Annotated in this window: 97 protein-coding genes and 5 pseudogenes (1 of these 102 running past the window's edge); 36 read left to right on the forward strand and 66 right to left on the reverse strand. The window is 63.8% G+C overall.

Annotated elements, in window-relative coordinates; genetic code table 11:
* Positions 1-6 precede the first annotated feature (6 nt).
* Positions 7-330, forward strand: a pseudogene (locus FAZ95_RS23025) (response regulator transcription factor); the annotation flags it as partial.
* Between the two features lie 288 nt (positions 331-618).
* On the opposite strand, the gene FAZ95_RS23030 reads toward FAZ95_RS23025, so the two are convergent.
* The 30 genes from FAZ95_RS23030 to FAZ95_RS23175 all read right to left on the reverse strand — a co-directional run bounded on the left by FAZ95_RS23030 (position 619) and on the right by FAZ95_RS23175 (position 43,944).
* Positions 619-2,256, reverse strand: a complete 1,638-nt coding sequence (locus tag FAZ95_RS23030) for a protein kinase domain-containing protein (protein ID WP_137334844.1) — start codon at positions 2,254-2,256, stop codon at positions 619-621.
* A gap of 174 nt (positions 2,257-2,430) precedes the next feature.
* A complete protein-coding gene (locus FAZ95_RS23035; protein ID WP_137334845.1) occupies positions 2,431-4,200 on the reverse strand; it encodes a hypothetical protein in 1,770 nt (589 codons plus the stop codon).
* Between the two features lie 131 nt (positions 4,201-4,331).
* Entirely contained in the window at positions 4,332-5,492 is a 1,161-nt protein-coding gene (gene tssA / locus FAZ95_RS23040; RefSeq protein ID WP_175425730.1) for a type VI secretion system protein TssA, read from the reverse strand.
* Positions 5,489-9,697: a type VI secretion system protein gene (locus tag FAZ95_RS23045; RefSeq protein WP_137334847.1), complete on the reverse strand. Its 4,209-nt coding sequence runs from the start codon at positions 9,695-9,697 to the stop codon at positions 5,489-5,491. Before FAZ95_RS23045 ends, tssA begins: the two co-directional genes overlap by 4 nt.
* 37 nt (positions 9,698-9,734) lie before the next feature.
* Positions 9,735-10,487 (reverse strand): DotU family type IV/VI secretion system protein, encoded by a 753-nt coding sequence (locus FAZ95_RS23050; protein ID WP_137334848.1) that lies wholly within the window; start codon positions 10,485-10,487, stop codon positions 9,735-9,737.
* Between the two features lie 22 nt (positions 10,488-10,509).
* Positions 10,510-11,841 carry a type VI secretion system baseplate subunit TssK gene (gene tssK / locus FAZ95_RS23055; RefSeq protein WP_137334849.1) on the reverse strand — a complete coding sequence of 444 codons (1,332 nt, stop codon included), beginning with the start codon at positions 11,839-11,841 and terminating at the stop codon, positions 10,510-10,512.
* Positions 11,842-11,916: 75 nt separating this feature from the next.
* Positions 11,917-12,465 (reverse strand): hypothetical protein, encoded by a 549-nt coding sequence (locus FAZ95_RS23060; protein ID WP_254700265.1) that lies wholly within the window; start codon positions 12,463-12,465, stop codon positions 11,917-11,919.
* Positions 12,462-13,880 carry a dicarboxylate/amino acid:cation symporter gene (locus FAZ95_RS23065; RefSeq protein WP_137334850.1) on the reverse strand — a complete coding sequence of 473 codons (1,419 nt, stop codon included), beginning with the start codon at positions 13,878-13,880 and terminating at the stop codon, positions 12,462-12,464. Before FAZ95_RS23065 ends, FAZ95_RS23060 begins: the two co-directional genes overlap by 4 nt.
* Positions 13,877-14,587: a cysteate racemase gene (gene cuyB / locus FAZ95_RS23070; protein ID WP_137334851.1), complete on the reverse strand. Its 711-nt coding sequence runs from the start codon at positions 14,585-14,587 to the stop codon at positions 13,877-13,879. Before cuyB ends, FAZ95_RS23065 begins: the two co-directional genes overlap by 4 nt.
* 9 nt (positions 14,588-14,596) lie before the next feature.
* Positions 14,597-15,871, reverse strand: coding sequence for a dicarboxylate/amino acid:cation symporter (locus FAZ95_RS23075; RefSeq protein WP_137334852.1), 1,275 nt, complete (start codon positions 15,869-15,871; stop codon positions 14,597-14,599).
* 23 nt (positions 15,872-15,894) lie between these two features.
* Positions 15,895-16,848, reverse strand: coding sequence for an ABC transporter substrate-binding protein (locus FAZ95_RS23080; RefSeq protein WP_137337562.1), 954 nt, complete (start codon positions 16,846-16,848; stop codon positions 15,895-15,897).
* 20 nt (positions 16,849-16,868) lie between these two features.
* The gene (locus tag FAZ95_RS23085) at positions 16,869-17,048 is read right to left on the reverse strand and encodes a hypothetical protein (RefSeq protein WP_137334853.1); all 180 of its coding nucleotides are present in this window, start codon (positions 17,046-17,048) and stop codon (positions 16,869-16,871) included.
* A 12-nt stretch (positions 17,049-17,060) separates the two neighbouring features.
* Complete coding sequence (locus tag FAZ95_RS23090; RefSeq protein WP_137334854.1) at positions 17,061-17,447, reverse strand: DUF4280 domain-containing protein; 387 nt, start codon at positions 17,445-17,447, stop codon at positions 17,061-17,063.
* 1 nt (position 17,448) lies between these two features.
* Entirely contained in the window at positions 17,449-18,174 is a 726-nt protein-coding gene (locus FAZ95_RS23095; RefSeq protein ID WP_137334855.1) for a toxin-antitoxin system YwqK family antitoxin, read from the reverse strand.
* 8 nt (positions 18,175-18,182) lie between these two features.
* Positions 18,183-20,087 (reverse strand): type VI secretion system Vgr family protein, encoded by a 1,905-nt coding sequence (locus FAZ95_RS23100; protein WP_137334856.1) that lies wholly within the window; start codon positions 20,085-20,087, stop codon positions 18,183-18,185.
* Position 20,088: 1 nt separating this feature from the next.
* The gene (tssH, locus tag FAZ95_RS23105; protein ID WP_137334857.1) at positions 20,089-22,830 is read right to left on the reverse strand and encodes a type VI secretion system ATPase TssH; all 2,742 of its coding nucleotides are present in this window, start codon (positions 22,828-22,830) and stop codon (positions 20,089-20,091) included.
* Between the two features lie 13 nt (positions 22,831-22,843).
* A complete protein-coding gene (gene tssG / locus FAZ95_RS23110) occupies positions 22,844-23,959 on the reverse strand; it encodes a type VI secretion system baseplate subunit TssG (protein ID WP_137334858.1) in 1,116 nt (371 codons plus the stop codon).
* Positions 23,914-25,674: a type VI secretion system baseplate subunit TssF gene (gene tssF / locus FAZ95_RS23115; RefSeq protein ID WP_137334859.1), complete on the reverse strand. Its 1,761-nt coding sequence runs from the start codon at positions 25,672-25,674 to the stop codon at positions 23,914-23,916. Before tssF ends, tssG begins: the two co-directional genes overlap by 46 nt.
* Position 25,675: 1 nt before the next feature.
* Entirely contained in the window at positions 25,676-26,122 is a 447-nt protein-coding gene (gene tssE / locus FAZ95_RS23120) for a type VI secretion system baseplate subunit TssE (protein WP_137334860.1), read from the reverse strand.
* Between the two features lie 71 nt (positions 26,123-26,193).
* Positions 26,194-26,685 (reverse strand): Hcp family type VI secretion system effector, encoded by a 492-nt coding sequence (locus FAZ95_RS23125; protein WP_137334861.1) that lies wholly within the window; start codon positions 26,683-26,685, stop codon positions 26,194-26,196.
* Positions 26,686-26,752: 67 nt separating this feature from the next.
* A complete protein-coding gene (tssC, locus tag FAZ95_RS23130) occupies positions 26,753-28,249 on the reverse strand; it encodes a type VI secretion system contractile sheath large subunit (protein WP_137334862.1) in 1,497 nt (498 codons plus the stop codon).
* A gap of 52 nt (positions 28,250-28,301) precedes the next feature.
* Positions 28,302-28,838, reverse strand: coding sequence for a type VI secretion system contractile sheath small subunit (gene tssB, locus FAZ95_RS23135; RefSeq protein WP_137334863.1), 537 nt, complete (start codon positions 28,836-28,838; stop codon positions 28,302-28,304).
* Between the two features lie 424 nt (positions 28,839-29,262).
* Entirely contained in the window at positions 29,263-30,033 is a 771-nt protein-coding gene (locus tag FAZ95_RS23140; protein WP_137334864.1) for a 3',5'-cyclic-nucleotide phosphodiesterase, read from the reverse strand.
* A gap of 20 nt (positions 30,034-30,053) precedes the next feature.
* On the reverse strand, positions 30,054-32,276 hold the full coding sequence (locus FAZ95_RS23145) for a CHASE2 domain-containing protein (protein WP_137334865.1): 2,223 nt from the start codon (positions 32,274-32,276) through the stop codon (positions 30,054-30,056).
* 8 nt (positions 32,277-32,284) lie between these two features.
* Positions 32,285-34,543, reverse strand: coding sequence for a SulP family inorganic anion transporter (locus FAZ95_RS23150; RefSeq protein ID WP_137334866.1), 2,259 nt, complete (start codon positions 34,541-34,543; stop codon positions 32,285-32,287).
* Between the two features lie 5 nt (positions 34,544-34,548).
* On the reverse strand, positions 34,549-35,196 hold the full coding sequence (locus tag FAZ95_RS23155; RefSeq protein WP_137334867.1) for a FecR family protein: 648 nt from the start codon (positions 35,194-35,196) through the stop codon (positions 34,549-34,551).
* Positions 35,197-35,207: 11 nt separating this feature from the next.
* Positions 35,208-36,965: a ShlB/FhaC/HecB family hemolysin secretion/activation protein gene (locus tag FAZ95_RS23160; RefSeq protein ID WP_175425731.1), complete on the reverse strand. Its 1,758-nt coding sequence runs from the start codon at positions 36,963-36,965 to the stop codon at positions 35,208-35,210.
* Positions 36,953-41,110 carry a beta strand repeat-containing protein gene (locus tag FAZ95_RS23165; protein WP_137334869.1) on the reverse strand — a complete coding sequence of 1,386 codons (4,158 nt, stop codon included), beginning with the start codon at positions 41,108-41,110 and terminating at the stop codon, positions 36,953-36,955. The genes FAZ95_RS23160 and FAZ95_RS23165 overlap by 13 nt, the downstream gene beginning before the upstream one ends.
* Positions 41,111-41,305: 195 nt before the next feature.
* Positions 41,306-43,240 carry a sensor histidine kinase gene (locus FAZ95_RS23170; protein ID WP_137334870.1) on the reverse strand — a complete coding sequence of 645 codons (1,935 nt, stop codon included), beginning with the start codon at positions 43,238-43,240 and terminating at the stop codon, positions 41,306-41,308.
* Positions 43,241-43,377: 137 nt separating this feature from the next.
* Positions 43,378-43,944: a helix-turn-helix domain-containing protein gene (locus FAZ95_RS23175; RefSeq protein ID WP_137334871.1), complete on the reverse strand. Its 567-nt coding sequence runs from the start codon at positions 43,942-43,944 to the stop codon at positions 43,378-43,380.
* Positions 43,945-44,161: 217 nt separating this feature from the next.
* Between FAZ95_RS23175 and FAZ95_RS23180 the strand changes: the two genes are divergently transcribed.
* From FAZ95_RS23180 to FAZ95_RS23195, 4 genes are all read left to right on the forward strand, one after another.
* On the forward strand, positions 44,162-44,848 hold the full coding sequence (locus tag FAZ95_RS23180) for a response regulator transcription factor (protein ID WP_137334872.1): 687 nt from the start codon (positions 44,162-44,164) through the stop codon (positions 44,846-44,848).
* Positions 44,849-45,366: 518 nt separating this feature from the next.
* Positions 45,367-46,077 carry a response regulator gene (locus FAZ95_RS23185; RefSeq protein ID WP_137337563.1) on the forward strand — a complete coding sequence of 237 codons (711 nt, stop codon included), beginning with the start codon at positions 45,367-45,369 and terminating at the stop codon, positions 46,075-46,077.
* A 114-nt stretch (positions 46,078-46,191) separates the two neighbouring features.
* A complete protein-coding gene (locus FAZ95_RS23190; protein ID WP_137337564.1) occupies positions 46,192-48,102 on the forward strand; it encodes a sensor histidine kinase in 1,911 nt (636 codons plus the stop codon).
* Positions 48,103-48,163: 61 nt separating this feature from the next.
* Positions 48,164-49,147 (forward strand): helix-turn-helix domain-containing protein, encoded by a 984-nt coding sequence (locus FAZ95_RS23195; protein WP_137334873.1) that lies wholly within the window; start codon positions 48,164-48,166, stop codon positions 49,145-49,147.
* Positions 49,148-49,430: 283 nt separating this feature from the next.
* Here the strand turns inward: FAZ95_RS23195 and FAZ95_RS23200 are convergent, their stop codons facing one another.
* Entirely contained in the window at positions 49,431-50,897 is a 1,467-nt protein-coding gene (locus tag FAZ95_RS23200) for a TetR/AcrR family transcriptional regulator (protein WP_137334874.1), read from the reverse strand.
* A gap of 405 nt (positions 50,898-51,302) precedes the next feature.
* On the opposite strand from FAZ95_RS23200, the gene FAZ95_RS23205 reads away from it, so the two are divergent.
* Together FAZ95_RS23205 and FAZ95_RS23210 are read left to right on the forward strand one after the other, a co-directional pair.
* Complete coding sequence (locus FAZ95_RS23205) at positions 51,303-51,620, forward strand: hypothetical protein (RefSeq protein WP_254700266.1); 318 nt, start codon at positions 51,303-51,305, stop codon at positions 51,618-51,620.
* A gap of 35 nt (positions 51,621-51,655) precedes the next feature.
* On the forward strand, positions 51,656-51,841 hold the full coding sequence (locus FAZ95_RS23210) for a hypothetical protein (protein ID WP_137334875.1): 186 nt from the start codon (positions 51,656-51,658) through the stop codon (positions 51,839-51,841).
* A 71-nt stretch (positions 51,842-51,912) separates the two neighbouring features.
* On the opposite strand, the gene FAZ95_RS23215 is transcribed toward FAZ95_RS23210, so the two are convergent.
* The 14 genes and pseudogenes from FAZ95_RS23215 to FAZ95_RS23280 all read right to left on the reverse strand — a co-directional run bounded on the left by FAZ95_RS23215 (position 51,913) and on the right by FAZ95_RS23280 (position 69,542).
* Entirely contained in the window at positions 51,913-52,905 is a 993-nt protein-coding gene (locus FAZ95_RS23215; RefSeq protein WP_137334876.1) for a GlxA family transcriptional regulator, read from the reverse strand.
* A gap of 113 nt (positions 52,906-53,018) precedes the next feature.
* Positions 53,019-53,915, reverse strand: a complete 897-nt coding sequence (choW, locus tag FAZ95_RS23220; protein ID WP_137334877.1) for a choline ABC transporter permease subunit — start codon at positions 53,913-53,915, stop codon at positions 53,019-53,021.
* Positions 53,908-55,197 (reverse strand): annotated as a pseudogene (locus FAZ95_RS23225) (quaternary amine ABC transporter ATP-binding protein); the annotation flags it as partial. The pseudogene FAZ95_RS23225 and the gene choW, both read right to left, overlap by 8 nt.
* A gap of 194 nt (positions 55,198-55,391) precedes the next feature.
* The gene (locus FAZ95_RS23230) at positions 55,392-56,255 is read right to left on the reverse strand and encodes a glycine betaine ABC transporter substrate-binding protein (protein ID WP_137334879.1); all 864 of its coding nucleotides are present in this window, start codon (positions 56,253-56,255) and stop codon (positions 55,392-55,394) included.
* Positions 56,256-56,381: 126 nt separating this feature from the next.
* A complete protein-coding gene (locus FAZ95_RS23235; protein WP_137334880.1) occupies positions 56,382-57,527 on the reverse strand; it encodes an FAD-binding oxidoreductase in 1,146 nt (381 codons plus the stop codon).
* Between the two features lie 21 nt (positions 57,528-57,548).
* Entirely contained in the window at positions 57,549-58,793 is a 1,245-nt protein-coding gene (locus FAZ95_RS23240; protein WP_137334881.1) for an aromatic ring-hydroxylating oxygenase subunit alpha, read from the reverse strand.
* Between the two features lie 47 nt (positions 58,794-58,840).
* Entirely contained in the window at positions 58,841-59,626 is a 786-nt protein-coding gene (locus FAZ95_RS23245) for an electron transfer flavoprotein subunit beta/FixA family protein (protein WP_137334882.1), read from the reverse strand.
* Entirely contained in the window at positions 59,623-60,783 is a 1,161-nt protein-coding gene (locus FAZ95_RS23250) for an electron transfer flavoprotein subunit alpha/FixB family protein (RefSeq protein ID WP_137334883.1), read from the reverse strand. The genes FAZ95_RS23245 and FAZ95_RS23250 overlap by 4 nt, the downstream gene beginning before the upstream one ends.
* Positions 60,784-60,787: 4 nt before the next feature.
* Complete coding sequence (locus FAZ95_RS23255; protein ID WP_137334884.1) at positions 60,788-62,713, reverse strand: (Fe-S)-binding protein; 1,926 nt, start codon at positions 62,711-62,713, stop codon at positions 60,788-60,790.
* 2 nt (positions 62,714-62,715) lie between these two features.
* Positions 62,716-64,779 carry an NADH:flavin oxidoreductase gene (locus FAZ95_RS23260; RefSeq protein ID WP_137334885.1) on the reverse strand — a complete coding sequence of 688 codons (2,064 nt, stop codon included), beginning with the start codon at positions 64,777-64,779 and terminating at the stop codon, positions 62,716-62,718.
* 36 nt (positions 64,780-64,815) lie between these two features.
* Positions 64,816-65,349: a DUF5943 domain-containing protein gene (locus FAZ95_RS23265; RefSeq protein ID WP_137334886.1), complete on the reverse strand. Its 534-nt coding sequence runs from the start codon at positions 65,347-65,349 to the stop codon at positions 64,816-64,818.
* Between the two features lie 129 nt (positions 65,350-65,478).
* Positions 65,479-66,450, reverse strand: a complete 972-nt coding sequence (locus FAZ95_RS23270; protein ID WP_137334887.1) for a dipeptidase — start codon at positions 66,448-66,450, stop codon at positions 65,479-65,481.
* A 32-nt stretch (positions 66,451-66,482) separates the two neighbouring features.
* Positions 66,483-67,757, reverse strand: a complete 1,275-nt coding sequence (locus tag FAZ95_RS23275; protein WP_137334888.1) for a serine hydroxymethyltransferase — start codon at positions 67,755-67,757, stop codon at positions 66,483-66,485.
* A 219-nt stretch (positions 67,758-67,976) separates the two neighbouring features.
* Complete coding sequence (locus FAZ95_RS23280) at positions 67,977-69,542, reverse strand: methyl-accepting chemotaxis protein (RefSeq protein WP_137334889.1); 1,566 nt, start codon at positions 69,540-69,542, stop codon at positions 67,977-67,979.
* Between the two features lie 204 nt (positions 69,543-69,746).
* Here FAZ95_RS23280 and FAZ95_RS23285 point away from each other — a divergent pair, with 204 nt between their 5' ends.
* Positions 69,747-70,814 carry a GlxA family transcriptional regulator gene (locus FAZ95_RS23285; protein ID WP_137334890.1) on the forward strand — a complete coding sequence of 356 codons (1,068 nt, stop codon included), beginning with the start codon at positions 69,747-69,749 and terminating at the stop codon, positions 70,812-70,814.
* 96 nt (positions 70,815-70,910) lie between these two features.
* Here the strand turns inward: FAZ95_RS23285 and fdhA are convergent, their stop codons facing one another.
* The 10 genes from fdhA to FAZ95_RS23335 form a co-directional block, all read right to left on the reverse strand.
* On the reverse strand, positions 70,911-72,110 hold the full coding sequence (gene fdhA / locus FAZ95_RS23290; RefSeq protein ID WP_137334891.1) for a formaldehyde dehydrogenase, glutathione-independent: 1,200 nt from the start codon (positions 72,108-72,110) through the stop codon (positions 70,911-70,913).
* Positions 72,111-72,309: 199 nt separating this feature from the next.
* Positions 72,310-72,651, reverse strand: coding sequence for an L-rhamnose mutarotase (locus FAZ95_RS23295; RefSeq protein ID WP_137334892.1), 342 nt, complete (start codon positions 72,649-72,651; stop codon positions 72,310-72,312).
* A 118-nt stretch (positions 72,652-72,769) separates the two neighbouring features.
* A complete protein-coding gene (locus tag FAZ95_RS23300) occupies positions 72,770-74,296 on the reverse strand; it encodes a UxaA family hydrolase (protein ID WP_137334893.1) in 1,527 nt (508 codons plus the stop codon).
* A complete protein-coding gene (locus FAZ95_RS23305) occupies positions 74,293-75,453 on the reverse strand; it encodes a mannitol dehydrogenase family protein (RefSeq protein WP_137334894.1) in 1,161 nt (386 codons plus the stop codon). The genes FAZ95_RS23300 and FAZ95_RS23305 overlap by 4 nt, the downstream gene beginning before the upstream one ends.
* Positions 75,454-75,485: 32 nt before the next feature.
* Positions 75,486-76,496, reverse strand: coding sequence for a zinc-binding alcohol dehydrogenase family protein (locus FAZ95_RS23310; protein WP_137334895.1), 1,011 nt, complete (start codon positions 76,494-76,496; stop codon positions 75,486-75,488).
* A 24-nt stretch (positions 76,497-76,520) separates the two neighbouring features.
* Entirely contained in the window at positions 76,521-76,718 is a 198-nt protein-coding gene (locus FAZ95_RS40890) for a hypothetical protein (RefSeq protein WP_137334896.1), read from the reverse strand.
* On the reverse strand, positions 76,718-77,734 hold the full coding sequence (locus FAZ95_RS23320) for an aldo/keto reductase (protein ID WP_137334897.1): 1,017 nt from the start codon (positions 77,732-77,734) through the stop codon (positions 76,718-76,720). Before FAZ95_RS23320 ends, FAZ95_RS40890 begins: the two co-directional genes overlap by 1 nt.
* A gap of 99 nt (positions 77,735-77,833) precedes the next feature.
* Positions 77,834-78,781, reverse strand: a complete 948-nt coding sequence (locus FAZ95_RS23325; protein ID WP_137334898.1) for an ABC transporter substrate-binding protein — start codon at positions 78,779-78,781, stop codon at positions 77,834-77,836.
* A gap of 37 nt (positions 78,782-78,818) precedes the next feature.
* Positions 78,819-79,850, reverse strand: coding sequence for an ABC transporter permease (locus FAZ95_RS23330; protein WP_137334899.1), 1,032 nt, complete (start codon positions 79,848-79,850; stop codon positions 78,819-78,821).
* On the reverse strand, positions 79,843-81,393 hold the full coding sequence (locus FAZ95_RS23335) for a sugar ABC transporter ATP-binding protein (RefSeq protein ID WP_137334900.1): 1,551 nt from the start codon (positions 81,391-81,393) through the stop codon (positions 79,843-79,845). Before FAZ95_RS23335 ends, FAZ95_RS23330 begins: the two co-directional genes overlap by 8 nt.
* A 235-nt stretch (positions 81,394-81,628) precedes the next feature.
* Between FAZ95_RS23335 and FAZ95_RS23340 the strand changes: the two genes are divergently transcribed.
* Positions 81,629-82,330 (forward strand): FadR/GntR family transcriptional regulator, encoded by a 702-nt coding sequence (locus FAZ95_RS23340; RefSeq protein WP_137334901.1) that lies wholly within the window; start codon positions 81,629-81,631, stop codon positions 82,328-82,330.
* Positions 82,331-82,384: 54 nt separating this feature from the next.
* On the opposite strand, the gene FAZ95_RS39770 is transcribed toward FAZ95_RS23340, so the two are convergent.
* The 4 genes and pseudogenes from FAZ95_RS39770 to FAZ95_RS23355 form a co-directional block, all read right to left on the reverse strand.
* A complete protein-coding gene (locus tag FAZ95_RS39770; protein ID WP_217497467.1) occupies positions 82,385-82,561 on the reverse strand; it encodes a hypothetical protein in 177 nt (58 codons plus the stop codon).
* A pseudogene (locus tag FAZ95_RS40125) lies at positions 82,554-82,707 on the reverse strand (LysR family transcriptional regulator); the annotation flags it as partial. The pseudogene FAZ95_RS40125 and the gene FAZ95_RS39770, both read right to left, overlap by 8 nt.
* Positions 82,708-82,782: 75 nt before the next feature.
* Complete coding sequence (locus tag FAZ95_RS23350; protein WP_137334902.1) at positions 82,783-83,715, reverse strand: diacylglycerol kinase catalytic domain-containing protein; 933 nt, start codon at positions 83,713-83,715, stop codon at positions 82,783-82,785.
* On the reverse strand, positions 83,712-84,740 hold the full coding sequence (locus tag FAZ95_RS23355) for an SPFH domain-containing protein (RefSeq protein ID WP_137334903.1): 1,029 nt from the start codon (positions 84,738-84,740) through the stop codon (positions 83,712-83,714). The genes FAZ95_RS23350 and FAZ95_RS23355 overlap by 4 nt, the downstream gene beginning before the upstream one ends.
* 93 nt (positions 84,741-84,833) lie before the next feature.
* On the opposite strand from FAZ95_RS23355, the gene FAZ95_RS23360 reads away from it, so the two are divergent.
* From FAZ95_RS23360 to FAZ95_RS23370, 3 genes are all read left to right on the forward strand, one after another.
* Positions 84,834-85,583 carry an NUDIX hydrolase gene (locus FAZ95_RS23360; RefSeq protein ID WP_137334904.1) on the forward strand — a complete coding sequence of 250 codons (750 nt, stop codon included), beginning with the start codon at positions 84,834-84,836 and terminating at the stop codon, positions 85,581-85,583.
* 224 nt (positions 85,584-85,807) lie between these two features.
* The gene (locus FAZ95_RS23365; RefSeq protein WP_137334905.1) at positions 85,808-86,755 is read left to right on the forward strand and encodes an oxidoreductase; all 948 of its coding nucleotides are present in this window, start codon (positions 85,808-85,810) and stop codon (positions 86,753-86,755) included.
* Between the two features lie 141 nt (positions 86,756-86,896).
* Positions 86,897-88,198 carry an Nramp family divalent metal transporter gene (locus FAZ95_RS23370; protein WP_137334906.1) on the forward strand — a complete coding sequence of 434 codons (1,302 nt, stop codon included), beginning with the start codon at positions 86,897-86,899 and terminating at the stop codon, positions 88,196-88,198.
* Between the two features lie 145 nt (positions 88,199-88,343).
* On the opposite strand, the gene FAZ95_RS23375 is transcribed toward FAZ95_RS23370, so the two are convergent.
* Both FAZ95_RS23375 and FAZ95_RS23380 read right to left on the reverse strand, forming a co-directional pair.
* Positions 88,344-88,880 (reverse strand): DUF8737 domain-containing protein, encoded by a 537-nt coding sequence (locus tag FAZ95_RS23375; protein ID WP_137334907.1) that lies wholly within the window; start codon positions 88,878-88,880, stop codon positions 88,344-88,346.
* 44 nt (positions 88,881-88,924) lie between these two features.
* Positions 88,925-90,025 (reverse strand): NmrA family NAD(P)-binding protein, encoded by a 1,101-nt coding sequence (locus FAZ95_RS23380; RefSeq protein ID WP_137334908.1) that lies wholly within the window; start codon positions 90,023-90,025, stop codon positions 88,925-88,927.
* 144 nt (positions 90,026-90,169) lie between these two features.
* On the opposite strand from FAZ95_RS23380, the gene FAZ95_RS23385 reads away from it, so the two are divergent.
* Positions 90,170-90,781 (forward strand): TetR/AcrR family transcriptional regulator, encoded by a 612-nt coding sequence (locus tag FAZ95_RS23385; protein ID WP_254700267.1) that lies wholly within the window; start codon positions 90,170-90,172, stop codon positions 90,779-90,781.
* A gap of 71 nt (positions 90,782-90,852) precedes the next feature.
* Here FAZ95_RS23385 and FAZ95_RS23390 read toward each other — a convergent pair whose 3' ends face one another.
* The 3 genes from FAZ95_RS23390 to FAZ95_RS23400 all read right to left on the reverse strand — a co-directional run bounded on the left by FAZ95_RS23390 (position 90,853) and on the right by FAZ95_RS23400 (position 92,791).
* Positions 90,853-91,227 (reverse strand): VOC family protein, encoded by a 375-nt coding sequence (locus tag FAZ95_RS23390; protein WP_137334910.1) that lies wholly within the window; start codon positions 91,225-91,227, stop codon positions 90,853-90,855.
* 32 nt (positions 91,228-91,259) lie between these two features.
* Complete coding sequence (locus FAZ95_RS23395; RefSeq protein ID WP_137334911.1) at positions 91,260-91,982, reverse strand: helix-turn-helix transcriptional regulator; 723 nt, start codon at positions 91,980-91,982, stop codon at positions 91,260-91,262.
* Between the two features lie 215 nt (positions 91,983-92,197).
* Positions 92,198-92,791 carry a TetR/AcrR family transcriptional regulator gene (locus FAZ95_RS23400; protein WP_137334912.1) on the reverse strand — a complete coding sequence of 198 codons (594 nt, stop codon included), beginning with the start codon at positions 92,789-92,791 and terminating at the stop codon, positions 92,198-92,200.
* A gap of 175 nt (positions 92,792-92,966) precedes the next feature.
* Here FAZ95_RS23400 and FAZ95_RS23405 point away from each other — a divergent pair, with 175 nt between their 5' ends.
* From FAZ95_RS23405 to FAZ95_RS23430, 6 genes and pseudogenes are all read left to right on the forward strand, one after another.
* Positions 92,967-93,200 carry a thioredoxin domain-containing protein gene (locus FAZ95_RS23405; RefSeq protein ID WP_437437776.1) on the forward strand — a complete coding sequence of 78 codons (234 nt, stop codon included), beginning with the start codon at positions 92,967-92,969 and terminating at the stop codon, positions 93,198-93,200.
* Positions 93,201-93,216: 16 nt separating this feature from the next.
* Entirely contained in the window at positions 93,217-93,762 is a 546-nt protein-coding gene (locus tag FAZ95_RS23410) for a sigma-70 family RNA polymerase sigma factor (protein ID WP_302674754.1), read from the forward strand.
* Complete coding sequence (locus tag FAZ95_RS23415) at positions 93,759-94,400, forward strand: DUF1109 domain-containing protein (protein ID WP_137334914.1); 642 nt, start codon at positions 93,759-93,761, stop codon at positions 94,398-94,400. Before FAZ95_RS23410 ends, FAZ95_RS23415 begins: the two co-directional genes overlap by 4 nt.
* Positions 94,401-94,568: 168 nt before the next feature.
* Positions 94,569-94,880: a BufA1 family periplasmic bufferin-type metallophore gene (locus FAZ95_RS23420; protein ID WP_137334915.1), complete on the forward strand. Its 312-nt coding sequence runs from the start codon at positions 94,569-94,571 to the stop codon at positions 94,878-94,880.
* Positions 94,796-95,116, forward strand: a pseudogene (locus FAZ95_RS23425) (multinuclear nonheme iron-dependent oxidase); the annotation flags it as partial. The gene FAZ95_RS23420 and the pseudogene FAZ95_RS23425, both read left to right, overlap by 85 nt.
* Before the next feature lie 106 nt (positions 95,117-95,222).
* Positions 95,223-95,732 (forward strand): annotated as a pseudogene (locus tag FAZ95_RS23430) (HAMP domain-containing protein); the annotation flags it as partial.
* Between the two features lie 119 nt (positions 95,733-95,851).
* Here FAZ95_RS23430 and FAZ95_RS23435 read toward each other — a convergent pair.
* Entirely contained in the window at positions 95,852-96,139 is a 288-nt protein-coding gene (locus FAZ95_RS23435; RefSeq protein WP_137334917.1) for a hypothetical protein, read from the reverse strand.
* 316 nt (positions 96,140-96,455) lie between these two features.
* Between FAZ95_RS23435 and FAZ95_RS23440 the strand changes: the two genes are divergently transcribed.
* The 8 genes from FAZ95_RS23440 (at position 96,456) to FAZ95_RS23475 (ending at position 103,253) form a co-directional block, all read left to right on the forward strand.
* Positions 96,456-97,097 carry a DUF1109 domain-containing protein gene (locus FAZ95_RS23440; RefSeq protein WP_137334918.1) on the forward strand — a complete coding sequence of 214 codons (642 nt, stop codon included), beginning with the start codon at positions 96,456-96,458 and terminating at the stop codon, positions 97,095-97,097.
* Positions 97,091-97,657, forward strand: coding sequence for a sigma-70 family RNA polymerase sigma factor (locus tag FAZ95_RS23445; RefSeq protein WP_137334919.1), 567 nt, complete (start codon positions 97,091-97,093; stop codon positions 97,655-97,657). The genes FAZ95_RS23440 and FAZ95_RS23445 overlap by 7 nt, the downstream gene beginning before the upstream one ends.
* Positions 97,658-97,882: 225 nt before the next feature.
* Entirely contained in the window at positions 97,883-98,188 is a 306-nt protein-coding gene (locus tag FAZ95_RS23450) for a BufA1 family periplasmic bufferin-type metallophore (RefSeq protein ID WP_137334920.1), read from the forward strand.
* A gap of 31 nt (positions 98,189-98,219) precedes the next feature.
* Positions 98,220-99,167 carry an MNIO family bufferin maturase gene (gene bufB, locus FAZ95_RS23455; protein ID WP_137334921.1) on the forward strand — a complete coding sequence of 316 codons (948 nt, stop codon included), beginning with the start codon at positions 98,220-98,222 and terminating at the stop codon, positions 99,165-99,167.
* Complete coding sequence (locus FAZ95_RS23460; protein ID WP_137334922.1) at positions 99,157-99,936, forward strand: HvfC/BufC N-terminal domain-containing protein; 780 nt, start codon at positions 99,157-99,159, stop codon at positions 99,934-99,936. Before bufB ends, FAZ95_RS23460 begins: the two co-directional genes overlap by 11 nt.
* Positions 99,937-99,941: 5 nt before the next feature.
* Positions 99,942-100,445 (forward strand): DoxX family protein, encoded by a 504-nt coding sequence (locus FAZ95_RS23465; protein WP_137334923.1) that lies wholly within the window; start codon positions 99,942-99,944, stop codon positions 100,443-100,445.
* The gene (locus tag FAZ95_RS23470; protein ID WP_137334924.1) at positions 100,442-101,083 is read left to right on the forward strand and encodes a DUF1109 domain-containing protein; all 642 of its coding nucleotides are present in this window, start codon (positions 100,442-100,444) and stop codon (positions 101,081-101,083) included. The genes FAZ95_RS23465 and FAZ95_RS23470 overlap by 4 nt, the downstream gene beginning before the upstream one ends.
* A 91-nt stretch (positions 101,084-101,174) precedes the next feature.
* Entirely contained in the window at positions 101,175-103,253 is a 2,079-nt protein-coding gene (locus FAZ95_RS23475; RefSeq protein WP_137334925.1) for an NAD(P)/FAD-dependent oxidoreductase, read from the forward strand.
* Between the two features lie 248 nt (positions 103,254-103,501).
* Here FAZ95_RS23475 and FAZ95_RS23480 read toward each other — a convergent pair whose 3' ends face one another.
* Complete coding sequence (locus tag FAZ95_RS23480; protein WP_137334926.1) at positions 103,502-105,166, reverse strand: sigma-54 interaction domain-containing protein; 1,665 nt, start codon at positions 105,164-105,166, stop codon at positions 103,502-103,504.
* Between the two features lie 369 nt (positions 105,167-105,535).
* Between FAZ95_RS23480 and FAZ95_RS23485 the strand changes: the two genes are divergently transcribed.
* From FAZ95_RS23485 to FAZ95_RS23530, 9 genes are all read left to right on the forward strand, one after another.
* Positions 105,536-105,919 carry a DUF485 domain-containing protein gene (locus FAZ95_RS23485; RefSeq protein WP_175425732.1) on the forward strand — a complete coding sequence of 128 codons (384 nt, stop codon included), beginning with the start codon at positions 105,536-105,538 and terminating at the stop codon, positions 105,917-105,919.
* Positions 105,916-107,451, forward strand: coding sequence for a solute symporter family protein (locus FAZ95_RS23490; RefSeq protein WP_137334928.1), 1,536 nt, complete (start codon positions 105,916-105,918; stop codon positions 107,449-107,451). The genes FAZ95_RS23485 and FAZ95_RS23490 overlap by 4 nt, the downstream gene beginning before the upstream one ends.
* Positions 107,452-107,523: 72 nt before the next feature.
* The gene (locus FAZ95_RS23495; protein WP_137334929.1) at positions 107,524-108,210 is read left to right on the forward strand and encodes a haloacid dehalogenase type II; all 687 of its coding nucleotides are present in this window, start codon (positions 107,524-107,526) and stop codon (positions 108,208-108,210) included.
* A 180-nt stretch (positions 108,211-108,390) separates the two neighbouring features.
* Positions 108,391-109,218, forward strand: a complete 828-nt coding sequence (locus FAZ95_RS23500; protein WP_137334930.1) for a DUF1223 domain-containing protein — start codon at positions 108,391-108,393, stop codon at positions 109,216-109,218.
* A gap of 611 nt (positions 109,219-109,829) precedes the next feature.
* Positions 109,830-112,220 (forward strand): bifunctional salicylyl-CoA 5-hydroxylase/oxidoreductase, encoded by a 2,391-nt coding sequence (locus FAZ95_RS23510; protein ID WP_137334932.1) that lies wholly within the window; start codon positions 109,830-109,832, stop codon positions 112,218-112,220.
* Positions 112,217-112,996, forward strand: a complete 780-nt coding sequence (locus FAZ95_RS23515) for an SDR family NAD(P)-dependent oxidoreductase (RefSeq protein WP_137334933.1) — start codon at positions 112,217-112,219, stop codon at positions 112,994-112,996. The genes FAZ95_RS23510 and FAZ95_RS23515 overlap by 4 nt, the downstream gene beginning before the upstream one ends.
* The gene (locus FAZ95_RS23520; RefSeq protein ID WP_254700268.1) at positions 112,993-113,556 is read left to right on the forward strand and encodes a MarR family winged helix-turn-helix transcriptional regulator; all 564 of its coding nucleotides are present in this window, start codon (positions 112,993-112,995) and stop codon (positions 113,554-113,556) included. Before FAZ95_RS23515 ends, FAZ95_RS23520 begins: the two co-directional genes overlap by 4 nt.
* 57 nt (positions 113,557-113,613) lie before the next feature.
* Positions 113,614-114,465: an enoyl-CoA hydratase family protein gene (locus FAZ95_RS23525; RefSeq protein WP_137334934.1), complete on the forward strand. Its 852-nt coding sequence runs from the start codon at positions 113,614-113,616 to the stop codon at positions 114,463-114,465.
* A gap of 1 nt (position 114,466) precedes the next feature.
* Positions 114,467-115,343, forward strand: partial view of an acyl-CoA dehydrogenase family protein gene (locus FAZ95_RS23530; RefSeq protein ID WP_137334935.1) — the 5' portion only. Its footprint extends 329 nt past the window's final position; only the first 877 of its 1,206 coding nucleotides appear in the window; it begins with the start codon at positions 114,467-114,469; the stop codon falls past the right edge of the window.

Here is a 115,343-nt window from a genome sequence, read left to right on the forward strand (position 1 = left end):
TCTTGCGTCAGCGACGCGATCCGCCGAGTCGCGAGCGGCAGCAATCCGGTCAGCCCGGTCATCGTGCGGCAGATACTCACGCGTCTGCGGCAAAGCGGCGCCGAAAGCAGCAAACCAAAAGTGGCGTCTGCGCCCTTGCTGTCCGCCCGCGAGAAGGAAGTGCTCGACTTGATCACCAAGGGCTTCAAGGCACACGAAATCGCGGAGCTAACGCAGCTGTCGCCCTTTACCGTGAAGACCTACATGCGGCGCATCTACAGCAAGCTCAACGTCACGTCGAAGGCGGAAGCCATTTATGAGGCCAGGACGCTGGGGCTGTTGTCTGACTGACCACGGGTACTGAGCACGCGCGCCGAACTCCTGCGCATCATGCAGGAGAGCATCGCAAACATCCTGCATCACACGCGCGCCAGCGAGATCCGCACGGGTACCGCCGCGTAGGTGGACGGCGTTCGTCATCATAGAGGACAACGGACAAGGGTTCGACGTGCAAAGCGTCGTTGGAGCGCGCCAGGGGGTGTCTACGACGTCGGTAGGCAAGCCCGCCGGCGCGCATCCATCGAGTCAGTTCTCAATTCCCCCAAAACGAAGGCCTCGTTGAGAGGCAGATTGCCCGACTCAACGGCGAAACCATTGACGAGATCCCTGGGGCTGATGCCGGCCGAGTGCTGCTTTGATAGTTTGCTCTGCGCCATCACACTCCCTCAAAAGCTGCCCTACGATCCGTCTATCTCGAGATGTGTCGATGCCGAATGCGTTGGCTTGATTGATTAGCTTCGCGACCTCCTCTAATTCCTTCCTTTTGCGATTGAGATCGGCCTCCTCCCGTAGCGCCTCGGCCTTTGACAGATTGGAATTTACACTTATACCCAAGCTCCCCCGAAAATGGCGCATCTTGTCGTTCAATTTGCTTTCCAGGGAACTCCGATCCATCATCACGCCGGTTGGCGGCGATTTCCCTGCCCTAAGCCACTTTTCTTCCCAGCTCTTTTTGCGCGCCCCAGAAGCAATCCCTTTCAGCACTTCCCTCGCTTGCTCGTCATCCAAAATACTGTCGTTCAAGAATTTATTGGACGAATGCTCATCGAGCGTTTTTTCACGCTCCAAGGGATTCTCGTTCATCATTCGCATCAATTGCCGTGTGTAATCCGTTTCCACCCCGTACTCGAACGGATTTTTATAACGACCCGGGGCGATGCCCTCGACCGGCCTGCCTATTTGACGGAAAGCGGTTGCGTTCGCGGTTAGCCCCTGGTTGGGTTGCGCCACAGCATGAAAAGCATGAGCGGCTTCCGCTGCATGAGCAATAGACGCGCCAAGACTAAATATGTCAGACGCCACTGCTCCCCTCGCCGCCAAATCCGGTCTTCCGCCATTCATCATCTCAGGAGCCAGGTATTCCACTGTCACCGCATTCCATCTTTCTCCCGATAACCCCGCACCTCCGAGATCAATGACGATCACCTCTCCGCTCGCCGAATCAACCACATAGTTCTCGGGCTTGATGTCGTTGTGCACCCAGCCCGCACCCTTCAAATATTGAATGACTTTGACATGACAGCGTCCGATGTATTGAATCGAACTCCAGTATTCCGCTGAGGATACGATTCCGAGGTCCCAGGCCTCCTTCAACCTGGACTGCATAGCGCGACCATCTGGCCCATCGATATGGTCCATGATGAAACCGATCTCGTGTTGAACCCCAAATCTTATATCGGCCCACCCCCAAACCTTGACCAAATTGGGATGTTCCCCGGCGGTTTCATAGAGTCTTTTGTAGACACGGTACTCGCGCTGACACTCTGTTTCCACACTACCTTTGTCATGTCCGCGAGCGGTCTTCGCGAACAGTTTTTTTCCGTTCGGCAACGACATCTTATGCGTGTTCCCTTGTGCTCCTTGCTTGCCCGTGCCGTCAAACAGTACGCCATCAAGCGATGGAGCGTTGGCATTCAATATTTCAATCCATGCGGTGGGAGCGAGATTGACTACCGCGCTGGGGCCTAGAATTCCAACTCCGCTAACACCCTGAGCCGCGCCACGGAAAGCGCGGCGCTCCGCGTTTATTGCCATCTCGAGCCTCATGATTTCCATGGCTTTCGATGTCCAGTTCGCCCGATCACGGCTGTTGATAATCGCCTCGATCGTGTCTAGCTGAAGAGCATTGGGATTTGCGTTGTACTGGTCTATCGCCTTGTTCAAAGCCAGTACTTCCTTAGATGGGAAGACACCAGTCGACAACTTGTTGAGTGGCATAGCAGCTCTCCATGTTTACGAGCGTTTCACGGTTTGAGAGTGATGCTGGGTTGAGCACAGGTTGATCGCGTAACTTTGACGAAAGCCAGGGAAGTCAGTGAGGTACCGCTTTTGCCGAATCATCGGCACGCGGTTCCATGCAGATCCATCATCTGGCTCCCCGCGGCAGCGACGTCACGTCAACGGACTGTGCGGATCGTTCGTCAAATGCACCCACGTGCCGCCGCGCCCAAGAAAGTTCGCTCCAGCGAGGTGATGTTTCGGGCCATAGCACTTCGTGCCGCCAATCCGGCAGTGCTCATGCGCGGCAGGGGTGCGCAACCATTCGGCGACGTTCGATTCCATCTCCCACCACACGTCGCTTTCCGCTTCTGTCCAGGCATAGCATTGGTTGGTCAGCACATGGACCATGCCGACGCAAGGCCCCGCGTAGCGGCTCACTTTCTCCATCTGCAACACGATTTCCGCCACCTTGGTCGACCAGGCCATGGCGTCGTTGCACGACTCGATGGCGGGCGGCGAGTTCTGGATCGACTCAATTGCCTTCGCTGCCTTCCCGAAATGCAGCATCAGCTTGGACATCACTTTCTCCACGCCGGCCGCGGCCTCGCGGATCTCGGTCGTGGCGTGCGCCTCGACGAGCTCGTGAGCGAGCAGATTGGACCTGATGGCGATGCCGTCGGAGCCCTTCAGCAGGTTGAGCCCCACCTTGTCGCCAACCAGCACCGCGGTGGTAATGCTGCTCGAGATGGCGCTTTGTCCCAGCTTGGTCAACGCGTTGGCCTCGCCGACGAACGGCACGAAGATCGAGCCGACAGCCAGCAGTTCGCTGATCAACGCCCCGGCTTTCTCGCTCCTCGTCCTGCGCGTATACCAGTGCTCCGCGCGCCTTGCCGCCCGCACGAAATAGCCGGGGCGGTCCACCTGCCGCCACACGGCGTCCAACAATTTGTTGAGACGTACGACGTGCATTTCGTCGGTGACGGGCCCCCCCACGGATACCCCCGCCCTGTCGCGCGTCACCACGTGCGTCGTCATGGTGGTCAGCCGATCCGCGCTGTAGTTCCGGGTGGCGTTGTTGGACGCGTGCATGCCGGCAATGATCTTGGCGCGACGCGCCTCCAGGTCGGCAAGAATCTCGCTGATCAGCACGGCGTTTGCATCGGCCGGCGCCGGCGGAACAGGGGGGAAGCTTGCCGGCAAGGTCCGCGTTGCCTCGGCGTGCCGCTTGAAGGGCATGGCATTCGGGTCGGCGAACGACGTCGCATAGCAAACGTTCTTGCTATCGCCGTGAGGGCAGCAGCGACCGTCGCCATGGTTTTCGAACCAGGTCTGCAACGCTGCGCTGATCTTGGCTTCCTCCACGCCCCATATTTTGGTGAGCTCCTCATACTGACCCAGATAGAAGATCAGCAGATCGAGCGACGGCAGCGTGTAGTTGCGCACCTTGTCGCTGTGATGGATGAACCGGGATACCGCCTTGGCATAGTTGATCGCATCTTCGCAGCTCACAAAATGGTGAGTCGTCGCGTTCTTGATTTCGTCGCCGATCGTTTTCATCATGCGGAAGTGATCGACCGCGCGTCGCAGCGAATCGCTGGCTTCCACGGTCAGGAAAGCACCCATCTCGGCGTCCTGCTTCGGCTTCGCACTGGGGAAATTCTTCAGCCAGTTACGGCTCGGACGGTTCAATTCCGCACCGATCTTCTCGATGATGTTCTTGAGCAGGTAGCTGCCCGCACCGAGGCCGATCAGTACGCCAAGCGCGAGGCCGCCCGTTGCGATGCTGGCAATGGTCACGCCGACGGCAACCGCCACGCCGGTGCCGATGCTGACCTTGGTTTCCGTGCCCATCTTCGCGAGGGACGTCTTCACCGTGTTGGACAGAAAGTGCGTGGTGAGGCCGGTATGGGCTTTCGACACGGATTCGAGCGCGTCGAGCATCATCATCCTGGCGGACCTATACGCTGCAGAAGGTGAGTAAGGCATGGGATCGTCCGTTTGAAAGTTGTGTTGATCGAGAAAATGGAGAGCTCACTTGTGACGGCACCACGGCGCCATCGCGCGCATGGCCGTCAATCGGCCCTAAGCATCAGGAAGTAGCGCTCCAGACTGCCGTCCGGTTGCACGATGTCCCGCATCAGGTCCGTCGGACTCATGCTTTCCCATGAAATCGCGCGATCGAGCAGATACGAGGTCGGGCTGTGCGGCTCCTGGCGCCGCAGATAGCGCGCGATGTCGCCGAGCAGGCGGTAGGCGTGGGCACGATCGGCGATCAGGTTGACGATGCTTGGCGGGAGTGACGTGATCACGGCATCGGTGACCGCATACGGCTGCATCGGGTCGCGCATGACCGGAGCCTCTACAACAGGCTGCGCCTCTTCCCGATATGCCTGGTCAAGCGCATCATCCAGCGCTTCGATAGCTGCCGCAGCCGCCGCCGTCGAAGGCACCTGCACCGCCCTCTCGCCGATCAGGCTGGTTGCCGCCCGCGAAAGGCGCGTCAGCACTTCCGCAACCCCTTGGAAGCCCGGTGCATATTCGCCAAGCCCAAGATCGACGCGCTGGGCCAGCCGGTCCCACGCTTCCCGTGCGACGATCGCGCGCTGCTGGAGCCGTGCCAGCGCGACGAGGTTATCGCCGCGCGTCACGTAGGTATCGACGAGCTCGCGAGTGAAGGTGCTGCCGCCTTCGACAACCGGCGCCGCCGCAAGCCGCTGGAACGCTTCGAGATTGAACATGGGCATCTCGGGCAAGTCGATTTCCATCAGCGGCACGTGCAACGACAGCACCCGCGCGATGGTCCTGGCGAACCACGCGAAAGGCGCCGCCCGCACTTCGGCGTCGCCGTCCTCGAGTTGCGGCCAGGCTGTTTCCCAATAGCGCTCGACGAGTCCCGTCATCACCTCGACGCCGGCCACGAAACCGTCGACATGATGCAGATGCGTCCACGCCTCGCACAGCCACGCCGCAAGCTGAAAATCCTTGCTTCGCGTGCGCAGCGCGTCGCCGCTCAGCGCAGCGACGGTCTTCCAGTCCGCTTTTGCAAGCGGGCGTTCCCAGTCGCCCATCGGCAGCGAGGCATCGTCCTCGTGCCGCGCCTCGCGAATCCGCGCGTAAAGCGCATCGCCGCGCAGCGACGTACCCGCGCCGCCGCCATCCGGCAAGGCGTCGAGATAGCGCTCCACGTCGACGGTGAAGTCCGGCTGGGTGTGCAGCAAATTCGGTGTGCTCATAGTGCGTTCCATTCGGGCGCGGAGGTCGGGAAGCTGCCGGGCCAGGGCAGTGGCGTCTTGCTGCCGGGTGCGCTCAGCGTGAGCCTGACGAACACTTCGCCGCGCGCCTGTTTCGGCAGCAGCGCGAGATCCGCGGCGTTCACCGTGCCCAGCGGAAAATCGAACTTGAGCAACGGTCCCGGCGCGCGTTCGCGTGCGAGCGTGTCGGCCACGCGCTGCTGCGAGATGAACGAAAAGAGCGCCCACGGGTCGGCGAATTGCCACGTCAAGGTGTGGCCATCGCTCGAGAACACGCGCTGCGCCGGATCGTCGGGCACCGTGAGCGGCGAGTCCTTCGCAAAGCGCAGGACCAGCGTGACGGGCACGCCGTACTCCCAGTGCAGCGTGGTGCCCGATGCATCGTTCAGCGACACGCTCTGCGCGCCGATCCTGAGCGTCCAGTCGATCACCTGGTTGGCCGCGATCTCGCCCGTGCGGTTCGCGCGGAAATCGACCCGCACGTCATAGCCCGTCGGCGCGCCGTCGTTGGCCGGATACAGCGGTGCGAGAAGCGCCGCCACCGGGTCGAACCGGTCGGCGAATTGACGCACCGACGCGTTGCCGCCGACGCCCCGCTCCGCGGCAACGTTGCGTGCCTGCTGCAAGATCTTGGCCGCGCGCTCGTATTGCCGCAGCGTCTGTCCAAGCTCGGCGAAGTCCACCGATGCATTGCCCGCGCCGCCCGCATTGCCCGCACTGGTTCGAACCGCAAGCCGCGCGGGAACGCCGAACGGCTGGTGCCCCGCGACGTTCTGGTTGAACGCCGACGCAAACGCATCCCATTGCTGGCGCAGCTCGGCGTTATAGCTCTGGCCGCAGCGCGCGAGCAGGCTGTCGTAGAGACGCATGTGCACCGAGGTGAAATAGTCACCCCCGCCGACGGCGGACGGCCGCGGCGGGAATCGCCCGATGCAGTCGCCCCCACGGAGGTCGCCCGCCACCGTCTGCACGAACTGCTCCAGCATCAGCAGGCTGCTGTTCGGATTCTTGAGCTGGTAGCGGCCCAGGTCGAGTTCGATCGCCTGCCAGCGCTGCGCCAGCGGCGACACCGCATCGGACGTGCTGAGCGCGGAGAGATAAGCCGCCGCCTGCTTGCCGAGCGTCGCGGCTCGTGCCGACTGCTGGTCGAGATAGATGCCCAGCTGCGCCGGGTCGGCGATCCCGAACGCCGCGAGTACGGGCGCAGGCGCGCCGCCGTTCGACACTGCGCCTGCCGGACGCGTCGCATACAGCTCGGCACGCGTCAGCGCATCGTCGACGAGGCGCAGGTGCTCCATCGCGTCGCGCGACATCAGCGCGTCGAGATCGGCGCCCTGCGTGGTCGCGTCCATGTCGGCGAGCGCCGCGCGGATCTTCACGAGCCGGCTGCGCGCGGCATCGAACTCGGCGCCGTCCGGCTCGCTCAGCGCGGGCGACACGGCCGCCGCCGCGGCCACCTGATCGATGATCAGACGGGCGAACTGCGCATCGAGCGCCTGTTCGACGACGGGACGCAGCGTGTCGGGCATCGCGCTCAGACCATCCGCCAGGAAGTGCTTGCGCGCCTCGGCCAAGGCCAGGGCCTGATCGAGCTGGGCACGGTCCCACGTCACGATCGAGCCTTCCGGTATCGACGGCAGCGGGAGGTCGCGCGGCACGACCATGAACGGCTGGTTCAGCAGCTTCAACAGACCGTCGCGCAGCGCGAGCCGCGCCGGCGAGACCGCATAGCGCGCCTCCTTGTCGACCCACACGACGCCGGCATCGGCGCCGCCGAAACGCAACGCCAGCTCGCTCCTGAACGCCTGATAGGCGTTGCCCGAACGCGCCCGCACGCGCGCCACGAGATCGGGGCCAAGCAGGCGGCTCTCCGCCGCACGCGCGAACGTGCGGTCGTACACCGGGCCCGGAACGAACTGCGTCTGCCTCATCCACCCGCCCTTGCCCGACGCCAGCAGATCCTGCTGCTTGCCGATGCCCGCCGCGATGGCGCGGTAGTCGCCTGTGAGCTGAGTAAAGTCCGCCTCGTTGCTGTCCGTCACCGACAGATTGCCGAGATGGCTCACGACCGAGCGTTCAGCATTCAGCAGCGGACTGTCCGCGAAGAGCCCATCGTCGAGCTGCTGCGCGCCTTTGTCGAACGTGCAGCGCAACGCCTGCTGCACGACGGGCAGATCGATGCCGCCCGCGCCGTCGGCGGCGTAGGCGTCGCTGCGATCCGGGTCGCGATAGAAGTACGGCAGGCTCCCCGCGAGGTTGCCCTGCAAGTCCGCACCGAATGCGTAGCGCACGGCGAGACGCAGCGCATCGGCATTGCCCGCCGACGGCCGCTGCAACCGCTGCATGGCCTGCAGCGCCGCATCGAGCTGATCGACCTCGCCCACGTAGCGCTGCAAGGCACGCATCGCGGGCGCATCCTCGACCGCCAGGCTGTCGGCGCCGCGCGCATCGGCACTCGCCGCCGCAGGCGCGGCGCAATCGTCGCCGACGATCAGCTGACCCGTGGCCGGATCGCGCGCGATACCGCTCAGCGTGCCGACGCGTTGGAGCATCTCGCGCTCCAGCGCCGTCACGACGATCTCGCCGAATTCGCGTTCGAAGCGCTGCCGGACCCGTTCATTGAGATCGTCGACGGCATTCCACGAGCCGGGCATAAAGACCGACCAGTCGATGCCGGCATGCAGCCGGTCGTTCACGCCGATCAGCGCAAGGGCCTTGCTTCGATACCAGTCGGCGGGCAGCTGCTGGCCGCCGTGCTCGGCCGAAGCGCGCTCCTGCGCGCTCTTCTGCAGTTCGCCGAGGGCCGCCACGAGCGCGGCATGGCGATGGCTCAACTGCACCGTCGCGACGGCGAGCCCGATGCCCCAGCCGCCAAGCAGCGCGAGCGTGCCCCAGTGCAGCGTGCGATTGACGAGCGGCCGCGCAAGGTGCTGGGTGCGCGACGGCCGGGTCAGGCCGTATTCGAGGAAGATCTTCTTGTCGAACAGGTCACGCAGGAAGGCCGGCTGCAGCATCAGGTCGTTGACCGGCGACGATAGCGGGTGCGCAGCGGCTCCCGGACCGGCGGGGTCCGCGTCTTCCTCTGCCGCGCCGGCATCCCCGCCGGCCAGATAGGGCTCCTCGCCCCGGCCGTAGGGATCGGAACCGGCATCCATCGCCGCGGCACCGGCCAGTGCGCTCGTGTCGACGACGGCGTCGCTGAGTTCGCCGGTGTCGCCCGTCAGGTAGATGCCGCGGAAGAAAAACGGCTCGTGGTACGCGCTCGGCCGCAGCAGCTCATCGACGTAGAGCTGCAACTGCGAGCGGATGGCGTCGATGCGCGCGGGCAGCAAGAGCATTTCGCGTGCGTCGAGATGACCCGTATCGAGCGTGAACAGCTCGGCGCTCGCATCCGACACGGCGCGTTCGATGCTCGTCATCGCGGTTTCGACCCAGCTCGCCTGGTAGGTCTCCGACAAGTCGTACGGCGAAGACCAGCCGAGCATGCTGGCCCGCAGCGGCTCGGGCAAGGCCCGTGCAAACGACGTGAAGCCCGCCAGCGACTCGCACCCCGTGACGACGACGTACAGCGCGAAGCGCATCGCGAAGCGGTTCTGCGCAAGCCATAAGCGCCGGTGCGCGAGCTTCGCGTGCCGCACGAGCTCGAGTCTCGCATCGGTGTCTTCGGCCAGCAGCATCGCGGCGGGCACCGTCACCACGACCGAATCGAACGGCCGCTGCGGCCGGTAGTTGCGGCACAGGCTCAGGAATTCGTCCCAGGGCTTTTCGTCGGTGTCTTCATCGGGCGAGCCCAGGTAGGCCGCCTTGATGTCGATCACAATGCCGCGATCGAAGAACTGCCACGCAATGCCCTGCGTCGCGGCCGGCGAGGCGGCCTCCGAACTCAGCACGCTCGCCACGCCGGACTGCGCGATCGGCAGCGCGGGCGGATCGTCGCCTTCGTTCAGCACGAGAATCCACGGCACGTTGTAGCGCTCGGCCCGCGACGCGATGTTGCCTTCGACCAATTCCACGGCCTGGCGAAACGCGTTGCGCAGCGAATCGGCGCGCATCCGGACGATCTTGCGATCGCCCGCCGCTTTGTTCTGCGCACCGTGCGCGGCGAAATACACGACGACGCCCAGCACCGTGCAGACGACCACGATGAGAACGGCCAGCGAGAGCAGGAACAGGTCGCTCGTCAGCATGCGCGTCCTCCGGCGGGTTTCAATGTGCGCATCGGGCTCATGAACTCACCCTTTCCACGCTGTCGCCGTGCAGCGCCTGGCGCACCGGCCACGACTGCCAAAGCCACAGCAGCTCCGAAACAGCGAGCAGCGCAACGGCCGCGAGCAGGGCCGTCACGGTCCAGCGGCTCACCGCACGCAGCTTGCGCGGCGCGATGTGCGAGATCGTATTGGCGTAAGCCGCTTGCGCCAGCAGGCGGTCGCGCCCGCCCAGGTCGGCGCGCCGCTGATAGATGAATTCGTAGAGCTCCTCGCGGAAGCTGCGCAATTGCGCGCCGGCGTCCGCGCCGCGAAAACGCCCCTGAAACCCCATCGCGAGCGCGAACAGAAAAAGCCGTGCGATGTCGCGGCGCGACGGCTCGCGATCCGACAGCAGCTGCTCGATCTTGCGAAACACGAGATCGCCGGCGACGTTCGTCCGATACAGCGCCGATTCGAGCAGGTGCGCCGTCCAGCATTCGCGGCCGATCCACGGCGTGTTGAGCAGCAGCTCGTCGGCGAGCACCGCCTTCAGATAGCGCGCATCGGCGAGGTTCTCGATATCGAAGCGCGTGCTGTCGCGGCGGGACTGCAAGGTCTGGATTTCCAGCAGATTCAGCAGGTGGCGGCTGACCCGCTGCGCCGCGAGTTCGGGCGTCGCGTCGGGCTCCTCGGAAAAGCGCCGTTGCGCTCTCACCAGTTCATCGACAAAGAGGCGGAACTGCACCATGACGATGTCGTTCTCTTCAAGTTCAAATGCGTTGCGTGCCATGTCAGGTCGTTTTCGTTAGTGATCAGCCCTTCACGAACAGCAGCATTTCCTGCGGCCGCTGCACGCTCGCACTCTCGTTCAGATTGCCGATCACGAGCGTCTCGCTTGCGTGCACGAGCACGGAGTCGGCGTCGATCTCGAACAGCAGATAACCGGACCCGGAGCGCAAGCCCAGTTCCTCCGCGTGGTCGACGACGCGCCGCTGCGCCCCGAGCACCCGGCGGTTGCGCAGCGACGGGTAGACCGATTGCGAACCGACGGTCGCACCCTCCATCCACGCCCGCAGATCGCGGTCCGACTGCCCCCGCAGCCCGACCACCAGCCGCTCGCCCACCCACTCGGGCTGCAAGCCGATCTCGAATGCGCCGTGGCGGAATTCGAATTTGCGCTCGCGGTAGCCTTCGCTCACCTCGGAGATCGCATCGCGCAACGCCCGCATCAGCGGCGTGAAGACGGCGAGGGGATCGGCGTGGTCGTAGTCGGGCGGCACCGGCGCAAGGCCGGCGGGCATCAGCATGCTCAGCGAGCCGCTCAGCGAGGCAAGCGCCAGGTACAGCGCGAGCGGATGCAGATGCGGCGTGCGCAGCACGGCTTCGGCGAGCGGCAGCCCGGTGAGCAGGCTGCGCAGCCGGTCCTTCAGTTCGAGCTGCGTGAGCCGGTCTTCGGTTTTCGATGAGGGAATCGCGGTCTGCCTCGCAACGAACGCCGCCTTGCCGCGCAATTGCCCGAGCAGTGCGGAAACGGTCGTCCAGAGCGGATTGTCACGGGCGATCTCGAGCAGCGGCGGCAAGCGCTCGCCCAGCCGCACCACCTCGTTGTCCCGGTACACCGAGCCGAGCCGCAGCGAGACATGCATCGCCGACGGCAGCTCCCCCGCTGCGAGCGCAAGCTCGGGAATGAGGCGCGGGATATCGGCGGGCGGCGCCTGCGACACTTCGTCGGCGACCGGCGCGCCGGCCGTCGAACGGAAGCGGCGGATCTCGCTGTCGTGACGCATCGATGCGGCGACGGGAAGCGTCAGATAGAAATCGATCGGCCCGTTCGCCAACTGCTCCGCGAACGGCTCGAGCGACAACTCGAGCCGCCCGTGCTGGTTCGACTCCGCCGAATACGATACGGCCGTGCCGTCGGACATGATCGCGTCGAGCGCCAGTACGCGCAGCACGCCGGCAGGCAGCAGCCCCTGGTCGAAGACGAGGCGGCGCACGCCCCAGCTGAACGGCGCGGCAGCCAGCGTCTGCCAAGCGACGAGCGAATCGACGCGCGCATTCATCAACTGGAAATGCTGCGGGGCAAGCAGCATGCCCTCGAACCATTCGACGCGGTCGACGACCGGTTGGACGCCCTCACTCATGGCCGTTGCTCCGCGGAGAGAAGGACGCACGCGACAACGCGCAAGCGCAGGGATCGATAAAACGCTGATATAGGTTCATTTCACGGCCGAAACTGAAAACGTGTTGTCGTCGAGCTGCACGGCAAGCCGGCCGCTGAACTGTTCGATCCGCACGCGGTGCGCGCCGGGGCTCGCATAGTTGGCAAAGATGAACGCCGCTGCCACGCGCGGACGATCGAAGGTGTCGCCGGGGACATCGCGATGCGTGCCGGGCACGAATTCCCAGCTCCGGTATTGGATGCTCTTCGGATACGCGCTGACCAGATCGGCGCGGCCGGCAAACCATTTCGACGCCGGCAGCTCCGCGATGCGCGCAAGCATCGCCTCGTCGGTGACGAACACGACGTCGACGGCGACGGGGCTGTTGTTGTTCACGTCGTCGCTGGCGCTAAAGGTCAACGCGTCCCACGTCACCTTGTCGCCCTTGAAACTCAGGATGGACGGCATCGCGCATCCCGCCAGGACCGCTGCGATACAGGCGCTCAGGCACCACGCCGCGAGCTTGCGCGCGAGGTCCGCCATGACCGTGCGGCCCCTGACCGGCGCACCGGCCGCGTGTGTCAATGCGTGTCGGCAGTTCGTCATTTCGCGCCTACTCCAATACCCATCAGTACGATCAGCATCCCCACCGTCACGACGCAGCCCGTTGCCAGTGCAAGCTGCATGCGGTTGAACGCGAAGCGGAACACCGCGTCAGGGCCCGGCACGGCGTGCGCATCGGGCGTCGAAACGCGTTCGGAGGGCAGTCCCGCGGAAACGAGCGCCACGACCGTGCAGACCGAGAGCAAGCTGAGCAGGTTGCGCGGCCCTTCGCAGATCAGGTCGATGGCCACGAACAGCACGCCGGCTGCCTCGACGGGCAGTTGCAGCGTCGACAGCACGATGCCCGCGTAGCCAACCCCCGCCACGCCGCTCTGCCCTGCTGAAACAAAGGCCGCGAACGTCGATGCCGCCGCGACCATGGCGATGTCGCCGGCGTCCAGCGGCCGGCCATAGAGATTCGCCACGAACACCGTCGCCAGCGCGAAATAGAGCGCGGAACCGGCGCGCACGAACACGGCGCCGAACGGCACCACCAGCTCCGCCACGCCGCGGCTGAATCCGAGCCGTGTGCTCATGGCCTCGATCGTGTGCGGAATCGGCGCCGTCGCGCTGCCCGATGTCAGGCCGACGAGCATGGGGGCTTTCAACAGGGTCATCGCGCGTGCGAGCGGCACGCCCGCGCGCGCCGCGATGGCCGCGATCGCCACGCAGGACAGCAGCAATGCGCAGAGCACGAACCCCAGCAGAAACCCGCTCATCGCACCGAGCGTCGCCCCGCTCGTTTGTTCCGCCACATGCGCGGCGCTGCCGAACACGAGCACGGGCAGCAGCAGATTCGCATGCTCGATGATCGTCTCGAAGGTCCGGTAGATGCTCTCGAACACGCTGTTCAGCAGCCGGGTCTGAGCGCTCGAGAGCGCGGCGAACGCCATGCCGAACAGGATCGTGCAGGTCAGGATGCTGAGCCCGCGGCCGTCGGCGAGGACGCGGTAAAAGTTGTCGGGGGCCACGTCGCGCAAGGAGATCGCGGACAGCGTCCGGCCAGGCCCCGCTGCGCCGAGCAGCGGCATGCGCAGGTCTTCCGCGTCGCTCGAGCTCTTCAGCACCACCTGTCCCAACTGGGCGCGCGCGCCGTCCGCAAGATGGGCCCCCGGGGCCGCAGAGAAACCCACCAGCGCGCCGCACACCGCGCACAGCGCGACCAGCGCGAACGCCAGCGACAGCATCGAGCCGATCCGCAGCTCGGGGTGCGCCAGCGCCATCAGCTGCCGCAGCCCGAAGAACATCGCCACGACCAGCAGCGGCACGGCAGCCATGTTGACGAGGGCAAGGTAGATCTGCCCCACGACGTAGGCGGCCACGCCCGCCGGGCGCACCAGCGTGCCCGCCACGATGCCCAGCCCGAGGAACAGGAGCAGCCCGAGGGTGCTGTTCGAAAGACGCTTCAGTGCCTTCATCGGCGTGCGTTCCAGCCACGGGCAAGACCGTATGACACCGTCGCGCGCGCCAGTTCGAGCGTGCTGTCCACGAGCGTCATGGGCGGCGCCTTCAGGTGGCGCGCCGCCAGCGGAATTTCCGTGCAGCCCATGACGGCCGCGTCGGCGCCGCGCGCCTGGAGATCATCCAAGGCCGCCGAGAGATGTTCCGCGGAGCCGATGAGATCGCCCGCCTTCACCGCATGGATGCAGGCGTCGAGGCGCTGCTGGGTGTCTTCGTCCGGCGCCACGGGAACGATGTCGTGCGCGGCGAGGATGCGCTGGTAGAGCCCCGAGTAAAGCGTGCCGCCCGTCGCGAGCACAGCCGCGCAGCGCGTGCCCGGCGGCACGGCGGCAACACAGGTTTCAGCGATATGCAGAATCGGCGCACTGCTGTGCGCATGCATCGCGTCGTACCAGTAGTGCGCCGAATTGCACGGCACGGCGATCAATTCGACGCCGTTCCGGTTGAGCATGTCGATACCGTCGAGCAGCGCCGGCAGCGGGTCTTCGCCGGTCCCGAGCATCGCGTTCGAACGATCGGGGATATGCGGCAGATTGGCCACGAGCAGCGGCAGATGCTGCTGGTCGCGCAGTGCCCCCGCAGCGCTCGTCAACTGGATGACCCGCTCCATGAAGTCGACGGTCGCAAGCGGTCCCATGCCGCCCAAAATGCCGATCAGCGCCATGCCGTTCTCCTAGATCTTGAGCGGACGCGGACAGATCACCGACACCGCCGCTGTATTGCCGATGACGAGGATCAGCGTGCGCAACATGTCGCACAGCGGATCGACCGCGAGGAACAGGATGAAAGCCGCTTCGAAGGGCAGACTCAGATAGGCGCAGGTCATGCCGATCAGCGAAACCGTGACGAGCCCGGTCATGCCCGCCGACGCGAATCCGGCGAGCACCGACGCGAACAGCACTGTGCAAACCTCGACGACACCGAGCGAATGGCCGTACAGCTGGGCAATGAAAAACGTGGCGCACACGTAATAGACCATCGGACCGATGCGCAGCAGCGAGATGGTCAGCGGCACCATCAGCTCGACCCTGGCGCGCGGAAAGCCGAGCCGCTCGACCATGCTTTCGATCATGCTCGGCATGCACGCGGCGCTGTTGCGCGTCGCGAGCGCAAGCGCGAACGGCGCGCGCAGCGCGGTGAGCGTCGCGCCGAGCGGCCGGCCCGAACGTTTCCAGATGACGACGGCCGCCAGCGAGAGCAGCACGACGGAGGCCACGAAGAACGCAATGACGAATTGCAGCATCGCGTGCAGCGGCCCCATGCCCGATTTGCCGAGCTGCGCCGCGCTCATGCAGAACAGGATCAGCGGCAAGGGATAGCTGAGCCAGTGCATCAGCTTCTGGCAGGCGTGATAGATCGTCTCCAGCGCCTGGCTCAGGCCGGCGGAAATCCGCTCCGGCACCCGGCCGACGGCGAGCCCGAACAGCAGGGCGAATACGAGTGCCTTCAGCGCATCGCCGTTGGCGAGCGCGGCGAAGATGTTCGTCGGCACGAGACTGGTCAGCACGTCGACGAGACTCACACCTTTCTCGACTGCATCCGTGCCGTAGAGATTCATCACCACTTCGCTCGAAGTCGAATCGTGGCCGACCATCAGCCCGAACGTCTGCATGGTCGAGCTCGGCAGGTTGATGCCCGGGCGCAAGACGAGCAGCACCAGTGCGCCGACGAAGGCGACCGTCGCCGAGGCGCCGAGAAACACCATGACGACACGCAACATCAAGCGCGCCGTGCCGCCCTCGCGGAACAGGCGTTGCAGGCTGAAGATCACGGCCGAGACCATGAACGGCAGTGTGGTCATCTTCAGCAGATTGACGTAGATGTCGCCGATCACGGTCAATCGCTGCGCCATCTCCGGCAACAGCAGACCGAATCCCCCCCCGAGCGCGAGACTGCCGATCACCACCCACGGGTTCACGGCCCACGCATAGATCCTGCTGGAATTCATCGTTGCTTCCCCGACTGGTCCGATTAGTTGTTTGAAGCCTGTAGCAAGGTCGTTACGTCGATCTTTTTGCTGCGTTCGGCGAGAAACTGATTGACGAAGGCGAGTAAGGTCGGCGCGCCGACGTTCACGCCGATCGCGATCGGGTCGTCGAGGTCCTCCAGGGTCACGACGCGCAGCCGCAGCGAAGCGGTCGGGTCGCGCTTGAGCACGTGCTTGACTTCGAATTCGTCGCGATAGGCCGCCGTCACGTCCCCGGCATCGAGCGCCTTGAGCAAAGCCTCCCAGCTCGGATAGGGCACCACCTTCGCCCGCGGGAAGTTGCTCTCGACGTAGGTGGCATACGACGAATTCCGGACCACGCCGAGCGTGCCGTCGTAGGCGCGGATGACGTCGGGCACCTCGCGGCCGTGCGCGAGCATCGCGAACTTCACGCGGTTCAGCAGCAGCGCACGATGCAGCCGGATGTACGGCATGCTGAAGCTGATCACCTGAGCCCGCGACAACGTTCGCGAGAGCTTGCTGATCGCCAGATCGGCCTGACCGCTCGCGAGCAGATTCACGACGCCGTCGTAGGTCTTCGCATCGCGGTTGAAGCGCACCTTGACGCCGAGCTTTGCCGCGATTTCCTTGGCGATATCGATGTCGACGCCGCTCAATTGGCCGTCGTGCTCTTCGAAGAACGGCGGCTGGTCGACACCCATCACCGCGACGACGAGTTCGCCCCGGCTCGCGATGCGCGCGAACTCGGGCGCGAGGAGCCGGCCGTCGGGCATCTGCATGAGGCCCGTCGAAGTGGCCACCGGTGCGCTTGCGATGGGTGCGATCGCCGTGGCCGGGGCGGCCGCGGCCGCCTGGGTCACCGCGAACGCCGGCGCGCCTGCCAGCAGGATGATCGCGCCGCCGAGCAGCGCGGCCAGCCTGCGCCATGCGATGCGCACCGTGTGCGCGGAAACAAGAGTTGAAAACGCGAGGAGCATGTCAGTGGGCAGTTTCAATTTCAGTTGGTTGAGGAAGCCGGTGCCGGCTGTGACGCAGGCAGCACCGCGGGCGCCTTCGCCGGCGCCACGTAGCGCACGCCGATCTCGATCCCGAGCAGGAACAGCAGCACGCACAGCGCCATCGCGCAGGCAAGCACGAGGGTCACCATGCGCGCGGTCATCGAAAAAACGTATTGCATGACGGATAGTCCTCAGGAAACCATCGTGGTGAACTGCGCCGGCGCCAGGATCGAGATGACCCCGCCCCATGCGCACATCAGCTTCGAAGCGTTCTGCAAAGCCGGCATGGCGCCGATCAGGACCGTCGGCGAGCCCGGCAGCCACGGCGCCATCGTCATCGGCACGCAGGGCATCGGCGTCAGGACGCCGAGCGCCGCTGCCGTCGCCGCCGCCACCATCGGATTCGCGACGCACGAGCAGACGCCGAACGGCGGCACGTTGACCATCGGCATGTGATCCATGATCGTCGCGGCGGGCGTACCCGCGAGGACGCGGTTGGCGGGCAGCACGTTCAACACCGCGGGCGCGGCGCCGAACGTGCACTGCATCGTTGATCCGGTCGTTACCAGAAAGCTCATGTCAGCCCTTCACCCATTTTTCAAGCTGCTTGGCGAGGCGCTGTCCGCCCGTCGCCAGGCCTTCCTGCGGCGGGGGCGCGGCCACCTTGCGGGCTGCGCCAAGCGGCTTGCCGTTCTCGTAGGCGCGCTCGTCGCTCACGCGGCCGTCGGCGCCGTAGCGCCGCAGCGTGCCGTGCAGCAGGCCGCCCTTGTAGGGCGACGTCTGCACGAGCTTGCCGTCGCCCGTGTAGTCGCGCGTCTCTCCTTCGAGCACCCCTTTGCGGTACGGCGCGCGTCGAACGACGACCCCTTCGTGCAGATGCAATGCTTCGCCTGTCAGCTTGCCGGCCTCGTAGTTGAACCGCGAGGTCGCCAGTCCCGACGGCGCATACGACACGGACGTCCCGTGCAGCACCCCATGCGCGTAGTGCTGGCGCAAGGCGACGCGGCCGTCCTCCCACGTCGTCGTCGCGCCGTGAAGCTGCCCCGCCGCGTAGTTGGCCTCCAGAAGAAGCGCGCCGGTTGCGTCGAAGGTGCGCGCCACGCCCGACAACGCGCCGTGCTCGTAGTGCGCCTCCAGGACGGGTACAGCGCCCGCGCCGTACATGACCACCTGCCCGTGCGGTACGCCGTCGAGCATCGGCATGCGGCTCACCAGCTGCCCTGCCGCGTCGCGCGTCTCGACGGCCGTCGCGTGCGCGGCCGCGGAGGACGTGGAAGGTTCGGCAGCGGGCGGTAGTGTGTTCATCTCTTGCCTCAGTTGAGCTTGACGAGTACGCCCTTGAGCGCGAGCATCGGGCCGCCGTCGATCGTCTGCATCGCCGACGCCTTGCTTTGCACCTGCAACGCCTCGTTGCTGAGCGTCGTGCCGGCCTTGTTGGCGAGCGTGGTGCCCGCCTGGCTCTGGAGCGACGTGCCGGCCTTGATGCTGATCGAGCCGGTCACATCGATGACGAGATTGCCGCTCACCTTCAGCGTGTAGTTGCCGCCGACCTTTTGCACAAACGCCGCGTGATTCGTGTGGGCTTCGTCGCCGGTCACATCGACCGAGCGCGTGCCTTTCACCTTGTGCGTCTCGTTGCCCTTCTGCACGTCGACGGTGCGATCGCCCTTTTTGACGACATGCGTTTCGGCCCCCGCGAGCACCGTCGTGGACAGCGCGTTTTCGACGGCGATATTCAGGTCTTTCTGCGCGTGGAAATACAGCTCCTCGCTATTGAGCTTGTCGTCCATGCGGATTTCATTGCCGGCGGTGCCGCCTTTCGACGAACGCGAGCGCATCACGCTTTGCGTCTGCGACGCAGGCAGTCCGACGGGCAACGTGCCCTGGCGGTTGTAGACGCTGCCGGTCACGAGCGGCCGGTCGGGATCGCCGTCGACGTAGCTCACGACCACCTCCTGGCCCACGCGCGGCAGCACCAGATGTCCCCAGCCGTTACCCGCCGCGACCTGCGCCACGCGCACCCAGCACGAGCTGTTTTCGTTGGCGCCGGCCGAACGGTCCCAGTGGAACTTCAGCTTGATGCGGCCGTATGCATCGGTCCAGATTTCCTCGCCCGACGAACCGGTGACGATCGCCGTGTGCGTGCCGGCCACCGTCGGCTTCGGCGTCACGAGCGGCGGACGGAATGCGACCGAAGCCGGAATCACGTCGAAGGTGTTGTCATAGCGATCGTTGTTCGACGCGCTGTGCGACACCGCGCGGATCACATACGACGCGTTGAAGGCCGCATTCGCGTGGCCGCCCAGCGTGAAGCTCGCGCCTGCGGTGAGCGTGCAGATTCCGCTGCTGGCGCGGCCCGTGCGCTGCCCCACTTGCTGTGCCGCGAGCCGCAGCTTCGCCGTGCGCGTGCCGTCCGCGGCCGTCGCATAGCCGCCGGGAAAGGTGTAGCGCGTTCCGCTCGCCGGTCCGCTGCCGGCCGCGGAATTGGCCGTCAGCAGCGCAGCCTTCGTGTAGTCGTAGTCGGCGACGATCTGCTCGGCTTCCACGAGCCCCGTCGTCATCTCGAAGGCGTCGATCCGGTCGACGTGACGATGCGCGACCGAATCGCTGGAGTACCAGAGGTGCGAGTCGGTCTTGCCCGGCTTGTGCGCGGCGGTGCTGTCGCCGAGCACCATCGTGTGCACGCCGTCGGCGAACGTGAAGAAGTAGAAGATGCCTTCCTCTTCCATCAGCCGCGAGATGAACTGCAACGCGCTTTCATCGTATTGCACGCAGTATTCACGCACGGCGTAGGTGCCCTTCACGCGCAGTTCGATCGCGACGCCGAACTTCTGCAGCACCTGCTCGACGATGTCGAGCGCACTCAGGTTCTGATAGATCGCCCGGTCGCTCCCGAGCCCGAGCAGCCAGAGCCGAGGTGCGAGCTCGGCGGTATAGAAGCCATGCTGCGCATCGGTGCCGATCTGGGCGAAGCGGGTGACGATGCCGTGGAGATAGCGCTTCGGGCCCGACGGCACCTGCAGCGTCACGGTCGCATTCTTGCCGACGATCGCCTGCGCATCGAGCGCGCGGTTCGGCGAACGCATGCGCAGATCGAAGTGAAACGGCGCGGAAATCGCTTCGCGTCCGCCCAGGCCGTCGAGCAGCAGGACGTCCTTGCCGAACGGCGTGCTGATCGAAAGCAGACAGCCTGCCTGCGTCGCGTTGGCGGCTTGCACGTCAGGTCTCCTCGCGGGCCATGAAACGGAAGCAGACGGCGCCGTCCTGCGCGAAATCGAGCTGCACCCCGCCGAACGGCTTCGCCATCGACATGCGTTCGAGCACTTCACGCGCCAGCTCGGGCAGCACGTATTGCGTGAGGATGTGATCGACGTTGCGCGCGCCGCTGTCCACTTCCTTGCAGCGCTCGGCGATGATCTGCGCGAAGCGGTCGTCCCAGGTCAGTTGCGCGTGGTGGTTGCGCGCAAAGCGCTCGGCGAGCCGCTTGAGCTTCAGGTTCACGATCGCCGTGATCTGCGCATCGCCGAGGTGGTAGTAAGGCACCAGCACCATGCGGCCGAGAAACGCCGGGCTGAACTGCTTGAGCAGCGCGGGCCGCAGACGCGCGATCAGCTCCTCGGGAGGCGGACGGCGGCCGCCATGGCACGCTTCCGTGATGACGTCCTGCGCCGCGTTCGAGGTCAGCAGGATCAGCGTGTTCCTGAAGTCGATCGAGATGCCCTCGCCGTCCTCCATCACGCCCTTGTCGAACACCTGGAAGAACAGTTCGAGCACGTCGGGATGGGCCTTCTCCATTTCATCGAGCAGCACGACGCTGTACGGACGCCGCCGCACGGCTTCCGTCAGCACGCCGCCGCGGCCATAGCCGACGTAGCCCGGAGGCGCGCCCTTCAGTCCGGAGACGCTGTGCGCCTCCTGGAATTCGGACATGTTCACGGTAATCATGTTGCGCTCGCCGCCGTACAGCATGTCGGCCAGCGCGGCGGCCGTCTCCGTCTTGCCTACGCCGCTCGGGCCGACCAGCAGGAACACACCGACGGGCTTGCCGGGATCGTCGAGATCCGCGCGAAACGTGCGCACGCGCCGCGCGATCGCATCGAGCGCTTCATCCTGGCCGACCACGCGCGCCGCGAGCTTTTCGTGCAGGTAGAGCACCGTGTGGAGTTCGTCGGCGAGCATGTCGCCGACGGGAATCCCGGTCCAGCCCGAGATCACCTTGGCGACCACGGTCGAATCGACGCACACGGGCACCATCGGCTCATCGCTGCGCACCGCTTCCAGGCCCATTTCGAGGCGCCGGAGATTGGCGGCGAGCGACTCGCTGTCCTCTTCGTCGCCGATTGCCTGGGTCTCGCCAAGCGGGCTCTCGGTGGCCGGGCTCTCAGTCAGCGTGCGCGCGATCTTGCGCCGCCACGCCAGAATCTCGTCGACGACGCGCTTCTCGGTTATCAGCTTCTCGTTCAGACGCGTGCGCTGCGCACGCCGTTCGTCGAGCTGACGGACGAGCGCCGCGATGGCATCCGCACGATCGGCCCCCGTGGCCGCTTCGTGACGCAGGATGCGTAACTGGTTTTCGTCGGAATCGATCGCGCGGCCCAGCGCTTCGATCTCTTCCGGCACGCCGCTCTGGCCGAGCGCCACCCGCGCGCAGGCCGTATCGAGCACGCTGACGGCCTTGTCCGGCAACTGCCTGCCCGAGATGTAGCGATGCGACAGCTTCACGGCGTCGCGCACCGCCTCGTCGAGAATCTCGACACCGTGATGCGCTTCGAGCTTCGCCACCATGCCGCGCAGCATTTCAACGGCGGCCGCCTCGCTCGGCTCTTCGACCTTCACGACCTGGAAGCGTCGCGCGAGAGCGGGATCGCGCTCGACATACTTTTTGTATTCAGCCCAGGTCGTGGCGGCAATCGTGCGCAGCTCGCCGCGCGCCAGCGCGGGCTTGAGCAGATTCGCCGCATCGCCCTGGCCTTCGCTGCCGCCCGCCCCGATCAGCTGATGGGCCTCGTCGATGAACAGAATCACGGGGACAGGCGACGCTTTCACTTCCGCAATCACCGACTTCAGCCGGTTCTCGAACTCGCCCTTGACCCCGGCGCCCGCCTGAAGCAAGGCAAGATCGAGCGAGCGCACGGAGACATTGGCGAGCGCAGGCGGCACTTCGCCCGACACCACGCGCTGCGCGAAACCTTCGACGATCGCGGTTTTGCCGACGCCCGCCTCACCCGTCAGGATCGGGTTGTTCTGGCGGCGCCGCAGCAGCACGTCGATCAACTGACGGATCTCCGCATCGCGCCCGCAGATCGGATCGCTCGCGCCTTCGCGCGCGAGCGCGGTCATGTCGACCGTGTACTGCGCGAGTGCGGAAGAACGGCCGCCGCTGTTCGCAGTCATGGCCGGCATCGCCTGCATCGTCTGAGAGACGCCGCCCGCCGGCGCGGTTGCGGCACCCAGGACGGCGGTTGGCGGCGCCGCCCTGCCGCCGTCTTCGGACGAGTTCGCCGCCAGCGCCGGCAGCGCGTCGCGCAGCGCGGCACGCGGAATCTTCAGCAAGGCGGGCGCCGAGTCGAGCAGCAGCCCGCGCAGGCTATCCAGTTCGAGCAGCGCCAGCACGATCGTGCCCGAGCGGATCTGCTGCTCGCCGAGCAGCATCGAACTGAGCAGCCACGCCTCCTGGAACAGCGGCGAAAAATTCGGCGACAGTGCGGGCGTGCGGCCATTGCCGCGCTTGAACTGATCGACCGCGTTTTGCAGCGAGACGGTGACGTCGGCGGCCGACATGCTGAAGCGCTCGAGAATCGCGTGCAGATCGGGCGCGTCCGATTCGAGCAATTGCAGCAGCAGATGCTCGACGTCCACGTTGTAGTGCGTCTGCCGTACGCACAGCTGCGCGGCTTGTTCCATCGCGTGCTTGCATGCCGGGTTCAGGCGGCTCAACAGCGTGCGGATATCGATGTCCATGTCGTATTGATCTTTAGGAGGGTCGCAATGCGGTTCGTGTGACGCCCCGCGTGACGCGCGCCTCGCCCTCGCCCGCGCGCATGGCGAATCTCACGGGCGAGGGCTTCGACGCGCGCGCCCCGCCCTCGTCCGGCGACGCCGCCAGCCACGAGGTCCAGCCCAGCCGCAAGCCGGGCGCGCCCACTGCGCAGCGTTCGCGCCGCGCGGCGGGATAGAGGACGAACTCCACGTCGAAGTCCTGCTGCAGGTGGCACCGCACGAGCCACGCTGCCAGCCGGTGCATCTCGCCGCCCGGGAGCAGCGCGGCGAACTGCTCCGCGGGCACATCGAGAAACTCGATGCGCACGCCGGCGGCCTGGTCCCAGCTCCGCCGTCCGAGCACGGCAAGGCCGCCGGTCCCCAATGCGCGCTGGCCCGTCTGCGAGCGTCCAAGCCGCAGGCTGTCGCGCGCGTCGATGTCGCGCCAGCCGCCTACGAACTGCGTGCCTCGCACGCGCACGCCGAGGCGGTCCGACAACAGCGCGAGCAGCCCCGTCATCGAGCGCGAGCCGTTGCCGAAGAGTCCCGCATGCCGCAGCCAGAGGCGCGCATCGTCCGGTCCGCGCTTGCCGTCATGCAGGCCGAGGCTGCCGAGCGCATCGAGGCTCGCCGCGAGCGGCGCTTCGCCGGGCGCGCGCGCGCTCAGCCCCAGCGCGTGCTTCTGTCGGCTGCGATAGAAGAACGACAGAAAGCGGTGATTGAAGATGTCGAGCAGATCGGCCATTGCCGGCTCACGGGCCGCGCGCCGTTCCAGCAGCATCTCGGTGAAAGCGAGCGGCAGCGGCGCGCCGATACCCGCCAGCGTCATCACGGGCGTGCTCACCGTGTAGGTCTCGCGCGCCGCGTGTTCGTCGCTCGACGCGTGGCGGCCCACCGCGTGAATGTCGCTTGCCTGGAACGCCAGCGAGACGAAGCCCCGCAGACGTACCGCCTCATTCGCGCCGTCCCCGCGGCCGAGCCCCGTCGCCCACGGCTGCGCGCACTCGAGCAGATGGATGGCCTGGAACAGGTCGAAACCGTGAGGCCGCGCAAGAAGCCGGGCAATCAAAGCAGTGGCTGGCAACCGGTCATCGGCTCCCATCGCTTCCATGTCTCGTCTCCCCGGCGCACCACGAGCCGTACGAATGAATTGACCGACGTGTACATGGCGAAGAAGCGCGCCAGCACCGCGCCCATCAGCAACGGCGATCCCCCGACGAACGCGTCGGCATCGAACTCGACGCTGACCTCCGTGCCGCCGCAGAATCCGCGCCACGCCTCCCTGCCCACATGCGCCGTGACGTTGCGCGCATCGACGCTGACGAGTCCGCGAATCTGCTCCTGCTCCCGTGTGCCGTCCGAGGCGAACAGGCGCAACATCTCCTGCAGCTCGCGTTTGCCCGTCGCACCGTTCACGAGCGAGTGATAGTTGCGCGTCAGCAGCGACACGAGACGCCACAGCGTCTCGCTCCCGAGCGGCGGATTGCGCTGGGCGGTCGGCTCGTAGAGGCAGCGCACGCGCACGTTCTGCGAGACCCGCTCGACCAGCATGCGCGCGCCCACCGGCACATGCTCGGCGAGCCGCCGGTTGGTGCAGAGCGCGTTGACGTACACCACGGGCGTATCGGACCGGCTGGCCGCGTCGCCATCGATGAAACTGATCCACGTGTCCACGCCCGGCACGTTGCCGCGCAGGCTGTGCTCGCGGCGCGCCGACCAGAACATCCCGGCGTCGCCGGCACCCGCCGGATCGAAACGATCAGCGGCCGTGAAGCACGGCACGCTCGTCGCGCGATCCGTGACGGGATCGGATGCGGTCACCGATACGATCGAATGGATCTCGGTGATGGCCTGCCGCTTCTGATCGGCGACCAGCAGGTATTCGTAATGGCGCCGGTCGACCACGATCGGCTCGCTGGTCTGCGCGAACAGATTGACGATGGGCACGCATCCGAGCCGGAAATGCCGGGCGTTGAGCATGCCGAGCCCGCGCGGCATGCGGTCGAGCTGCAGCACGATTTCACAGGTCCGCCCGGTGCCGCACGATCCCGGCGGCAAGATCAGATCGAAGAAGTGAAACTTGCGCGGAAAGGCGAAGTACTCCTGCATCAGCCCGTAAGCGGGATGCGCGTGCGGCGGCTGCGGCAACACGCTGTCCTCGTCCGCGTAGCCGACCTCGCGCAACGCGGACGGTCCCAGCTTCACGACCGGCCTCTGCGCGGCGTGCACGGCAACCCCCGTGACCGATGAGACGAGCAGCTCGTAAAGCGGCATCGTCACCATCCAGTCGCCGCACAAATGGAGGCGCAACTGCGTGAGCTCGAGCTCGGAGAAATCGACGCCTGGCTCGCATTCGAGTTTCAGGCGCAGCGCCGCATCTTCGCTGAATCCCGCGTGCACGATCTTCAATGGCCACAGCGTCGTGTCCCATGCGGTGCGGAAGCGGCACGTGTCGCCGTCTTCCGTGCGCGCGGAGAGACTCGTGTGGCGCGGTACGCGAAACCCCGACGTCACCTTGCCCTGGGACGTGTCGAGCTCGAACTGCGCGACCGTAATCGACGGAATCGCCTGCACCAGCGATGGACAGACGTTGTCGAGCAGGGCGCCCGCGATCTGCGGGAAGGTCTGATCGAGATCGCGATGCACGCGCGCGGCGAGAAATGCCGTCGCCTCGATCAAGCGCTCGGTATGCGGATCGAGCGACTCGGTGCCGTGCAGCGCGAGCTTCGCCGCGATCTTCGGATAACGCTGCGCGAACAACGCGCCCTGGCTTCGCAGATAGCCGAGCTCGCGCTTGTAGTACTGAAGGATGTCGTCGGGCGCCATGTCAGGCAAGCTCCGTCCAGCGTGCATCGACGGCATCGCGGCTGACCGTCTCGAGCTCGAACGACACATGCTCGACCGAGATGCCCGCATTGAGGCTCCCGGCGATGGTCAGCACCGGATGCGGCTCGCGCCCTGGCGGGAGCGAAAACGACACTTTCACGTCGACGAGACGCGGCTCGAAGAGCGTGATCGCATGGCTGACGGCGGCGGCAATCGCATCGCGATCCTCGCCCGAGCGCAGCGAGCGCTCGGAAAAATCCGGCACGCCGTAATCGACGACCGTCCCATCGCTCTGCGCGAACGCTTCCATCGTCAGATGCGAGCGCGTGTTGAGCAGACGCATCAGCTCGCGCGCGATCGATTGACGAAGCGAATCCTCTCCGGGCAGCGAAGCATCAGCGTCGGTCACCAGACGCTCGAACAGCGGTACCGGATAGCGATGAGTCATGGTCGGCAGGTCGTAAAAGCAAATCGACGGGCGGCTCGTGCGCCGCCCGCCGCGTCACGGGCGACGTCGCGTCACGCCTTCGGCGTCGCCGCCTTGTTGGTCGACAGATCCCAGCCGAACGACGCGGTGCCCTTCTTCGTCGAGTCGGTTTTCTGCTGCGTGTATTGCGACGTGATCTGCGAGAAGTTGATCGACACCGCATCCATCATTTCCGAACCGCCGCCGCTCGTGCTCACATTGGCGATCATCGCGTTGGTGAGAACGTACTTCATCTGCAGCATGAACTTGCCGCCTTCGTTGCGGCCGATCGAAATCGTGGCATCGCCGAGCTTGGTGCCTGCCGCACAGGCGCTGTAGAGCGCCGGCGTCGACTGGTCCGTGATCTTGCTGACCTGCACTTCGGAAAACGAAGGACGACCCAGCGTACGTTCCGTGTTCGACGTGTCGCGGCCCATCGGCATCGACACGCCGTGAGAGAACGACATGAGTTGAATGCCATCGGCGAAGCCGTCGATCAACGAATTGCCCTTGATATCCTTGAATTTCAGAATGATCGTATCCATGACTGACCTTGATATTGAAATTTACGGCGTACATAACGATGTGCGGCGCGAGGCCGCACATCGCGCATCAGGCTGCGGCTTCCGGGAGATCCGCCACCAGACGGATCGAAGCTGTCAGCTCCTCCATCTGGAAGTGCGGCTTCAGGAAACAGGTCGCGCGATAGGCACCCGGCTTGCCCGGCACCTCGGTGACGTCCACCCGCGCTTCGCCCAGCGGATAGCGGGCCTTTTGCGCCTGCGATGCCGAGGGATTGATCAGCACGTAGTCGGCGATCCAGTTGTTCAGGTAGTTCTCGACATCGGTGCGAGTCTGGAAGCTCCCCACTTTGTCGCGCATGATGACCTTGATGTAATGCGCGAAGCGTGACGCCGCCAGCACGAACGGCAGGCGTGCCGACAATTGCGCATTGGCGTTGGCCGCATCCTTGTTGTAGAGCGTCGGCTTGTTCACCGTCTGGCCGCCGAAGAACGCGGCGTAGTTCGAGCCCTTGGAATTCACGAGCGCGATAAAGCCCAGATCGCTCAATTCCTTCTCGCGGCGATCCGTGATCGTCACTTCCGTCGGGCACTTGAGCGCGACATCGCCCTCGCTCGTCTTGTAGGCGTGCGCGGCGATGCCGTCCACCTTGCCGCCGCCTTCCACGCCGCGGATCGCGGTCGACCAGCTGTATTTCGCAAAGGCATCGGTGATGCGCAGGCCGAGCTGGTAGGCGGAGTTCGCCCACAGATACTTGCCGTGATCGGTGCCGTCCACATCTTCTTCGAAATTGAACGACTCGATGGGCTTCGTCTTGGCGCCATACGGCAGACGCGCGGCGTAGCTCGGCAGGACCAGCGAGACATAGCGGGAATCTTCGGATTCCCGGAAGCCGCGCCAGGTGGCCAGTTCGGCGCTCTCGAAGATTTTCGACAGATCGCGCGTGACGCCCAGGTCGGTGTACGACTTGATGTCGAACAGGCTCGGCGCGGCTGCCGCGACGAACGGCGCGTGCGCTGCCGCCGCCACGCGGGAGATGCGCTCCAGCAGCGCGACATCCTGCGGATGACGGCCGAACGTGTAGTCGCCGATCAGCAGCGAATACGGATGACCGCCGAACGTGCCGTACTCTTCCTCATAGACCTTCTTGAACAGCACGCTCATGTCGTGGTCGACCGCCGACTCGAGATCCTTGAGCAGGTCCTTCTTCGAGACGTTGAGCAAACGCAGCTTGAGGTTGGTGCCCGTCTCCGTGCCGTACACCATGTCGTGCAGACCGCTCCACGACGCTTCGAGCGCCTGGAATGCGGGGTCGTGCATGATCGCGTTCATCTGGTCGGTCAACAGGCGGTCGATTTCGGCGACACGCTCGTGAATCATGTTCACGACGCTCTTGTCCGGGCTCGTGCGCATGCCTTCGTCGAGAATCTGCGATGCGAGCTGGCCGATCAGCTTCTTTGCGTAGACGCCTTGCGAAGGCTCGACGGCCATGTTGCCTTCCTGAACGATGCGATCGAGCAGGCTCAGCTCGCCTTCCTGCGTGGTCGTCGCGGCTGCTGCGCCTTCGACGGCGGAATTCGTTTCCATCTGGATCACCCTTGGGGAGTTCATTGCGTCAGCGACGCGGAGATTGTTTGCGTCAGGCCGACGGCGTCTCTTCGGCCGCCGGCGCAGCCGGCGCGTCGCTTGCTTGTGCCTGCGTATGCACCTTCTTCAGCTCTTCGGCGTCGAGGACGATGCGCTCGAGGATCGAATCGAGTTCGTCATTGCCGTCCAGCTTCGCGAGCAGATCGCGCAACTGCTGGCGCGCTTCCACGAGCTTCGCGAGGCGCGGCACCTGGAGCACGAGGCTGTCCGGATGGAAGTCGGCGAACTGGTTGAAATTCAGCTCGACCTTCAGATTGCCTTCGCCCTTCATCGTGTCCGGCACGCTCAGGTCGAGGCGCGGCGCGACCTTGCCCATGATTTCGTCGAAGTTGTCCCGGTCGATTTCGACGAAACGGCGCTCCTTGAGCTTGGGCAGCGGCTCAGCCGGCTGCCCCGACAGATCGGCCATCAGGCCCACCACCATCGGCAATTCACGCTTTTCAATGGCGTCTCCCAGCTCGACGTCATAGGTGATCTGAACACGCGGCGGCCGATTGCGTCCGACCCAATTCTGCAAACTATCTGACATGAACCCCTCCGAGAAAAACTCGTGTGTGTGGACAATCCGTCACCCGCGGCGAGCTGCCGCGAGCACCAAGAAAGAGAATGGGGATGGCAACGACGCCCCGCTGATGACCGCAGGGTCACAGCCGATATCGGGGTCGATAGGTAGTAACCCTAACGGTCTTACCGTCAGGGTCCGGGTGGATTGTTGTTGAATGCCGGCTGCCGTACCTGAGCGGAACGGCAGCTGTTTCCCCGTGCAACGCATGTGGTGCATTTCCCCATGTACTGCTTGTCTTAGAATTGAGCGGAGTATATCGACGGGGGCCGATCTCATCTGTCGCACAAAAGGACTACAACGTCCCGAGGCTGCCCGGCCGCTCGCGTGTTGAGATGTCACACGGCAGTCAACTGAGCGCGTCTGCAGGCCAGCATCGCGCTCACCCTTGTCAGATCCAGTAGATGTCGCCTTTAGCCAAGATCGCCGGCGCATGACTTTCGGCCACGCGCTGCAGGTCTTGCAGCGTTTCGTCGACGTAGCCGGGCTTCACATGCGAGATCAGCAGACGAAACGCGCCAGGCGGCGACGGCAGCTGCGAAGCCAGCAAGGACGGACACAAATGCTCCGACTGGATCGCGAGCTTGCGTTGCGAATCGGGAAACGCCGTCTCGACGATCAGATAGCGTAGATCGGGGATCCGCGCGACGGCGTCCCAGAATGGCGGGCATACGGTCGTATCGCTGCCGAACACTAGGCTGCCGCGAGGCGTCGCGACGCGAAAGCCGACCGCCGGCACCCCGTGCTTCGCCGGCAATGGGGTGAAGATCCGCTCGCCGAGCGCGCACGACTCCCCTTCTTCGAGCGGCTCGAAGCGCAGGAACGGCTTGGCTTGCGCAGGGACCCGCGTGAAGTCCGGCCACAGCACATCGTTGAACAGGTGGGTGCGCAGGATCGCTTCCGTCGCGCGCGTGCAATGCACGACGAGCGGCATGGCGCGCCGCGCGCCCACGGCGTCGACCATCAGCGGCAGGCACGCGATATGGTCGATGTGCGCATGCGTGATGAACACGTGATCGATGCGGGCGAGCGCGTCGATGTCGAGATCGGCGACGCCGGTGCCCGCGTCGATCAGAACGTCATCGTCGACGAGCAGCGCCGTCGTGCGATGCGCGTCGCCCCCTATCCCTCCGCTGCAGCCGAGCACGGTCAGTTTCATCATCGAGGCGCCTTGCATTCCATTCACTTGGTATCGAACTCGTAGACGCCGTCCCACGTCTCGAGGCTCATCCGCTCGCGCATCGTCGCGAGACGCTCGAGATAGAGCGCGTAGAGATCGCTTGCGGGCGCGGCGCTCGCCAGCACGAGCAACAACGCCTCGGCGGCGTCCCAGTCCCCGCTGCGATAGCGCCGCAGCGCCTCGTGCCAGCGCTCGAGCTCGGCAGCTTCGACGGCGGACATCTTGTCCGCTTCGGCCACCGGCTCATAGATCGCCACTGCTTCGCGCTTGCCCTTCACGCGCACGCGATCGAGTTCCCGCCAGACGATGCCCTCAGTGTGCTCGCGCGTCGTCTCGCCCGCCACGATATCGACGCCGTAGTGCTTCGAGATGCCCTCGAGCCGCGCCCCGAGATTGACTGCGTCGCCCATCACCGTATAGGCGCGTCGCACGTCCGAGCCCATGTCGCCGACGGTCATCGGCCCCGTGTTGATGCCGATACCGATACGGATCGCCGGCTTGCCGCGTTGCGCGAGCGCGGCATTGAGCGGCGCCAGCGCCTCGCGCATCCGCAGCGCGGCGAGCACGGCATGCTGCGCGTGCTGCCCGTCGGCGACGGGCGCGCCCCAGAAGGCCATGATCGCGTCGCCGATGTATTTGTCGAGCGTGCCGCGCTGTGCGCGGATCACCGACGTCATCGCGCCGAGGTACTCGTTCATCCAGCGCGCGAGCTCCTCCGGCTCGAGCGATTCGGCGATTGTTGTGAAGCCGCGCACGTCGGAAAACAGCACCGTCAGCTCGGCGCGGCGCCCGTTCATGCTGTAGCGATTCGGCTCGCGGCTCATCTCCTCGACGAGCTCGGGCGGCACGTACTGGCCGAACAGGTTGGCGAACTGGCGCCGGTGGCGCGATTCGACGAAGAAGCCGAGCGACATGTTGAGCACGAACAGCGCCGCGATCAGCATGACCGTCGCGGCGACCGGCAAGACCGCGTTGCCGTAGCGCCACAGCGCGAAGTCGCCGGCCAGCGCGAGCGCGAGCAAGGCGATGCTGCCTGCCGTCGCCCGCAACGGCGCCTGCCACGGCAGCACGCAAATCATCACGAGACTGATGACGGCCATCGCCACCACCTGAATCGCGTCGGCATAGCCGAGCTCGTGCTTGAGCGTGCCGTCGAGCATGCCGCTCACGAGATTGGCGTGAATCTCGACGCCGGGGTAGACGCTGCCGACAGGCGTCGAGCGCATGTCGAGCAAGCCCGGTGCAGTGGTGCCGACCAGCACCACGCTGCCGTCGAGCTGGGCATGCGGCACGCGGCCCGCGAGCACGTCGGCGGCCGACACGTACGGGAAGCTGTGGTCGCGTCCGCGATAGGGAACGAGCGCCGCGCCATGCTCGTCCACCGGAATCCGCAGGGCGCCATTCCGCCCGTTCGGCCCCTTCAGTTCGAGCGTCTCCAGCGGGTCGTCGCCGTTCTCGCCTCGTTCGCCGAAGCCCGGTGCGACGGCAGGATTGCCGAGCATGCGCCGCACGACGGCAAGCGCCAGCGATTCGTATACGCCGGTGCCGTGCTGGATCAGCAGCGGCACGCGCCGCACGTTGCCGTCGAAGTCGACCACCGGATTGAAGAAGCCCGCGCCGGCCGCGGCCCGCTGAAAGACCGGCAGATTCCCGCCGTAGCCCTCCGCCTCCCTCAGGCCGCCGCGATGGCCGGCGAACTCGATCGCCGGCAGAACCGGAGCAGGCAGCGCGCCATGTGCCTCGCCGCGGCCGTTCATGTAGTAGCCGAGCACGACCGGGCGGCCCGCCAGCGCGGCGGCAAACCGCGCATCGAAATCGAGCTGGCCTCGCAGGCCGGACAGCACCGCGGCATACCTGGCGTCGTCGCGCAACGCGCCGGCGGCCAGCCGGTCGAGCGAAACCAGCCCCGAACTGCCGTCGGGCTCCGCCATCACGATATCGAAGCCGACCACCTTGGCGCCCGCCCCGAAGAGCCGGTCGACGAGCGTCGCCATCCGGTCCCGCCCCCACGGCCAGCGGCCGACTTCGGCGAGGCTCCGCTCGTCGATGTCGACGATCACGATCCGGTCGTCGGGCGTGCCCTGCATCGTTAGCCGCAAGCGCGCGTCGTAGATGAGGTTGTCGAGCACATCGACGGCGAGCAGCCGGTAGGAGCCCGCGACATGGCCGAGCAAGACGAGCAGCACGGCGGTGCCGGCGAGCCAACGCAACAGGTTGCGTTTCATCGCGGCGCTCATTGGGCGCCCCGCACCGCTTCGTTCGCGACGGCGAGCCGCGAAGCCAGCACCTTCACCACGAAGCGGTGGAACTGCCGCGCGGTGTCGGCGTCCGTCGATTCGAGCCGCTGCAGCGCGTCGAACGAGAGACGCCGCACCATGGTCGGCTCGTCGGCCCACACGTCGGCGCTGCGCGCCTGCTGCGTATAGAGCGCCATTTCGCCGACCACCGTGCCCGCGCCGAACGAGCGCAGCCGCATGGATTTGCCGTCCGCGAGCGGCAGCGAAACGGTCACGCGCCCCGCTTCGACGAAGTACACCGCATCGCCCGCATCGCCGCGCGCGAACAGCGGCTCGTCTTTCATGAGCCAGCGCACCTGCGTGCAACGCTCGAGCTGCGCCAGCGCCGCCTCGGTAAAGTGCGGCCGGATCGCCGCCAGGCCGGGCGAGGCGGCCTCCTCCGCGTGACTATCGGGCTGCGCGAGCAGCCTGTCCTCGACCCATTCGAGGCCGGCGTCGAGATCGACGAAGGTCCTGACGTCCGCGCTCAGCACGCCGGCCCGCTCGAGCAGCGCCTGCGCCCGCGGCGGCAGCGCGGTGAGGACGAGCGTGTCGCCGCCGGCCGCGCAGCGCTGCTTGAGCCGGAGGAAAGTCGCCGAAGTCGATACGTCGAGACCGCTCACCTGGCGGAAATCGAGCATCACATAGCGCGCATGCCTGCCGGCGGTATCGCCGAGCCGCTTGCCGAGCCGGCGCAACACGAGGTTCGCTGTGCCGAAGAACAGGAAGCCTTGCAGGCGCACGCCGACCACGGCGTCGCCGTGCTCGCGAAGCCGCTGCGTATCCTCGATCGAGCGCTCGACGTTCGAATGGCACGTGTGCGCATCGAACTCGCGCGCGATCGCGCTGATGCGGCTGTAATTGAAGACGAACATCGCGCAGGCTGCGGCGATACCGAGCGCGATCCCCGCCACGGCCCCCTTGACGGCGATGACGGCGACGATCAGCACGACCAGCAGATAGTCGGCGAGACCCAGCTTGCGATAGGAGGCGACGAGCCATTCGCGCAGGATGCCCCAGGATAGATAGAGCTGCAGCCCGACGAGCACGGGCTTCGGCAGCCACGCGATGGCGCCCGGCACGAGCCCGACGACGGCGAAGCAGCCGAGCCCCGCGACGATCCCGCTCAGGCGCGCCGTGGCGCCGGCGCGGCGGTTCAGGAGCGTGCGCGTCATCGATTGATAGCCGACGATGCCGCCCGTCACGCCCGCGAGCAGGTTGGCGAGACCGGCCGCGCGCATCTCCTGGTTGAAGTCGGCGTCGAACCCGGTCGCGACGCTGGCCCCGCTCGCATTGAGCAGGATCGTCAACGCGGAGACCGCCGCCACCGCCAGGCACTCGGGCAGATGAGCGGCGATCGTGGCCCAGTCGATCTCGCGGCGCGGCAGCAAGAGCGGCACTTGCATCGACGACAGCGATTCCCGGTCGAACAGCAGGCCCGCGGCATGCAGCTGATCGGCCGACTGCCCCATCGCGATCATCCCGGCAAAGAACACGGCGACGCCCGCGCCGAGGCCGAGCGGCGTCAGCAGATAGGGCTTGACGCGGCCTTGCGCGGCGATCAGCGTGCCGCACACCACCAGTGCCGGCAGCCACGCGAGCCAGGGCAGATCGGGCAGCGCGGCGAGCGCCGGCCAGCCGATGCTGTGCCCGGTCAGCGTGCGCATCGCGCCGGAGAGCAGCAGATAGCCCGAGCCGCCGAGAAATCCGCCGACGACCGGAAACGGCAGGAACTGGATCACCGCGCTGCGGCGCGACCAGCCCACCAGATAGAGCAGCGCCCCAGTCACGAGCGAGCTCATCGCGATCGCGGCGAGCACGGTGGCGAGCACGCCGCTCGGCGGGAGGCCCGCGGCGCTCGCACCGGCCGCGACGCTGCCCGCAAGGCCGACGAGGACCGCGACCGCATTGCTGTCGGGTCCGCCGATCGTGAACGGCAGCGAGCTCTTCACCGCGACGACGAGCGCGGTGATGCCGCCGCTCACGAGCGTGACCATGATGCCGACGTTCACGAAATGCGCGAGGCTGCCGCTGAAGATCAGCGACCCGTAGGCGATCGAATAGCAGAGCGAAACGAAGCCGGACAGCAAGCCGGCGACGACGTTGGCCGTCACCGGCGTGCCGGCGTGGGCTTGCGCGCCGGCGCCGGTTGCGGAGGTGCCGCTGGCGGAGGTGCCGCTGGCGGACGTTTTCAGCGCAAGGGTCTTGTTGCTCATGGGCATTACCTGCAGGCGGCGGGAGACGGGATGACAGGCTTGACGCTGGTCCCCGGCATGGGGGCGAAGGTCGAATGCGGCGAGCGGATGATCGTGCCGTAGCCCTCGGACAATTCGTGATGGTCGGTCTCGGTGCGGACGTCGATCGTGCCGTGATAGACGCGCAGGTGCTCGCCGGTCTCGCCGCTCGGGCATTCGATCCCGCATTCGAGCACCGACCACTCGGTGCCGCGAATGCCGATCGTCGCGGTCTGCGTCTTCAATTGGTACGCGTCGGGGTTGCCTTGCTTGCCGATCAGCCCCGAGATCACGCGCAACCCGCCCCGCACCAGCGACGAGACGCTGACGTTGCGCTGCGGATCGTCTGCGCCGAAGCGGTAGTCGTCGATCCGGTACACCGTGTCGCCCTTCAGGTAGATGCGCTGGTGATCGGCCATCAGCAGCACCGCTTCGGCGTTTTTCATGGTCTGAATCGTGTCGCCGCTCTCGATCGCGGAGCCGGCCACGGCGAAACGTTTCGCGCCCGCCGACGCCTGGATCGCCACGACGCCGGCCGTATAGGCCACCGTGCCGGCCGGATCGGCGGCCCACGCGGCAGGCGAGGCGACAGCCAGGGCTGCGAGCCACGCGAGGAGACGGATGAATGCATGCATTGGCCGCCCCATCAGAACGCCTTGGTCAACTGAAGCCACACGCGGCCCGCGTGGTCGGTATCGGCCACCGCTACCGCGTTGCCGAGCTTGTGCGCGTAGACGAGGCGCACCTCGTAGCTCGGCGCGTTCGCGAGCGCGACGCCGACGCCCGCGCCGGACAGCCGCCGGTGATTGGAGTCGGTCGTGAACGGATCGACGTTGTCGCGCACGAAACCCGTGTCGACGAACCCATAAACTCCGAGCTGCCCTGGCAACAGCGACTGCGTGACGGCCCAGCGCACTTCCGCCGTCGCGAGATAGCCTTCGTCGCCCGGCGCTTCGCCGGTCGGATACGCGCGCACGCCGTACGGGCCGCCCAGCGCGAACTTCTCCGATGAGATGAGATTCTTCGATGCCTGCTGCCCGGAGAGCGCGAGGTAAAGCTGAAGCTTCGCGGTGACGGCCTGATAGAGCGCCAACGAATAGACGGTCTTGCGGTAATGCCCTGCCGATTGCGCCGATGCCTGGTCCGTGGCGAGCGCATCGGCCGACTCGAAATGCACGTCGCCTGCCTCGACGCGCAGCGCGTAGCTGGCGAACGTCTTGCCGGCGAGCACATTGCCGTTGATGCCGGCGCGATAGACGTTGTCGAACTTCTGGTCCACGCTGCCGTCCGCGTGATCGGTCAGGCTCTTGCGGTCGAACCCGCCTTCCGCGTTGAGGTTGAGGGTACGCGAGCGGATCAGCGGGTAGCTCGTCGTCCACGAGAGCACGGTGGCGTGACCGTAGCCATCGAGCGACGAAAAATCGGCGCCGAGCCGGTACGTCGATTCGGTGAGCGTGAGGCCCGTGCGCAGGCCGTCGCTGCCGACCGGCACGCTGTAGCCGAGCTGGCCCAGCGTCTGCCCTGTGATCGACGTCAGCGCATACGCATCGAGCCGGTCGCCGAAGCCGAGCGGGCTCAGCCATTGCAGCGCGCCGCCGGTGCGCACGCGCCCCGTCGGCCGGATGCCGTAGTTGTCGCCCTGCAGGCTTGCCGTGAGCGCGCGCACCGGCGGCACGTCGAGCGCGAGATCGGAGGTGCCCGGCACTTCGCCCGCGCTCAGGTTGCCGGTGACGGCGCTCGCGCCCGTCACGTCTTGCATCAGCAAGGCGGCGCGATCGAGGCGCCGCTCGTCGATCACGTCGCCGAGATGCGCAGCGCTTGCATAGCGCTGCAGCACGGCGTCGCGCACGGGAGAGCTGTTGTGCAGCTCGACCTTGCCGTAGCGGCCCTCGACGACGGCGAGGCCGACGATGCCGTCGCGAATGTCCTGCGCGGGAACATAGGCGCGCGCCACGAGGTAGCCGTGCGCGCGATAGAAGCTCGTGACGCGCGCGGCGGCTTCGTCGAGATCGCCCAGCGTGCGCTGCTCGCCAAGCGCCGGCGCGAGCAGCGGCATCAGTCTCGCACTGCTGAACTTCGTGTTGCCGTCGATCTGGAAACCCTTGACGGCAAAACGCAGCGTCGAAGCCGACGGCCGAGCCGCGGTGGGCGCCTCGATGTGGATCTCGGCATTCGATGCGGGCAGCGCCGGCGGCGGCAAGCTCTGCAATTGATCGCGCAGCGTGCTGCCGGCATTGGGCACATTGGGCAGGTTCGGCACCGGCGTGGACAATTGCGCCGAGGCGTCGGGCATCGTCGCGCAAGCGAGCGCCGCGCCGAGACCGGCGAGGACGGTCAGCCGGGCCGGACGGCGAGGATTCATGAAGTCAGCGGCCATCATCTCGCTGACGCTCACGGTGCGCATGCCGCGGCCACCGGCCATGCCGGCAGCGCCGACGAACGGCGGTCATTGGCGACCACGATCGTTTGCTGGGCCGTGCCGAACGCCGCGGCGACGGCCGCGGCTTCTCTTCTGCGCTGGGTGCCGTTGCCCGAGGCGCCGCTGTCGGCGTCGCTGTTCGCGATCGCGTTGACCTGATCGACGACCGCCGGTGAAGTCGAGCCCGTGACGGTCAGGTCCGCCGTTTGGCCGTCGGCCACGGTATAGCCCACCGGCAGGCCCGACACCGAGTAGCGGATGCGATAGCGGCCCACGCCGTCGTCGCCATTCGCGCGCGTCGCGCTTGCCGCGTCGCCGTTGCTGTAGACGATGACCGACACGCCCGCCGGCACGCTGGCATCGGTAAAGGCGTTGCCGTAGTTAGAACCGGCATACTTCAACGACAGCGTCGCGCTTTCCTGCGCGGTGGTGCCCACCACCTTCTGATTGGCGATCGCGTTCACGAGAATCACTTGGTCGGTCGAGAAGAGGTAGCGATTGCCGCTCGCAGCGACCGTCGAGCCGACACTGAAGCTTTGCCCCCACAGCGCATCGTTGCCGCTTTGCAGGCCGCCGAACGTGTCGGCGTCGGGGCTGCTCGAGGACACGAGCCAGCGCCCGTTGCTCGCGGTGATCGCACTGGAGCCTGCGAGGTTCGTGAAGGCGGAGCTCGCGAGCACGACCGCGTCGCCGCTGGCCGACGACGTGATGCCTTGAGCGAGCGTCAACGCATTGCCGGCGGCGGACAGCGTCACCGCACCGCCCGCCGTAATGCCCGCCGTCGATCCGACCTGGCCGACGGTCAGACTCGCCGCATTGTCGAGGCTGAACGCGCCGCTCACGTCGGCCGCCACGGTGCCGATCTGATTGGCGCCGTCGAGCGTCACGTTGCCCGCGCTCGTGACGCCGAGCACGCCGAGCGTGAACGCGCCGCTTTGCGTGATGTCGCCGCCCGAGGTCTGCAAGGTCAACGTCGAGCCGCTGCCGCTCACGGAGCCGAATGTCATCTGCGACGCGGAGATCGTCGTGTCGCCGCTCAAGTCGAGCGTCGTGCCCGAGTTGAACACGAGCGAGACGCCGCTTGCTGTCGAGAGCGCGTTCGATTGCAGATTGGTCAGCACGGACGGCAACAACGAGGCCACTTCCGAAACGGTCCCGCCCGAGAACGGATTGCCGAGCGCCGCCGCGATGTCGCCGAGGCTCACGCTCGTGCCGCCCAGCGCGACGACGTTGTCCTGGAGGTTCATCGCCACGCTGGCGCCCGAGGTCTCGGCCGCGCCGAACGTGGTGCCGCTGCCGCTCGGCGAGAAGACGGCCACCGCCGTCGTGCCGTTGCTGAAAGTCGTCGAGGGCAGCATCAAGTAGTAGAAGCCGTTCGCGCCCGTCACGACGCGGCCGATCAACGAATCGTTCGCGGCGAAGTCGAGGGCCGAGCCGGTTTTGATCGTCCCCGACGTGTCGGTGTAGGAGCCGGAAAACACCGTCGGCGTGCTCGTGAAAATCGATGCGAGATACGGATACGAGGTGCCGGGAATGAAGCGCCAGACGCTGCTGAAATCGAAGCCGGTGAAGCTCGCCGCCGTGCTCGCCAGCATCTGCGCGTTCGTGAGGCCCGTGCCGCCGTTGCTCGTGCTCTGACCGGTCGTGTCGGTGTTCCAGTAGCTGTTGGTGGCGGTGCCGACGCCGACCGCGACGAGACCGCCCGCCACGCCGCTGCCGCCTTGCACCAGGCCGGCCGCGTAGCTGTTCGTGATCGTGCCCATGTTCTGGCCGACCAAGCCGGCGGTCGCGAAGGGGCCTGTCACCGAGCCGAGCGCGTAGCTGTCGGTGATCGTGCCCGTGTTCAGGCCGACCAGGCCGCCGACGTAGCCCCCGACCGAGTCCACCACCCCGCTCGCGAACGACTGCGAGACGGTGCCGTCGTTCCTGCCCGCGAGCCCGCCGACGAACCGGTCGCCCGTGACGGAGGCCGCCGACCACGAACTCGTGATCGTCCCGTTCGCGTTCAAGCCGACGAGCCCGCCGACCTGGCCCAGCGTGAGCGGGCCGCCACTGCCGTCGCTCGCCGTCACGGTCACGCCCAAGCCGGTGCTCGAGTTGGCGATCGTCGCGATCGTCGCCCCGTCGTCGAGGTTTTCTCCAACCAAGCCGCCGACGTTGGTCGTGGCGTCGTCGATCGCCCAGGTGTTGGAGGTGCCCGTCACCGCCCCCGTATCGACGGAGACGCCGGAGATCGTCCCGCCTTCGTTGATGCCGGCCAGCGCGCCGACGAAGCGCGAGCCGACGACTGTGAAGTTCGTCAGCGAGAGGTTCGATACCGAGCCGTCCTTGATGAAGCCGAACAGGCCGACGTCCTCGGTGCTGGGCAGGTTGATCGTCAGGCCGCTGATGGTCTTGCCGTTGCCGTCGAAGGCGCCCGTAAACGGCGCGTCGACACTGCCGATCGGCGCGAAGCCCGCGCTGCTGTTCCAGTTCGCTGTACCGCTTGCGTCGATCGAATTGGCGAGCCGGTAGGCGTCCGCGAGCAGCGCCGGGGACGTGCCGATACCCTGCAGGCCGTAGACGTCGCCGATTAGATAGGGAGCGGCCGTGGTTCCGCTGCCGCTCAAGGCGCGCAGGAACGAGCCACCCGTCACTTCGAAGTTCGACGCGCTGAAGCTCGCGACGGAGCCGCTGCCGACCTGGACCCACTGGCCGCTCGCGAGATCGAACGTGCCCGTCGTGATCGACGCGTTCTGATCGGGCGTGATCGTGCCGGCCGCCGACAGCGTGAGCGTGCCGCTCGTCGAATTGAGCGTGATCGGCGCGGAAAGCGCGATGTTGCCGGTCGAGCTCGTCGCCGTGAGTGCGAGCCCGGTGAACGCTCCTGCCAGCGTGACGTTGCCCGTCGCATTGGCCACGAGCGAGCCGGTCGTGCCGGCATTGAGCGTCCCGGTGATGTCGATGTTGCGGTCGGCGGTCAGCGTGAGCGTGTTGCCCGAACTCCACGCGACGTTGTCGCTGATCGTGATGTCGCCGTTGCCGCCGGTGCCGGTGCTCGTCTGCAACTGGACGTTCGTGCTCGCCAGTTGCGAAGCCAGGCTCGCGCCCGTCATGCTGCCGCCCGACGACGCCACCGTGATGTCCGACGGATCGATGAGCCAGGTGCCGGTCTTGCCGCTCGCGGCGCGGGTCGTGATCGTCGCGCCGGAGAGAAGCTGGAACGCCTGCCCCGAGGTTTCGATCGTGCCGCCGTTACCGCCGTCAGGCGCGGAGGCGTCGAGCGTGCCGCCGGCGAGCGCCGTGCCGCCGTCCGCCAGCAGCTTGATCGTGCCGCCCACGTTCGCCGCCGTGCGCGCCTGAATTTCGCCCGTGTTGTTGACGACGCCGGACAGCACGGCGTCGCGCCCTTTGCTCGTCAGGATCACGACACCGCCGTCGGCGCGGATCAGATCGCCGTTTTCGGCAAGCGCGTCGAGCGTGCCCTGGTCGATCGTCAGCGAAACGAGCTGATTGCCCGCGAGCGTCACGGTGGCCGCGGCGCCCGCCGCGAGCTCGACGGTGCCGTTGTCCGCAACGAGCGTGCCCTGGTTCGAGACGTGCGGCGCGATGAACGCGATATAGCCGCCATTCGCCGTGATCTGCCCTTCGTTGACGATGCTGCCGGTGCCGCCGCTATCGGTGAAACGATAGGTGCCGGCGAGAAAGTCGCTGTCGGAGAGGCTCAGCGTCGTCGCCAACAGCCCGCCGACGTTGACCTGCGCCGATTTGCCGAACAGCACACCGTTCGGGTTCAGGATGAACACCTGCCCATTCGCGTTCAGCGTGCCGAGGATCTGCGTCGCGCTCTGGCTCGTCACGCGATTCAAGGCAATGGCGCTGCTGCTCGGCTGCGCGAACGTGACGGTGTCCTTCGCGCCGATGTCGAAGCTCGTCCAGTTGATCGCGAGCCGGTTGCTGTTTTGCCGGATCACCGTGCTGGTGCCGCCGGCGGAATTCGCTGTGGCGTTGATCGCGCCCGCGCCGGCCGTGACTTGTCCGCCGGCCGGCGCGGCCCAGGCGGGCAGGCAGGTCGCGAGCGAACCCGCCGCAGCGCTCGCTGCCAGACCGACCGCCGTCAGTTTTCCCGCCATGCGGTGGGCGTGGCGCATCGTTTCCCCGTGGATTTCGATTTTTAAAACGGGCACGAGTATAGGGATACGGGCCGATCCCTTCTGTAGCACAAACGCGCTACATCGGCCGGCCTCCCGCTGCGCTTAAAATGCTGGCCGCAGGGCGAAGCGGAGCGGCGGCAGGCGATCGGCGACAAGCACCAGCTCCGCCGCAAGGCGATCACCCCAAGCGGCTCACGGCACGCGCCTCAACGGCAGCCAGAGCGTGAAGCGCGTTCCCTCCGGTCCCGATACCCAGGCGACGGCGCCGTCGATGGCCCGGGCCCGGCGCTGCTGGTTGGAGAGCCCGCGTCCTTTGCCGGCGGCCAGCGCGCGCGGCACGTCGAAGCCCTGCCCGTTGTCCTCCACGATGACCAGCACGCCGTCCGCCTGCGCCGCCGTGCCTACCCGGATCTGATTGGCGCGCGTGTGATGCAGGATGTTGGCGATGCTCTCCTGCACGATGCGCAGGATCTGCAGTGCGCTCGAAGGGTCGAGCCAGGTCAGCGTCGGCAGTTTTTGCACTTCCCAGCGCAAGACGATGCCCGTGCCTTCCAGGCGCGGTTCCAGCCGGAAGCGCAGCGTAGCCAGCAACAGCAGCAAGTCGGCCTCGACCGGCTCCATCGAATCGATGGTCAGCTTGAGGTCGTCCAGGCAGCTCTTGAGAACGTGCGAGACGTCGGCGTCGCTCAACGCCCCGCGCTCCGCCGAGCGAATCGCGCTGATCAGGGACGCGCCGAGACCGTCGTGCATGTCCTGCATCAGGCGCTGCCGTTCGTTGCTGATCGTTTGCTGCCGCTCCGCTTCACGAAGCCGCTGATGGCTGAGTTCGAGTTCGGCTTCGCGCGCCTTCAGGCGTTGCGCAAGGTTCATGTTGGCCCGCTCGACTTCGACGATAGCGTTGACGTAACGCCGGTACATCAGTGTGCTGAAAATGCCGAACGTGATGGCGTTGGTGCAGGCCCCGAAATAAAAGCCTTCCGGACTGACGAAGTTGTTCTGCAGCAGCCAGTCGGACACGCCCAGCAGGGTGCAGACACCGACTCCGACTGCCACCAGCACCCCCTCGTTGGAACGGCGCCAGGCGTTGATGCCCCCTGCCACCCCGACGCTCGCGCCCATCAGCGCGGCGATCGGATAGATCAGCGGGGTGACTTTGGGCGTATTCGGCACCACCGCCAGCACCGGCAGCGTCAGCACGCCAATCAGGCCGGTCACCCCGACCAGCGCGCGCGTGAACCACGTAAGCGGGCGGCCATGCAATTGACACAGGAAGTAGTGCACGACGAGAACCAGCCACAACAACGAGTTGACCGTCAGCCAGGCGAACCAGTCGTTGGCGACCGGCAAGTCCACGTAGAAGTGCAGGCTCCGCAGAAATGAGGTGACCGCAAGGTTGAAGAACAGCAGGTAGGCCGTCTCGTGGCGGCGCTGAAACCACACGAATAGCGCAAACACGCCGACTGCCAAAAACGCCGCGCTGAGGACGGCGGGCAGTTGCTGCTGCAGCCATTGGCGCGTGTGGTAGCGCCCCTTCAGCGCCTCGACGGAGCCGAGCCACAGCGAGGACACGGCCACCTGGGTTGCCTGGGAGTGCTCGAGACGGATGAGGATCTCGCTCACCGGCGGGTCGCCGGCATGCCGGTGCAGCACGACCCACAGCGGCGTACGGGTGCTGCTCCACAGCGGACCTTGTTCTTGCGCCTGGTGCACGAGTTGGCCGTCCACATAGACCGCGATGGTGCCGTCCGTCTTGATGCGTACGCCATATAGCGCCAGGCGAGCGGAACGTGCGGCCAACCCGTGCACGGACAGCCTGAGCCAGGTGATGCGGCTGGCCTTGGACGTCGATTTTGCGCTACCGGCCTGGCGGGCCAGGGCGATGGACCGCGCCAGGGGCAGCGCGACACGCTGCCAGGTATCCGGCAAGGACGCGCTGTCCAGCGTGGGCGGCGGCTCGCTGAAGCCAGGGGCATCGTCGACCTGCCAGTCGGCTTGTGTCAGGTGCAGGCTGGCGTCCGGCGTCTGCTCGCTGCCGGATTGCGAATAGAAGATGCCCACAACGAACAGCAGCGCCACGGAAAGGACGAACACCGCATGGGCGGCGAGCGGCGTGGAGCGATATCTCAAGCCGCCCCCTTGCCGGGGCCGGCCCGAACGATCCGGCTCGACGCATCGGCGAGGCCGGGATCGTCCTCGACATGGATGGAGATCGGCTCCGGACCGATGTTCATGGGGTGCATATGGCCGATATTCTGCAGGAACCCCTAAAACAGCCTGGGCGTACCGACCCAGAGGAGTACCGTCTCCTCGTCGCCCGTATTGGCCCATGCGTGAGGGACCGTGGACTCGTAATGTGCGGTATCCCCCGACTGCAGATCAAATGTCGCTCCCTGCAGCGTGAGCGCAATCTGCCCGCTGATCACGTACAGAAACTCTTCACCTGCGTGCGTCGTGACTTCGGAGCGGCGCTGCCCGGCCGGCATCCGGACCAGAATGGATTCCAGCTTCCTGTCCATCGACACGTTGGTTAGCCGTCCAAACTGGTTGGCCGAATCGGCGAACCCGAAGAACTTCAGCGCTTCGCCCCGGCACACCGGGCTGGCTTCATCGGGTGTATCGATAAAATACTGCATCGTGACACCCAACGCCTGCGCAATGCTGGCAAGCGAAGTGATCGAAGGGGATGCGCGAGCGCGTTCCACCTGCGACAGAAAGGGTTTCGAAATACCCGCCGCTGTCGCCGTTTCATCGAGCGTGAGCTTCAGCCTCTGGCGCAGCGAGCGGATTCGGTTTCCCAAGGCCAGTGCGGTGTGTGCCTTCTCAGCGTTCATGGCAGTCAGGCCGACCATAAGGATGGGTATCACCGGGAAGCCGTCGGATACGGATAACGCACTGATGCACACTTGTCCGTGCCAAGCGCGCGGCGCATCTTTTCCCCGTAGCGTTGTTATCGAAATGGGGCCGAGTGTATTGACGCGGAACGCATCCGTCTGTCGCACAAACGGGCTACATCGGCGATGTGCCGATCGCTCGTAGAATCGCGTTCCTATGGAAGCCGATAACGCCAACCAGGAACCGTCTGCCATTCACGTCGCGATCGTCGAAGACGACCCTGGCTTTCTCGATGCTTTAGGAGACGTGCTGCGGACGACGGCCGATATGCGTCTGACCGGCACCGCTGCGACGCGCGCCGAAGGGCTCGCGCTGCTGGATGGCCCGCCGTCGGATGTGCTGCTGGTCGACCTGGGATTGCCCGACGGCTCGGGTATCGATGTGATCCACGCGGCGGCCCGGCAATGGACCGCCTGCAACATCATGGTCACCACCAATTTCGGGGACGAACAGCACGTCATGCGCTCGATCGAAGCCGGCGCGGCCGGCTATCTGTTGAAGGACAGCTCGCCCGCGCGGATCGTCGACGAGATCCGCAGCGTCGCAAACGGCGGCAGTCCGATCAGCCCGATCATCGCGCGGCAAATTCTCGCCCGTCTCCAGCAAGACGGCGTCGAGCGCGGCAAACCGCAAGCGCCCCCCACGCCCCTGCTGTCGGCCCGCGAGAAGGAAGTGCTGGACTTGATCACCAAGGGCTTCAAGGCCCAGGAAATCGCAACGCTGATGAATCTATCCCCCTACACCGTGCGGACCTTCGTGCGGCGCATCTACAGCAAGCTCAAAGTCACATCGAAGGCGGAAGCCATTTACGAAGCCAGGACACTGGGACTGTTGCCTCGCTAGCCGTGCATGGCTGGCTCGAATCCTCCCGTTCCGGCCGCTTATCGCAACGGCACCCCCGCCGTTAGCGCCCGGAAATCCAGCGGCGACCTGTTTCAGGCTCGGACAGTTAAGAGACTCCTTAAAAAGAATTGATAAAAAACTGAGACGCTCGATCAATTTTCAAAAAAGGGCTTGCCCTATACTCGCCCCGTCGACGCGTCGGGGGATGGCGTCGACACTCACCCGTATCGATAGCGAAGACGCGCATCATCGCGCCCACTCCGTTTTCCCTCGATAACTCGACAATGCATTCGCAGCAGCATGTAGCTCTGCAGAGCCGGACAAAATAAATCATTCGAGAAGCGGCACACCGGATTCGCGGTGCGCTCGACCCAGGGAAACCGCAACAGGGGGCCACGCGCCGGTGGCGAGCAACAATGGAAATAGTTTCGGAACGGGGTTTGAACGACGATGGGCAAGCCAATCGGGATGACGACGCGTCATCGCGTCCCGCTTCATTTGCCCTCGAGAATTTGATCATGTATTCCCAGCAGGCAGCCGCCACGGAATCCGCACTCGCTGATCCTGAGCCGCGGCCCATCCACGTCGCCATCGTCGAGGACGACGCCGGCTTCGCCGATGGATTGAGTCGGGCAGTGCAGGGCGCACCGGACATGCAGCTGACCGGTGTGGCCGGCACCCGCGCCGAAGGGCTCGCGCTGCTGGATGGCCCGCCGTCGGATGTGCTGCTGGTCGACCTGGGGTTGCCCGACGGCTCGGGTATCGATGTGATCTACGCCGCGGCCCGGCAATGGACCGCTTGCAACATTATGGTCAGCACCAGTTTCACCGATGAAACGCACGTGATGCGTTCGATCGAGGCCGGCGCGGCCGGCTATCTGTTGAAGGACAGCTCGCCCGCGCGGATCGTCGACGAAATCCGCAGTGTCGCAAACGGCGGCAGCCCGATCAGCCCGATCATCGCGCGGCAGATACTCGCCCGTCTCCGGCAAGGCAGCGTCGAAAGCGGTAAACCGGAAGCGGCTTCCGCGCCCCTGCTGTCCGCCCGCGAAAAGGAAGTGCTGAGCTTGATCACCAAGGGCTTCAAGGCCCAGGAAGTCGCAACGCTGATGCACCTGTCTCCCTACACCGTGCGGACCTTCGTACGGCGCATCTACAGCAAGCTCAAGGTCACATCGAAAGCGGAAGCCATTTATGAGGCCCGGACGCTGGGACTGTTGGCGGAGTAGGCGATGCCGGGATATGCGCCGCGCCGCTGGCGCAAGACCGGGGTCTTTGGGGAGCGCCGCTGAGTGATTCGCCGTCCTGCTCGCCTCCTTCCCGTCGGGCTATTGCTGTTTTCCTTGGCGTTGCTGATCGGCGTCGGTGTCTGGTACACGCACGCGGGCCGCACGCAGCCGGCCGGGACAGCAGCCGTGCATCTCACGCAGGCCGACTGGCAGGTGACCGATGCGCCCGATTTCAGCGCGCCGCCGCACGTGCTGGACAGCCGCACGCTGCCGGATTCCTGGCGCCACGTGACGCTTCCCTCCGACTTGCCCGATGCGGCGGGGCGTCCGGCTAACGCAAGCCCGGCCGTTCCCGCTGCCGGCCATGTCCGCGTCACCTGGATCAGATTGTCCACGCGCGGATTGCGCATTCCGGCCGGGCCTTGGGTGCTGTACAGCGCCCGCGCCAGGACCAACGGCACCCTTGCGGTGTATGCCGATGGCCGGCTGGTGGCTCGGGCGCAGGAACAGGGCCCGCTGTGGAACAGCCTGTTCACGCCGCTATGGGCGTCCCTGGACAGCGGCGCCGGCGACGCGCCGCCGGCCGAGGTCCTGATCCGCCTGGAACACACCGCCGGCACGCGGGTCGCGCTTGCCTCGTTTTGGCTGGGGAGTGCCGACGCGCTGCGCGGAAGCTACTACCTGCGCCAGTGGCTGCAGCGGGAGCTCCCGGCGACCGTCGGCGCGGCGTTTCTCGCGGTGGGCATCTTCGCGTTGTTCGTGTGGTTCAGGCGCCGCCACGAAACCGGCTATCTGCTGTTTTTCAACCTCGCCGCCACCGCGTTCGTCGCACATCTGCACTACTACGTCAGCTTGCCGGTCACCGGCGACTGGTTTGCCTGGCTGACGATCGACTCGCCCTTCTGGCTGATCGCGGTCGTGCATTTCTACCTTCGCCTGCTGCACGGCCGTGCGCTCAAGGGGCTGACCATCGCCGTGGTCGGCATCACCGCGCTGGTCACCGTCCTGACACTGCCGTTCGTGGCGGTATTGCCGGTGCTGCCGGATGTGCCCGTCATCGTTCCCGCGATCTATGCCGTTGCCTTGCTGATGGCCGCGGCGGTCGGCGGCGTGGGCCTCTTCAGCGCGTGGCGCCGCTCCGGCGAGGCACGGTTCATCGCGGCGGGCATGGCGCTGTGCGTGCTGCTCGGCATGTCCGACTGGATGCTGTACAACAATGTCGTCAGCCTGGAGGGCTGGTTCCTCGGGGCCTATACCAATGCCGCCACGTTCGGCACCTTCGCCATCCTGATGTACCGGCGCTACGTCGGCGCCATCGAAGAGGTCGAGCAGGTCAACGCCAGCCTTGCGCAACGCCTGAATGCGCGCGAAGCCGAACTCGAACTCAGCCATCAGCAGCTGCGCGAAGCGGAGCGGCGGCAAACGATCAGCAATGAGCGCCAGCGCCTGATGCAGGACATGCACGACGGACTCGGCTCGTCCCTCATCAGCGCGATTCGCTCCGTCGAGCGTGGCGACGCGAGCGACATCAGGGTCTCGCAGATCCTCAAGCATTGTCTCGACGACCTCAAGCTGACCATCGATTCGATGGAGCCGGTCGAAGCCGACTTGCTGCTGCTCCTGGCGACCCTGCGGTTCCGGCTGGAACCGCGGCTGGAGGGCACGGGCATTGCGCTGCGGTGGGAGGTCCGGGAGCTGCCCACGCTGGCTTGGCTCGATCCCAGCAGCGCGCTGCATATCCTGCGCATCGTGCAGGAAAGCATCGCCAATATCCTGCACCACACCCGTGCCAGCGAAGTCCGGGTCAGCACGGCACTCGAGCGGGAAGGCGTTCAGGTCACCGTCGAGGACAACGGTCAGGGCTTCGACGTCGAAGGCGTCTTGGGGAGCACGGCGGGACGCGGCCTCGCCAACCAGCAGCGTCGTGCCCAGGCCGTCGGCGGCACGGTTTCCTGGCGTTCCGGAGCCACTGGGACGCGCTTCACGCTCTGGCTGCCGCTGGAGCGCAACGCGTGCGAAACATGAGGTGAATTGGCGATATTGGGGTAATCTTGCGCAGTCCCGTTTTGCCTCCGGATCGCCATTCATGCGCTCGAACCGCATCGCCCACAACCGATTCGATGTTTCCGGGCTGCCGCCACAGCAGCAGTTGTTAGCCTATTGGGAGCAGCTTGGCCATGTTATCGAGGTGGTGCCGTCGCTCGAGCAGATCGGACAGCCCTTTGCCTGCATCAACGACCGCTACGAAATCGGCGAATTTCGTATCAGCGACACCTTTACGGACTCTGTCGTATTCGAACGCACGATCACACGCATTTCGCGCGATAACGTACGCGGCATCGGTTTTACCATCTTCTTGGACGGTGAAGCGCATTCGGCAATTACGCACGCCGGGAGGCGCGAGTCCACATTATGCGCAGGCAGCGTGCTCGCCACCGACCTCGATCAACCGTCACGCGTCGTGCGGCAGGCGTGCCGGTACATTACGCTCGTTGTGCCCCGCAACTTGCTCGAACACGTATTCTCCGACCCGGGAGCGATACACGGCCGCGTGCTCGACCCGCGCAAGCTTGGCACGCGGCTGATCGTCCAGCATGCCAGAACGCTTGTCGAGAACTTCCGGTATATGGCGTTCGAGAACGCTCATCGCAGTCTCACCGACCTCGTTCAACTGATCGCAGCCGCCTTCGGGGAAGAGGCGGGTTTGATTGGCAATAAGCGGGCCGTCAGCCGAGCGTTGATGTTCGATCATGTGCGACGCTATGTTCGTGCCAACCTGCAGGAATGCGAACTATCACCCGAGAGCGTAATTGAATCGCTAGGGCTCCCGCGCAGTACGATTTATCGGCTGTTCGAACATGAAGGCGGACTTGGTGCTTACATCCGCCATCTTCGCTTGCGCACCGCCGCAGACGATCTCATTCGAATTCCTACCATTGCAATCAAAGACATCGGCTATTCAGTCGGCTTCAAAAGCGCTGCCCACTTTACGCGCGCCTTCCAGGGCGCCTATGAGATCACACCCAAAGAACTGCGTCTGAATAACTACCGATATCTCCACACCGAATAACCGGTGGTATTGGCGCCTGTTATTGCCTATCGATAGAACGGGTCGCAGGAATGGCTGCCGATCAGCGCCGGGATCTGCGAAAGGCACCAGTATGTCCAGCCTTAGATGCTCCCGAGCAGAAATCGGGAAGCGCGTCTGGTCGAGCGAAGTAGATAGCAACGCAGACAGCCTCCACGATTTTCGGAGCGGTTCAGTTTGTAGGGATTTGCTGATTTTTTAGTCAGGCATTCGAAGAGAACTCTCTCAGCCTCGGCGGCCCGTGCCCCGGCGTAGCCGCGCAAGGCTAGCCGGCCTCCTTCAAGCGACGACTGCCTTGCGCAATGTCGATTGCGGTCATCTTCATCAGTTCGAGGACATCACCAAGGTCAGGCAACCTGAGACTGCCACGCCCGATGAAAATCAACACGCCTTCGAGTTGGGTCACGATGAGCGTCGCACGCGCCAGACATTCGCGCGCCGTAGCCGTTCGATCAATTTCGCGCACCAAATCCACGTAGATCGCACGGTACGCGAAGTACGCCCTCTTCAGCAGCTCCTGGGTCATTTCAGAGCGCCCTGTAACCGATAACATCTCGAGCCAAAAACGGCAGACACGTGGATCGCAATTCTCCTCGAACACATCCTCGATTAATTCGCAAAGCCGTTGCAATGGCGGCTTGTCACTTGGCCTTCCCATGTCCGCGTATCGATCGAGATACGTGTTCATGAGCGCGCCTACCGTGAAGTTGAAAAGACCCTCACGTGTCGGGAAATAGTGTTGCAGTGCTGACGGCAGCAACCCCAACTCGCGGGCGATGCGCGCCTGAGTAAAGTTCGCATAACCCTCGGATGCGAATACATTGGCAGCGGTAGTCACGATCTCATTGATCTTCGCCTCTCGGCGCTTCGCCTGCATCGTTGGTCTGCTATAAAGAGCATCTTTGCCCTTGCGGTGCACAGTCAATTCGAGGCCACCTTGCAGCACGTAAATATCTGACCCGAATACTGCAGCGTGCAACTGTCCTGCCCCTGCCCTGTCGGATGGCACTTTTTTGACTGCGTCGAGGTAGTCAAGCTCAGCGTGGTTTCCTGCGAGAGCCTGCTTCCCTGAGAGTCCGGCGATCTTCTGCATGTAGCGCTTTGCGGTGCGCGCGAATGCCGCGTTATCCTTCTCAGACTCACCGCTTTCGCGCTCGAATAGCATCATGCCGCCCGCCAGAGCGGCAAGTGCAAACGCGCGGACATGGCATTCGTCTTTTGTGAATGTTTGATGGATTTGCTTGATGAGGCCGGCGATACCATCGAGATACTGCGAATAAATGTCACCCATCAATTCAGCAGCATAGGGTTCGCGATGCCCGAATGCCCACGCTTCAATGAGGAAACTCGTCAGCTTGGTCTCGTAGATATCAAGAAAGATACGCTCCGCTAACGCTGAGTAGCGAGTCGAAGCATTTTCTCCTTGCCTATTGATCAGTTCCGCGTAGCGCTCCAACGTCTCACGCATGCCCAATTCGAGAGTCACTCGCAGCAATTCTTCCTTGGTTCGAAAGTAATACTGCAGATTTCCTAGCGTAATCCCGACTCGCGCGGCCACACGGCGTGACGAAAAAGTTGCGTACCCATCCTCTTCGAAGACCTCTCGGGCTGCCCGCACAATCTCGGCGAGACGAAGTTCCCCCTTGCTCCGCTGCGCCCGCGTGATATCGGGCACGGTGAGACTGACCTCGACGGGCGTCGGCACCACTGGCGACATTGTCTTGCTCGACACGCTAGCCCCTCCAACAAAGGCAATACTTTGAATTTATTGTAGGTCACGGCACCAGGGAATGGAAACCTCCTTCGGTGACGCTGCCGGACGCGCCATACGTGGTGATGCTTTTCTGTTCCGACACTTTCTTAAGGGTTAAATCAAGCGCGCACATGCGATTCCGGTAACCCTTCTGGCCGTGACAGGCATGACCTGAGGGCTCCGGCGCCATTCCGCATCTGCGACGCGACCCACCGCGTCACGTCATACAGATAGGTGTTTTCACTCTATTTTCCACCTTGTTTTTAGGTCACTCACACACTAATCTTAGGTCAAAGAACCGGATATTTTTGGTCACATTGCACTGACAATTAGGTCGCAACGCTTTTGTGTCGGCATTTGGTCTGTGCAGTCGGAGGCATTGAGATGCTGCCGTCCTACGCGTTGCTCGAGCGCCAAAGCGAGTACCAGGCAAATCCCCCGTCGCTGCACAACGACGAAGACCTACCGAGGGTCAGTCAATCGCTCCGAGGCCAGGTCAAAAAATGGCTTGCGCCAGCGATTAACACGTCGGTGAAATTGACTCGACACGATAATCCGGACCTTCAGTGCGTCCGGGCGGAGCTGATTTCAACAACGCAGCAGAAGATCATCTTTTTCTTTAGACATCCTGATGGTGAATGGCGAGTATTTCCACCTCGCCCCACGCAGCCGACCATGCGTGCCTGCTTGATGGCAGCTTAAATCACCTTCGTCAATAGTTGAAAGGAGTGGATGAGATGGACATCCTTGAAATGGCGCGAAATTCCGGGATGCTCGTGATGCTGGACGGGCGAATCGGCCGTGAGGAATATCACAGCGTGTCTGGGTCGTTGCAGGCGCTTCAACGATTCGCAGATGCCTTACGCGAATCTCTCAGTCTCAAGGCGAATGAAAACAATGCTTGTCGCCAGCACGTCGCTTGATTGTTGCGTGAGATCGAAATTTTTCACGCGTGCCCACCGGGTCGATGCCATGTCGTGGACTCGCGTTGACGTTATCGCTTCGACATACGGCGTTCGTAGCTGGGTGCGTACCCGAAATGGGCGCGATACGCTTTACTAAAGTGACTCGGACAATTAAAACCACAACTCGTCGTAACGCGCGCGATCGGAGCATTGGTCGTCCGCAATAGAGTGCGCGCCCGCTTCAGGCGAAGCATCAAATAGTAGTGAGTCGGTGACGTGTCCAGGTACGCCTTGAACATTCGCTGCAGGTGCCGTTGAGAGAATCCAGCAAGGCGCGCGAGTCCCTCGAGCGACAAGGGTTCCTCAATGTTCGATTCCATCACCCGCACGACCTCGATCATCTCCGCCCGCGAGAAGCCAACTCGAGCGCCGATGGGGATCGGCTGCGAATCAGTCGAATTGCGGATTCGCTCGAGCACGAACTGCTCCGACACCTGCGTCGCGAGTTGCTGGCCGAATCGCGCACCGACCAGATGCAACATCAAGTCAAGTGGCGCGGTGCCACCTGTGCACGTGAGGCGGTCGCGATCGACGACGAACAGTTCGTCGGCGAAATACACTTGCGGGAACTCCTCGTGCAGAGCCGACAGGTTTTCCCAGTGGACGGCACAGCGGTAGCCGTCTAGCAGTCCGCTCGACATCAGAGCATACGCACCGGTGCAGATACTCCCGAGCGGCAGTCCGCGCTTTGCCAGCATGGCAAGCGTCGCACGCGCGCTTTCGTCAATGACCTCGCGAATGCGAATCCCCCCGCAGACGATCATCACGTCCGGCATCTGTCCGCAATCGAGCGCTTCGGTCGGCCGCACCGCGATCCCGTTGCTCGCGTGCACCGGCGCACCGTCGAGCGAATAGATCGACCACCGGTAGTGATCGGCGCGTCCGACGTAGTTCGCCATGCGCAGCACCTCCACCGCACTCGAAAACGCGATCATGGAGAAATTCGGCAACGTCAGAAAACCGAAGTGCGCGAGAGACGCGGCCGTGGATGCGCAGGCGACAGGTTCAGCAGCAGCGGACATCACAGCAACCTCCTGATGAGCGGGTGGCGCGATGCCGGCGCCGCGCCTTAAGGGCGGGAAAGCCGACACGCGGCTGCCCGGCGCCAAGGCGGCGCTGAGCAGCCCTCGGTAAATCAGGTACCGACAGCGGTTGGCTTGGCGCGAAACAACGCCTTGAGGCCTGAAAACAGCGGGGCTTTCGCGGCGCCCGGCGCGCGACCGAAGCTCTCGGTGATGCGGTCGAGAATGATCGCGAGCAGCACCACCGACAAGCCGCTTTCGAAGCCGAGCCCGATGTCGAGACGCTGGATGCTCGCGAGCACGTCGTTGCCGAGGCCGCCTGCGCCCACCATCGACGCGATGATCACCATCGAGAGCGCCATCATGATCGTCTGGTTCACGCCCTGCATGATCGAAGGCAGCGCGCTAGGGAACTGCACCTTATACAGGAGCTGCAACGGATTGCAGCCGAACGCATGGCCCGCCTCGACGATCTCGATGTTGACGTGGCGAATGCCGAGGCTCGTCAGGCGCACCGCGGGCGGCATCGCGAAGATCACGGTCGACAGAATCCCCGGCACGCGGCCCAGACCGAACAGCATCGCCGCCGGGATGAGGTAGACGAATGCCGGCATCGTCTGCATCAGGTCGAGGATCGGACGTACGATCGCGGCGACCCATTTGCTCTTGGCGGCCGCGATGCCGAGCGGGATGCCGAGCACGAGGCTGATGATCGTCGACGACAGCGTGAGGCCCAGCGTGACGACCGTTTGATCCCAGAAGCCTGTGGCGTAGATCAAGAAGAGCGCCAGCGTCGTGAAGATCGCAAAGCGCCAGCCCACGCGCCACAGACCGATGCCGATGAAGAACGCCATCATCGCCCACATCGGCACGGCCTGCAGGCTGTGCTCGACTAGCGCGGCAAGAGTCTCGATCGTTTGGCCGATGGCATCGAACGTCTTCGCATCGTGGTCGAGCAAATAGTGAACGGATTGGTCGACCCAACTACCGAGGGGAATCATTTCAGACATGGGATCCTCGCGAACGCGTGATGGCCTTCAGGATGAGCGCGCGATCGACCGAGCCGCAGTAGCAGCCCTGGTCGTCGACGACGGGCAGCGCATTCGGACTCGCGACCACGCGCGCGACGACATGTTCGAGCGACGCGTTGCGCCGGATGCTCTCGACAGGCCGCAAAGCCGGCGAAGCATTGCCCGACGCGTCGCGCGTGACGAAGCCGCGGACCTTGCGTTGCGCGTCGAGCACGAACGCGCATCCGTTGCTGCCGTTGAGTGCCGCCGCGACGTTCGTGGCGTCGGCTTCCGACACGAGCGGTACGGCGCCCGTTTGCATCAGATCGCCCGCCGTCAGATAGCGGCTCGTATCGATGCCATGGAAAAACGCGCGCACGTACTCGTCGGCCGGGTTCGCGATGATCTCCTGCGGCGTGCCGACCTGAACGAGGCGGCCGCCTTCCATGATCGCGATCCGGTTGCCGATGCGCAGCGCCTCTTCGAGATCGTGCGAAACGAACATGATCGTGCGGCGATGCTCCTTTTGCAGCTGCAGCAGCACGTTCTGCATTTCCTTGCGCTTCAAGGGATCGAGTGCGGAAAACGCCTCGTCCATGATCATCAGCGACGGGTTCACCGCGAGCGCGCGAGCGAGGCCGACGCGCTGCTGCATCCCCCCCGACAGCTCGCGCGGCAGCTTCTGCGAGAACGGCGCCAGTCCCACCTGCTCGAGCACCTCCATCGCGCGGCGCTCGCGTTCCTTCTTGCCCATGCCCGCCACCTCGAGGCCGAAGGCGGCGTTCGACAGCACGGTGCGATGCGGCATGAGCGCGAACGACTGGAACACCATGCTCATGTCCTTGCGACGCAGCGCGGTGAGTTCCGAGCGGCGGGCGGTGGCAACATCGCGGCCGCCGATCAGCACCTTGCCGGCGCTCGGGTCGACCAGCCGGTTCACGAGCCGGATCAGCGTCGATTTTCCGGAGCCGGACAGGCCCATCAACACAAAAATCTCGCCCTCCTGCACATCGAACGACACGTTGTGCACACCGACAACTTGGCCGGTCCGCTTGAGCACTTCATCCTTCGTCGCTCCGGCGGCGAGCATGTCGAGGGCCTGCTTTGGATTGCTTCCAAATACCTTGCAAAGACCTTCGACTACGACCTTGGGGGGTTGCATCGAGACCATCTCCTCATCTAGCTGAAATTCGTGCGCCTCACTCCGATGCCTACATATTTGCTAAAAAAAACAATGGCCTTTCGAAGTTTTGCGACTAGTGCTTGCGCTATTGCGACAAGTCATCCAAAAGCGGCTGGAGGAGCTTTCTAAAGAGCGGGTGGATTCTCGTCACCGGTGTGCCCACGCACCAGAAAAAGGCCCAATCGACTAGCGTCAATTGGGCCTCCTTAGCCGTCCAACGGCCATGAGCACGCGGTTCAATACCCTGTCCGACGCGCCTTCCGGCGGACAGGAATTTCGTCGTAGGATAATTTTTACTGCGCGCCTGCGACCCAGGCATTAACGCGGTCAGGATGGTCAGCGATCCACTTGTCGGCGGCGGCTTCGGGCTTCGCGCCGTTTTCGACCGCCAGCATCACGCTGTCGATCTCGCCTGGCTTCCACTGGAATTTCTTCAGGAACGCCACCACCGCCGGCGCCTTCTTGTTGAGATCCGGGTTGATCACGCTATCCACGTGCTCCGCACCGCCGAAGACCTTCTTGGGATCGTCGAGGAATTTCAGCTTCCACTTCGCGAACATCCAGTGCGGTGCCCAACCGGTCACGATAATCGGCTTGTTGGCGTGGATTTCCCGGGCCAATTCCGAGGTCATCGCGCTGCCCGAGCTCGGCATCAATTGATAGTTGAGGTTGTACGCCTTGATCGCCTCGTCCGTTTTCTTCATCACGCCGGCACCGGCATCGATACCCACGATGCGGCCGCCGAAGTCGGCCTGGTGTCCGGCCAGCTCCGGAATGCTATTTTCCGGCAGGTCCGCCGGCACGATCAGGCCAATCTTCGCATCCTGGAAGTTCGCGCCCACGTCTTCGACCTTCGACTTGAACTGGTCGTAGTACGCGGCGTGCGTGACCGGCAGCCATGCTGAGAGCGTCGCGTCGAGGTCGCCGCGCGCAACGCCCTGCCACATGATGCCCGCCGCGACCGGCACCAGTTGCACCTGGTAGCCGAGCTTCTGCTCGATGACGCGCGCGGCGACGTTCGACGTCGCGACGCTATCGTCCCAGCCTTCGACGTAGCCGATCTTCAGCGTCGGCTTGCCGTCGGCGAATGCCGGCGCGCTCAACGCCACCATCGCCGACAACGCGCCGGCCCACAACAGTTTTCCCAAAAGCTTCATGGTCAATCTCCTCTTGATAGGGCTGATGCCCCGTTGCCTGACTAGGTTCTTCCGCCGTAAATCGGCGGTATCGTTGTTATGCGACACATGTTTATCCTGGAGCGACTTCCCGCAGCGACGTCCCGGCTATTTGTCGACGACAAGATCGGTGAGCGGCTTGCTGCAGCAAAGCAGCACCATCCCCTGATCGATCTCACGCTGACGGATTCCGCCGTTGTGCTTCATCTCGACCTGCCCCGACACGAGCTTCACCTTGCAGGTGCCGCACATGCCCTGCGTGCACGACGCCGGCAGCCGCACGCCTGACTGGCGCGCCGCGTCGAGCACGTGCTGCTCCGAGCCGCAAGCGATCTCGCGGTTGCTCTTCGCGAAGCTGACCGTGAACTGCGTCGTCGCGGCATCGCCGTCCGCTGCGGGCGCGAGCTCGGCGAGCCGTTCGTCGCCGGCGGTTTGCGCGAGCGTCTCGAACGAAAAGCTTTCTTCGTGGTACTGGCTGCGGTCGAAGCCCGCTTCGTCGAGCAGGTCGCGCACCGCCTTCATGTACGGCGCGGGGCCGCACGTAAAGATTTCGCGCTCCATGAAGTCCGGTGCGATCAGCTTCAGCAGCGGTAGCGACAAAAAGCCCGTGACGCCCGGCCAGTTCGTGCGCGCGCCGACTCGCTCGACAACGAACGAAGTGCGGAAATTCGTGTGGTTAGACGCGATCAGGTCGAGCTCACGCGCGAAGATGATGTCGTCCGGCGTGCGCGCGCTGTGCACGAACACGATGTCGCGGTCCTCGGCGAGATCGTGGTGTGCGCGGCTCATCGACATCAGCGGCGTGACGCCGGAGCCGGCGGACAGGAACAAGTACTTGCGCGCCGGGTGCCGCGCGCAGGTGAACTCACCCGCCGGACCGAGCACGCGGATCGACGCCCCCGGCTGCAGGTAGTCGTGCAGCCAGTTCGACACCTTGCCGTCCGGCACGCGCTTGACCGTGATCGAGATCGTGTGCGGACGCGCGGGCGACGACGAGATCGTGTAGCAGCGGTTGATCGTCTCGCCGTCGATGTCCAGTTCGAGCGTGATGAACTGCCCCGGCTGGAACGAGAACGCACGGCCTTGCGCCGACCGGAAAAAGAAGCTCTTCACATCGTGCGTTTCCTGCCGCACGTGGCAGCACACCAGCGTTTCCTCGACGTCGCTCGTCCAACGCTCCGGAAGGGCGTTCCAGAACGCGGGGCGCGTCACTCGGCTCTCGGACGGCTCGAAATTCGCCGCATCTCGCATCATGCAATACTCCGGTTCACTGGCTTAACGCGATGCCTCGATCTGCTCGGCGAGCCGGGCGATGTACCACGCTGCGAATTTTTCGACGAGACCTTCTGTGAATGGGGAGTACGGGCCCGGCTCGTACGCGCTGCTCGCGGACCCGCTCTGCGAGAACTCGACGAGCGCGCGGTCCTGGTCGTTGGTCGCATTCCAGACCGCCGTGAGGTTTTTGACGTCGTAATCGACGCCTTCGACGGCATCCTTATGCACGAGCCATTTCGTGCGCACGAGCGTCTCGCCGGCCGACAGCGGAATCGTCGAGAACGTCACGATGTGATCGCTCATGAAGTGATTCCACGAGTTCGGCTGCGTCCAGAACGACAGGCCGCCGAGGTCGGCCTGCTTGAATTCGCCGAGCAGCTTCTTCGACGCGACTTTCGCATCGAGCGTCTGTGATTCGCCGCTACGGTCGAGCGGCAGGCGCTGCGCGCGGAAGCCGGTCGTGTCGAGCAGCCTGTCGATCTCGGCCGACGGCAGGCCCATCTCCGCCCATTCCTTGCCGCGCGTGATGCAGGTCTCCACAAAGGCGTCCATGGCCTCGGCGTTGGCTGCCGAGCGCTGATAGCCAAACCCGTATTCGTAGAGCGAAATCGTCAGCTCCGGGTGGTTCGCGACGCAGTGATAGCACTCACGGTTGTTTTCGAGCGTGAGCTTCCAGTTGCCTTTTTCGATGATGTCGACCTGCGCGGCGATCTTCGTGCTGGGCAGATGATGCGGCAGCAGATACGGCTCCATCGCCGCGCGCATCGCAGAGAAATCGGGCGGATTTTCTGCGAGGCAGACGAAGATCAAGCCCGCGAGATTCTGCACGTGAACGGACTTCAGGCTGTGCTTGCAGCGATCGAACTGCTCGCCCATATGCTCGGCGAACATCAACTGGCCGGTCAGGTTGTAGGTCCAGCTGTGGTACGGGCACACGATGTTGCCGACCGAGCCTTTATCTTCGTTGCAAAGACGTGCGCCGCGATGGCGGCAGACGTTGTGAAACGCGCGGATCTGCATGTCGTCGTCGCGCACGATCAGAATGGAGTCCTGACCGAGTTCGACCGTGACATAGTCGCCCGGCTCGGGCACGTCGGGCTCGACCGCCACCTGGATCCAGTGCTGGCGGAAAATCGCCTCCATGTCGAGCGCGAAGATCTCTTCGCTGTGATAGAAAGGCGCCTCGAGGCTGAAACTCTCCTTGCGCCGCTCGATCAGCGCACGAATGTCTGCCGATACTTTCATCGTTTGCTCCGGAATTCTTGCTTGCGGACAGGCATTGAACAGAAAAATCAATAATCGATGAGTTGATGCTCCCGCAAATACGCGAGGATCACTTGTGCTTTTTCGACCGAACTCCCGTCAATTACGACGCTCCCGCCTCGGCTTTCGGTCGTTGTCGCCGACAGCATCCGGGCATGCCCGGAGCGCTTCTCCGCGGCGGCCAGCTTGACGGGTTTGCGCTCGATCGGGCCCGCGGTCCACGCGGCCGCTTCGCCGTCCTTGCCGGGCGACACGCGCACCGGGCGGACCGTGCCCGACTTGAGCCGCGCATAGGCGTAGCGCGGCTGCGTATTCGCGAGCGGATGCACGGCGACGACCGCAGGCAGCGTCGCATCGACGCGGCGCCGCAGGCCTTTCGGCAAGAACTGCCGGACCGCCACGCGTCCTGCGTCGATCGACACGTCGACGGCCGATCCGACGAGCGGATAGCCGAGCGTTGCGGCGACGCGATACGGCAGCATCCCGGTGTCGTACGCACCCTCGGCTCGCGTGCCGGTCAGCACGAGGTCGTAGCCTTCGATGCGCGCCGCGAGCGCATTCGCGGCATCGTCGCCGTCGCGGCATGTCAGCACCTCGACCTCGTGCGCGCCGAGCGCCAAGTAGTCGGCGAGCGCCGGCGTGATCGGGTCGCCCGCGTGGATCACGTCGAGCTGCGCGTGATGGCGGTCAGCCAGCGTGCGGCCGATCTCGAGCGCAACGGCGTCGTTGCGGCTGTAGCGGGCGGTGCCGCTGACGGGGTGCCGTCCGACAGACACCAGCACCGCAATGCGTTTCAACAGTCGGGGGGTGTTCATGCTGCGACTCCCGCCAATGCGGTTGTGTTGACCGAGGTTGAGGTGTTCCCGCGTGCGGCCTGCACCTGTTCGATCAGCGCAGCGATCGTCGCCTGTGCGTCGCCGACGACGGTCAGGTTCGCTCGCTTCGCGATTGGCGCGCTGCCGTCGAGGTTCACCGCGATCACATGGCGGCAATCCTTGATGCCCTGCAGGTGCTGCACGGCGCCCGATATGCCGAAGGCGATATACACGCTCGCCTCGACCGTCTTGCCGGTCGCGCCAACCTGCTTGTCGCGTGCGAAGTGACCGTTGTCGACCGCGACGCGGCTCGCGCCGATCGCAGCGCCAAACGCTCCGGCCAGGCGCTCGAACGCGCCGATATCGGTCACGCCGTTGCCTGCCGAGACGATGAAGTCCGCTTCTTCGAGCGCGACCTGGGCGGCATCGATCTCCTCGAGGCCGAGATCGCGATACGAACGTGCGGCCTGATCCGCCGGACGAACGAAGTCGCTTGCGAGGCGCTCGCCCGCGCCGACGAATGGCAGCTTCGTATCGACCGCGTTTGGCGCGAGCAGGATCACATCGGGCAGCGCGCGCGTCGCGAACCCGCGCTTCGCGTGCGCATACACGCCAACGTGATGCGCGTCGATCTCGACGACGTGCGTCGCGACGCTCGCGCCGGCCATGGCTGCGTAGCGGCGGCCGAGATCGCCGTCGCCAGCCGCGTTGTCGGGCAGAAACACATGCTTCGGCGCGAGCGCCGCCACGCAAGCCTGCAATGCCCGCAGCTCGCTATCGGGAGAAAACATGCGGCGGTCGAAGCCAGCCAGCTCGATCAGCTTGTCGACGCCAAGCGCCGCCGCATCCTCCTTCAGTTCGCCGAGCACGAGCAGCGCGACTTCGGTCTGCGCATCGGCGAGCAGCGCGGCGGCGGCCACGGCCTGGCGCGCGTGCTCGTCGAGCGCGCCGCGCTCGCTGTGTGCGACGACGAGAAAGACGTGATTCGGGGCGCTCACTGTGCGGCGCGGTTTCGCGGCTGGGGTGCCGTGCGCATGGGCGGGCCACTGCGCGGCGCTTGTGTCCGCGCTGCCGGTCTCGCCGAGCGTGATCCGCTTCAGGCCCGCCGCCGTGACCGTGAACGGCCTGCGCGGATCGATTCTTTTGATGGTATTCATCGCTTCACTCCAGCGCGCCGGCGACGAGTTCCGCCACGTCCAGCACTTCCGGACGCGGGCCGACCACGCCCTCGAGCATCGCCGTGCAATTCGGGCATCCGACAGCAACCACTTCCGCACCGATCGCACGCGCATCCGCGATCCGGATATCGGGAATGCGCTGCTTGCCGGGAATATCGGTCAGCGGCGCACCGCCGCCACCGCCGCAGCAGCGTCCGCGCATGCCGTGCCGCTCCATTTCGACCACCTGGATGCCGATCGATTTCAGCAGCTTGCGCGGCGCTTCGGTCTCGCCGTTATAGCGGCCCAGGTAGCACGGGTCGTGATAGGTCACGCGCTTGTCGCGCAGCGCGGCCGCGGCCTTCGGCGAGAGCTTGCCTTGCGCGACCAGCTCCGCGATGAAGCTCGTGTGATGCTGGACTGGGTAACGTCCGCCCAGTGCGCGGTATTCGTTTCGCAGGCTGTGCATCACGTGCGGATCGGCCGTAACGATCTGCTTGAAGCTCAATCGATCGAGCGTGCCGATCAAGCGTTTTGCGAGCCGCTGGAACGTCGCTTCGTCGCCGAGGCGCCGCGCGACATCGCCCGTATCCGTTTCACTGCCGCCGAGCACCGCATAGTCGACGCCCGCTTTGTTCAACACCTTCACCAGCGCACGCAGCGTGCGCTGATAGCGCATGTCGAACGCGCCTTCGCCGGCAATCAGCAGCACGTCGACGGGCTTGCCCGGTTGCGCGGTGGGCGCGTTCAGATCGACCGCCCAGTCGTAGCGCGCCGCGATGTCGTAGCCGCCCGCCGAGCCGGTCTCGCGCAGATTCGCGAGCACTTCAGCGCCCTTGCCCGGCACTTCGCCGTGCACGAGCGTCTGGTTGCGGCGCATGTCGACGATCGCATCGACGTGCTCGATCAGCATCGGACACTCTTGCACGCACGCGCGGCAGGTCGTGCACGACCAGAGCGTATTGGCTTCGATCAGGCTCGACACGATCGGTCCGTTCGGCTCGCCGCGATGCTGACCGACCGCGATGCCCGGCGTCGGGCTGCCGGCGTAGGCCGCGTCGCTGCCGCCCGCCATCCCGACGACGAGATCCTGAATCAGCTTCTTCGGGTTCAGCGGCTGGCCCGACGCGAACGCGGGACACGCCGCTTCGCACTTGCCGCACTGCACGCACGCGTCGAAGCTCAAGAGCTGGTTCCAGCGGAACTCGACCGGCTTCGCCACGCCATATTCCTGATGCTCGATGTCGGGCAGCTTCAGCGCAGTCGGCGGCGTCGCGCTACCGTTGCCGGTGAACGCTTCGCGGTTCGCCGCGAAACGCTCCTGGCGCGGATGGAACGCGAGATGCAGCAGGCCCGCGATCGCGTGCTTCATCGGGCCGCCTTTTGCCGCGCCGAACGTCATCGCAAACGCGCCGATGCCGATCAGCACCGCGAAGGTCACGGCAAGCCCCTTCGACATCGCCGGCGCCGGCACGGTCACGAACAGCAGCAGCCCCAGCGCGAACGACCCGAGCAGCCACGGCAGCGCATCCCAGGGGCCGCGCGAGAGCCGCGCCGGCACGTTCTTCGTGTGACGGCGGCGCCACACGAACACCGTTCCGATCAGCATCGCGAGCGCCGCAAGAAAGATCAGCTTGTCGAGCCACGGCGAATAAATCGCGAGCCCGTAGTTGACGAACACCAGCGCGAGCGCAGCGATCGCGCCGCCAGCGGTGGCGACGTGCGTCTTCGCGATGTAGGGATCGCGCGCGACCACGTGGTGCAGATCGACGAAATAGCGCTTCGGGATCGCGAACAGGTTCGCGACGCCGAACGCGCCTGGAGCAGTGGCCCGCCCGAGACGCCAGTACGACGAGCGCTTTACGACCGCGAACGCGAGCCCCGCCACCGACAGCCACAGCAATGCGGTAATCAGAAAGGCCGGATTCATCGTCAGAAATCCTTCGCGAGACGCAGTGCGTCGTAAATCGCGCCGTGGATGTTGTGCATCGAAATGCAATCGCCGACGCGGAACAGCAGGAAGCGGCCGTCGCCAAGTTGCTCCGCGAGCGACGGCTGCGGCTCGGCTGCGAAGAGCTTGTGCACGTCGACTTGTCCTTTGTTGACGGATTCGGGCTTGAGCTTCCAATAGAGCGCGTCGTTCGGCGTGACGCCGTTCTCGATCACGACCTGATCGACGGCACGCTCCTCTTGCTCTTCCGTGTACTCGTTGCGCAGCACGGCGATTTTCTTGCCGTCCTCTTCATACACGCGATCGAGCCAGTAGTTCGGCGTGTGAATCACGCCCTGCGCGTAGAGCCGGCGATAGAAAATCGGGAACGTCGTGCCGCCGACATCGTCGGCCACCTTGACGTCCGGCGTGACGATTTCGACCTTCGAGCCGCGGCTCGAGATGAAATCGGCCACACCCGCGCCCGCATGCGTGCTCACGCCGTCGTAGACGAGCACGTTCTGCTTCGGCTCGACACGTCCCGAGAGAATGTCCCACGAGCTGACCGCGAGCCCTTCCTCGACGCCCCACGCCGGCACCTGGTTCGTGAAACTCGAACCGCCGGTGGCGAGCACGATGATGTCGGGCTTCTCCGCGAGAATCATCTTGTCGTCGGCAGCGACGCCGAGGCGCCGGTCGACACCGATACGCTTCGTCTCCATATCGAACCAGCGGACGATGCCCGCCATCTGCTCACGCTGCGGCGCCTTCGCGGCAAGCAGGATCTGTCCGCCGACTTCGTTCTGCTTTTCGAACAGCACGACGTCGTGGCCGCGCAGACGCGCGACGCGAGCGGCTTCCAGACCCGCCGGGCCGGCGCCGACCACGACGACCTTGCGCTTCGGCCCACGCGACTTCTCGATCACGTGCGGCATCGTCGCTTCGCGCGACGTCGCGGCGTTCTGCACGCACAGCACGTCGAGACCGTTGTATTGGCGGTCGATGCAATAGTTCGCGCCGACGCATTGCTTGATTTCGTCTTCGCGTCCGTCGCGGATCTTGATGACCATGTGCGGGTCGGCGATCTGCGCGCGCGTCATGCCGACGAGATCGACCATCCCGCTCGCGAGCAAGCGCTCGGCCTGCCCCGCGTCGCGAATGCTCTGCGCGTGCATCACCGGCAGCTTGACGACCGACTTGATGCCCGCCGCGAGATGCACGAACGGCTCGGGTGGCAGCGCCATCGGCGGCATGCAGTTGGCGAGCGTGTTGTGCGTATCCGCGCCCGAGCCGATCACGCCGAGATAGTCGATCAAGCCGCTCTCGGACATCGCTTGCGCGATCTCCTTCAATTGTTCGTGATCGAGACCGTCTTCATGGAATTCGTCACCGCACATCCGCAGGCCAACGCAGAAGTCGGGGCCGACCGCCTCGCGCACCGCCTTCAGGACTTCGACACCGAAGCGCAGCCGGTTCGTGAGGCTGCCGCCCCATTCGTCGGTGCGGAAGTTCGTGCGCGGGCTCCAGAACTGATCGATCAGATGCTGGTGCGCAGCGGAGATCTCGATGCCGTCCATTCCGGCATCCTTCACGCGCTTCGCCGCCGCCGCGAAATCGCCGATGATGCGGCGGATTTCCTCGACCTCGATGATCTTCGCGTTGCCGCGGTGCACGGGCTCGCGCACCCCCGAGGGCGACATCAAATGCGGCCAGTGCTCGCCATGGAATGCCGAGCGGCGTCCCATGTGCGTCGCCTGGATCATGATCTTTGCGCCGTGGCGGTGCATCGCTTCGGCGAGGCGCGAGAGCGGATCGATGATCTTGTCGGTCGCGAGATTCACCGACTTCCACCATCCCTGCGGGCTATCGATCGACACCGGGCTCGATCCGCCGCACACGGCAAGGCCGACACCGCCCTTCGCCTTCTCCTCGTAGTAGCGGATATAGCGGTCGCCGGGCAACCCGCCCGGCTCCGCATAGACCTCGGCGTGCGCCGTGCTGACGATCCGGTTGCGCAGCGTGAGCTGGTTGAGCGTCAGGGGTTTGAACAGATGGGGATAGCGCATCTCAGGCAACCTCGAACTTAGTGCTTTTACCGCGTGTTATTGAGCAAGCGGCGAAACTTCGAATACGCAATGGTCGTGGCCTTCGGCCGCACATTGCACTTCTTTCGATTGCGAACGCGGCGCATGCTTGCCGCTATCGCTTGTGTCGTTCACCCAGTCCATCGCTCCCGCGAACCACCCGGCAAACATGTAGCAAAGCTTGCCTTCCTTGCCCGGCTGCTGGAGCACGAACGACGAATGGCGCAGCTCGATGCGCGCATGCGCACTTGCCGGATCCGCCTCGACGATCTTGAAGAGCCCCCAACCGCGTTGCGACAGGCGTTTCAAGTAGTGCTCGAAAACCGCCATGCCGCTGATGCCGTGCTGCTTTGCTTCCTTATCGCACCAGTGATACGCGGACTTGTAGCCGGCCTTGTAAAGAATCTCGGCATACGCCTCGCGGCCGAGCGCTTCCTCGACGGCCGTGTGGTTGTTCGTGAAGAAATGACGCGGGACGTACAGCATCGCCAGCGCGTCGGTGGTCCAGACGCCGGTATTGGGATCGACGTCGATCGGCAGTTGCGGTTGCATCGAATGACTCCGTGAGGAAAAAAGGCCGCACCCCACCTTTCTGTAGGCGCGGCATCGTCCGCGTGCCCGCGCGGGCACGTTCCGTTTTCTTGTTGGTGAAATCGCTGGCTTCGGCGGGGGGGCCGGCGCTTACGCGCCCCACACGTCCTTGAACACGCGCACCCAGTTCTCGCCCATGATCTTGCGGATGCGCGTCTCGCTCCAGCCCGCGCGCTCCATCGCGGTGGTCAGGTTCGGAAACTCGCCGATCGTGCGAATGCCTTCCGGGTTGATCACCTTGCCGAAATTCGTCAGCTGGCGATAGCGGCCCTTGTCGTGCGTGAGCATGTCGAAGAATTCCTTCGCGTAGTCCTGCGTGAAATCCGTGCCGATGCCGACTGCGTCTTCGCCGATCAGGTTCACGACATAATCGATCGCTTCGATGTAGTCGTCGATCGTCGCTTCGATGCCGCGCTTCAGGAACGGCGCAAACATCGTCACGCCGACAAAACCACCGGCATCGGCGATCTCTTTCAATTGCTCGTCGCTCTTGTTGCGCGGATGCTGCTTGAGCCCCGACGGCAGGCAGTGCGAGTAGCAGACGGGCTTCTTCGAGAACGCGATCGCTTCCGATGACGTATTGCCGCCGACGTGCGACAAGTCGACCATGATCCCGACGCGGTTCATCTCAGTGATCACTTCACGGCCGAAGTCGGACAAGCCGCCGTCACGCTCGTAGCAGCCGGTGCCGACGAGGTTCTGCGTGTTGTAGCAGAGCTGCACGACACGCACGCCCATGTCGGCGAACGCTTCGATATAGCCGAGGTTGTCCTCGAACGCGTGCGCGTTCTGGAAGCCCAGGATGACCCCGGTCTTGCCTTCCTGCTTCGCGCGGAAAATGTCGTCCGTCGCGCGAACCAGCGTCAGCAATTCGCCGTTGTCACGGATCTTCTTCTTCATCACGCCGATGTTGTCCACGGTCTTCGTGAAGTTCTCCCAGACCGACACCGTGCAGTTCGCGGCCGTGATGCCGCCCTTTCTCATGTCTTCGAATACCGAACGCTCGAACTTCGAGATGTTCAGGCCGTCGATGATGATGCTGTCCTGATGCAGCGTGCTCATGTATGGCTCCAGTCTTGTCGGGGGCGGTCGAATCAGTAGATCGGAAAGCGCTCGCACAGCGCGAAGATCTCGCGGCGCACGCGCTGCTCAGTCGCATGGTCCCCTTCCGGGTTCGCGCGCAGCGCGTCGAACACCTCGAGGATCAGGCGGCCGATCTCGCGGAACGCCGCGACGCCGAAGCCGCGCGTCGTGCCGGCCGGCGTGCCGAGACGGATGCCCGACGTGACGGTCGGCTTCTCGGTGTCGAACGGAATGCCGTTCTTGTTGCAGGTGATGCCCGCGCGTTCGAGCGCCTGCTCGACTTGCGTGCCCTTGAGACCCTTCGGACGCAGATCGACGAGCAGCAAATGGTTGTCCGTGCCGCCCGTCACGAGATCGACGCCGCCCGCCTTAAGCACCTCGCCGAGCGCCTGCGCATTCGCGAGCACGTTGTCGATGTAGGTCTTGAAGTCAGCCTGCAACACCTCGCCGAAGGCGACCGCCTTGCCCGCGATCACGTGCATCAGCGGACCGCCCTGCAGGCCGGGGAACACCGCGGAATTAATCTTCTTCGCGATGTCTTCGTCGTTGGTCAGGACAAAACCCCCGCGCGGGCCGCGTAGCGTCTTGTGCGTCGTGGACGTGACGACGTGCGCGTGCTCGACCGGGTTCGCGTGGCGACCCGCCGCGATGACGCCCGCGATGTGCGCCATGTCCACCATCAGCTTGGCGCCGACGCTGTCGGCGATCGCCCGGAAACGCGCGAAGTCGAGCTTGCGCGGATACGCGGAAAAGCCCGCGATGACGAGACTCGGCTTGTGCTGGTGCGCGAGCGCCTCGACCTGGTCGTAGTCGATCAACATCGTGTCGCGATTCACGCCGTACTGCACCGCGTTGAACCACTTGCCCGAGAGTGCCGGCTTCGCGCCATGCGTGAGATGGCCACCCGCATCGAGCGACATGCCGAGCACCGTGTCGCCCGGCTTCGCCAGCGCGAGCATCACCGCGCCATTCGCTTGCGCGCCCGAATGCGGCTGCACGTTCGCGTAGCCCGCGCCGAAGATCTGCTTGACGCGATCGATCGCGAGCGTCTCGACCTCGTCGACGAATTCGCAACCGCCGTAGTAACGCTTGCCCGGATACCCCTCCGCGTACTTATTGGTCAGCACGGAGCCTTGTGCTTCGAGCACGGCGCGCGACACGATGTTTTCCGACGCGATCAGCTCGACCTGCGACTGCTGCCGCTCGAGTTCCTTCAGGAGCGCGTTTTGAACCGACCCGTCGCGCTGGGCCAAGGGCTGCGAGAAGAAAGATTGAGTGTTCGACATGGAGCGTCCGTGACAGTGAGAGTAGGCGAAGGGCAACGCGAAGACCCCGCGGTTTCTGGCATTCCGGCGGAATCACGCTACGGCTGCCGACGCACTATTCTTGTCGTTCGGATTTTCTGTCGTGATGCGAATTTAGACGTGTTCTTTACCTTTTCCGCCATTTCGTCCATTTCCTGCCAATCGTCTGCACAAAGCGCTCGCGCGGCAATCGGCCTGCGGTCAGCGACTCGCTTCGTCCCGCAGACGGAACTGCGCAACTGCATCGTTGAGCCGCACGCTCTGCTCTTCAAGCGAAAGCGCGACGGCCGACGCCTCCTCGACGAGCGCTGCGTTTTGCTGCATCGTCTGCTCCATTTTCGTCACGGTCACGTTGACCTGCTCGATGCCGACCGACTGCTCGTCCGAGGCGATGCTGATCTCGCCCATGATCGTGTTGACGCGCTCGACCGCATCGACGAGCTCGGACATCGTCGAGCCTGCCTGCGCGACCAGGCCGCCGCCCTCCTCGACGCGGCGCGTCGAAGCGCCGATCAGCTCCTTGATCTCCTTCGCAGCCGACGCGCTGCGCTGCGCGAGCCCGCGGACCTCGGTCGCGACGACCGCGAAGCCGCGCCCCTGCTCGCCCGCGCGTGCGGCTTCGACGGCCGCGTTCAGCGCGAGGATGTTGGTCTGGAACGCAATGCTCTCGATCACGCCGACAATGCCCGTGATCCGCGAGGAGCTTTCGGAGATCGCCGACATCGTCGCGACGACGCGCTCCATCGCCTGCCCGCTGCGCACCGCGATGTCAGCGGCACCCTCGACATGGCGGCGCGCGTCCCGGGCGTTATCGGCGTTCTGGCGCACGGCAGCCGTCAACTGCTCGACGCTCGCCGCGGCCTGCTGCAGCGACACGGCCTGCTGCTCGGTGCGCGAGGACAAATCGACGTTGCCGCTCGCGATCGCGCGGACGTCGCTGACAATCGTTTCCGCACTCGCGCGTACCTGCTGCACCGTCGCGGTAAGGCCAGCCTGCATTTGCTTCAACGCGTTCAGCAGATAGGCCATCTCGTTTGCGCGGGCGACGACGACGGTGCCCGTCAGGTCGCCCTTGGCGATCTTCTCGAAGTGATCGACAGCGAGATCGATGGGCTCGACGATCGCCTTCGCGAGCGCGCGCTGCGCGAAGAAGCCGACGATGAGCGCAAACACGGCTACCGCGCCCAACGCCCAGACGATCTTGTGGAATAGCGCGGCGGCCTCGTCGTAGCGGGCCCGCTCGCGGTCGAACTGAAAGGTTTCGAGGGCCTCGATCGCCTGCTGGTATTCGGCGAAAAGCGCCAGGGGCGCGGAGCGCTGCGTGTCGAGGAAATTGAATGCGTCGTCGTGATCGAGCAGCGACAGCGCCTTCAGGAAGACCTGGTCAAGCAGCGTCTGGCGGCATTTTTGGAGCGCGTCGAACAGCGCCTGCTCCCGTGCATCTCGATCGTGCAGGCGCACGTACGCGTCAAGTTCGTCGTTGCTTTGCTTAAGCAGCGTATGGAGCTGCGCGATCTCATTCTTGGCCGGCTGGCCGGCGGCGATGATTTGCGCGACGTCACCAAAGCGCTCGCGCGCGACGAGCATGCGCTCGGAGCTCGTCTTGAGGTGCAGCAGCGACGCGGTGTCGTCGCGGTACATCGATTCAAGGGCAGCATTGCCCACGTAAAGGCCGGCGATACACGACCCTACGACCAGGACGAGCAGCACGGTGTAGCCGGCGATCGTCGTGGCGAGGCCACCGCGGATGGAAAACTGTTTGAGCATGGGGCTGCCTTGAACCGGCGACCGGCACGCGACCGGCGGCGGATGTGTCTTTCAGGTCACGAAACACGCTTGCCTCCTGGTAAAGCGCGGCAAACGCGGGAGCGATGGACGGGATAACGGCGCAGCCAATAGGAAGTTTTGCGCTAACTCGACATGGACATGGCAAATTGCGACTTCCGTATGCGCGGCCTAGGGTTTTGTCGCATGGCACGTTTCTTCCGCTCGCTCCCAGAATACGGTGCGGTATTCCCCCTAAACGACACTGATCCAGCCCAAGGAACGGTCCATATGTCCCCCGACCGTGCGGCGAAGTTCGCGCACTTCGCCTTCATGCCACTGCCTAACTTCACCATGATCGCGTTCGTGAACGCGATCGAAGTGCTGCGCATGGCCAATTACTTGAGCGGCGAGCCGCTTTACCGATGGTCGATCATCAGCCCGGAAGGCGGCCCGGTGACGGCAAGCAACGGACTCGATATCAACACCGGCCCGGCGGAATGCGTCGGGCAACCGGACATCGTGTTCGTCTGTGGCGGCGTCGACGTGCAGAACGTCACAACGGCCGCGCATCTGTCCGCTTTACGCCGCTTTTCCCGCATGGGTGTCGCGCTCGGCAGCCTCTGCACGGGCACCTATGCGCTGGCGAAGTCCGGCCTGCTCGCCGGCTACGCTTGCGCGATTCACTGGGAAAACATGTCGGCGCTGAAGCAGGCGTTTCCCGATACGCGCTTCTTGAGGGAGCTATTTGTAATCGATCGCGATCGCGTCACATGCACGGGCGGAGTCGCACCCCTCGACATGATGCTGCATCTGATCACTGCACGCGTCGGTACCGCACGCGTCATGCAGATTGCGGAGCAGTTCGTCGTCGAGCATGTTCGCGATAACAATGCGCAACAGCGAATACCACTCATTGCACGGCTGGGTTCAGCTAACAAGTCGCTGTTTGAAGTCATGGCGCTGATGGAAAACAACATCGAGGAACCGCTCTCGCGCGATGAGTTAGCGCGACTAGCCAGCATGTCGCAGCGGCAATTGCAAAGGCTGTTTCATGAGCATCTCGGGATGACACCTACCCATTACTACCTGACGCTTCGGTTGCGTCGCGCACGTGAACTGCTGTTGCAGACCAATATGTCGATCATGGACATTACGATGGCGTGTGGTTTCCAATCGGCGTGCCACTTCAGCAAGAGTTACCGTGAGACCTTCGGCGTCCCGCCCACGCGAGAACGCCGCAAGCAGGTCGCGCCTCTGGCCACTTACTCTTGAGTCTCGCCCGTCCGCGGCCCGAGACGTCTGCCAACCCAAATAAAAACAGGCGGTCCAAATGCAGGACCGCCCGTCTTCATTGCGCCTATCGCCGACTTACGCGGCCCGCAGCAGGTTGTGCGGATCGATGACGAATTTGCGCGGCGCGCCACCGTCGAACTTCTTGTAGCCTTCCGGCGCTTCGTCGAGCGAGATCACCGTCACATTGACGATATCGGCGATCGGCAGCCGGTCGAACAGGATCGCCTGCATCAGATTGCGGCTGTACTTCAGCACCGGCGTCTGACCCGTATGGAAAGAATGCGACTTCGCCCAGCCGAGGCCGAAGCGGATGCTGAGACTGCCGTGCTTCGCGGCGACGTCCTTCGCGCCCGGATCGTCGGTCACATACAGGCCCGGGATGCCGATCGCGCCCGCGGGCCGCGTGATTTCCATCAGCGAGTTGAGCACCGTCGCAGGCGCTTCTTCAGAATGGCCAGACGCGCCATGGCCATGCGCCTCGAAGCCCACGCAGTCGACCGCGCAGTCGATCTCCGGCTTGCCGAGGATCTGCTCGATCTGTTCGCCGAGCGTTGCGTCCTTCGACAGATCGACCACCTCGAAACCCATCGCCTTCGCGTGCGCGAGACGTTCGGCGTTCATGTCGCCGACGATCGTGCAGGCCGCGCCGAGCAGGCGCGCCGATGCGGCCGCCGCCATGCCGACCGGGCCGGCGCCCGCGATGTACACCGTCGAGCCGGGCTTCACGCCCGCAGTCACCGCGCCGTGATAGCCAGTCGGCAGAATGTCGGAGAGGCAAGTGAGATCGCGGATCTTGGCCATCGCCCGATCGCGGTCCGGGAATTTAAGCAGGTTGAAGTCCGCGTACGGCACCAACACGTACTCCGCCTGACCGCCGATCCAGCCGCCCATGTCGACGTAGCCGTAGGCGCCGCCCGCACGCGAGGGATTCACGTTCAGGCACACGCCCGTGTGCTGCTCCTTACACATCTGGCAGCGGCCGCAGGCGACGTTGAACGGCACCGACACGAGGTCGCCGATCTTCAAAGTCTCGACATCGCGCCCTACTTCGATCACCTCGCCGGTGATCTCATGACCGAGCACGAGCCCGACTGGCGCCGTGGTGCGACCGCGCACCATGTGCTGATCGGAGCCGCAAATGTTCGTGCTGACCACCTTCAGAATCACGCCGTGGCCGATGGCCCGGCCGCTCGGATCGACCATCTTCGGATAGTCGATCTCCTGAACCTCGACTTTGCCCGGGCCAAGATAGACGACACCTCGATTGTTGCTCATTGCACTGTCTCCTTCCGGTTGGATCGCGCTGCTGCGCACCGGCGGAAGCGGCGCCAGCAGCGACTGCATCAGAGTAGTCCGGAAGGCAACGCGGATGACAGGCAAAACCCGACACGCGCTTGCCCTGCGCCGACATCAAGTCGAACGCAATGACCTGGGGGCGAATCTTGAACTCACGATCCACAGCAGTCCGGCGCACTTACGCCTGCTGCTGCAAGTCGAATATCCGGTTCATCGGCACCCACTTCTGTCCTGCCGGCGTCCAGGGCGTGGGAGCCTGAAAACTCCACATCAGGTCCTCCCATTGCCGGACCGCGGGATTGCTTTCTGCGGCGCGTGCCATTCTGTCGGCGTCGTATCTGCCGTCGTCTGTTTCCATGACCATGAATAACCGCGTTCCCAGGCGATAAATCTCCATAGTCGAGACTCCATGCTCGCGTATATGCCTGACGACATCAGGCCAGACCTCTCGGTGAAGTTCTTCGTAACGCGCGATAAGATCCGGATCGTCTCTCAGATCCAGGGCAAAGCAGTAGCGCATAGCGGTTCCGTCTCAAGAAAGAAGTAAGCCAGTCGATGGCGAACTGCCAGCTCACCTTATGCGAATCCGGCGGCCCTCCCGGGTGCAATGCTCAATTTTCATCTCGTCGCGCCGACCGTCACATGACCGCGCCCCGCAGCCACGGCACGAACTCGCGATCGCCGATCCCGTTTTCCTCGCTGCAGGTCCGCTCGCCCGACGCTACAGCCAGGACCAGTCGAAACAATCGCTCCCCCGTCTCTTCGACGCTGAGTGAGCCGTCGACGATCTCGCCGCAGTTGAAGTCCATATCGGCCCGCATGCGCTCGAAGAGCCCTGTGGTTGTCGCGAGCTTGATCGTCGGAACCGGCTTCGAACCGAATACCGAACCGCGTCCGGTGGTGAAGCAGATCAAATTCGCCCCTCCCGCGATTTGTCCGGTTGCGGACACCGGGTCGTAGCCTGGCGTATCCATGAACACGAGGCCGCATTCGGATACCGGGTCCGCGTAGTCGTACACGGCCTTGAGTGCGGTGCCCCCTCCTTTCGACACCGCACCCAGCGATTTTTCCAGAATCGTCGTGATGCCGCCCGCCTTGTTTCCGGGCGACGGATTGTTGTTCATTTCTCCCCCTGCATCGCCCGCATAGCGCTCCCACCACCGCAGCTTCTCGAGCAGCCGATCCACCACGCCGCGCGACGCGGCTCGCGCCGTCAACAGGTGTTCGGCGCCGTAGATTTCCGGCGTCTCGGAGAGGATAGCGGTCCCGCCATTGCGTACGAGCAGGTCAACGGCCGCGCCGAGTGCGGGATTCGCCGTGATTCCGGAGTATCCGTCGGAGCCGCCGCACTGAAGCCCGACCTTCAATCGCGCTGCGGGCACTTCCGTGCGGGCTGCGCGCTCGGCCACGTCAACGAGCTCGTGAACGATCGCGATCCCCCGGGCGACGGTCTCTCGTACACCGCCCTCGTCCTGTATCACGAGTGTCCTGATCGGGCCAGGATTGAGCGGGCCCAGCAATTCGGCCATGCCGCTCACCTGGTTGACTTCGCAACCCAGTCCGACGAACAGCACGCCGGCGAAGTTCGGATTGCATGCGTAGCCGACAAGCGTACGGCGTAGCAATGCGATGCCGTCTCCGGCCGCCGATAGACCGCATCCGCTCTGGTGCGTGATGGCGACCACGCCATCGACCCCTCCGAAGGCGGCCATCGCGTCGCCCTTGAACGCGTCCGCTATCGCGTGACAGACGCTCGCGGAACAATTGACGCTCGCGATCACGCCAATATAGTTGCGCGTGCCGACCTGCCCGTCCGCCCGCACATACCCCTGGAACGTATCCGAGCGATCGGCTTCGGCGATACGGTACGTCGCATTGTCGGGTGGTCGCTCGCTCTGATGATGTTCGGGCATGCCGACGTTATGTACGTGGACATGCTCGCCTGCCGCGATGTCGCACAGCGCAACACCGATCGTCTGCCGGTACTTGATGATGCGCGCCCCTCGCGCGATGTCACGGGTAGCGACCTTGTGACCCGCGGGAACGGGGGCCGGGACCCGCAATGTCCGCCCGGCCACGTCGATCGACACATCTGCGCTCAATGCGCGAAGCGCCACCGCTACGTTGTCTTCGTCGTGAAGAATCACCACTGTCTGGTCTTTCATGATGCCCGTGCCCCTTGAGCGGCGTGTACCAGTCCGTGCCGCGCCAGCGTGCTTCGCAAGCGCGGCTGGGCCGCCGGCAACGATAGCGAATCCGCGAGTTCGATCAGCGGCAATATCCGCCTCTTGATCTTTTCGACATGGTTTTGCGCGATATCCGCAATTCGATGATCGAGGTACGGGTTGAGAAACCGCTCACGCACGCTTTCGAGATACCGCTCGGCGCGGCTGCGCAAGTCCATCGCGGCGAATACGTCGAGGACTTCTTCTTGCCAAACTGCCTCGATGCCGTCGCGCAGCCGTACATCGTTCATCGCATCGAGAACCGTTTCGGACGAGGCGCGGCCCTCCTTGAGCCACTGATCGGCCAGCCAGGTATGACCTAGATTGAGGAAGAACAGCTTCAACCGCTCGTAACTGCGCAAATCGTCCGTGAGCACGATGTCCTCGTGTACGCACGGAAGTTGCATGCCGTCGCGCCGCTCGATTGCCCATAGCGCATAGGGCTCGGCGACCGCGCCGACCGGATCGATCGGCTCGGATACGATGCGGTCGACCAGGGAGTTCACCCAGACGCAGTCCTCGAGCAAATAGCCGACAAACGATTGTGGGAGCGCCCATCGTTGAGCCAGACCGAGCACGACATCTCGAAGGGTGTCGCCATTGTTGGCGATGAGTTCGCACGGAAAGACCGACACGCCGGCATCGGGCCTCTCGCGCCATCGCGCATGAAGCAACGCCAGCAGTTTGGCGGGGTAACTGTGCGGTACCTGCGCAGTGTTCGCCAGCAAGGCAGCTGAATCGCGCTCGTCGAGCCGATAGCCCGTATCACCGGTGTTCGATACGATGACGCGCACGTCTTCGATCGTCGCGCAACGAACCGCGGCCCAGTCTTCATCGGCAACCCATGCCGTGCGGACGGCTTGGCATTCGATCATCTTGTCCACGACCGAACCGTCTTCCACGCCGCGAATATTCACGGGGTATTTGCCCGCTTGAGAAAGAGCCGCCACACGCGCGCGGCTTGACGGGTTCCCGGTGGTCTGCACAACGCTGATGCCGCCGATCGCGTCGCCGCGCTCAAGCGCCTGAGATACGAACAGGGCGACGTGTGCCAAAAGAAAACGGCTCGTGCCGAACTGAAGTATGGGTTCGCTCATCCTGCCCGTCCTGAATGGTCCGCCGCCACGGGTCAACACTCCACCAGCGCCTTCACCACGGTCTGCCCTGGCTCCAGCAGGCGCGCAAACGCGTCCGGCACTTCCGCAAGCTGCATGCGGTGCGTGTTGAGTGCCTGGTCTGGAATGCGTCCCGCGCGCATCGCCTCCAGCACGGTTTCGAAGTCCGCAGCTGTCGCGTTACGGCTCGCGAGCAGAGTGGTCTCGCGCTTATGAAACTCGGGATCGGAGAACGTCACCTGGCCCGGCACGATCGAGATGAGCGTGTATTTACCGCCATGCGCGACGAAGCCGAAGCCGCGGTTCATCGCGTCGATGTTCCCGGTCGCATCGAAGACGGCGTCGAAGAACTCGCCGCCGGTCAGCGACGCGAGCTGCTCCGTGTCGTCCGTGCCGACCGCGACGGCGGCATCCACGCCCAGTTGCGATTGGCAGAATGCGAGGCGATCGGCGCGCGTATCGAGACAGGTCACGGCGGCGCCGCGCAGCTTCGCGAAGATCATCGCGGCCATGCCGATCGGGCCCGCCCCGACCACCAGCACACGCTGACCAACCAAGACATCCGCGCGTCGCACCGCATGTGCCCCGATGGCGAGGAATTCAAGCATCGCTGCCTGGTCGAGCGTCACGCCTTCGGCTTTGTGGACGAACTGGGCTGGCACGCTGAGGTACTCGGTGAGCGCGCCGTCGCGATGCACGCCCAGCACTTCGATGTTGACGCAACAGTTCGTTTTACCCTGGCGGCACGCAATGCAATGCCCGCACGACAAATACGGCATGACGTAGACGCCGTCGCCGGCGGCAAGTCCCGAGTCGCGCTCGGCTTCGACGACCACTGCAGAAAGTTCGTGGCCCATTACGCGTGGGTACTTCAGATAGGGCTGATTGCCTGTGAAAATGTGCAGGTCGGTGCCGCAAATTCCGACGCGACTCACGCGCAGCAGCACTTCGCCGTTCCCGCGCACGGGTACGTCGCGCTGCTGTGCGCGCAAGACGCCGGGGGATTCGCAAATCACACTAAGCATGGTGGTGTCGTCCTATTGATCAAGTTAAGCGAGGCGGGTCATTGCGCCGACGCGGTAGAAACGGCACGCATTGCCGCCGAACACGTCGGGCAGCGCCGCAACTGCACCGGTCAGGTCGCTGGGGCCGAAGTCACGGTAAATCGGGCTCAGTTCTCGGGGAGGCCAGTAGCCCGCGCGCTCGCTGATTCGCCAATAGTGCTGGCGAGCATCGATTCGCGGCATTACGCATCCCCCTCGGGAACCGGCGCATTTGCCGCGATCAGCCCTTCGTTGCCGAGCGCGGCCCAAAAGCCGGCAGGCACGCGTTGCTCGAGCCACGCGATGTTCTGCTGCAATTGGGCGACACTGCGTGCGCCCACCACGCATGAGATGACGGCAGGATGTGCAAACGGAAACTGCAACGCGGCCGCCGGGAGCGCAACGTCAAAGCGCTCGCATAGCGTTGACAATCGCCGGACCTTCTCGACGACTTCGGCAGGCGCGTCCCCATAATTGAATTTACCGTTGCCCGCGAGCACACCGGAATTGAACACGCCACCCACGACGATGGCCGTCCCCAGGCGTGCGCAGTCATCAAGCAGCGGTTCCAGCGCTGTCTGTTCAAGCAGCGTGTAGCGGCCGGCGAGCAGGATGGCGTCGAGCGGCGCCTCATTCATCGCATCGGCCGCGACTTCCCACTCGTTGACGCCGAGACCGATCGCGCGCACCTCGCCACCCGCGCGCAGTTCCGCTAACGCGCGGAACCCACCGCCTGCCACCAACTGATCCCAATAGTGGGCGTGACGGTCGCCATGCGTCATCGCGCCGATGTCGTGTACATAGAGGATATCGATCCGCGGCATCCCGAGCCGCTGCTGGGTATCCTCGTACGAGCGCATGATGCCGCTGTAGCTGTAATCGAAGACTGGCCGGAACGAAAGCGGCTCGGCCCAGCCGTCATCGCCGGGCCGCACGCTCGCATCGGGCCGCATCAAGCGGCCCACTTTAGAACTCAGCGTGAACGCGCCACGCTCGCGCGCCGCGAGAGCCTGCCCTACGCGCCGCTCCGAGAGCGTATAGCCGTAGTACGGGGCGGTATCGAAATAGCGCAGGCCCGCGGACCATGCGGCCTCGACAAGGGCCGTTGCGTCAGCGGACGACATGGAACGGTAGAGACCGCCGAGCTGGGAACAACCCAGGCCGAGGGCAGTCAACTTTAGCCCGCTGCGAGGCAAGGTACGCATTTCGTGAGCGTTCATGAACCAAGGGCGCGATCGTTAAGGGATATTTCGTCGGAAGAAGCCGCGGGACGGACCTGCAGTGACCCGGTATGGCATGTCGGCAGGTCCGTGGCCTCGTCAATAGAGGACGTTCTTTGCTTCCTGGGAATCGAGGTTCTGCTTGTCGATCATGACGACGCCCGTATCGACCTGCTTCGCGACGGGTTTGTGTTCGATGACGTTCACCACGGTCTGAATGCCCTTGTATCCCATCTGATAGGACCCCTGAACGGCGATCGCCTGAATCGTGTCATCACGTGTGAAGTCCTGCAGATCCTGGTTGCCGTCGAAGCCGATGGCCACCAGTTTGCCCGCCTTCCCGGACTGCTTGAGCGCGCGGCCCATCCCGACGGCGGTGGGTTCATTGGCGCCGAAAATACCCTTCAGGTCGGGATTCGCCGAAAGCACGTCGGTCGTTTGATTCAGTGCGGTAGCCATCTGCGACTGCGAGTAGTACGGCCCGACAATCTGCAGCTTCGAGTGCGCCGCGATGTACTTGCGGAAGCCCCCCACACGCCCGATTTCCGATCCGGCGCCAGGCACGTAGGACATGATCGCGATCTTGCCCGTCTGACCGACACGATCGATCAGCGCCTTCGCGCACAGCTCCCCGGCCTTCTCATTGTCGGTGGACAGGAACGACTGGTAATACTGCTTGCCTGCGTCCGAAAGCGCCGAGTCGATCAGCACGACGGGAATATGCGCCTCCCATGCTTTCTTGATGGCCGGCACGAGCGCATCAGGATCGGACGGCGCGAGCACGATGCCTGCGACGTGCCGGTTGACGGCGTTCTCGACCATGTTGACCTCGTCCGCGATAGCCGATTCCGTAGCCGGCCCCTGGAAAGTCATTGTGTAGTCCTTATCCTCGCCGACCGCGGCCTTCGCACCTTTCTGCACGTTTTGCCAGTAGTTCGAATTGACGGTCTTGACGATCACGGCGATCTCGCCGCCGGCCGCGTGCGCGCCCGTCGTGACCGTCGCGCACAGCAATGCCGATGCCGCCAGTAGGGAAAACTGCTTCATGTCTCGCTCCTATGTCGTGTGGTTGAACTTCTGATAATTACAGCTTCCGGCTTCGCAACTGGTCGATCCAGACGGTGCCTAGAATCACGACGCCGATGATGATCTGCTGAATGAAACTGGATACCCCGTTCATGTTCAGACCATTGCGAAGTACCCCGATCACGAACGCGCCGATTGCCGTGCCGGAAATCGCGCCCGCGCCTCCCATCAGCGACGTGCCTCCGATCACCGCGCTCGCGATCGCATCGAGCTCGTACATGACGCCCTCGTTGGGCTGACCGGTCACGAGCCGCGACATCAGCACGCATCCCGTTACGCCGGCCAGTACACCGGATAGCACGTAAGTGAAAAGCTTCACGCCCTGAATGTTGACGCCGGAGAGTCGGGCTGCCTCCGAATTCGAGCCGACGGCATAGATGTGACGGCCGAGCGAAGTCTTCGAGAGCAGCACCGAACCCGCGACGAACAGCACGATCATGATGACGACGGGGTATGGGATGCCGGGAAAGGTCGTGTCCGGAAAACCGTCCGGACCGATGTGGGAGAGGCGGAACAACGCGCCGTTGCCGAGTGCGCCAAACGCATCGCCGAGGTCTGAGACGGGGCGCGCCCCAGTGATCTCAAGCGCAAGACCGCGTGCGACCAGCATCATGCCGAGCGTCGCGATGAATGGCGGCAAGCCCATGCGCGTCACGCAGATGCCGTTGACGAACCCGCACAGGCCGCCCACCGTGATCCCGCCGAGCATGGCAACCGGCACCGGCATGCCGGCCTTCACCAGCAGCGCCGCCGACACCCCTGCAAGCGCGAGCACCGAGCCCACGGAAAGGTCGATGCCGCCCGTGATGATCACGCAGGTGGCAGCGACGCCAAGATACGCGATGGAGGTCACTTGCAGGCAGACGGTCATCATGTTGCCGACCGAGAAGAAAGCCGCGCTCGTGATCGAGAACGCGATCACAAGTGCGATCAGGCTTCCCAAGGCCGCGAACTTCTGGATGAGGTCGCGACGTCGCTGTCGTGCCGTCCGGTCGACGGCCTGGGTCCGGTCCGATGTCATTTCAAGCATGTGTGTGTCCCGAAGCAAAGTGCATGATTTCCTCCTGGCTGGTCTGTTTCGTTTCGAGAACCGCCGTCATGCGGCCCTCGTGAAATACGGCAATTCGATCCGTCATCCCAAGCAGCTCAGGCAACTCCGAACTGATCAGCACGACACCGACGCCATCTGCGGCAAGCCTGTCCATCAGCCCGTAAATGGCGAACTTCGCGCCCACGTCGATACCGCGCGTGGGCTCGTCGAAGAACAGGATCTTCGATCCGCGATAGAGCCACTTGCCGATCACGACCTTTTGCTGGTTGCCGCCGGACAGGTTGCGTACGATCTGGTCGACAGATGGTGTGCGGATAGCCAATTCCTGCACGAAGCGCCGCGCAATCGCGGCCTCTTCGCTAAAGCGCAGGAAGCCGGCGCGCGACGAAACGCCCCGCACGTTCGCAAGCGTGATGTTCGCGGCAACGGGCATCGCGAGCGCAAGACCTTCCTGTTTGCGGTCTTCCGACAGGTAGGCGATGCCGTGGCGAATGGCTTCGCGTGGCGAACGTATCGTCACCGGCTGACCGTGAAGCGCAATCGTGCCGCCGTCGAGCCGGTCGGCACCGAAGATCGCGCGGGCGACTTCGGTGCGGCCCGCGCCCATGAGGCCGGCGAAGCCGAGAATTTCGCCCTTGCGAAGCTCGAATGAAATCGGACCGAAGACACCTGCCCGGCTCAAGTCGCGCACGTTCAACAGCACGACGTCCGTGGGCCGCGACTGCCTCGACGGATAAGCGTCTTCGATCGAACGTCCCACCATGCGGGCGACGATGTCGTTCACGCTCAGCGTGCAGAAGTCGTCGGTCGAGATATGGCGGCCATCGCGCAGCACTGTCACGCGGTCGACGATTTGCGCCATTTCGTCGAGGCGATGCGAGATGTAAAGGATCGCCACGCCTGCCGCTCGCAACTCCTTGATGATGCGAAAGAGCTGAACCGTTTCCGATTCGGTGAGCGAGGACGTCGGTTCGTCCATGATCAGAACGAGGGCGTCAAGCGACAGCGCCTTTGCGATTTCGACCATCTGCTGCTGCGCGATGGACAGCGCCCCGACCGGCGTCGTCGGGGCCACGTTCAAGCCGACGCGTGCGAGGCAGCGCGCCGCGTCGGCGTTGAGCTTGCGGGAGTCGACAAACGGCCCGCGTTTGGGTTCGCGTGCGAGGTACAGGTTTTCCGCCACCGTGAGGTGCGGTACGAGGTTGAGTTCCTGGTGAATGATCGCGATCCCGGCCGCCTGCGCTTCGGATGTCGAAGAAAACCGCACCGGCTCGCCGCGGTAGCAAATGACGCCTTCGTCCGGTTGGTACTGGCCGCTGATGATCTTCATGAGCGTGGATTTGCCAGCCCCATTTTCACCGCAGACGGCGTGGACCTCTCCACGTCGGAGGTCGAGGTGAATGCCGTCGAGAGCGACGACGCCCGGAAAGCGCTTGCCGATGCCCTCCAGCCGCAGGATCTCCCGGTCGGGGAAGGCTTGGGGCTCCGCAGCAAGGCTGGACGGGCCGTGAAGCGTTGTCATTACGTCTCCTCTGGAACGGCCGACCTGGCGCCGCGCGCTGGTCAGTCCAATTGCGTTGAATTAAACAGCAGCGCCTTGTTTTGGTCAAGCCAATATTATTTTTTCAAACTGATCTTACCGCCGGTGAAAACCCTGAACCGAGGCCAAATCGACCGCCAGAGGCGGCTTTGAGCGGGTATGCTAGACTTGCCCGGCGGCTCTTGGCGCCGACCCATACATCGCAACGACCTGCAATATGAAATCGACGGAACCAAAGCGGCTTTACCAATCCGTTGCCGCCCAGATCCTCGCGCTGATTCGTCAGGGCGAATTTCCGGCTGGAGAACGGCTGCCGCCCGAGCGTGAACTGGCGCTAAAGCTCGGTGTGTCACGTCCATCGCTGCGCGAAGCCCTCATCGCGCTGGAGATTGGCGGCCAGGTCGAGATCCGGATGGGGTCGGGCGTTTATGTGCGCGATGGAAGTGCGGACGACGTGAACGCGATGAGCGCGCTTGGCGACAGTCCATCGGAGCTGATGCAGGCGCGTGCTGCCATAGAAGGCAGCGTCGTGGTGCTTGCTGCGGCGCGCATGACGGCAGCCACGCTGGATCGTCTGCGCCGCACGATCGAGCGGATGCGCAGACTGGCGGCAGCGGGCAAATCGCCGGTCGAGGCAGACCGGCAATTCCACATGCTGATCGCGGAAACCGCAGGTAACTCGGTGCTCAGCCGCTTTGTCGGAGAGCTGTTTGACAGCCGCCACGATCCTATCGCGGCCGCGATGCGTGGCCATACGGAAAGTGCTCAAACCTGGACCGCAGCGGTAGAGGAGCATGAGGACGTGTTAAAAGCGCTGCAGGCCGGCGACCCCATCGCCGCGCAAACGGCGATGCGCGCGCACCTCAGGGCTTCCGAGGAACGATGGATAAGCGGCGTGTTGAAACAGGGCACAGATTGAAGAACTTACTGGCGGAACGCGACGCCAGGTTCTCCCAATCCTTCTTTCCTGCGTTCACAACGCGCTATCGGCACGACCGAGAAGGCCGCTGCCCAAGCCGAGAAGCGCGGCCTCGCGCATCGCGACGGGATCAATCACGACGATGGTTTCGGTGAGCGCTCCCGCCATCTCGGTACCGTTCGCATTACGGAGCATCCAGCGACGAATTCGACCCGTGCGCGGCGAGCGCATCGAGGTTGCCGTCGATCGAAACCAGAAACCGCTCGCCGGCTTCCGTGAGCGTGAGCTTGCGGGTCGATCGCTGAAACAGCCGTACCCCCAAAGTTGCGTTCGAGCATCGCCACGTTTCGGCTGACCGCGGCCGCGGTCAGTCCCAGCATGATGAAAAATCCATGACGGACTTTATTCTCTCGGATCATGATCGTAGAATTAAAAACTGTCAGAAAGCCACACTACACAACCAGGCACCCCTGTCTCGCCGCGACGGACACCGTTGCTTCCATCCCTGCGGTAAATCTCAGGTAGTCGGCCTCGATCCCATCAGAAAAGATCACGCCGTTTTCGGGCATGCGCGAGCGAAGTCGCAGCGGCTGCCCTGGGCTCACGTGGCCAAATACCAGTTCGGTCTTCGATACCCGGCTCGGAAACGGCTCGCGCACGGCGAAGGTGAGTTCGGGACTATCCCAGGGTTGCGGCTGATACTGGAAGTTTCCCGTCCTTTCCCCGATTGCACGTGCGACGCCGAACGCTCCCGTCACGACACTCTTGAGCCAGGCCGTCGAACCCAGCCCCGTGGAGATGATGATGCCGGAGGACGACTGCGATTCGCGCCGCTTGCCTAGCTCGATCTCGTAGAGCGCCGAAGCATGCGTGCGCGGGCCGATGAAAAGGTCGTTGACGGCACGCAGCACCTGACCGTCCGAGAGCCTCGCCTCCGCCATCGTGACTGCCTTCGTCGGACGGCGGCCGTGAGCGACGTCAGCGAGTACCGCCCCAAGCTCCCGCGGCTCGAACGGAAGCAAGATGCCGTCCCACCTCGAAGGCTCCGGGTTCAGCCCGATCAGCGGCTGACCATCGAGGTACTTCATCGAGTTCGCGACCAACCCGTCCTGTCCCAGCGCCACGACGATATCGTCGGACGCGAAGATGAAATTCGGCAGGTAGCTCCGGTCGACCAACTGGTAACGCCCCCAGTCCTCGAGCGCGCGCACGGTCAGCTCCATGCTGCGGGCGTACGCTGCATTCTCGGCGAGGTAGTCCGAGAAATCGGCGCCAAGGTGCTCAATGTAGAACTTCGCCTGCGCCAGCGTGTGATGCCGCGCAATCAGGTCCTCGAGCCGCGTGCGGCGCGTCACCACCACAACCTTGCGGGCCTCGGCGCTCATGATGCTGCCCTCGCCCCCGCGCCCATGAGGCCCTGAAGCAGTTCCGGCGACACGTTGAGCTGCCCGATGCGCTCTGCCCGTTCCGCGATCCCGCCAAAGGCTTGGGCGATCAGCTGGCCCGGCTGCATGCCGGCTGCGGCGAGCGCGTTGACGACGCGTGGGTCGGCCTTTTCGAGCGCCTGCATCACCGCCGCCACCCTGTGTGCCTCGGCCTCCGCGAGGGTACGGCTGTTGTGCGCCTGCCCCGCCACGAATGCCTTGCGCTTTTCCTCGAGTTCGATGTCGGACGCCATCTGCTCACCACGCAACTCGTTTTCCTTGCGCATCAGCGTGGCCTTCGCTTCCATCTGCGTCTCGCGGATTTGCCGCTTCTTCTGCTCGACCGCGATGTCGGTATCCAGTTCGTTCTGCCGGATTGCGCGCTCGTTTTCCACGGCTGACATGCGCCGCAGATACACGGCGTCGTCAGCGGCCTTGAGGTTGGACTCGCGCGCTTCGGCTTCGAGCGCTCGGGCAATGTCCGGGGTGGGCTTGACCGCCATCACCGACACCCCGAGTATCTCGAGCCCCAACGCCTCAATTTCGGGCTGGCTGGCGAGTTCAGTCTGCGCCGTGCGGGCGATCGACGCCGAGGCGCGCAGCGCCGCCTTCAATTCCAGCGCCTGCACGGCCTGCTGCACGATCACCTCGACCTGCATCGCGACACGTTCTCCGAGCCGCTTCGGATCTTCGGAGACATACGAGCGTCCGTCCTTACCCAGCGAGAAATCCATCATCGCCGCGGTACGGTGCGGGTCGCTGACGCGGTAGGTCACTTGACCCTGCACGGTCACGCTCTGGAAATCCGCGGTGACCAGTTCAAGGATGAAGGGACGATCCTGGCTTGCCACCGGAACGGACACCAGCGTGGTCGCCGGGGCGTAGTAGAAGAACGACAGCCCGGCGCCTTCGCGCACCACCCTTCCCGCTTGGAACTGCATCAGGTGAACGGTCGGCTGCGACTTGATGAATCGAATCCCGAACATGATGATGGCCTCTCTTTTGAGTTGCACAGTACAACTTGCTTGAGTTGCACAATACAACCTAGAATGAGGGTCGTCAAGTTTTTCTGGTCCGCCATGACACAAAAGACCTCCGCCTCCCGACGACACGTTCGACAGGGCCCCGAGTTTTCTCTGCCGTACACGACGGTCGACGTCGTGATCTTCACGGTGCTCGATAACGCGCTGCAGGTTCTGCTCGTACAGCGACCAGCCGGCGCGGACGAACCGTATCCGGAGTGCTGGGCGCTACCGGGCGGCTTTGTCGACGTGGCCGCCGATGCGACGCTCGAGGACTGCGCGCGCCGCAAACTGCTCGAGAAGACCGGTGTGAAGAGTCCGTATCTGGAGCAGCTCGGCAGTTGGGGCAGCGCGACGCGTGACCCGCGCGGATGGTCAGCCACACATGTCTGGTTCGCGCTGATTTCCGCCGAGGATGGGGTTCTCACAAGGGGCGCGAATGCCGCCGAAGTGGCGTGGTTCGAAGTCGATGAGGTGACGCAGACGCGCGGACTCGCCTTCGATCACGACGAGATCCTTGAGGCAGCGGTTGAGCGGCTGCGCAGCAAGGTCGAATACACGTCCCTGCCGGCTTTCTTGCTTCCGGAGCCATTTACGCTGCCACAGTTGCAACGGGTGTATGAGATCGTGCTTGGCCGGCCGGTGGACAAAAGCGGCTTCCGCACGCGCATGCTTGCCGCGGGGTTCCTCGAGGAAACCGGCTACGTCGCTGGGGAATCGAATCGGCCGGCTCTGGGGTATCGGCTCGTGGACCGGCATGCGCCCGTGGTCTTTCCGAGGACTTTCAGTCCACGCGGTGGAAACTGACGGAGGAGGCCGATCGAAGTCAGCGATCGGTGACAAAAAAACCCTTCTCTGCTCTATGTAGACCTCTGCATGGCGACCCTGAACCGCCCTTTACGCATGCACAAGGTCAACGGCAGGTCCCGAGATGGAGAAAACCTTCCGCTAACGGTACTTAGGCGCCGACCAACGTCGGGAGAGGGTGGTAGTCTGCCTATCGCGTTCATCCCGCCCGCCCGACAACGAACATGAGCAAACCTTGGAATCCCGGTGACATCGCGCCCCAAACCGGCCGGCGCGTCATCGTCACCGGCGCAAACAGCGGCATCGGCTATCACACCGCGGCAATCTTGGCCCGCCATGGCGCCGAGGTCGTACTCGCGTGTCGCGACGAAGGGCGCGGCGCAAGCGCACTCGCCCGCCTGCGGGGAGAAGTGCCTACAGCCCAAGCGCAGCTTGCGCAACTCGACCTCGCCAGCCTCGCGTCGGTGCGCGCCTTTGCCGACCGAGAGCTTGCGCTACGCAAGCCGCTCCACCTGCTCGTCAACAACGCGGGCGTCATGGCGCCGCCCCGACGCCTCGAAACCGCCGACGGCTTCGAGCTGCAATTCGGCACGAACGTGCTTGGGCATTTCGCGCTGACCGGCCTGCTCCTGCCCGCGCTCGAGATGGCTGCGGACAGTTCGCTCGAACGCCCGCGCGTGGTAACGATCGCCTCGATCGCACATAAGCAAGGCCGGCTCGACTTCGACAACCTTCAGGCAACGCGACGCTACCGGCCGATGTTCGCCTACCGGCAGTCGAAACTGGCCAACCTCATGTTTGCATTCGAACTCGACCGGCGTTTGCGCGCTGCCCAATCGCGCGTGATGTCGGTTGCCGCACATCCCGGCGTCGCGAATACCAATCTGTTTCGCAGCGGCGACCATTCGCCCGCTAACCGGGCGGCCCGCGCCGCCCTTGGTGGTTTTATCGGCGCCGTGCTGAACAGCGACCTGGCAGGCGCGCTGCCGACCCTCTATGCGGCGACTGCACCCGGCGTCGTCGACGGCGGCTACTACGGCCCGCTCGGCCTGTTCGAGGCGCGCGGCCAACGGGTGGGACCGGCAACGGTCGCATCCCAGGCAAGGGACGAGGCCGATGCACGGCGACTCTGGCAGGCGTGCGAGGCACTGACGGGAACGGCGTTCAGATAGGTGATGCTTTTGCCAAAACCTTATCGCGATTATTGGAATGTTCAATTGTTGTTTCTCGGGGACTCCCGGCATCATTGATCCATGTTCAACGCTGGCGCATCGGCATCCACATGACTGCCCGATTTGAGCTAGAGGATCGAGATGAGCACCGCTGAAGCACAATTGGGATTGACCGAGCGCACCTCGCGAGGAATCGTCGAAGTACTGGCCGGGCGCAACAAGAACTGGAGCTCGAAGCTGCTGTTCGCCGGCCCCGCCGTCGTCGCCTCCATTGCGTACATGGATCCCGGCAATTTCGCGACCAACATCCAGGCTGGGGCAAAGTACGGCTATTCACTGCTCTGGGTGGTGCTCGCCGCGAACATCATCGCGATGCTGTTCCAGGCTCTTTCGGCCAAGCTCGGCATCGTCACGAACCGTAACCTCGCCGAGCTCAGCCGCGAGCATTTTCCGGTTGCGGTTGTCTACGGAATGTGGGGCGTGAGCGAGATTGCGGCGATGGCGACAGATCTTGCCGAGTTTCTCGGCGGCGCAATCGGTTTATCTCTGCTCTTCCACATACCGTTGCTACCCGGCATGATCGTCACGGGTATCGTGACGTATGCCATTCTCACTGGACAGAAGCAGGGCTACCGCCCCCTCGAGTTGATCATTGGCGGACTTATCGCGGCCGTCGCGTTGTCTTACGTGATCGAACTTCTGATCGTCCATGTAGATTGGCCCGCTGCGATGAAGGGAACATTCGTACCGCAACTCAGCGGCCCCGGCGCCTTGTCTGTCGCAGTCGGAATTTTGGGCGCAACGGTCATGCCGCACGCGATCTATCTGCATTCAGGTCTGACGCAACACCGTACGCGAGCACGCAACCACACGGAACGCTTCAAGCTGGTGCGTTTTTCGAATGTCGAGGTTCTGATTGCCCTTACCGTGGCTGGACTCGTCAACATGGCGATGGTCATCATGGCCTCGGGCGCATTTCACGCGGGCCACCCCGAAGTGGCCGAAATAGAAACGGCGTATCACAGCCTGACGCCGTTACTCGGCTCCGCTGCGGCCTGCGTCTTTCTCGTTTCATTACTGGCATCCGGCGTATCCAGCTCAGTGGTCGGAACGATGGCAGGGCAGATGATCATGCAGGGTTTCACTGGGACGCGTATCCCGGTCGGGATTCGCCGGCTTGTCACCATGGCGCCGGCCTTCTTGGTCGTCGCGCTCGGTGTCAACGCGACCGACGCTTTGATTTACAGTCAGGTCGTGCTGAGCTTCGCGTTACCCGTGCCGATGATCGCCCTGGTTATTCTGACCTCACGCCGCGACGTGATGGGCGCGTTTGCGAATCGTGGATGGGTGGCCTGCGCGGCCATTCTTGGCACTGTCGTGATTCTGGCTCTCAATGCAGTCCTGCTGTTGCAAACGTTCGGCGTCTCGATACCCGGGCTGTAAATGTAGCGCTGAGCACCTTCCAGTTGCCGGGTCGAAAGCGCGAAGCGATGTAGTACCTCGGTCGTGCAACGACACCTTGTGCCTCGAGCCGCCAAACGGATCGCCGCACCGACCGATTGGGGCTACGTGGAGATTGGCGCATCGATCATGGGTGCCCGCCACTTGTTAGCTCTTCGCCGGGATGCCGGCCTCTCCGCATTGAGGACTGGTTTTGGTGTTGCAGAAGAATCCGGAATACGAATCCATGAGTGATTAGGAGTAGCGGTACAACGAGAGTTGGAATGAAGTAAGTGGCGCCCAACTGCCCCGCCACAAGACCTGCATGAATGGCCTGATAGAACGCGTTCAAAAGATCCGCCAAGCCCCACCAGTTGAAGATCCATGCGATAACAATGCCGGCCCCGCGTGGCAGCGATACCAGCGAGAGCAACGCGAGTGTCGCGGCAACCAAGTCCCCGTAGGCGGCGGAATGCGCGAAGGCGGATGGCAGTTCGGGCGACACGACACCTGGGACGAGGAATGCCAACCCAACAAAGCGGAAGCTGTGCAACATGAGAAGAGGCCGCAGCGCTTCGTCACGCTGCAAGAGGCGGAGTTTTGGCCAGATGTATCGCTTCGCGACGATTCCCCACGCGCTGAAACTGAATGCGATGCTAACGAAAAACCAGAGTTGCGGCTGCATGACTCTCTCCTTTGGTTCAAATTCCCGCGATCGACTGTGAGAACCTAAGCGCGCAGCGTGCGTAGCTCTGCGATCACGGCGTCTCGCTCCGCGTGAGCCATGACGTGCTCGTTCAGCCAGACCTTGGACTCAGGCGCAAACTGCGGTTCTGACGGGAATGGACGGCGCAGCTCGCGGTCGTAGCGGTCGAGATCGAAACCGGGGCTGAGCGGGGCGATCACGAACTGCGTGAACTGGCGAAGCCAATTGCCGAACGTTCGCCGGTTGCGTGGAAGCGCCGCGTAGCGACGCGCGATTGTCTCGAAGTCCTCGGCGGGCTGACCGGTTACATCGAGCACGTCGGAGGTCGGTGCGCCCAGCTCAAAGGCCCCGCGTTTGTGATCGTCAATGTAGTAGCGGATGCCGCTAATCAAGTCGATCGGCAAGCCCCCCATCCGGGCGGCTTTCATGAATAGCCAAGTCGGAATCGGTACGGCCCTGACGGGTCGCCCGACGGCCCGGCCGATCGCCTTGGCCATGTCCCTCGCACCAAGGAGTTCCGGCCCAGTGGGGCGGTAGCGCTTCCCGGCGTGCCGCGCGGGATCCATCAGGGCCGCGACGCCGACCCGCGCGATATCCTCGTTGGACGGTGGTGCGTTACGGCTATCGCCAAAGATCCAAGGAAATACTCCAAGGTGCGCAGCAAACCCAGTCAATTCGAGGTAAGCGTCAGCGAAGAAGCCCGGCCTCACGATCGTATGCGCGACTCCAGGCGTCATCGAGAACAGCCGATCGACGAGCCAGAGTTGGCGGGTCATGAGGGCGGGATGCGAAGGACTCGACAGCCATTGGGTCAGACTAACAATGTGTTCGAGCCGCGATTCCCTAGCGGCGACCGCGAAGGCGACCGCGCCTTGAATCATGTAAGGATCGAAAGGGGGGCAATAGTAGGCGCGCTGAACGTCCTTCAGCGCGTCGGCGACGCGCTCGACATCACTCATGTCGACGATCGCTATCTCGGCCCCCCGCGCTTTTAGCTGCGCGCTGCGGCCGTCTTCTCGATGCACCATAGCGCGCACGGGATAGCCGGCCTTCAGCAGTTCGGCAACGACGACGCTGCCTGTCTTTCCGGTCGCGCCGGTTACGAGGATCCTTGGCTTGAGCACGATAACCTCCTAGCAGTACCGGTACCGATAAGTACCATATCGTTGCTCCAGTATGGTACTCTGTGGTACCGAAAGTCAAGGAAGACGATGATGCCCACGGTATCGCTGGCAAAGGAAGGTCAAGAAGGCCGCGACGAAACTGAGGTGCGCGCGCGCATCCTCGATGCAGCGTTCGCGGCGTTCATGAAGAGTGGCTACGCGGCGACCAGCACGCTTGAGATCGCCACGCGCGCGCGCGTTTCGAAACGAGAGCTGTACGCACTGGTGGGCAACAAGAAGGAACTATTAATCGCATGCATCAGCGCGCGCGCCACGCGATTGCAGGTACCCGCTGACTTGCCCGTGCCCCACGATCGCGAGACCCTCGCGCAAGTACTGACCTCCCTCGGCACGCAGCTCGTCCGCGAGATAACCGATCCAACGGTCATAGCGGTATTCCGACTGGCGATCGCCGAGGCCGTCCACGCGCCCGAGGTGGCGCAAGCGCTCGACTCCATAGGACGCGAGACGAGTCGTGCCGCCTTGCGTCAAATCATGGGCCAGGCTCAGACGTCCGGACTTCTCGAAGGCCGTCCCGCCGAACTTGCCGAACTGTTCGGCGGGTTGCTGTGGGGTAACTTGATGGTCAGCCTGCTGCTCGGCGTGGCCGAGCAGCCGAACTCACGCGAACTCGCGGCTCGTGCCCGCGCCGCGACTGCCGCGTTTCTTCAACTTCATCCGCTCCCGATTAACGCTGCGCCCCGCCGGCGCACCTAGTTCGCGTCTTCCCGAAGCGGCCGTTCGCGAACGAACAATGACGCGGCGGGCAGCCGTGACGGCGGGTTTCCTCAACGCTTTGGGCGAGAAAATATGTTGACGAGATTCCCGTCAGGGTCGCGCAGCAAGAGCGAGCGATTGCCCCACGGCATCAACGTCGTCGGCATCACGATGTTTGTCCCGGACGCATTCATCCGTTCGAATACCGCGTCAACGTCCTCCACTTCGAACTCCAGGATCGCCGATTGATTTGCAGCCGCAGTGGCAGCACCGACATTGAAAAGCTCGATCAGATGCTCCGACGAAATCGCAAGCGTCGCTCCTTCGAACCGCATTTCGGCAAATCCATCGGCCGGACGTACAGCCTCGATACCGGAAAGCCTTTGATAAAACTCCACCAGCCCATCGATATCCTGCGAAACAACACGAACCGATGCGAACTTCATTTTGAGCTCCTCGCCAAGAAAGGAAGCTCAGTCTAATGATTGATACTGTCAGATTCTGGCAGTATCGTGCGGCTGGCGACGTGATTGCGCCTACGCCACTCACGAAGCAGTGTTGACCGCCTTTTGGGGTAGCGCTCTTCCAACGGCTCGACGTTAGAGATCCGGTCCGAACGGAAATTCCGAAAATCAGCTCGAAGCTCGCACCAACACATCAGGACTCGCGCCTGGTCGAAATACACCAATGCAAAGGGCCAAACGACACGCTGCGAGTGAATACCGCTGGCGTCCACGTATGTAATCTTGAGCTTCTGCTCTTCTCGGACTGCGGCACGCAGAAGGTCCGGCGAGACTTTGTGGGCAGGTCTCTTCAACGGCGCGCCGACTAGCAGCGAAGACTCCTCCAGTTCGCGACGCAGTTCAGTGGGCAGTATGGCGGCTATCTTCGCGAGCGTGCTCAGCGCACCGGACGATAGCGTCTCGTCGCAGCGATCGGCCACCCAGCGCATGCCAAGAACCAGGGCGTCGAGTTCCTCTGAGCGAAACATCATGGGCGGCAGCATGAAACCCGGTTTCATAACGTAACCAACGCCCGGTTCCCCCTCGATCATTGCTCCTTGCGCCTGCAAACTGGCGATGTCCCGGTATAGCGTGCGGATGCTCACGCCGAGCTCCTCGGCCAGGGCTTGGCCACGCACGGGACGTCGATAACGGCGTAACACTTGCAGGAGATGAAGGAGACGTTCGGAGCGGGACATACGTGAATCCTGATATCAGCACTGAAGCAAATCGACGACGCTATCGGTTAGAGTGCGCGCCGCTCATCCAAGCGCAAGTGCGTATGTCAATTCGGACCTGGGTCGCCATCGTTGGTAAATAATATCTTCGGTGTAACCCGAAGCGCTTTTGGACGAACTAGCGTGACGGATCAGCTAATCTGACCAGATCGTGTCTTTAGGCGCCCGTCTGGAGCTCAATTACTGCCGGGCTCGAGAAGCGCCAACGCTGGCCGTACAACTCCCTCCAGCAACACCCGCTCCGGTCTTGTGCGTGCAAGCACCCGTATACCGAGATGTACCCCCAGCAGCAACCGGGCAAGATCATCAGCAGGCTGTGCAGTTGAAATCTCGCCAGCCTGCTGACCAGCTCGCACACAACGCCGAAAAAACGCTTCGACTTCCACCAATACCTTCGCGATCATCGCCTGAAACTCGGCGTCATGGGGTGCAACCTCAAGCGCCGAATTCACCAGCAGGCATCCCTTACGATCCCTGTCGCGGATCGACCGCTCGACAATCTCCCTGAAGAATGCCTTGATGGCATCCAGGGGCGGCAGGCTCCGCTCAAACCTCGATACTCGGTCGCCAAAGCTCGTTTCGACATAACGCGTCAGCGCTCGTTGAAACAGCGACCGTTTGTCCCCGAACGCGTTGTATAGGCTCGCCCCCGTAATACCCATGCCCTGCGCCAGGTCCCGAACGGAAGTGGCCTCATAGCCATAGATCCAAAACTGGCGAGCGGCCGCATCGAGGACCGCGTTTTCATCGAATTCCCGTGGTCGGGTCATGCTTTAACTCCGGTCATCGCGTAACGTCCTGCCGGTCGGCATTGCGACGTCACGCACGTTGCGACATTCTAGATCAACTGATCTAGAATGACTTGGGGGCGATAGCAAACGTCCGCTGACGACTTACAACAACCATCGTGCACCAGGCGGTCCTAACGGAGAGCGCAGGAACACCATGATCGACTTATATTTTCACCCTACACCCAACCCTGCAAAGGTTGCCCTGATGCTCGAGGAAACAGGTCTCGAATATGAACTGCATCCGGTTGACACCAAAAAGGGTGAACAACACCTCGAAACCTTCCTTAAGGTCAATCCGAACCGCAACGACCCTGCCGCGCTTGACCGACGCTTTGCCGGCATGAAAGCCGCGCTCGAGGATGCGGTCAGGGACCACTCTGCCCTTTGACCCGGGAGTCAAAACCTTGTACTCCGCGGAGCAGCGTCTGAAAGCTTTGTTTATCACGGGTCTGGCAGGCAGCGCATCCGAGTATCACTCGTTCCTGAGTGAACTGACGCGTCACCTGCGGGGCTATCTTCGCAAGCGGATTCCACAACTTCACGACGACGTCGAGGACCTCGTTCAGGAAATCCTGCTGGCCGTGCATAATGCGCGTCATACCTACCGCCCGGATGAGCCGCTGACCGCTTGGGTCCATGCGATCGCGCACTATAAGCTGATGGATTTCTTTAGAACACGTGCGCGACGGGAGTCGTTGCACGAACCACTTGGCGAGCACGACGACATCTTCACCGAGGCGGACGACGAAGCGGCAGATGCCCGACGTGATATCGGAAAACTACTGGTGCAGCTGCCCGCCAGGCAACGGGTGTCGATCATGCACGTCAAGCTGCAGGGACTGTCCATTGCAGAGGCCGCCCAGTTGACGGGCTTATCGGAGTCGGCCGTCAAGGTCAGCATCCACAGGGGACTCAAGGCTCTGGCAACGCATGTCCGGAGAATTGCATGAAAACAGAAGACCTCGTCGGATTGCTCTCGACCGGCATCACTCCCGTAAGAAGCGGCAGTGCGACCCGTCGATTCTGTGCCTCACTGCCAATCGCCGCCATTGGTGCGACACTGCTCATGGCTACAGTGTTTGGCATTCGCCCCGATCTAGGCGCCGTCGTTAAAACTGCGATCTTCTGGGAAAAGCTTGCTTTCCCAGTATGCCTCGCAATCGGCGCCCTGATTGCCACCGCCCGGCTGGCGCGCCCCGGCGCCAGGGTCGGAGCCGGATGGCCCGTCATGACGATACCGCTGGTAGTCGTCTGGCTCGCAGCAATACTGATCGTCGTCACCGCTGCACCACAAGACCGCCTGCCTGCGATACTCGGACACTCCTGGCGCACATGCCCATTCAATATTCTTCTGCTAGCCGCTCCAGGCTTCATTGCCATATTCTGGGCGGTCAAAGGACTGGCACCGACCCGCCTACGGCTCGCCGGCGCCATCTCGGGCCTGCTCGCAAGCTCGATTGCCACGGTCGCGTACTGCTTTCATTGTCCTGAGATGAGCCCGGCCTTCTGGAGCATCTGGTATGTGGCTGGCATGCTGCTTCCAGCGGCGCTCGGGACAGTCCTTGGTCCCAGACTCCTTCGCTGGTGACTGGTGCCCTGACAACGGGAAAAGGCAGCCCGCCGATCCAACGGCTGAAGTCAGCGGATGACGGGCTCAAAGAAAAAACCCCCTCCCTGTAACCACCTCCCCGAATCTCGCGAATTAACTCCAGTATCCGTCACGGGTACCTTCCATCCCAACTTCTGGAGAGATTCAATGTCCGCAAAGATCACTGTCAGTTCCACCCTGCTTGCCGGGGTCGTCGCAAGCCTGCTCGCATCGGTCGCTCATGCAGCGCCGCTCACGAAAGCGGAAGAAAGTGCGGCTGTCGCTGCCCACAAGGAGAAGTGCTACGGCGTCGCCCTGAAGGGGCAGAACGACTGCGCTGCCGGTCCCGGCACCACTTGCCAAGGTACGTCGGCAATGGATTTCCAGGGCAACTCGTGGAAGTTTGTCCAAGGGGGCACCTGCACGAGTATCGAAGTGCCGGGTGGCGGCCACGGCTCGCTAACCCCGCTGAAGTCCTGATTCAGGGGCCTGCCGGAACCCGTTTCAAGCATGAACACCTCACCGCGATTCTCGCGGACGGGCTGAAGGATGCCTTCTTCGAGGTTCACGCGGAAAACTATATGGGCGCCGGCGCCTCGCCCCATCGGGCACTTGCGGCCGTCCGCGATATCTACGCGCTCTCCGTTCACGGCGCGTGCATCTCGATCGGTGGGCCCAGCTCGTTGAACGCCACTCATCTCGCGCGCTTTCGCGAAGGAATGCAGCAACGTATTCCATTGAGCGGCATGAAAACTTCGGATCTGATACTCAGGCTAACTAACGAGCTGAATGCCATTGAGTCGAATGCTGTGTCGAAGAGGCTTAATCGCGCAGGATATTACCCTGAACAGTCAGGGAGCCGCCGACTCCAACACAGAAGCTGCGGCCGCCTTCCACAAGGCGTTGCTGCTCACGTGCGTGCTGACGGGAATAGCCATAACGCTGAGCCTCATTGTCGCGTTCATCATCACCCGCTCCATCACGGCTCCAATTCGCGTGTCCGTGAAGATCGCCCAAACGGTCGCACAAGGCGACCTCACTTCGAAAATCGAAGCACGCGGCAAAGACGAAACAAGCCAGCTACTACGAGCGCTCAAAAACATGAATGAGAGACTCGCAGAACTGGTTGGACGCGTGCGATCCGGTAGCGAGAGTATTGCTACGGGCGCCGCGCAAATCGCTGCAGGCAATACCGATCTGAGCCAACGTACCGAACAACAGGCTGCGTCGCTTGAGGAAACCGCAGCGAGCATGGAGGAACTGACCTCCGCCGTCAGGCAAAACACCGAAAGCGCCCGGCAAGGTAGCATGCTCGCGGCGAACGCATCCGATTGACTCTGTGATACCTCAGTCTGAAGGCGTTGCTCGCATCGGGATACGCAGCGGCGCCATCGGACTGCAATATCCGGATCGGGGTCGGAAAGCCGATCTAACGGCTGTCCTCAGCCGCATCAACGACCACGGTAGAGCCCTCGAGGACCGTCGTCCTGCCCCTGGAACGCACGCCGGCTGCCCGAGCGCGAAATCGAGGAGTCGGCCACACCGCCGACAGCGCCATACGTCGCGGCTGCCGTGTTGTGCTCCTCGGCAAGCGTGCGGACGCTCGGCCCGCTTTGCGACGACGGCGCACCGACTTCAGGGCGATAAAACGGAGCGGGACCATAGTTGCTTGCGAAAGCGGGAGCAGCAAGCGAAGCGGTAGCGGCTAGCAACAGCGTGGCAATGAGCTTGGACTTCATGACGACCTCCGAAAATCTGTGATGAGTGGAATGCGCCTGGATCGAATTTGATGCACTTGCAATCCGGAAGGTAATTCGGAGAAGCTCAGGAACGGGTTACAGCACGTCTGAAATCTTTTGTGCTTCGGGCGACGTGTGGCGGTCACCGCGCGACTTGCCAACTGATACAACATGCCGATAATGAATTGAATAATTAACTGCCTGCGAGCGATGCGGTGCACCGGCTCGCTCGGCGTGCCCGGCAAAAGTTTTCGGTCAGCTGTAACCAAACGCGGCCGCCAACCGAACTAGCTTTCGTTATTGCAGGTAGAACGATATGGAAACCGACCGTCTGGTCTCGCTGCTAGCCGCCGACGTCACGCCCGTCGATCCGCATGCGGGCGCGCGGCGTTTCAGCTGGGCGCTGCTCGCTGGCGCGATCGGCTCAACGCTGCTCATGTTGATCTTCTACGGTCCGCGGCCCGATCTGCGCGCGTTGCTCGTCACGCCGCTCTTCTGGGCCAAGGTGGCGTTCCCGGTCGCGCTCGCCGCAGGCTCGCTTCTCGTCACCGCGCGTCTTTCGCGGCCCGGCGCCGCCGTGCGCTCGGCGTGGGCAGGGATTGCCGTTCCCATCGGCGTCGTCTGGCTTGCGGGCCTGGCCGTGTTTTGGCTCGCGCCTTCCGCGCAGCGCGCCGAGCTGCTCTTTGGCCATACGTGGCGCACTTGCCCGTTGAACATCGCCTTCCTTTCAGTACCCGGCTTCGCTGCGGCGTTTTGGGCCGTGCGCGGGCTCGCGCCGACGCGGCTGCGGCTCGCGGGCGCGGCCGCCGGCGCGCTCGCAAGCGCTACCGGGACCGTCGCCTATACCTTCCATTGTCCGGAAATGGGGGTGCCGTTCTGGGCCGTCTGGTACGTCATCGGCATGACGCTTCCCGCCGTGGCGGGCGCGCTTCTCGGGCCGCGATTCTTGCGATGGTAGAGAGGCGACCGACCGTGCAATCGACAGAGACGCGACTGAGAGCCCTGCTCATCAACGCCATGAGCGGCGACACCGTGGCCTATCAGACGTTCCTGAGCGAGCTGACGCGCCACTTGCGCGGCTACCTGCGCAAACGCATTCCCCAGCTTACCGACGACGTCGAGGATCTCGTCCAGGAGATCCTGCTTGCCGTCCACAACGGACGGCACACCTATCGGCCAGAGGAGCCACTAACGGCGTGGGTTCACGCGATCGCGCGCTACAAGCTGATGGATTTCTTCAGGGCGCGGTCGCGCCGCGAATCGCTGCACGTTTCCATCGACGATCACCTCGACATCTTCTGCGCTTCGGATGACGAACCATTGGCGGCACGCCGCGACATCGGCAAGCTGCTCGATCAGCTCCCCGACAAGCAGCGCTTGCCGATTCTGCATGTGAAGCTCGAGGGTCTGTCGGTCGCCGAGACCGCGCAGCTGACCGGGCTTTCGGAATCGGCCGTCAAGGTCGGCGTGCATCGCGGCCTCAAGGCACTCGCGGCCAGGCTGGGCAGAGTCGCTTAGGTAGTTGCGCAAGTGGCTGCGCGAGATGCCGCGCAAGGGTCGGCTATTTGATGCCGAACCGATGATCGAGCGAGAAGACGCTCGCAACGCTCTTTCACCCTGACGCCTGCACTGCAACCTCAAGAGCAAAAAAATTCCGTTCGCTGTAACCAGCCATCGATCTCCGGCGAATTAACTCGCGTATCCACCACGGATACCTTTCTTCCCTACTCTCGGAGAGATTCCATGTCCGCAAAGATCAATGTCAGTTCCGCCCTCCTCGCTGGCGCGGTCGCAACGCTTCTCGCTACGGCGGCGCACGCGGCGCCGCTCACCAAAGCGGAAGTCAATGCCGCCCTCGCGGCTCACAAGGAGAAGTGTTACGGCGTCGCGCTGAAGGGGCAAAACGATTGCGCGGCCGGCCCGGGCACGACCTGCCAGGGTACGTCGGCGACCGATTTCCAGGGCAACTCGTGGAAGTTCGTTCAGGGTGGCACGTGCACGAGCATTCAGGTGCCGGGCGGCGGCCACGGCTCGCTCACGCCGACCTGATCGCGCAAACGACAAGAGGAACGGGACGACCATGAGCGATTCCACGAGATCAGCGGCGGCGAATTCTCTTGGCCGTCCCTGTCGTTCGGCGCCCGGCGAGGCCGGGCTGGCCGGCACGAGCTTCAAACACGAGCACTTCTCCGCGATTCTCGAAGACGGCCTGCAAGACGGATTCTTCGAGGTTCACGCCGAGAACTACATGGGCGCGGGCGGACCGCCGCATCGAGCGCTTGCCGCGATCCGCGAGCGCTACCCGATCTCGCTTCACGGCGTATGCATGTCGATCGGCGGGCCGGACACGCTCGACGTCCGTCACCTTGCGCGCTTTCGCGAGTTGGTGGATCGCTACGAACCCGCGCTCGTTTCCGAACATCTCGCCTGGTCCTCGCACGGCGGGACGTTCTTCAACGACCTCCTGCCCCTGCCCTACACGAAAGCGACGCTCGACAAGGTATGCGAGCACATCGACCAGGTTCAGGAAACCATCAGGCGTCCGATGCTGCTCGAAAACCCGTCCACGTATGTCACGTTTGCATCGTCGACGATGAGCGAGACGGAGTTCATCCGTGCGGTCGCGCAGCGCACGGGCTGCGGGCTGCTGCTCGACGTCAACAACGCTTACGTTTCGGCGGTCAATCATGGCTATGCGGCACGCGCGTATCTCGCGGAATTTCCGCTTCAATACGTAGGCGAAATTCATCTGGCCGGCCACAGCGAGCAGCATGACGACGAGAACGCACTGCTGCTCATCGACAGTCACGACCGGGCCGTCGCCGATCCGGTCTGGGATCTTTACCGGCATGTCGTGGCGCGCACTGGGCCAATACCGACACTGATCGAGTGGGACAGCCAGTTGCCGGCGTGGCTCGAACTGCGCGCGCAGGCGGTGATGGCCCGCCGGATCATGTCGCAGCATGCCGCCATGGATGTATTGGAGTCCGATATATCTCACCCGGAGCGCACCGGCCATGAGATCTGAACAAGGCACGGTCGACTACGCAACGGCCTTCGCGCCGGGACTGACGAACCCCGAACTCGCCACGCCAGAAGGCATTGCGGCTGCGCACGGCAAGGGCGTCGTCAAGCGCTACAACGTCTATCGCAACAACGTCACAGTCAGCCTCATCGATGCGCTGACGGCAATCTATCCCGCCGTGCAGCGCATCACGGGCGTCGAGTTCTTCCGCGCGATGGCACGCTTTCACGTACGTGCCACACCGCCAGCCTCGCCGCTGCTATTCGAGTACGGACGCGATTTTCCATCGTTCATCGAAACCTACGAGTACGCACGAGACATGCCCTGGCTTGCGGATACGGCACGCATCGAGCGCGCCTGGCTCGACGCGTATCACGCCGCGGATGCCGCGCCACTCGCTGCCGAGGCGTTCGCGAGCATCGATCCGGGGTCGCTCGCGCAGGTGCGCTTTGTCCCGCATCCGGCCGCGCGGATCGTGCGCTCGCGCTACCCGGCCGTCGCGATCTTCGCGATGAACCGGGCGCCCGGCCCCGTCACTCCGCTGCGATCGAGCGACGCTGAAGATGCGCTCGTCACGCGGCCTGGCGACGACGTGATTGTCTCGCGCTTGCCTGCGGGCGGCGCGGCGTTTCTCGTCGCGCTCATCGAGGGCATGCCGCTCGGCGCTGCCGCGCAAACCGCCTTCGAGGAGAGCGACACCTTCGATCTGGCGGCCAACCTGGCCGCGATGATTTCGGCTGGCGTGTTCGCCGCCGTTCAACTGGGAGTGTAATCACCATGCCGACTCGACAAGACTCCACGCTGTCCTTTCCGGGCAACGTCGCGCACGCGATCGGGTGCGCGCGACGCTTCATCGAAAGACTCGCGCAACCGACGTTCGTGCAGCTCGTGCTGCGCCTCGCGCTGGCCGTGCCTTTCTGGAAATCGGGCATCCTCAAGTGGCACGGCTTCCTGCAGCTCAACGACACGGCCATCGATCTCTTCACCGACGAATTCAAGCTGCATCTGCCCGGCGGCCCCTATCCGTTCCCGGCGCCGGCCATCTTCGCGTTCCTGTCGGCGTGCGGCGAGGTCACTTTCCCGGTGCTGCTCGTGCTCGGATTTGGCACGCGCTTCGCCGCCGCCGGATTGCTGCTGATGACCTGCCTCATCGAGCTGACGGTGCCGGACGGCTGGCCGATCCACATCACGTGGGCCGCCATGGCGCTCGGCATCGCTGCGTGGGGCCCGGGCGTCATTTCGATCGACTACCTTCTCGGAGACCGCGCGTACCGGTCATGAAAACGCGAGATCTGGTCGCGCGGCTCGCGAGCGACGGGTCTCCCGTCGAGCGCAACGCCGTCTCGAGGCTGCTCGATCGTGCGCTGCTGCAAGGCCTCGCAGGCAGCACGGTCCTGCTAGTCGCGCTGTACGGCGTACGCAGCGACATGCCCCAGTTGATCCTCACGGCGATGTTCTGGGTGCGCCTCGCATTCCCGCTCACGATCATCGTCGCGGCCATGAAGCTCGCGGAGCGGCTCGGCCGCCCCGGCGCGCGGCTCAGGCTCGCCTGGGTCGCGGTAGCGCTGCCCATCGCCACGATGCTGCTCGCCGCGGGCAGCATCTTGCTGGCGACGCCGCCCGGCTACCGGCTGGAGTTGGTGCTTGGCACGACGTGGCGCACGACGACGGCGAGTGTCGTGCTGCTCTCGCTGCCCTCGCTCGCTGCCATGTTGCGCGCGATGAAGCAGCTCGCGCCAACGCGCCTCGCGCTGGCCGGCGCGGGCGCGGGTCTCCTGGCCGGCGCGCAGGGATTGCTCGTCTACTCGCTGTATTGCTCCGAGATGGCGGCGCCGTTTTGGGGTGTCTGGTACGTGCTGGGGATCGTCATCACGACGGCCGTTGGCGCGGCCATCGCACCGCACTGCCTGCGCTGGTGAAATTCGCGTCGCCGCCAGGCATCGCGCTTGCGCCAGCTAGCGGTGTCAGAGGCTGACGTTCGCCATGATGGTTCTCTCAATAGGGTGCCGTATGCTCCGGAACGCCTTCAAACACCTGGTCCGCTTCGCTCCCAAAGCACGCGCGCTTTGCGTGCCGTGGCTTCTTCTTGCAACTCGCATCTGGTTCGGCCAGGTCGTGCTGGTGCATCAGATCATGGCCATGGCAGAAAGCAGTCAAGGCGGGGTAGCCGGCGCCGGATTACATGCTCCGTCCAGCGTGGAGGCAGCGCTGCACGGTATCGCGCCACTCCTGCTCAGCGCTGGCCTACTGACCCGGCCCATAGCGCTCGTGTTGCTCGCTGGTGGTTACGGATCAATCTCCCTCGGTCCGGGCGGCGCAACGCTGGTCTTGCTCGCGTGGCTGGTCGTGCTGGGTCCAGGACCGCTTTCCCTCGACGCGATGCTGGCGCGAGGCCTGGCGTGGGCGCCACTTGGCCCGGCACGACAGATCAGGAAAATCTATGAGCAGGTCGAACGATATGTGTCACCCGTGCTCCTGCTCGTCTCGCGCGCAGGCCTGGCGGCATCGCTCAGTCTCGCTTCCGGATTGACGCCTTCCCTGTTCAGCCAAGCCGCTCATCACAGTCTGGCGACACTCTTCCTCTTCCCTTCATGGGTCGACGCAATCCTCGCATTCTGTATCGCTTTCGGCTGCATGACGCGACCGGCGACGTTCATCTGTGCCGCCATGGTGCCACTCGCTGGCATAGCCATGTCCATGGACGAGCGGCTCGCAACGCTTCTTCTGCTACTGATGTTCGTAGTCACGGGGCCCGGCGTCATTTCGGTGGATCAATTGCTCGCCCGCTGGATGCTCGACAGCCCGGAGAGAGAAGAAAGCAGGCTGGATCAGTATCCACAGGTTGTAGTGGTAGGTGGTGGCTTTGGCGGGATCGAGACAGTTCGCGGTCTACGCAATTCGCGCTGCCGGATCACCCTCATCGATCAGCGGAATCATCATCTGTTCCAGCCGCTGCTTTACCAGATCGCGACAGCAGCGTTGTCGCCCGGAGAAATCGCAACCCCGATCCGGAGCCTCTTTCGCGGACAGCGAAACGTCCAGGTACGTCTGGGGACCGTCACAGGCGTCGACACCGCGACCCGCGAAGTGCTAATCGGCGCGGCCAGGGTGAAATTCGACTATCTCGTACTGGCAACTGGCGCGCGTCACAGTTACTTCGGCAACGATCACTGGGCACCGTACGCGCCCGGGCTGAAGAGCATAGGGGACGCAACTTCAATAAGGAGCCGTCTGCTGCGTGCATTCGAAGAGGCGGAAACGGCTGAGGACGAAGCAGCCCGTGCCGCGTGGCTTACGTTCATCATCGTCGGGGGAGGACCGACTGGCATCGAACTGGCCGGCGCCATCGCGGAACTGGCGCATCACGGCATGGACCAGGAATATCACACATTCGATCCGTCGACATCGCGTGTCATTCTGGTTCATGCCGGGTCCCGCATTCTGCCGACTTTTCCCCCTTCCCTTTCTGCTGCCGCAGAACATTCCCTTCGCAAGCTGGGTGTCACTGTCTATCTCGATACCAGGGTGCTGGGCGTGGATCAGAATGGCGCCGATCTCGGTAAAGATCGAATTGCATCCCGCACGATCCTGTGGGCTGCTGGGGTAGCGGCGTCTCCGGTTGCCAAATGGCTAAACCAGCCGGAGGACGCATCCGGACGAGTCAGGGTGAACGACGACCTCTCTGTTCCGGCAGTTGAAGGCGTCTATGCAATTGGCGATGCTGCTTCGAGTCTGGGCTGGAAAGGAGCGGCGGTACCGGGGTTGGCCCCGGCCGCCAAACAGCAGGGAAAATATACCGCGCGAGTGATCGACGCGCAGCTTGCGGGTCACCGTCGGCCCCCACCCTTTCGCTACAGGCATTTCGGAAGCCTGGCAACAATCGGGCGTCAGGCGGCTGTGGCGGAAATCGGCCCCATCCGCATGTGGGGTGCGCCAGCGTGGTGGTTTTGGGGTGCCGCACATATCGCATTCCTCACCGGAGGGCCAAACAGGGCGAAGGTCATGCTGGATTGGCTCTGGGCGTATGTCACTTATCGACGCAGCACGAGACTCATTACCGATCCGGCTTCGGACAGGCAATCGGATTGATTATCCGCGGCGCGAAAACCTGTACTGACTCTGCGCGCAGTGCCGCCTGCTGAAGCGCGGGTATCGACCTCGTCGCGCCGATCCTGTTAACGCGTGCGGCGTTGCCGGCCCTGCGGGCGAGCGGCGATGCGATGATCGCGCTCAATCGCGACGACCCCTCGGCCATCGACGAGCGGTTCTTAAGCCTGAAGCCAGCCCTGGAAGAGGCCGTGAAAGACCATTCGGCGCTCTGAGCGAATTTCCGCGTTTTATTTTCCCAGTCGGAGCTTGCGCACGACGCTCGACTGGCTGAGTCCCAGCGCTCGAGCGACTTCTCGCGTATTGCCGTGCTTGCGCATCGCGTCCTCGATCAACCGTCGCTCGAACCGCTCGACTCTCTGACGGAACGTGCTCGGCTCTTCGTCGAGTAGTTCGCCAGGCAACACACCATCGAGAAACTCCGGCCCGATCAAGTCGCCTTCGCTCGTCACGATCGCCCGCTCCACAACATTCCTCAGCTCCCGAACGTTGCCGAGCCAATCATGGGCGAGCATCAGCGCGATCGCCTGCTCGGAAAACGTCCGTGTGAGGCCGTAGCGTGCGTTGAACTCACTAGCGAATTGCAGCACGAGAGGTGCGATGTCATCCTTGCGCGCAGCTAGCGGTGGCACAGCGATCGGTACGACGTTGAGTCGATAAAAGAGGTCATCGCGAAACGCGCGTTCGGCCACCATCGACTTCAGATCACGGTTCGTCGCGGCGATCACGCGAACGTCGACCGATATCGGCTGAGTCCCTCCTAGCCGAACGATGACCCGGTCCTGGAGCACTTGGAGGAGCTTCACCTGCAAATCGAGCGGAAGATCGCCGATTTCGTCGAGAAACAGCGTGCCGCGATGCGCAAGCTCGATCAGTCCGGATTTGCCCTGCTTTTGGGCCCCTGTGAATGCACCCGGCTCGTACCCGAACAACTCCGATTCGAGCAAATCACGCGGAAGCGCGCCGCAATTGATCTTGATCAGTGGACCATTTGCGCGTGGACTTTCTCGATGAATGAGACGCGCAATCACATCTTTGCCGACCCCGGAGTGCCCCGTTATCAGCACCGTCGCATCGACCTTCGCTACACGCGCGGCAAGGCTCGCGATGCGCTGCATCGGCTCGCTATGCAGAACGAGACCGTCGACCTTGAGATTCTGCAACCGCAATGCCTCGATCTCGGCGTCGACGCGCTGCAAATCCGCCTTCGCCTGCGCAAGTGCATCCTGCAACTGCAGCAACTCGGTCGTATCGCGGGAATTGATGACAACCTTGCGCACTTTGCCGACAGCGTCGAACAGCGGAATGCCGGTGACCATGATGGTCTTGCCCGTGTGCGTGCGCTGCGTCGTGGAAATGCGCTGTCCCGTACGCGCGACCTGCTGTGCGATCACCGGGCGGATCAGTCCTTTTTGCTCGAATTCGGACACATGCCGGCCGATCATATCCGCAGCCTTCAGGTCGTAGTTCCGCTCGCAGCCTTCGTTGACCATCAAGGTCACGCCACTACCGTCGGCGACGAAGATACCGTCGAATGAGTGACGAAAGATCTCCTCGAGGTCGAAGCAGAGCTGGCGCAATCTCGCCAACTCGGGAAACAGCGTCGCGCAATCATGCTCCGGCATCAGCAGCATCACCGTCGCCTCGGGTGATGAATGTACGCCAGGAAAGTAGTTCTCGCCGCCGAGAAAGAAAGTCGAGGGAATGGAGCGCGGCTCGCTGGCATGGGTCCGCGCGAGTTCGATAAACACCGCGCGAATCTCCTCGGGGTGCCGATCGTCACGCGAAATGCCGCCGCGAATCACGGCGTTTTGCCACTCGATGTCCGTCCCGTTAAGCAGAACAATGCCGACAGGAAGTTCGTCCAATGTCTCCAGTAAATTGTTCTGATTCATGACTCGTCCATCCTCGAGAATATGGCGAGGATACACCAGCGTTAACGTTGCATTCGTTTGGGGTTCTGAGGGTTATCTCGACTCGCTCGCCGAGTCAGAAATGAATCAGCCACCGTCAGGATCGGTTCGGCAGTCCACGTCACCGATCGAGTCGTAAGCCCACAATCGTGCGTCACGACCCACCCGATCGCGCCGCGATCCCTTGAGAATGCGGGGCCTCGATGGATGGAAGCACATCCTGTCATTCGCTTGGCGCGGACCTTGCTCTTGGAGCACTCAAAGCAGATGGCCGGTTACACGGCATGCTCGGTCAAACGCGCTACCGCAAGTATGTACAAAGCCCCAGTGCGGGCAAACAAGGAGACACGCATGATTGAACTTTCGCAGCAACGGCGGTTGGCACAAGCGCAACCGCCCTCACCGCCCCACACGGGTGACGATGCCCTGCCCCGGGCCAATCCCGTGCACAGCGCCAGCTTCGAGAAACTCGTCGATATCAAAGTACGATTCGTCGCGCCTGTCCTTGGGCTCAGTTTCGTTTTCATTTTCGGCACGGCGTTGCTCTCGGGCTTCGATCGTCCATTGATGGCGGAGAAAGTGGCAGGCGCTTTCAATGTCGGATACCTGCTCATTGTGTTGATGTACTGCCTAAGTTGGGCTGCGGCAACTTGGTATGTCCATGTCGCCAACCGTCGATTCGACGCGCAAGCCGAACGAGCGATCCTGGAAGCCTGCGGGAAGGAGCAATCGTGAAAGTGCTCACCGTCATCATCTTCCTGGTCATTCTGGCAGTCACAATGGCGATCACGTGGTGGGCCGCGAGACGCACGCGAACCACGAGCGAGTTTTATGCGGCAGGCGGCAACCTTTCGGCCCGTGCCAACGGCTTTGCGTTGGCCGGAGATTGGATGAGCGCTGCGGCTTTTCTTGGATTCTCCGGCCTCGTCTCGCTGTACGGCATGGACGGCTCGCTCTACGCCGTCGCCGCGCTGGTGGCGTTTCTCGTCGTCTTGATGCTCGTGGCGGAGCCCGTTCGCAATACGGGACGGTTCACGTTTGGCGATGTCATCGACGAGCGGATGCGCAGCCGTCACGCGCGACTCGCAGCGGTGCTCGGCACAGTGGTCGTCAATCTTGCCTACATGGTCCCGCAAATGGCGGGGGCCGGCGCGTTGATCAAGCTGCTGCTCGGCGTCTCCTATGACGTCGCCGTTGTTCTTGTCGGCATCGGCATGATCATCTATGTGCTGTTCGGAGGCATGATCGCGACCACCTGGGTGCAGATCGTGAAGGCTGTGCTGCTGTTGGCCGCGGCGATCGTCCTCGTCTTGATGCTGCTCGCCGCCGTGCACTTCGACCCGCTCTCGCTTTTTGCATCCGTCGAACACTTGTACGGTCCCGGTATGCTCACAGCAGGCGGCTATTTCAAGCATCCGCTCGATCCGCTGTCGCTGTTCCTGTCGTTCATGTTCGGCGTCGCCGGATTGCCGCACATCATGACGCGTTTCTACACCGTGCCGGATGCACGCGCGGCAAGAAAGTCCGTCCTGTGGCTGATGTTTCTCGCCGGCAGTTTCTTCCTCGTCACGACATTGATCGGATTCGCGTCGGCAACATTCGTCGGACAGGCGACGATCCGCGCCGCCGACAAGGGCGGGAATCTCGCGCTGCCGCTGCTTGCCCAATACCTCGGGGGCGGACCGGGTACGTTCGGCGGACAGATCTTCCTCGCGTCGATCTGCGCCATCGCGTTCGCAGCCATCCTCGCAGTCGTGGCCGGTCTGACGCTCGCGTCGTCCGGAGCCATCGCGCATGATCTTTACGTGAACGTCATACGTTCAGGAAAGGTCTCCGAACACGAACAAGTTCGCGTCGCGAGGACTGCAACCCTCGTGGTTGGAGTGCTCGCTGTCCTCCTTGGGTTGCTGGCGCAAGGGATCAACGTGGGCGTGCTGGTGATCCTTGCGATCGCAGTCGCAGCCTCGTCCAATTTCCCGGTCATCCTGCTATCCATATTCTGGCGCCGCTTCAACACCGCCGGCGTCATTGGAGGCGTCCTGGCCGGACTGGTTTCGTCGGTGGTCCTCGCATTCATCGGGCCCGCCATCATGAAGGGCCACGCCATTTTCCCCATCGTGAACCCGACCGTCCTCAGCATGCCCATCGGCTTTCTGGGGGCGTGGCTCGGAACCTTGCTCGGCGGCCGGGATCCGGAAAACGAAGCACGGTTCGATGCGTTCGTTTTCAAGACTCACACCGGTTTCAACCTCGGCGAGCGCCGCTGATCGGCAGTCGCGACGTCTTTCATTGCAACGCGGCCTTTTGGCCGACCACACCTACTCTTCTGGAGAAATCAGATGAAGCACATCGAGGGTATCGTTTTCGATCTTTACGGAACGCTGTACGACGTTCATTCCGTTGCGGGACGCTGCAGCGAATACTTTCCCGGGCGCGGACTGGAAATCAGCTTGATATGGCGGCAAAAGCAGCTCGAATACACGTGGCTGCGCAGCTTGATGGGGCACTACCTTTCCTTCGAGGAAGCAACCGAGCATGCGTTGCTCTATACGTGCAAGCATTTGAAGCTGCCGCTGAATGACGAAGCACGGCGAACGCTCTGCGACGCATATCTGAAGATCCAACCCTTCCCCGAGGTGCATGCCGCGCTCGCCGAACTCCAGTCGATGGGTCTGCCGCTCGCGATTCTCTCGAACGGATCCGTGAATTCGATCCGAAACGTGGTCGGCCATTCGGGATTGACATCGCGCTTCGCGCATCTCATCAGCGTGGAGACCGTCGAAGTCTTCAAGCCGCACCCGAATGTCTACCACTTGGCGGAAAAGGCGTTCGATCTGCACCGCTCGCAAATCCTGTTCGTCTCCTCGAACGCATGGGATGCATCAGGTGCACGACATTTCGGCTTTCCAGTCTGCTGGATCAACCGCACAGGCAATACGTTCGATGAACTTGGCCAAACGCCGGATCACGTCATCAACAGTCTCGATCAGTTGCCGCGCTTGTTGAAGCAGACGCACACCGCGTGATCCACAACCGCGCGGTTTGCCCCCGCGCGGCCGAATCTCGTCTTGCGATGACGGACGACGTCGGCCGGTGTTTCCGGCCTCCGCCCGAGCGCAGCAATAAAATTTTCGCTGCGTGTGTCATATCGGCTCCGCTCGTTCGACAAACGGACTGTAACGACGATCCACAATCGGGAGACTGTCATGCAACTGTTGGCTAATCGATCGACTGGCAAACGGCTGGCGCGGTGTTGCGCACTATTTGTCACGCTGGCGGTGAGTGGATTGGCACAGGCGGCTACTGCCATTTGCACGGCACACAGCCCCGCGCACCGAGTCGCGCTGGTCGAGTTGTACAGCAGCGAAGGCTGCGACGACTGTCCGCCCGCGGACCATTGGCTCAGCCAGTGGAAAGCCGGCGGGCAGTCGACAGGCATCGTGCCGCTCGCGCTGCATGTGGACTACTGGGACGGCCTCGGTTGGAAGGACCGCTTCGCGAATCATGCGTTCACGGAGCGTCAGCAGCGTTTGGCCAACATCGCAAGCAGCCCCACTGTCTACACGCCTGAAGTATTCGTGTCGGGGAAGGAGCTGCGCAGCTGGTCGGACGCTGCGAGCTTCGCAAGCCGCGTCGAGGCCGTCGACGCCGAGCCGGCACCGGCCGACATCGAACTCAGTCTGGCCCCGGCGCAGACCAGCGCACCAGGGAACTACGACCTTGATGCGCGCTTTCAGTCGCGTGTGAAAGAAGTCGGACCCTTGAATGCCTATGTCGCGGTCTACGAGAACGGGCTGACTTCACATGTGCTGGCCGGTGAAAACGGAGGCGCGACCTTGCACCATGAACGCGTGGTGCGGCAATGGATCGGGCCGGTATCGCTCGCCGGCGGCGCCGCGCACATTCGCCAGGTGGTCGCAATCGGAACACCTGGAGCCGCGCTGCCGGCGAATCAGTACGGTGTTGCCGCGTTCGTCGAAAGCGGCAATACCGGCGAGGTCCTGCAAGCGGCTGACCTCACGTCGTGTCAATGATGAGGTCGCTGCTAAGTCACCATGAGATCGCCATTCTGTTTCTACTGCTTGATGCGCCCAACCAGGTGCCGCCTGGCGATCCCGATGCGATCGCTCTTCAAGAAGCCAGCCTCGTCGAAATCGTCCCTACGGCTTTCGACGAGGGCGGATTTCGGCTAACGCCGGCCGGGGCGGAGCTACTCCGTCGTCTAGGCATGACCGCGGGTTGAAATCCAAATTGGTTCGTGCCGCAATCAGCGATCGCGGATGTGGAAGTCGGTACGGGTCGAGAGCAGCAACACGTGAGGTGGCCGTCGAGGGATGGGTCCGGGCGTAGATATATGTTTGCTATCGCGAGCATCGAACCACATCCAGGCACGCTCATGCGGGTTACCGAAAACCGGGAGTCCACGTGGCATTTCAGGGCGCGAAGCTCGTGATGGGCGTATGCAATGCTGAGCGCGCGGAGACGCCCCGCAGGCGAGAGATGCCGTGATCCTGTCTGGCTTAGGGCAATGCGCTGATTTCAAGGATTACAGCTTCATATCGACCTGAACTGGCCCCATACCAATTTACTTGACACCTAAAATATCTACGACTAAATTAAACCCAACACCACGCGAGGAGCGAGCATGCGCATCGTCTGCATCGGGGGCGGTCCGGCCGGGCTGTATTTCGGGTTGTTGATGAAGCTGCAGAATCCGGCTCACGACATTTCGGTCATCGAGCGCAACCGCCCGTACGACACGTTCGGCTGGGGCGTCGTGTTCTCCGACCAGACGCTCGGCAACCTGCGCGCCGCCGACGCCAAGAGCGCCGACATGATCCTCGACGCGTTCAACCACTGGGACGACATCGAGATCCACTTCCGCGGCAGCAAAGTGCGCTCCTCCGGCCACGGTTTTTGCGGCATCGGCCGCAAGCGTCTCCTGAACATCCTGCAGGCGCGCTGCGAAGAGCTCGGCGTGAAGCTGGTCTTCGAAACCAGCGTGACGAACGACGATGCCTACGACGCCGACCTGATCATCGCTTGCGACGGCGCCAATAGCGCCATCCGCCAGAAATACGCGGCGACCTATCAGCCCGATATCGACCTGCGCGACTGCCGCTTCGTATGGCTCGGCACGAACAAGCTGTTCGACGCGTTCACGTTCGCGTTCGAAAAAACCGAATGGGGCTGGTTTCAGGCGCACGCGTACCGCTTCGACGATCAAACGTCGACCTTCATCGTGGAGGCGCCCGAGCGCGTGTGGCGCGCCGCCGGCCTCGACACGATGAGCAAGGAAGACAGCATCGCGTTCTGCGAGCGGCTCTTCGCGAAGTATCTCGACGGTCATCCGCTCATGTCGAACGCCGCGCACCTGCGCGGCTCGTCGCAATGGATTCGCTTTCCGCGCGTCGTCAATCGGCAATGGGTGCATCGCAAGCCGCGCGCCAACGGCGGCACCACCTCCGTCGTATTGATGGGCGACGCCGCGCACACGGCGCATTTCTCGATCGGTTCCGGCACCAAGCTCGCGCTCGAAGACGCGATCGAGCTCGCCACCAGCATCGCCGCGCACCCGGGCCATCTCGACGCCGCGCTCGATCACTACACCGACGTGCGCAGTGTCGACGTGCTGCGCATCCAGAACGCCGCGCGCAATTCGACGGAGTGGTTCGAGCACGTCGATCGCTATGCCTCGTTCGCACCCGAGCAATTCGCGTATTCGCTCCTCACGCGCTCGCAGCGCATCTCGCACGAAAACCTGCGCACGCGCGACGCGCACTATGTGTCGTCGTTCGAGAATTGGCTAGCGTCGCACGCGGCCGGTACGAGGCACGATGCCGACGCGCACAGCACCCATGCACGTTCGATTCCGCCGATGTTCACACCGTTCACGCTGCGCGGCGTGACGCTGAAAAATCGCGTGGTGGTGTCGCCGATGGCGCAGTACTCCGCGGTCGACGGCATCGCGGGCGACTATCACTTGATGCACCTCGGCGCGCGCGCCATGGGCGGTGCCGCGCTCGTGATGACGGAGATGACTTGCGTGTCGCCCGAAGCGCGCATCACGCCCGGATGCCCCGGCATGTACGCACCGGAGCATTTAAAAGCATGGCGCCGGATCGTCGACTTCGTACACGCGAACTCGGACGCGAAGATCGGCATGCAGCTGGGCCACGCGGGCGCGAAGGCATCGACGCGCGTGAGCTGGGAAGGCATCGATCTGCCGCTGCCGGAAGGCAACTGGCCGCTCGTATCCGCATCGCCGCAGCAATATTTGAAAGACGTCAGCCAATGGTCGCGCGAGGCAAGCCGCGAGGACCTGCGCGCAATCACGCAGCAATTCGTGCGTGCCACGGAAATGGCCGAAGAAGCGGGCTTCGACTGGCTTGAATTGCACTGCGCGCACGGCTACTTCCTGTCGAGCTTCCTCTCGCCGCTCACGAATCATCGCACCGACGACTACGGCGGCTCGCTCGCCAATCGCCTGCGCTATCCCCTCGAAGTCTTCGCGGCGATCCGCAAAGTCTGGCCGCAGCACAAGCCGATTTCGGTGCGTATTTCGGCGCACGATTGGGTCGACGGCGGCACCACGCCCGACGACGCGGTCGAGATCGCGCGCGCGTTCAAGGCAGCGGGCGCGGACATGATCGACGTGTCGTCGGGCCAGGTCAGCAAGGAAGAGAAACCCGTATTCGGCCGCATGTTCCAAACGCCGTTCTCGGATCGCGTCCGCAACGAGGCAGGCATCGCGACGATCGCGGTCGGCGCGATCTCCGAAGCCGATCACGTCAACAGCATCATCGCGGCGGGCCGCGCCGACTTGTGCGCGGTCGCGCGGCCGCATCTCGCGAACCCGGCATGGACGCTCACCGAAGCGGCCAAGATCGGCTATTTCGACGTGATATGGCCGAAGCAATACACGGCGGCGAAATCGCAGCTCGAACGCAATCTCGAGCGCGAGCGCGCCATCGCCGAACAGAACGTGCGCGCGACGCCGCTCGAACGCGCGCAGCGTGCGGAGGAAATGGTATGAGCGTGCGAACGCTGGCGGACAAACACGCCGTCGTCACAGGCGGCGGCAGCGGCATCGGCGCGGCGACAGCCGAGGCGCTCTTGCGTGCAGGCGCTCGCGTCACGCTAATGGGCCGCGACGCGGCCCGGCTCGATGCGCAACGCGCGCGCCTTGCGGAGTTCGGCGAGGTCGCGTGCGTCGGCGTCGATGTCACGCAAGCGGAATCGGTTGCGGATGCATTCGCCGCAGCGAGCCAAACGTTCGGCGTCGTCGACGTGCTCGTCAACAACGCAGGACAAGCCAAAGCCGCGCCGTTCGCTAGGACCGACATGGCGTTGTGGCAGCAGATGCTCGACGTCAATCTCACCGGCGTCTTTCTCTGCACGCAAGCCGTGCTTCCGGCCATGATCGAGCGGCGTGACGGCCGCATCGTCAACGTCGCGAGCACGGCGGGACAGATCGGCTATCCCTACGTCGCCGCCTATTGCGCGGCGAAGCACGGCGTGATCGGTCTCACGCGCTCGCTCGCGCTCGAAGTGGCGAGCAAAGGCGTAACGGTCAACGCGGTCTGCCCCGGCTACACCGAAACCGATTTGCTGCGCGAATCGCTCGATCAAATCATCGCGAAGACTGGCCGAAGCGAAGCGGAAGCACGCGCATCGCTCGTGCAAAACAACCCGCAGCAGCGCTTCGTCACGCCCGGCGAAGTCGCGCACGCGGTGCTGTGGCTTTGCCAGCCCGAATCCGGTTCGATCACCGGCCAATCGATATCTGTCTCAGGCGGAGAAGTCACGTGACCCAACGCTCCAACGCGACTGCAAAAAAGAAAACCGGTGCGGCAGTGAGCGACGCCCGCAAAGGCACGCCGAAGCCGGCCGACAACGTCGTCGATCTCGAGATGAGCACCGGCGCCGATAGTCACATGGGCCTGCGCCTCTGGCTGCGCATGCTGACGACGACCAACCTCGTGCAAGCCGAATTGCGCCGGCGCCTGCGCGCGGAATTCGATACCACGCTGCCGCGCTTCGATCTGATGGCGCAGCTCGAGCGCCATCCCGAGGGCCTGAAGATGAGCGAGATTTCGCGCCGTCTGATGGTGACGGGCGGCAACGTGACCGGCATTACCGATCAGTTGGAAAAGGAAGGGCTCGTCGCGCGCGATGCCGATCCGAACGACCGGCGTGCGTTCAGCGTGCGCTTGACGCCCGCGGGCCGCGAGCTGTTCGACCGGATGGCGGTCGCGCACGAGCAATGGGTCGTCGAGCTGTTCGGCGGCCTCGGCCTCGACGAAAAATCGAAGATGCATCAGCGCCTCGGCAAGCTGAAGAAGCATCTGGTCGATAACCTGAAGAGTTGATTAGCGCGCTTCGTTGCGTTCACAACGAATCCGCTTGGCGCTTGGAGAGAGACACTTATGACAGCATCCGCCGCAGACGGCCTCTTTGCGGGCAATCGCACGACGCTCGCCCAGTACGAAGCGCGCCACTTTGGCTGGTCGGTGCGCGACCGCGTCGCCACGATCACGCTGAATCGCCCCGAACGCAAGAACCCGCTTACTTTCGAATCGTATGCGGAGCTGCGCGATCTCTTTCGCCAACTCGCGTACGCAACCGATATCAAAGCGGTCGTGTTTCACGGTGCGGGCGAAAACTTCTGCTCGGGTGGCGACGTGCATGAAATCATCGGCCCGCTGATTGGCTTGCCGATGCCGGAACTCTTGATGTTCACGCGCATGACGGGCGATCTCGTCAAGGCGATGCGCCATTGTCCGCAGCCGATCATCGCGGCCGTCGATGGCGTCTGCGCCGGCGCCGGCGCGATCGTCGCGATGGCTTCCGACATGCGCTACGGCACCGCGCGCAGCAAGCTCGCGTTCCTCTTCACGCGCGTCGGCCTCGCGGGCTGCGACATGGGCGCTTGCGCGATCCTGCCGCGCATCATCGGCCAGGGACGCGCGTCCGAGCTGCTGTTCACGGGACGCTCGGCGAGCGGCGAAGAAGGCTACGCGTGGGGGTTCTACAACCGCTTGTGCGAACCGTCCGAATTGGTTGCGGACGCAACCAAACTCGCAGCGGACATGGCTTCCGGCCCGACGTTCGCGCACGGCATCACGAAGAAGATGCTGCATCAGGAATGGAACATGGGCGTTGACGAAGCCATCGAGGCTGAAGCGCAGGCGCAGGCGATCTGCATGGCGACGCACGATTTCGAGCGTGCGTATCGCGCGTTTGCGGCAAAAACGCGGCCGGTATTCGAAGGGGACTGACGTGGGCGTATACGACCATTCCTCCAACGCGCTCGACTGGCCGTTCTTCGAAGACCATCATCGCGCGCTCGCTGCGGATCTCGACGCTTGGGCCGTCAAGCATCTGTCGCACGTCCCGCACGATGCGGCATCGGTCGACGACACCTGCCGCCATCTCGTTCGCGAACTCGGCGCGGCCGGATGGCTGCGCTACGGCGTGGGCGGCAAAGCCCACGGCGGCCACGGCGACGCGATCGACACGCGCGCCGTCTGCCTGCTGCGCGAAACGCTCGCGAAGCATTCGGGTCTCGCGGACTTCGCGCTCGCCATGCAAGGGCTCGGTTCGGGCGCGATCTCGCTCGCCGGCACCGATGAGCAGAAGCAGCGCTATCTCCCGCGCGTCGCAAACGGCACCGCGATTGCAGCGTTCGCGCTCTCCGAACCCGAAGCGGGCTCGGATGTCGCCGCAATGGCGCTCGCCGCGCGCGACGACGGCGACGCCTACGTGCTCGACGGCGAAAAAACCTGGATCTCGAACGGCGGCATCGCCGATTTCTATGTCGTCTTCGCGCGCACTGGCGAAGCGCCCGGCGCGCGCGGCATCACCGCGTTCATCGTCGATGCCGATACGCCGGGCCTCACGACCGCCGAACGCATCGACGTCATCGCGCCGCATCCGCTGGCGCGCCTCAAGTTCGAAAGCGCGCGCGTACCGAAGCGCCAAATGCTCGGCGCGCCCGCCGAAGGCTTCAAGCTCGCGATGCGCACGCTCGATATTTTCCGCACGTCGGTTGCGGCGGCATCGCTGGGTTTCGCGCGGCGCGCGATGCATGAAGCACTTTCGCGCGCTTCATCGCGCCGCATGTTCGGCCAGACGCTCGGCGACTTTCAATTGACGC

Origin of the sequence: Trinickia violacea, from assembly GCF_005280735.1 — a bacterium.
GTDB classification, from domain to species: domain Bacteria; phylum Pseudomonadota; class Gammaproteobacteria; order Burkholderiales; family Burkholderiaceae; genus Trinickia_A; species Trinickia_A violacea.

Bases quoted from the DNA above. Each gene is read 5' to 3' on its own strand.
- FAZ95_RS23030 (WP_137334844.1), bottom strand. From the start codon at position 2,256: ATGCCACTCAACAAGTTGTCGACTGGTGTCTTCCCATCTAAGGAAGTA.
- FAZ95_RS23035 (WP_137334845.1), bottom strand. From the start codon at position 4,200: ATGCTCGACGCGCTCGAATCCGTGTCGAAAGCCCATACCGGCCTCACC.
- tssA (WP_175425730.1), bottom strand. From the start codon at position 5,492: ATGAGCACACCGAATTTGCTGCACACCCAGCCGGACTTCACCGTCGAC.
- FAZ95_RS23045 (WP_137334847.1), bottom strand. From the start codon at position 9,697: ATGCTGACGAGCGACCTGTTCCTGCTCTCGCTGGCCGTTCTCATCGTG.
- FAZ95_RS23050 (WP_137334848.1), bottom strand. From the start codon at position 10,487: ATGGCACGCAACGCATTTGAACTTGAAGAGAACGACATCGTCATGGTG.
- tssK (WP_137334849.1), bottom strand. From the start codon at position 11,841: ATGAGTGAGGGCGTCCAACCGGTCGTCGACCGCGTCGAATGGTTCGAG.
- FAZ95_RS23060 (WP_254700265.1), bottom strand. From the start codon at position 12,465: ATGACGAACTGCCGACACGCATTGACACACGCGGCCGGTGCGCCGGTC.
- FAZ95_RS23065 (WP_137334850.1), bottom strand. From the start codon at position 13,880: ATGAAGGCACTGAAGCGTCTTTCGAACAGCACCCTCGGGCTGCTCCTG.
- cuyB (WP_137334851.1), bottom strand. From the start codon at position 14,587: ATGGCGCTGATCGGCATTTTGGGCGGCATGGGACCGCTTGCGACCGTC.
- FAZ95_RS23075 (WP_137334852.1), bottom strand. From the start codon at position 15,871: ATGAATTCCAGCAGGATCTATGCGTGGGCCGTGAACCCGTGGGTGGTG.
- FAZ95_RS23080 (WP_137337562.1), bottom strand. From the start codon at position 16,848: ATGCTCCTCGCGTTTTCAACTCTTGTTTCCGCGCACACGGTGCGCATC.
- FAZ95_RS23085 (WP_137334853.1), bottom strand. From the start codon at position 17,048: ATGCAATACGTTTTTTCGATGACCGCGCGCATGGTGACCCTCGTGCTT.
- FAZ95_RS23090 (WP_137334854.1), bottom strand. From the start codon at position 17,447: ATGAGCTTTCTGGTAACGACCGGATCAACGATGCAGTGCACGTTCGGC.
- FAZ95_RS23095 (WP_137334855.1), bottom strand. From the start codon at position 18,174: ATGAACACACTACCGCCCGCTGCCGAACCTTCCACGTCCTCCGCGGCC.
- tssH (WP_137334857.1), bottom strand. From the start codon at position 22,830: ATGGACATCGATATCCGCACGCTGTTGAGCCGCCTGAACCCGGCATGC.
- tssG (WP_137334858.1), bottom strand. From the start codon at position 23,959: ATGGAAGCGATGGGAGCCGATGACCGGTTGCCAGCCACTGCTTTGATT.
- tssF (WP_137334859.1), bottom strand. From the start codon at position 25,674: ATGGCGCCCGACGACATCCTTCAGTACTACAAGCGCGAGCTCGGCTAT.
- tssE (WP_137334860.1), bottom strand. From the start codon at position 26,122: ATGACTCATCGCTATCCGGTACCGCTGTTCGAGCGTCTGGTGACCGAC.
- FAZ95_RS23125 (WP_137334861.1), bottom strand. From the start codon at position 26,685: ATGGATACGATCATTCTGAAATTCAAGGATATCAAGGGCAATTCGTTG.
- tssC (WP_137334862.1), bottom strand. From the start codon at position 28,249: ATGGAAACGAATTCCGCCGTCGAAGGCGCAGCAGCCGCGACGACCACG.
- tssB (WP_137334863.1), bottom strand. From the start codon at position 28,838: ATGTCAGATAGTTTGCAGAATTGGGTCGGACGCAATCGGCCGCCGCGT.
- FAZ95_RS23140 (WP_137334864.1), bottom strand. From the start codon at position 30,033: ATGATGAAACTGACCGTGCTCGGCTGCAGCGGAGGGATAGGGGGCGAC.
- FAZ95_RS23145 (WP_137334865.1), bottom strand. From the start codon at position 32,276: ATGAAACGCAACCTGTTGCGTTGGCTCGCCGGCACCGCCGTGCTGCTC.
- FAZ95_RS23150 (WP_137334866.1), bottom strand. From the start codon at position 34,543: ATGAGCAACAAGACCCTTGCGCTGAAAACGTCCGCCAGCGGCACCTCC.
- FAZ95_RS23155 (WP_137334867.1), bottom strand. From the start codon at position 35,196: ATGCATGCATTCATCCGTCTCCTCGCGTGGCTCGCAGCCCTGGCTGTC.
- FAZ95_RS23160 (WP_175425731.1), bottom strand. From the start codon at position 36,965: ATGCGCACCGTGAGCGTCAGCGAGATGATGGCCGCTGACTTCATGAAT.
- FAZ95_RS23165 (WP_137334869.1), bottom strand. From the start codon at position 41,110: ATGCGCCACGCCCACCGCATGGCGGGAAAACTGACGGCGGTCGGTCTG.
- FAZ95_RS23175 (WP_137334871.1), bottom strand. From the start codon at position 43,944: ATGAACGCTGAGAAGGCACACACCGCACTGGCCTTGGGAAACCGAATC.
- FAZ95_RS23180 (WP_137334872.1), top strand. From the start codon at position 44,162: ATGGAAGCCGATAACGCCAACCAGGAACCGTCTGCCATTCACGTCGCG.
- FAZ95_RS23185 (WP_137337563.1), top strand. From the start codon at position 45,367: ATGTATTCCCAGCAGGCAGCCGCCACGGAATCCGCACTCGCTGATCCT.
- FAZ95_RS23195 (WP_137334873.1), top strand. From the start codon at position 48,164: ATGCGCTCGAACCGCATCGCCCACAACCGATTCGATGTTTCCGGGCTG.
- FAZ95_RS23205 (WP_254700266.1), top strand. From the start codon at position 51,303: ATGCTGCCGTCCTACGCGTTGCTCGAGCGCCAAAGCGAGTACCAGGCA.
- FAZ95_RS23210 (WP_137334875.1), top strand. From the start codon at position 51,656: ATGGACATCCTTGAAATGGCGCGAAATTCCGGGATGCTCGTGATGCTG.
- FAZ95_RS23215 (WP_137334876.1), bottom strand. From the start codon at position 52,905: ATGTCCGCTGCTGCTGAACCTGTCGCCTGCGCATCCACGGCCGCGTCT.
- choW (WP_137334877.1), bottom strand. From the start codon at position 53,915: ATGTCTGAAATGATTCCCCTCGGTAGTTGGGTCGACCAATCCGTTCAC.
- FAZ95_RS23230 (WP_137334879.1), bottom strand. From the start codon at position 56,255: ATGAAGCTTTTGGGAAAACTGTTGTGGGCCGGCGCGTTGTCGGCGATG.
- FAZ95_RS23235 (WP_137334880.1), bottom strand. From the start codon at position 57,527: ATGATGCGAGATGCGGCGAATTTCGAGCCGTCCGAGAGCCGAGTGACG.
- FAZ95_RS23240 (WP_137334881.1), bottom strand. From the start codon at position 58,793: ATGAAAGTATCGGCAGACATTCGTGCGCTGATCGAGCGGCGCAAGGAG.
- FAZ95_RS23245 (WP_137334882.1), bottom strand. From the start codon at position 59,626: ATGAACACCCCCCGACTGTTGAAACGCATTGCGGTGCTGGTGTCTGTC.
- FAZ95_RS23250 (WP_137334883.1), bottom strand. From the start codon at position 60,783: ATGAATACCATCAAAAGAATCGATCCGCGCAGGCCGTTCACGGTCACG.
- FAZ95_RS23255 (WP_137334884.1), bottom strand. From the start codon at position 62,713: ATGAATCCGGCCTTTCTGATTACCGCATTGCTGTGGCTGTCGGTGGCG.
- FAZ95_RS23260 (WP_137334885.1), bottom strand. From the start codon at position 64,779: ATGCGCTATCCCCATCTGTTCAAACCCCTGACGCTCAACCAGCTCACG.
- FAZ95_RS23265 (WP_137334886.1), bottom strand. From the start codon at position 65,349: ATGCAACCGCAACTGCCGATCGACGTCGATCCCAATACCGGCGTCTGG.
- FAZ95_RS23270 (WP_137334887.1), bottom strand. From the start codon at position 66,450: ATGAGCACGCTGCATCAGGACAGCATCATCATCGACGGCCTGAACATC.
- FAZ95_RS23275 (WP_137334888.1), bottom strand. From the start codon at position 67,757: ATGTCGAACACTCAATCTTTCTTCTCGCAGCCCTTGGCCCAGCGCGAC.
- FAZ95_RS23280 (WP_137334889.1), bottom strand. From the start codon at position 69,542: ATGCTCAAACAGTTTTCCATCCGCGGTGGCCTCGCCACGACGATCGCC.
- FAZ95_RS23285 (WP_137334890.1), top strand. From the start codon at position 69,747: ATGGCACGTTTCTTCCGCTCGCTCCCAGAATACGGTGCGGTATTCCCC.
- fdhA (WP_137334891.1), bottom strand. From the start codon at position 72,110: ATGAGCAACAATCGAGGTGTCGTCTATCTTGGCCCGGGCAAAGTCGAG.
- FAZ95_RS23295 (WP_137334892.1), bottom strand. From the start codon at position 72,651: ATGCGCTACTGCTTTGCCCTGGATCTGAGAGACGATCCGGATCTTATC.
- FAZ95_RS23300 (WP_137334893.1), bottom strand. From the start codon at position 74,296: ATGAAAGACCAGACAGTGGTGATTCTTCACGACGAAGACAACGTAGCG.
- FAZ95_RS23305 (WP_137334894.1), bottom strand. From the start codon at position 75,453: ATGAGCGAACCCATACTTCAGTTCGGCACGAGCCGTTTTCTTTTGGCA.
- FAZ95_RS23310 (WP_137334895.1), bottom strand. From the start codon at position 76,496: ATGCTTAGTGTGATTTGCGAATCCCCCGGCGTCTTGCGCGCACAGCAG.
- FAZ95_RS40890 (WP_137334896.1), bottom strand. From the start codon at position 76,718: ATGCCGCGAATCGATGCTCGCCAGCACTATTGGCGAATCAGCGAGCGC.
- FAZ95_RS23320 (WP_137334897.1), bottom strand. From the start codon at position 77,734: ATGAACGCTCACGAAATGCGTACCTTGCCTCGCAGCGGGCTAAAGTTG.
- FAZ95_RS23325 (WP_137334898.1), bottom strand. From the start codon at position 78,781: ATGAAGCAGTTTTCCCTACTGGCGGCATCGGCATTGCTGTGCGCGACG.
- FAZ95_RS23330 (WP_137334899.1), bottom strand. From the start codon at position 79,850: ATGCTTGAAATGACATCGGACCGGACCCAGGCCGTCGACCGGACGGCA.
- FAZ95_RS23335 (WP_137334900.1), bottom strand. From the start codon at position 81,393: ATGACAACGCTTCACGGCCCGTCCAGCCTTGCTGCGGAGCCCCAAGCC.
- FAZ95_RS23340 (WP_137334901.1), top strand. From the start codon at position 81,629: ATGAAATCGACGGAACCAAAGCGGCTTTACCAATCCGTTGCCGCCCAG.
- FAZ95_RS39770 (WP_217497467.1), bottom strand. From the start codon at position 82,561: ATGCGCTCGCCGCGCACGGGTCGAATTCGTCGCTGGATGCTCCGTAAT.
- FAZ95_RS23350 (WP_137334902.1), bottom strand. From the start codon at position 83,715: ATGAGCGCCGAGGCCCGCAAGGTTGTGGTGGTGACGCGCCGCACGCGG.
- FAZ95_RS23355 (WP_137334903.1), bottom strand. From the start codon at position 84,740: ATGTTCGGGATTCGATTCATCAAGTCGCAGCCGACCGTTCACCTGATG.
- FAZ95_RS23360 (WP_137334904.1), top strand. From the start codon at position 84,834: ATGACACAAAAGACCTCCGCCTCCCGACGACACGTTCGACAGGGCCCC.
- FAZ95_RS23365 (WP_137334905.1), top strand. From the start codon at position 85,808: ATGAGCAAACCTTGGAATCCCGGTGACATCGCGCCCCAAACCGGCCGG.
- FAZ95_RS23370 (WP_137334906.1), top strand. From the start codon at position 86,897: ATGAGCACCGCTGAAGCACAATTGGGATTGACCGAGCGCACCTCGCGA.
- FAZ95_RS23375 (WP_137334907.1), bottom strand. From the start codon at position 88,880: ATGCAGCCGCAACTCTGGTTTTTCGTTAGCATCGCATTCAGTTTCAGC.
- FAZ95_RS23390 (WP_137334910.1), bottom strand. From the start codon at position 91,227: ATGAAGTTCGCATCGGTTCGTGTTGTTTCGCAGGATATCGATGGGCTG.
- FAZ95_RS23395 (WP_137334911.1), bottom strand. From the start codon at position 91,982: ATGTCCCGCTCCGAACGTCTCCTTCATCTCCTGCAAGTGTTACGCCGT.
- FAZ95_RS23400 (WP_137334912.1), bottom strand. From the start codon at position 92,791: ATGACCCGACCACGGGAATTCGATGAAAACGCGGTCCTCGATGCGGCC.
- FAZ95_RS23405 (WP_437437776.1), top strand. From the start codon at position 92,967: ATGATCGACTTATATTTTCACCCTACACCCAACCCTGCAAAGGTTGCC.
- FAZ95_RS23415 (WP_137334914.1), top strand. From the start codon at position 93,759: ATGAAAACAGAAGACCTCGTCGGATTGCTCTCGACCGGCATCACTCCC.
- FAZ95_RS23420 (WP_137334915.1), top strand. From the start codon at position 94,569: ATGTCCGCAAAGATCACTGTCAGTTCCACCCTGCTTGCCGGGGTCGTC.
- FAZ95_RS23435 (WP_137334917.1), bottom strand. From the start codon at position 96,139: ATGAAGTCCAAGCTCATTGCCACGCTGTTGCTAGCCGCTACCGCTTCG.
- FAZ95_RS23440 (WP_137334918.1), top strand. From the start codon at position 96,456: ATGGAAACCGACCGTCTGGTCTCGCTGCTAGCCGCCGACGTCACGCCC.
- FAZ95_RS23445 (WP_137334919.1), top strand. From the start codon at position 97,091: ATGGTAGAGAGGCGACCGACCGTGCAATCGACAGAGACGCGACTGAGA.
- FAZ95_RS23450 (WP_137334920.1), top strand. From the start codon at position 97,883: ATGTCCGCAAAGATCAATGTCAGTTCCGCCCTCCTCGCTGGCGCGGTC.
- bufB (WP_137334921.1), top strand. From the start codon at position 98,220: ATGAGCGATTCCACGAGATCAGCGGCGGCGAATTCTCTTGGCCGTCCC.
- FAZ95_RS23460 (WP_137334922.1), top strand. From the start codon at position 99,157: ATGAGATCTGAACAAGGCACGGTCGACTACGCAACGGCCTTCGCGCCG.
- FAZ95_RS23465 (WP_137334923.1), top strand. From the start codon at position 99,942: ATGCCGACTCGACAAGACTCCACGCTGTCCTTTCCGGGCAACGTCGCG.
- FAZ95_RS23470 (WP_137334924.1), top strand. From the start codon at position 100,442: ATGAAAACGCGAGATCTGGTCGCGCGGCTCGCGAGCGACGGGTCTCCC.
- FAZ95_RS23475 (WP_137334925.1), top strand. From the start codon at position 101,175: ATGCTCCGGAACGCCTTCAAACACCTGGTCCGCTTCGCTCCCAAAGCA.
- FAZ95_RS23480 (WP_137334926.1), bottom strand. From the start codon at position 105,166: ATGAATCAGAACAATTTACTGGAGACATTGGACGAACTTCCTGTCGGC.
- FAZ95_RS23485 (WP_175425732.1), top strand. From the start codon at position 105,536: ATGATTGAACTTTCGCAGCAACGGCGGTTGGCACAAGCGCAACCGCCC.
- FAZ95_RS23495 (WP_137334929.1), top strand. From the start codon at position 107,524: ATGAAGCACATCGAGGGTATCGTTTTCGATCTTTACGGAACGCTGTAC.
- FAZ95_RS23500 (WP_137334930.1), top strand. From the start codon at position 108,391: ATGCAACTGTTGGCTAATCGATCGACTGGCAAACGGCTGGCGCGGTGT.
- FAZ95_RS23510 (WP_137334932.1), top strand. From the start codon at position 109,830: ATGCGCATCGTCTGCATCGGGGGCGGTCCGGCCGGGCTGTATTTCGGG.
- FAZ95_RS23515 (WP_137334933.1), top strand. From the start codon at position 112,217: ATGAGCGTGCGAACGCTGGCGGACAAACACGCCGTCGTCACAGGCGGC.
- FAZ95_RS23525 (WP_137334934.1), top strand. From the start codon at position 113,614: ATGACAGCATCCGCCGCAGACGGCCTCTTTGCGGGCAATCGCACGACG.